Here is a 114,491-nt window from a genome sequence, read left to right as displayed (position 1 = left end):
ACGACGACGGCGTCGTAGCGCTTGCGCAGGCCCGCGGCGTCGATGTCGCGGCCGACCTCCACACCGGTGCGGAACTTGGTGCCCTCCGCGCGCATCTGCTCGATGCGGCGGTTGATGTGGCGCTTCTCCATCTTGAACTCGGGGATGCCGTAGCGGAGCAGGCCGCCGATGCGGTCGGCGCGCTCGTAGACGGCGACCGTGTGACCGGCCCGCGTCAGCTGCTGGGCGGCGGCCAGACCGGCCGGGCCCGAGCCGATGACGGCGACGGTCTTGCCCGACAGGCGCTCGGGGATCTGCGGGGCGACGTCGCCCGTGTCCCACGCCTTGTCGATGATCGAGACCTCGACGTTCTTGATGGTGACCGCCGGCTGGTTGATGCCGAGGACACACGCCGACTCGCAGGGAGCCGGGCAGAGGCGACCGGTGAACTCCGGGAAGTTGTTCGTCGCGTGCAGGCGCTCGGACGCCGCCGACCAGTCCTCGCGGTACGCGTAGTCGTTCCACTCGGGGATCAGGTTCCCCAGCGGGCAGCCGTTGTGACAGAACGGGATGCCGCAGTCCATGCAGCGGGAGGCCTGCTTGCTGATGATGGGCAGCAGGGAGCCCGGAACGTAGACCTCGTTCCAGTCCTTGACGCGCTCCTCGACCGGGCGGGTCTCGGCGACCTCTCGGCCATGGTTCAGAAAGCCCTTGGGATCAGCCATTGGTCGCCGCCTCCATCATCTTCTCGGTGATCTCGGTCTCGGAGAGACCGTCTCGCTCGGCGGCGTCCTTGGCGGCGAGCACTGCCTTGTACGTGCTGGGGATGATCTTCGTGAACCGGGCCAGCGAGCCGTCCCAGTCGGCGAGGAGCTTCTCGGCCACCGTCGAGCCGGTCTCCTCCTGGTGGCGGCGCACGACGTCGTGCAGCCACTGCTTGTCGGTGTCGTCGAGGGGCTCGACGGCCGACTTGTTGCCGGCGTTCAGGTTGTCCGGGTCCATGTCGATGACGTACGCGATGCCGCCCGACATGCCGGCCGCGAAGTTGCGGCCCGTCTCGCCGAGGATCACCGCGTGGCCGCCGGTCATGTACTCGCAGCCGTGGTCGCCCACGCCCTCCGAGACGACCGTGGCACCGGAGTTGCGGACGCAGAAGCGCTCGCCGGTGCGGCCGCGCAGGAACAGCTCGCCGCCCGTCGCGCCGTACGCGATGGTGTTGCCGGCGATCGTCGAGTACTCGGCGAGGTGGTCGGCGCCGCGGTCCGGGCGGACGACGACGCGGCCGCCCGAGAGGCCCTTGCCGACGTAGTCGTTGGCGTCGCCCTCCAGGCGCAGCGTCACACCGCGCGGCACGAAGGCGCCGAACGACTGGCCCGCGGAGCCCGTGAAGGTGATGTCGATGGTGTCGTCGGGCAGGCCCGCGCCACCGAACTTCTTCGTCACCTCGTGGCCGAGCATGGTGCCGACCGTGCGGTTGATGTTGCGGATGGCGACCTGGGCACGCACCGGCTGGGCGTCCGTCTGGTCGTCCGCGGCCAGCGCGTCGGCGGCGAGCTTGATCAGCTCGTTGTCGAGCGCCTTCTCCAGGCCGTGGTCCTGGTCGATCAGCCGGTGACGGACGGCGCCCTCGGGCAGGTCCGGCACGTGGAAGAGCGGCTCCAGGTCGAGGCCCTGCGCCTTCCAGTGGTTCACGGCCCGCTCGGTGTCGAGGAGTTCGGCGTGGCCGACGGCCTCCTCGATGGAGCGGAAGCCCAGCTCGGCGAGGAGCTCGCGGACCTCTTCGGCGATGAACTGGAAGAAGTTGACGACGTACTCGGCCTTGCCGGAGAACCGCTCGCGCAGCGTCGGGTTCTGCGTGGCGATGCCGACCGGGCAGGTGTCGAGGTGGCAGACGCGCATCATGACGCAGCCGGAGACGACGAGCGGCGCGGTCGCGAAACCGAACTCCTCGGCGCCGAGCAGCGCGGCGATCAGCACGTCACGGCCGGTCTTCAGCTGGCCGTCGGTCTGCACGACGATGCGGTCGCGCAGGCCGTTGAGCAGCAGCGTCTGCTGGGTCTCGGCGAGGCCGAGCTCCCAGGGACCACCGGCGTGCTTCAGCGACGTGAGCGGGGACGCGCCCGTGCCGCCGTCGTGGCCGGAGATCAGGACGACGTCCGCGTGCGCCTTGGACACACCGGCCGCGACCGTACCCACGCCGACCTCGGAGACCAGCTTCACGTGGATGCGGGCCTGCGGGTTGGCGTTCTTGAGGTCGTGGATCAGCTGAGCCAGGTCCTCGATGGAGTAGATGTCGTGGTGCGGCGGCGGGGAGATGAGGCCCACGCCCGGCGTCGAGTGACGCGTCTTGGCGACCCACGGGTAGACCTTGTGGCCGGGCAGCTGGCCGCCCTCGCCGGGCTTGGCGCCCTGGGCCATCTTGATCTGGATGTCGTCGGAGTTGACGAGGTACTCGCTGGTCACGCCGAAGCGGCCGGAGGCCACCTGCTTGATCGACGAGCGGCGCGCCGGGTCGTACAGGCGCTCCGGGTCCTCGCCGCCCTCACCGGTGTTGGACTTGCCGCCCAGCTGGTTCATGGCGATGGCGAGGGTCTCGTGGGCCTCGCGCGAGATGGAGCCGTACGACATGGCGCCGGTCGAGAAGCGCTTGACGATCTCGGAGGCCGGCTCGACCTCGTCGATGGAGATCGGCTCGCGGCCCTCGGACTTGAAGTTGAACAGGCCGCGCAGCGTCATCAGTCGCTCGGACTGCTCGTTCACGCGGTCCGTGTACTTCTTGAAGATGTCGTAGCGGCGCGAGCGGGTCGCGTGCTGGAGGCGGAAGACCGTCTCCGGGTCGAACAGGTGCGGCTCGCCCTCGCGGCGCCACTGGTACTCGCCGCCGATGTCGAGCGCGCGGTGCGCGGGCGCGATGCCGGAGGCGGGGTACGCCTTGGCGTGCCGGGCGGCGACCTCCTCGGCGATGACGCCGAGGTCGGCGCCGCCGATCTTGGTGGTGGTGCCGTTGAAGTACTTCTCGACGAAGTCCTCGTCCAGGCCGACGGCCTCGAAGACCTGGGCGCCGCGGTAGGAGGCGACGGTCGAGATGCCCATCTTGGACATGACCTTGAGGACGCCCTTGCCGAGCGCGTAGATCAGGTTCCGGATCGCGTCCTCGGCCTCGATGTCGCTGAGGAACGTCCCGGCGCGGACCAGGTCCTCGACGGACTCCATGGCGAGGTACGGGTTGACGGCCGCGGCACCGAAGCCGATCAGCAGCGCGACGTGGTGGACCTCGCGCACGTCACCGGCCTCGACGAGGAGGCCCACCTGGGTGCGCTTCTTCGTACGGATGAGGTGGTGGTGGACGGCCGCGGTGAGCAGCAGCGAGGGGATCGGCGCGTGCTCGGCGTCCGAGTGCCGGTCGGAGAGCACGATCAGGCGGGCGCCGGCCTCGAGGGCGGCGTCGGCCTCGGCGCAGATCTCGTCGATCCGGGCGGCGAGCGAGTCGCCGCCGCCGTGCACCCGGTACAGGCCGGACAGGGTGACGGCCTTCATGCCGGGCATGTCGCCGTCGGCGTTGATGTGGATGAGCTTGGCGAGCTCGTCGTTGTCGATCACCGGGAAGGGCAGGGTGACCGCGCGGCACGTGGCGGCCGTCGGCTCCAGCAGGTTGCTGCCGGGGCCCAGCGGGGAGCGCAGCGAGGTGACGAGCTCCTCGCGGATGGCGTCAAGGGGCGGGTTGGTGACCTGCGCGAACAGCTGCGTGAAGTAGTCGAAGAGCAGCCGCGGGCGGGCGGAGAGCGCCGCGATCGGGGTGTCGGTGCCCATCGAGCCGATCGGCTCGGCGCCGGCCTTGGCCATCGGCGCGACGAGGATGCGGAGCTCTTCCTCGGTGTAGCCGAAGGTCTGCTGGCGGCGCGTGACGGAGGCGTGCGTGTGCACGATGTGCTCGCGCTCGGGGAGGTCGGAGAGCTCGATCTCGCCGGCCTCGAGCCACTCCTCGTAGGGGTGCTCGGAGGCGAGAGCGGTCTTGATCTCCTCGTCCTCGATGATGCGGTGCTCGGCGGTGTCCACGAGGAACATGCGGCCGGGCTGCAGGCGGCCCTTCTTGACGACCTTGGCCGGGTCGATGTCGAGGACGCCGACCTCGGAGCCGAGGACGACGAGGCCGTCGTCGGTGACCCAGTAGCGGCCGGGGCGCAGACCGTTGCGGTCGAGAACGGCGCCGACCTGGGTGCCGTCGGTGAAGGTGACGCAGGCCGGGCCGTCCCAGGGCTCCATGAGGTTGGAGTGGTACTGGTAGAAGGCGCGCCGGGCCGGGTCCATGGAGGCGTGGTTCTCCCAGGCCTCCGGGATCATCATCAGGACGCTGTGCGGCAGCGAACGGCCGCCGAGGTGCAGCAGCTCCAGGACCTCGTCGAAGGAGGCGGAGTCGGAGGCGTCCGGCGTACAGACCGGGAAGATCCGCTCCAGCTTGTCCGAACCGCCGAACAGGTCGGAGGCGAGCTGGGACTCGCGGGCGCGCATCCAGTTGCGGTTGCCCTTGACGGTGTTGATCTCACCGTTGTGCGCGACGAAGCGGTACGGGTGCGCGAGCGGCCACGACGGGAACGTGTTCGTGGAGAAGCGCGAGTGGACGAGCGCGATGGCCGAGGCGAAGCGGCGGTCGGACAGGTCCGGGAAGAAGGGCTCCAGCTGGCCGGTGGTCAGCATGCCCTTGTAGACGATCGTGCGCGCGGAGAGCGACGGGAAGTACACGTCGGCCTCGCGCTCGGCGCGCTTGCGCAGCACGAACGCCTTGCGGTCGAGCGCGATGTCCTTGCTGGCGCCGTCCGCGACGAAGAGCTGGCGGAACGCCGGCATCGTCGAGCGGGCGGTGGAGCCGAGCAGCTGGGGGGCGACCGGGACCTCGCGCCAGCCGAGGACGTTCAGGCCCTCTTCGGCGGCGATCGTCTCGATCTGCGAGACGAAGTCCTCGGTGCCCTCCTCGGGCAGGAAGGCGATACCGACGGCGTACGCACCGGCCTCGGGGAGGTCGAAGTCGACCACCTCGCGCAGGAAGGCGTCCGGAACCTGGGACAGGATGCCCGCGCCGTCGCCCGAGTCGGGCTCGGAGCCGGTGGCACCGCGGTGCTCCAGGTTTCGCAGAACGGTCAGCGCCTGCTCGACCAGCGTGTGGCTCGCCTCGCCGGTGAGGGTGGCCACGAAGCCGACACCACAGGCGTCGTGCTCGTTGCGCGGGTCGTACATGCCCTGGGCTGCAGGGCGAGCATCCATGTGCGCCCAAGCGTGAGCGCTGTTGGAATGCTGGGACGGCTGGCGCGAGGTACGCATCGGCTCTCCCGTCGTCGTCGTGGCAAGGAACGTGCCGAGGGACGACGTTGGCCCTCTGCGGAGAAGTGCAGCTCAAAAAATTTCGTGCAGATTACATGATGGGTCGGTTCTCGGGAACCGGATACTGCGTTCCAACATGCGGACACCGCGGGTGGCGGCGGGAGAGGCCTCGCCGGGCAGATCGATGACCGAGGGCCGGGGTGGTGCCGGGGTGCGCCGCGGGCCTCATTGCCCCCAGCGCTTACGGCTCATGCCCCGTGGTCAAGTAATCGAAACCGCGCGGTAACGACTACTTATGCAAGGCGCTGTATAGGCATCTTCAGGCCACGACAGCGACCCGTCAACCAGCAAAAGTGCCGAAGACCGTCCCCAGGAGATACGTCACACCCGCCGCGGCGCCACCGAGAGCCAGCTGGCGCAGCCCGCTGAACCACCAGGAACGCGCGGTCACCTTGGCCACGACGGCCCCGCACGCGAAGAGCCCGAGGAGCGCGAGCAGCACGGCGGGCCACAGCGCGCTCGCGCCGAGCAGATAGGGCAGCACCGGGATCAGGGCGCCGAGCGCGAACGAGCCGAAGGACGAGACGGCGGCGACCATCGGCGAGGGCAGATCGCCGGGGTCGATGCCCAGCTCCTCGCGGGCGTGGATCTCCAGGGCCTGCTCGGGGTCGCGCGAGAGCTGCTTGGCCACCTCGTGCGCGAGCTTCGGCTCGACGCCGCGGGAGACGTACAGCTCGGCGAGCTCCTTCTCCTCGTCGGCCGGGTGCTTGCGCAACTCGCGGCGCTCGACGTCGAGTTCGGCCTCGACCAGCTCGCGCTGGGAGGCGACGGAGGTGTACTCGCCGGCGGCCATGGAGAACGCTCCGGCGGCGAGGCCCGACAGGCCGGTGATGATGATCGTCTGCTGCGACACGGCGCCGCCCGCGACACCGGCCATGAGCGCGAAGTTGGAGACGAGTCCGTCCATCGCCCCGAAGACCGCGGGGCGCAGCCACCCACCGTTGACATCACGGTGGGTGTGGTTGTCCCGGTGGGCGTCGTGCAGGGGCGCCCCGGTCTCGATGATGGTCATGCTCGCGAACTCCACTCCCCTGGATGTCTGCTTTACACATCCGAAAGTACGCGCGGAAAAATGCCGCCGCCAGCAAGGAAGGCCGTACTTACCTGCGGTTTTGCACCCTGCGCAACGCGCTGACCTCTGCCTTCCCGAACCACCCTGTGACGTGGATCACATAATATGCGCGTTGACCAGGAGGGGATCGGGCCGCACCATCCGTAAACGTTCCCTGGAACGGAAAACGTTTACAGCGAAGGGGGCGGGCGCGCGGTGCCGAGGGCCACGACGCGGGCGACGGCTGCGACCGGTGGCGGTCAGCCGACGGTCATCTCCATCGCCGAGCGCGCGGGCGTCTCCATCGCGTCCGTCTCCCGTGTGCTGAACGGGATCGGCGCCCGCCCCGCGACCGTCGAGAAGGTCGAGCGCGCCGCCGCCGAACTCGGCTACGTGCCGAACGCGGTGGCCCGCTCCCTCAAGGACGGCCGCACCCGCCAGCTCACCTTCGCGGTGCCCGACATCGGCGACCCGGTGTACGTGGCGATGGTCCGCGCCATCCAGTCCGTCGCGAAGGCCGCCGGGTACCGCCTCCTCCTGCACTCCACGGACGCCGACGCCGAGGACGAGCTCGCCGTCCTGCGCAGCCTCGGCGACCGCACCAGCGACGGCCTGATCCTGTGCCCCATCCGCATCACGGACGCCCATGTCGAGGCCCTGCGCACGGCGGCGGGCCCGGTCGTCGTCATCGGTTCGCTGCCCGACGGAAGTCCGGTGGACAGCGTGCGCGCCGACTCCGTCGGGGGCGTCGCGCTCGCCGTGCGCCATCTGTACGAGACGGGCCGGCGCCGCATCGCCTTCGTCAACGGTCCGGCCGGCACGGTCCCCGGCCGCGAGCGCGGCGAGGGCTTCCGCACCGCGCTCGCGGAACTCGGCCTCGTATACGCCCCGCACCTCGTCGTGCACACGGGCTTCGGCATCGAGTCGGGGGCCGTCGCCGCCGAGGCCCTTCTCGACCAGAAGCCCGACGCGGTCCTCGGCGCCAACGACCAGCTGGCGCTCGGCGCGGCCCGCGCCCTGCACGCCCGGGGCCTGCGGATACCGGAGGACGTCGCCGTCGCGGGCATGGACGACAGCGAGCTCGCGCAGGTCGGCTGGCCGCCGCTGACCAGCGTCGACCTGGGCTCCACCGAGCGCGGGCGGCGCGCCGCCGAACTGCTGCTGCACCGCCTGGACACCCCCGCCTCCCCCACTCCCCGCTCCACCACCGCCCCTCCCCGACTCGTCGTCCGCGCCTCCACGGGCCGGGCGGCGTCCGACCGTTGAGACACCGAGGATTCCTATGAGTCTCACCGCGCCCAGGGACAGCGCCGTCCCCGGCAGCCGCGGCACACCACCACCCCGTACGCCAGGTCAGCGCAAGCGAGCGCTCGGCCTGGACCGGGGCGCGTGGTTCCTGCTGATGCCCGCGCTGATCCCGATCCTGATCCTCAGCGTGGTCCCCCTCCTGTACGGGCTCTCGCTCGCGTTCACCGACGCGCAGGCGGGGCGGACCTCACCCACCCGGTTCATCGGCCCGGACAACTTCCTCGACCTGCGGCACGACTCGCTGTTCTGGGACTCGTTCCGGATCGGCCTGGTGTGGGCGGTGTCCGTGACGGCGCTGCAGTTCGCAGCCGCGCTCGGCCTCGCGCTGCTGCTCAACCAGAACCTGCGTTTCCGCTGGCTGGCCCGCACCCTCGCGCTCGTCCCGTGGGCGATGCCGGAGGTCGTCGTCGGCATCATGTGGCGGCTCGTCTACCACTCGGACGCGGGCGTCCTGAACAAGACGCTGGCCCAGCTCGGCCTGATCCAGGAGAACGTCGACTGGCTGGCGGACCTGTCGTACGCGCTTCCCGCCGTGATCGTGGTGGGCGTGTGGGCGGGCATGCCGCAGACGACGGTGGTGCTCCTCGCCGGACTGCAGAACGTGCCGGTCGAACTGCGGGAGGCCGCGCAGCTGGACGGCGCGGGCCTGTGGCGCCGCTTCACGGCCGTGACCTGGCCGGCCCTGAAGCCGGTGGTCGTCGCCATCACGGCGCTCAACTTCATCTGGAACTTCAACTCGTTCGGCCTGGTCTACGTGCTGACCCAGGGCGGACCCGGCGGACAGACCCGGCTCCCGATGCTGTTCGCGTACGAAGAGGCCTTCAAGTACGGGCAGTTCGGGTACGCCGCCGCGATGGGCCTGGCGATGGTCGCGGTGATCGCGGTGCTGCTGACGCTGTTCCTCCGCAAGAAGCTCAAGGAAGACGTGGAAGACGGGGTGGCGGCGGCGTGAGCGCGAGTACGACACTCCCCCGGGTCGCGGGCCGCGCAGGGCAGTACGTGGCGCTGCTCTGCTACATGGTCTTCCTGGCCTTCCCGTTCCTCTGGCTGCTCTCGACGTCGTTCAAGTCCCCGCAGGAGCTGGGCGCGATCGACCCGAGCTGGCTGCCGAAGCATCCGGGCCTGGACAACTACCGCTCCGCGTTCGACGCACAGCCACTGCTCCGCTCGGCGCTCAACAGCCTCGTCGTCGCGGTCAGCGCCTCCGTGGTCTCGGTGGCGATCGCGGTCCCGGCCTCGTACGTCATGGTCCGCTACCGGACCCGCGTCAGTCAGGCGGGCACGGGCTGGATCCTGGTCAGCCAGATGTTCCCGTTCGTGCTGATCATCATCCCGCTGTTCCTGGTCCTGAAGAACCTGCGGATGATCGACAGCATCCTCGGCCTGATCGTCGTCTACGTCGTCTGGAACCTGCCCTTCTCGCTCTGGATGCTCCAGGGCTACGTGAAGTCGGTGCCGCGCTCCCTGGAGGAGGCCGCGGCGGTCGACGGCGCGGGGCGCCTGCGCACGCTGACGAGCGTGGTGCTTCCGCTGCTCGCGCCCGGTCTCGTCGCCACGCTGATGTTCAGCTTCGTGACCGCCTGGAACGAGTTCTTCTTCGCCCTCGTCCTCCTCAAGTCCCCGGAGAACCAGACGATGTCGGTCATCCTCACCCGCTTCCTCGGCGCCGAGGGCGTCGCGGACCTCGGCCCGCTCGCCGCGGCCTCGGTCCTCGCCACCATCCCCAGCCTCGTCTTCTTCGCGCTGCTCCAGCGGCGGCTCGTGGGCGGCATGCTCAGCGGGGCGGTGAAGGGCTGATGCGCGTACGCAGGCTCACCGCGGCGGCCGCGGCCGCCCTCGCCCTCACCCTGGTGGCGGGCTGCTCCGGATCCGGCTCGGACGCGGAGTCGGCGGACGGCACGGTCACCCTCGAATTCCTCAGCCTCGCCTGGCAGAAGGAGTCGATCGAGGCGAACAAGGCGCTGGTGAAGCGGTGGAACGACACCCACGCCAAGGTCAAGGTCGAGTACGTCCAGGGCGTCTGGGACAGCATCCACGACCAGATGCTCACCTCCTTCGAGGGCGGCAAGGCGCCGGACATCTTCCACGACGACGCCTCGGACCTCACCGACTTCGGGCACGGCGGCTACCTCGCCGACCTGAGCCCCTACCTGCCGAGGTCGCTGCGCGCGGACATCCCGAAGGCGTCCTGGGCCACGACGACGTACGGGAAGAAGATCTACGGCATCCCGTTCCTCCAGGAGCCGCGCGTGCTCGTCGTGAACGCGAAGCTCCTGAAGCGGTCCGGGCTCCGCACACCGACCGTCGAACACCCGTGGACCTGGGCCGAGTTCGAGAGCGCGAGCAAGAAGCTGACGCGGGACGAGAACCGTGACGGCAGGCCCGAGCGGTACGGCGTCGCCTGGTCGATGAAGGAACCGGTCACCCAGTCCGTGAACCTCGCCCGGTCCACCGGCGGCAAGGTCTTCTACAAGGACGCGGACGGCAAGAACGAGATCCGCTACGACGCCGCCGACTCGGCCACCGCACAGCTGATCAACCGGCAGGTCAACACGGCCCACACCGCGCCCAAGTCGGCGCTCGGCATGGCCGGTTCGGACACGCTGCCCGGATTCTTCGCGGGCAGGTACGCGATGCTGCCGCTCAACTTCTCGTTCCGCCAGCAGGTCCGGCAGCAGGCCCCCAAGGGCTTCGACTGGACCGTCCTGCCCATGCCGGAGGGCGCGGGCGGGATCGAGCAGGGCGTCGCCCCGCAGACCCTGTCCGTCGCACAGGACAGCAGGCACAAGAAGGCGGCGACCGCATTCATCGCCTACCTCACGCAGGCCGACCACCAGGTGGAACTCGCACGCGGCGACTGGCTGTTGCCGACCAGCCGCAAGGCCCTCAAGGACCCGTCCCTGACCACCCGGAAGTACGGCTGGAGGACGGGCTCCGACATGGCCGCGGCGCTGCGCCCGTCCCCCGTGCTCGGGGTGCGGGGCTACGCCGAATGGAAGGACAAGATCGCCACTCCGGCCTTCCAGGAGTACTACAACGGCGCGTTCGGAGTAACAGAGCTGCGCAGACGCCTGGCAGACGACGGCAATCTGATCCTGAACCGCTATCAGCGCTGAACCCGACACAGGAACCGCCCCTCGCGGCGGCGCGCCAGGCCGCCGCGACCCGGACGGCACGCAGCTGTCGATGGAACGGGCGGTCCGCAAGGCCGTCGATCCACCCCCGACAGCTCCCGGTGATCGAGGAGGCGTTCCGTCCGACGGCGGCGGAGGTGGCGGCGGCGGCGGCGCGGGAGATCGTCCGTGCGGCGGCCACGGAGGCGGCCGTACGCAGAACGCTGAGGCTGGCCCAATGAAGAGGACGCCGAACCCAACGGTCCGGCGCCCTCGGTGACGTACAGCGGAAGACCGTCAGGTCTTCTTCACCTTGGCCTCGTCCTTGGCTTCGTTCTTGGCGTCGTCCTTGGCCTCGTTCTTCGAGAGGTCGACGTCGTCCTCGACGTCACCGTCCCCCTCGGCGGCCGCATCGTCGGAGGCACCCGGCTCGACGACCTCTTCGCGCCCCGGCCGCTTCTTCGACGACACCACCATGTAGATCACGGCGAGCAGGAAGACACCGAGCGCCGTCCAGCAGTTGAGGCGCAGGCCGAGAATGTGGTGCGCGTCGTCCACGCGCATGTACTCGATCCAGAACCGGCCCACGCAGTACGAGGCGACGTACAGCGCGAAGGCCCGCCCGTGCCCGAGCTTGAACTTCCGGTCGGCCCAGATGACGAGCAGTGCGACGCCGATGCACCACAGCGACTCGTACAGGAACGTCGGGTGGTAGGTGCCCGGTACCCGCCCGTCCGTGTCCGAGGTGATCTTGAGGGCCCACGGCACGTCGGTGGCCCGGCCGTACAGCTCCTGGTTGAACCAGTTGCCCCAGCGGCCGACCGCCTGGGCGAGGGCGATACCGGGCGCGATCGCGTCGGCGTAGGCCGGGAGCGGGATGCCGCGGCGGCGGGCACCGATCCAGGCGCCGACCGCGCCGAGCGCGATGGCGCCCCAGATGCCGAGGCCGCCCTCCCAGACCTTGAAGGCGTCCACCCAGTCCCGGCCCTCGCTGAAGTACAGCTCGTAGTCCGTGATCACGTGGTAGAGACGCCCGCCGACGAGGCCGAAGGGCACCGCCCAGACAGCGATGTCGGCGACCGTGCCGGGCCGGCCGCCGCGGGCGATCCAGCGCCTGTTGCCGAGCCAGACGGCCAGGAAGACGCCGATGATGATGCAGAACGCGTAGCCGCGCAGCGGAATGGGTCCGAGGTAGACCACTCCGCGCTCAGGGCTGGGGATGAAGGCAAGTTCCATGGCAGGGTCGACGCTACCGTGCCGGGCCGCGGACACGGCGGGCAGCCCGGCAACGGCTGCGTAACAGCTCCGACTACTTGTTCGCGGCCTCGACCATCTTCTTGAACTTGGCCGGGGTCAGGCTGTTGTCGCTCAGAATGTCCTTGCCGTTGAGCCGGACCGTGGGGGTGCCGTTGAACTTGGCGTCCTGGAACGCCTTGTACGACTTGTTCACCCAGCTGTCGTGCGTCCCCTTGTTCACACACGACTTGAACGTGCCGGTGTCGAGGCCGTCGACCTTGCCCGCGAGCTCGATCAGCTTGTCGTTGTTCGCGAAGGCGTCGTCGGTCTCCTCCGGCTGGTTCTCGTACAGCACGTCGTGGTAGTCGCGGAACTTCCCGGCGGTCTGCGAGCACGCCGCCGCGTTGGCCGCGCGGAGCGAGCCAGTGCCCTGCATGTTCCCGTCGATCAGCGTGACGAGGTGGTACTGGACCCGCAACTCACCGGCGTCGGCCAGCTCGTGGATCGTCGAGCGGTAGGTGTCCTCGAAGGTCTTGCAGGCGGGGCAGCGGAAGTCCTCCCAGATCTCCAGGGTCGACTTCGCACCGGCCTTGCCGACGGGGATCGCCAGGTCGTCCTTGCCGTCGGCGCCCTTCGGCGCGACCACCGGGCCCGCCTTCTCCTTGCCGCTGTCGTCCCCCGAATTCGCGGCGACCACCCCGATCACCGCGGCCAGGGCCAGCACACAGACGACGGCGCCGCCCACGATCAACGTCCTGCGCCGCTTCTCGGCGGTCTTCTGCTTCTGGCGCTCGGCGGCAAGGCGTTCGCGGGCCGCGCGCTTTCCCTCTCGGTTCTTCTCGCTCACACCAGCGCCAACGAACCGGGAAGGCACGAGCGTGCCTCCCCGGTCCGGTTTCCATCCGTATGGGTGACGTAACCCTCTGTTACTGCGGAGGGGTTGCTACGCCTTGTCCCGTACGCCGGCGGCGAGTTCACCGGCGAGGGCGCGCACCGCTTCGAGTCCGGCCTTCTCGTCCGGGGCGTCCAGCATCCGCTTCACGAACGCCGAGCCGACGATGACGCCGTCGGCGAAGCCCGCGACCTCCCTGGCCTGCGTCGCGTTGGAGACGCCGAGGCCCACGCAGACGGGAAGCCCGGTCGTGGCCTTGGTGCGCTCGACGAGTTCCTTGGCCTGGTTGCCGACGGACTCGCGGGTGCCGGTGACGCCCATCAGGGACGCCGCGTACACGAAGCCCGAACCGGCCGCCGTGATCGTGGCCAGGCGCTCGTCCTTGCTGCTGGGCGCGACGACGAAGACGGTCGCGAGACCGTGCTTGTCCGCGTTCTCCCGCCACACCGCCGACTCCTGCACCGGCAGGTCGGGCAGGATGCAGCCCGCGCCGCCCGCCTCGGCCAGCTCGGCGGTGAACCGCTCGATGCCGTAGCGGTCGATGGGGTTCCAGTACGTCATGACGAGGACCGGCTTGCCGGTGGCCTCGTGCGCCTCGCGCACGGTGCGCATGACGTCCTTGATCTTCAGTCCGCCGCGCAGCGCGATGTCGTCGGCGGTCTGGATGACCGGTCCGTCGAGCACCGGGTCGGAGTGCGGCAGGCCCACCTCGACGACGTCGGCGCCGCCGTCGAAGGCGGCCTTGACCGCCTCGATGCCGCCGTCGACGGTCGGGAATCCGGCGGGCAGGTAGGCGATGAGGGCGGAGCGGCCCTCGGCCCTGGCTGCGGCGAGGGTGTCGTTCAACAGCTGGATGTTCCCGCTCACTTGGCGTCTCCCTCGATCTCGGCCACCTCGGCGTCGGCGTTCGCGTCCACGGCACCGTCCGTGCCGTACAGGCCGAAGTAGCGCGCGGCCGTGTCCATGTCCTTGTCGCCGCGCCCGGACAGGTTGACGATGATCAGCCCGTCCTTGCCCAGCTCCTTGCCGACGTCGAGGGCGCCCGCGAGGGCGTGCGCCGACTCGATGGCCGGGATGATGCCCTCGGTCTGCGACAGCAGGCGCAGCGCCTGCATCGCGGCGTCGTCCGTGACCGCGCGGTACTCGCCACGCCCCGAGTCCTTGAGGTAGGCATGCTCGGGGCCGATGCCGGGGTAGTCCAGGCCCGCCGAGATCGAGTACGGCTCGGTGATCTGGCCCTCCTCGTCCTGGAGGACGTAGGAGCGGGAGCCGTGCAGGATGCCGGGCTCGCCCGCGCTGAGCGTCGCCGCGTGCTCGCCGGTCTCGATGCCGTGTCCGGCCGGCTCGCAGCCGATCAGGCGGACGTCGGCGTCCGGGATGAACGCGTGGAACAGGCCGATGGCGTTGGAGCCGCCGCCGACGCAGGCGACCGCGGCGTCCGGGAGGCGGCCCGCGCGCTCCAGGATCTGGCGGCGCGCCTCGACGCCGATGACCCGGTGGAAGTCGCGGACCATGGCCGGGAAGGGGTGCGGTCCTGCGACCGTGCCGAACAGGTAGTGCGTGTTGTCGACGTTGGCGACCCAGTCGCGGAACGCCTCGTTGATGGCGTCCTTGAGGGTGCGGGAGCCGGACTTCACGGCCTCGACCTCGGCGCCGAGCATCCGCATCCGGGCCACGTTCAGGGCCTGGCGCTCGGTGTCGATCTCGCCCATGTAGATCTTGCACTCGAGGCCGAGCAGCGCGCAGGCGGTGGCCGTCGCGACGCCGTGCTGGCCTGCGCCGGTCTCGGCGATGACGCGGGTCTTGCCCATCCGCTTGGTGAGCAGGGCCTGGCCGAGCACGTTGTTGATCTTGTGCGAGCCGGTGTGGTTCAGGTCCTCGCGCTTGAGGAAGACGCGGGCGCCACCGGCGTGCTCGGCGAACCGGGGCACCTCGGTGAGGGCCGACGGGCGGCCGGTGTAGTTGACGAGGAGGTCGTCGAGCTCGGCGGCGAAGGCCGGGTCGTTCTTGGCCTTGTCGTACTCGACGGCGACCTCGTCCACGGCGGCGACGAGGGCCTCCGGGATGAACTTGCCGCCGAACGCGCCGAAGTAGCCCTCGGCGCTGGGGATCTGCCCCTCGGGGTCGGGAATGAAGTACTCGCTGGGCATGCGTAACCCTCACGGTGAGTTGGGTGCTGACTGGTCGCCGTGGGGGGCGTGGGTGACTGCGCAGCACGTTCCCGCGCCCCTTGCTGGGGCCAAGGTACGTACTGGGTCGCGGACGTCGGCGCTTGCTCGCTCGCGCCCGCGCGGCGGTGACCGCCGGTGTCAGGTAGGACCCGCGCCCCTAAAGGGCGCCTCGCCATCGCATGCCGTTGATCTGGCCGGGCTCCGCGCCGATGTGGTACCTGACCCGCCTGCCGCGCACACGGCGCGCCGGTGCCCGGCAGCCGCGGGGGCGGCAACCGGGTGCGAGGCGGGAGGCAATCGGCATGGCGGTGAGCTTACCGTCCGTGCCGCAGCGCCGGGTGGGCGCCGGCCGCGACGAGGTCGGCGACGGCGGACTTCGGGTCGCGGCCGGTCACCAGGGACTCGCCGACGAGGACGGCGTCCGCGCCCGCGTTGGCGTACGCGATCAGGTCGTGCGGGCCGCGCACGCCGGACTCGGCGACCTTGACGATGTGGTCCGGGATGTCCGGGGCGACGCGCTCGAAGGTGCCGCGGTCGACCGAGAGGTCCTTGAGGTTGCGGGTGTTGATGCCGATGACCTTGGCCCCGGCGTCGATGGCCCGCTCCACCTCGTCCTCGTCGTGCGCCTCGACGAGCGGCGTGAGGCCGATGGAGACGGCGCGCTCGATGAGGGACTCCAGGGCGGGCTGCTCCAGGGCCGCGACGATCAGCAGCGCGAGGTCGGCGCCGTACGCGCGGGCCTCCCACAGCTGGTACGACGTGACGATGAAGTCCTTGCGCAGGACCGGGATGTCGACCTTGGCGCGGACGGCCTCCAGGTCGGCGAGCGAACCGCCGAACCGGCGCTGCTCGGTGAGCACGGAGATGACGGCGGCGCCGCCCGCCTCGTAGTCGGCGGCGAGGGCGGCAGGGTCGGCGATCGCGGCGAGCGCGCCCTTGGAGGGGCTGGACCGCTTGACCTCGCAGATCACCTTGACGCCGTCGCCCTTGAGCGCGGCGACCCCGTCCTTGGCCGGGCGAGCCTTCGCCGCGCGCTCCTTGAGCTCGTCGAGGCTGACGCTGGCCTGCCGCTCCGCAAGGTCGGCACGGACTCCGTCGATGATCTCGTCGAGCACACTCACGCGAGCGGACTCCTTTCCGGGCATCCCCTGGGTGTTCATCTGGTCCTTGTGAATGGTATCCGCCGATGGGCGAAGGTCCCGCATCCGGTTGACGTTGGTCCCACTACCTGGACAAACGCAGTTGATCAAGGGCTTAGGAAGCCACCGAAGGGCAGGTTCCGGACAACGGTGAAGGCGAGTACGACGCCGCCGAGCACCCACAGCTGCACGCGGCCGAGCGCGAAGGGCGTGGGCCTGCCGCGGGCGGCCCGCACCGCCCACACCGTCCACACCACGGCGAACAGCGCGTAGCCGACGACGGCGAGGGCGTTGGCGCCGAGCGCGCCCGTGAGGTCGCCGCGCACGACGGCGTGGGCGCTGCGCAGTCCGCCGCAGCCGGGGCAGTAGGCGCCGGTGAGCTGGAGGAAGGGGCAGGTCGGGTAGTGGCCGGGCTCGTTCGGGTCGACGGCGCCCACGTAGCCGAAGGCGAGGGCGACGCCGCCGAGCACGCCGAGCGGGACGGCGAGCCGGCGCAGGGCGCCGGGGCGGGCGGGGGCGGTGTCGGTCGTCTCCACGGTCACGCGTGAATTCTGCCTCTCCGGGGCACGGACCGCTCCCCGGAGAACGCGAAAGGGGTGGTGCGGCCCATCGGCCGCACCACCCCTTTCGCGGGTGCTGCTTCGCACGTACGAGGGGGACTAGGCCTCCGAGCCCGCGGGCTGCGCGGCGCCCGTGGCCTTGAGCTGCAGCTCGGCACGGCGCGGCTTGCCCATGCCGGCCAGGTGCATCGCACCGCCGACGATCGCGGCGATCGCGAGCAGGGCCATGCCGGCCCAGAAACCGGCGACGCTGCCCATCACCATGAAGGCGCCCGCGACACAGAAACCGATGAAGGCGATGATGACACCGGTCCAGGCGGCCGGGGTGTGTCCGTGGCTGCTGTCCGCCATGGCTTGCTCCTCGTTGCTTATGGCCTATGCGTACGTATGGACGTACGACGTTCCTATCTATTGTCCCGCACCCGAATGGCGGAGTTGAACGCGGGGTCAGGCCCCGGTCGGGTCCTCGCCGCGGTCGAGGGCCTTCCACAGCTCCTCGGGGCGGTCCGGGTCGACGGCCTTGCGGCGGGTCTTCGGGGCGCCGGAGCGCTCGTAGCGGCCGCCCATCGACGGCCAGGCCGCGCCGTACACCACGGCGAGGATCCCGGCGATCAGGATGAGGGCGCCGCCCGCGGCCGAGACGTACGGCCAGGCGGTGTTGCTGAGCGCGTGGATGGTGGCGGAGGCGTCACCGGCGGCCTGCGCCGCCTTCTCGTCGAGCGCGGCGCTGTCACCCGCGCCGAGCACGGCGGCGGCGACGGCGCCCGCGCCGCTGAGCGCGAGCAGGAGGGCCACCAGGACGCGGCCGACCTTGCGGACCGCGAACACGGCGACGAGCGCGGCGAGCCCGACGATGGCGAGGGCCGCGGGGACGCCCGTGACGTCGCTGCCCCTGGCGGTCAGCGGCAGTTCACCGCCCGCCACGGAGGCGACGCCCGAACACCACTCCTGCCGGGAGGCGAGCAGGGCGACCGCGGCTCCCGCGGCCCCGCAGAGCAGGGCGACGGCGAGGCTGCGCCGGCCGTTCTTCGACGGAGCGGCCGACTCGGCGGAATCGGTACGGGGGTGCGGTACAGCAGTCACGTACTCCACTATCGCCTGTCTGTACGGGTTTACGTGAGCCGGGGCCGGGAGTCGTGCGTCACGTCACAGGGCGTTCTGTCTCACATCCGGTTCGCGGTGTGCACGGCGCGCAGCACGGCCGCCGCCTTGTTGCGGCACTCGGTGTCCTCGGCGACCGGGTCGGAGTCGGCGACGACGCCCGCGCCCGCCTGCACGTACGCGGTGCCCCCGCGCAGCAGCGCGGTGCGGATGGCGATGGCGGTGTCGGAGTCGCCCGCGAAGTCGAGGTAGCCGACGCAGCCGCCGTAGACGCCGCGCCGGGACGGTTCAAGCTCGTCGATGATCTGCAGCGCGCGCGGCTTGGGGGCGCCGGAGAGGGTGCCGGCCGGGAAGCAGGAGGTGAGCACGTCGAAGGCGGTGCGGCCCTCGGCGACCTGACCGGTGACGGTCGAGACGATGTGCATGACGTGCGAGTACTTCTCGATGGACATGAAGTCGACGACCTCGACGGAGCCGGGCTCGCAGACGCGGCCCAGGTCGTTGCGCCCGAGGTCGACGAGCATCAGGTGCTCGGCCCGCTCCTTGGGGTCGCCGAGCAGTTCCTCGGCGAGGTCGTGGTCCTCCTGCGGCGTCGCGCCGCGCGGCCGGGTCCCGGCGATCGGGTGCACCATGGCGCGCCCGTCCTCGACCTTGACGAGGGCCTCGGGCGAGGAGCCGACGACGTCGAATCCGTCGAAGCGGAACAGGTACATGTACGGGGACGGGTTCGTGGCCCGCAGCACCCGGTAGACGTCGAGGGCGCTCGCCGTGCACGCGGTCTCGAACCGCTGCGAGGGCACGACCTGGAACGCCTCGCCCGCGCGGATGCGCTCCTTGATGTCCTCGACGGCCTCCTGGTACTGCTCGCCGCCCCACAGCGCCGTGAACTCGGGGAGCTCGGACGGCGGCAGCGCGACCGGGGCGGTCTCGGCCGGCTTCGCGAGGTCGGCCTCCATGGCGTCGAGGCGGGCGACGGCGTCGGCGTACGCCTCGTCGACGCCGGTCTCCAGGTCGTTGTGGTTGATCGCGTTGGCGATCAGCAGCACGGAGCCGTCCCAGTGGTCGAGGACGGCCAGGTCGCTGGTGAGCAGCATCGTCAGCTCGGGCAGCTTCAGGTCGTCGCGCTCGCCGGGGCCGACCTTCTCCAGGCGGCGCACGATGTCGTAGCCGAGGTAGCCGACCATGCCGCCGGTGAACGGGGGCAGTCCCTCGTAGCGCGGGGTGTGCAGCGTCTGCACGGTGGCGCGCAGCGCGGCGAGCGGGTCGCCGTCGACGGGCACGCCGACGGGCGGCGTGCCCAGCCAGTGGGCCTGCCCGTCGCGCTCGGTCAGCGTGCCCGCCGAGCGCACGCCGACGAACGAATAGCGGGACCAGGAGCGGCCGTTCTCCGCGGACTCCAGGAGGAACGTGCCGGGCCGCTCGGCGGCGAGCTTGCGGTACAGACCGACGGGCGTGTCACCGTCCGCGAGGAGCTTGCGGCTGACGGGGATCACTCGGCGGTCGGTCGCGAGCTTGCGGAAGGTCTCGAGGTCCATGGCAGGAGCCTACTTCTGTCGGGGGGACGCCCCGCGCGCCTGGTCGAGGGGTGGACGGCGTGCCACTAGAAGGGAGCGGTGACGAAGATGAACCTCTGCAAGAACTCAAGGGCCGCGGGCGTGCTGTCCGCTCTCGCGCTCGCCGCCGTCGCCGTGACCGGGGCGACCGGCGCCGCTCCCGTCCCCGGCGACTGGTCCGCGCCCGCTCCGGGCGAGGTCGAGGCGCGGGTGCGGGCGGCGGGCCTGGAGATGCTGGACTCCGAGAAGCTGACCATGCACATCCACCCCCACCTCACCGTGTACGCGGGCGGCCGCCAGGTGACCGTCCCCGCCGACATCGGCATCGACCGCTCCGGCCCGAAGCCCCGCTACAGCCCGCTGCACACCCACGACACCAGCGGCACCGTGCACGTGGAGTCGGCCGAGTGGCGGGACTTCACGCTCGGCCAGCTGCTCACGGAGTGGGGCGTGCGCCCGCAGTGCGCGGCCGAGGTCGACGGGTCACCGGTGGCCGGCGACCCTGCCGGGATCGTCTTCCGGGACGGTCAGCAGATCACCCTGCGCTGCCGCTGACCGGCAGCTCGTCGCGGTCGAAGCAGGTACGGGCGCCGGTGTGGCAGGCGGCGCCCACCTGGTCGACCTTGACGAGCACGGTGTCCGCGTCGCAGTCGAGGGCGACCGACTTCACGTGCTGGAAGTGGCCGGAGGTGTCGCCCTTGACCCAGTACTCCTGGCGGCTGCGCGACCAGTACGTGCAGCGGCCTGTGGTCAGGGTGCGGTGCAGCGCCTCGTCGTCCATCCAGCCGAGCATGAGCACCTCGCCGGTGTCGTACTGCTGGGCGATGGCGGGCACCAGGCCGTCGGCGCCGCGCTTGAGGCGGGCGGCGACGGCCGGGTCGAGGTTGCTGCTGGGCACGGGAGCGCTGGTCATACGGACCATTGTGCCGCGCCGTGTCGACCGTCCACTGTCCGGTGCGGCGCGGCCGGTCGTAGGCTGACGTCATGTCGACCCATGCCAAGCGTGAACGGCTTCTGCTCGCCGATCTGTTGGAGGCGTCGGGCCCCGACGCCCCCACTCTGTGTGAGGGGTGGAACACCCGGGACCTCGCGGCGCACGTCGTGGTGCGCGAGCGCCGCCCCGACGCCGCGGGCGGCCTCCTCGTCAAACAGCTCGCGTCGCGCCTGGAGCGGGTGCAGGCGGAGTTCGCGGAGAAGCCGTACGAGGAGCTGATCCAGCTGATCCGTACCGGCCCGCCGCGGTTCTCCCCGTTCTCCCTCAAGCAGATCGACGAGGCGTCGAACGCGATCGAGTTCTACATCCACACCGAGGACGTGCGCCGGGCGCAGCCCGACTGGACGCCGCGGGAGCTGGACCCCGTCTTCGCCGACGCGCTGTGGTCGCGCCTGGAGCGGATGGCGCGGGTGATGGGCCGCAAGGCGCCCGTCGGCCTGGTGCTGCGCCGCCCCGACGGCCAGACGGCGGTGGCGCACCGCGGCGCCCCCGTGGTCACGGTCACGGGCGAGCCCTCGGAGCTGGTGATGTTCGCGTTCGGCCGGCAGGAGGCGGCGGACGTGGAGATGGAGGGCGAGAAGTCGGCGGTCGAGCGGCTCACGGAGACGAAGGAGCTGGGCCTCTAGCCGGTCCGTTCCCGGCGATCCGGTGGGCGTGCAGCGCCAGGCCCAGTTCGACGAGGTCGGCGGGCCGGGCGAGGCTGCGCCCGGTGAGCTGTTCGCAGCGGCGCAGCCGGTTCAGGACCGTGTTGCGGTGGCAGTAGAGGCGGGCGGCGGCGCGCTGCGCGGAGCCGTCGCAGTCCAGCCAGGCCGTGAGGGTGTCGAGCAGCAGGGTCCGGTCGGCCGGGGGCAGGGCGAGCAGCGGGCCGAGCGCCCGCTCGGCGAGGATCCGGCCGAGCGCGGGCGCGGCGGCGACGAGCGCGGCGGGCAACTGCTCGTCGAGGAGTACGGTGCCGCCGCCCGCGGGGCAGACGCGCAGCGCGGTCTCGGCGAGCCGCCGGGCGCCACCGACGGCGGCGAGCCCTTCGACGGCGGGGCTGACCCCGACGCGCAGCCCGGCCCGACGGCCGGTGAACTCCCTCAGCTCTACTGCGAGTTGTTCCGCACCGCCGTCCCCGAGGCGGACGATGGCGCGCTCGGTCCCGGCGGCGGTGTGCCACACGGCGCGCACTCCTCGCGGCAGAACGGGCCGCGGGGCGCCACGGTCGCCGCCGACCGCGGTCAGCACCGCGTACCGGCCGTGTTCGGGCAGGTCGAGCGCGGTCGCGGCGTCGGGCAGGTCGGCGACGCGGATCGCGCCGTCGAGGAGCGCGGCGGCCATCAGGCGGCGCCGGTTCTCGCGCCGCCAGGTCAGCTCCCGCTCGGCGCGGCGGTAGGCGTCGGCGACGACGGTGCAGTGCTCGTCGACGAAGTTCCACACGTCGACGGCGAGGTGGACCAGCAGATGCGCGTCCTCGGGGTGCCGCAGGGACACCTCGTCGACGAGCGCCTGCCAGATCAGGGCGCCGCCGAGGCGGAAGGCGTGCGACACGGCGTCGAGCGGGAAGCCGCGGGCCGCGCGCTCGGCGCCGATCCGGGCGGAGCAGGCGCGGGCGGCGTCGCGGTTGCGCGCGGGATCGAGCAGCGAGGCGACGCTGTGCCGCAGCGAGCGCCGGATCTCCTCGCGCACATCGCCGGGGTCGGCCTCGACGGCGGCGCGGTAGGCGGGCTCGCACGCGCACAGCTCGTCCGTCAACCGGTCGGCGAGCGTAGGCAGTTGACCGAGGAGCGGTCGTGCGGCACGCCGCAGCACGGCGACCGCGTCCGCGCCGGCGGGAGCGGCGCCGGTCCGGGTGTGGGGTCGGGGGCGTACGAGATGCGCGGGCATGACGGTCCTCCACGGCTCGGCGTGCGGGTCCGCAGAATGACATACCGTCCGGTCGGTCTCCAGCCCTTGGGGTGAATGCGCAGGTGGAGTGCGGGTTCGGTCAGGGGCGGCCCACCGTCTCCGCGTGGTCCACCAGGCGGGCCAGTTCCAGCCGGGAGCGGATGCCGAGCTGGGCGAAGACGTTGCGCAGATGGTGGTCGACCGTGCGCGGACTCACCGAGAGGCGGCGGGCGACCTCGCGGTTGGTGTCCCCCTGCGCGACGCGGCGCGCGATGCGCAGTTGCTGCGGCGTCAGCTCGGCAAGGCGGCCCGGCGGCGCCCCGTCGTCCGGCGCCTCGCCCGTGGCACGCAGCTCGGCGGCCGCCTGCCCGGCCCAGACCGTGGCGCCGCACCGTTCGAAGGCGACCAGCGCGTCCCGCAGCAGCGTCCGGGCGCGGGCCGGTCTGCGGGTGCGGCGCAGCCACTTGCCGTAGAGGGCGAGGGTGCGGGCCCGCTCGAAGTCGCCGCCCGCCCGCTCGTGCCGGGCCAGCGCCTCGTCGAAGCGGGACTCGGCCGTGGCGGGATCGCTCCAGGCCAGCAGTGCCCGGCAGCGGGCGAGTTGGGCCGGGGCGAGCCGGTCGTGGCCGCGTTCGACCCACACCGTGAACTGGTCGAGGGCGGGCTGCGTCCCGCCCGTCTCCCCCGCGAGGACGGCCGCCTCCACCAGGCACGGCACGGCGAGCATCCGCACGCCGAAGTGGCCGCGCCGGGGCCCCGGGCCGACGAGCGGGCCGAGCCGGGCGGCGGCCCGCGCCGCGTCGCCGCGCGCCAGGTCGGCGCGGGCCAGGGCCCATTGGGCGAGCGTCGCGGCCTGGGCGAGGCCGTGCCGGTCGGCGACGTGCTGCGCGGCGGCGGCGTGCCGGGCGACGGCGTCGACGTCACGGTCGAGCGAGGCGACGAGGGCGAGGATCGCGTGCTGATGGGCGAGGACGTTGCGCTGCCCCGCGGCGAGCGCGGCCCGCACCCCCTCCTCGGCGTGGGCGCGGGCGCGGACGTGCCGGCCGGAGCGCAGTTCCCCGTAGGCGAGCAGTTCGAGGGCGCGCGGCAGTTCGGCGCCCGCGTCCCGGTCCCGCGCGGCGGCGAGGGCCCGGCTGCCGAGGCGGCAGGCCACGTCGACGTCCCCGGCGACGAGGGCGGCGGCCCCGGCCCGCAGCAGCGCGGCCGGTTCGTACTCCCCGGCGGAGCGCTCCACCACCCGCCGCAGCGCGACCCGCCCGGCTCCGGCCCCCTCCCCCAGGGACGCGGCCATGCCGAGCCGGTAGTCGAGCTCCGCGTCCACCGGACGCCCCCGCCCACCGGCCCCCGCGCACCCGGCCGTCCCCGCCACCGCGGCCGCCTCCCGGTACCCGTCGGTGTCGCCCAGCGCCCAGGACGCCTCCGCCGCCCCGAGGCGGGCTTCGAGGGAGGCGGGCCCGGCGCACAGACGGGCCGCGAGCAGCAGGGACTCGCGGGCGTCCGCCACCGGGCCGTCGCGCAGCGCGAGGAGGCCGCGGACGAGGGCGGCGCGGCCCCGCACGGCGTCCCCCGCCGCCCCGTCGCCGACGTGGGCCAGGAGTTCGCGGGCGCGGTGCGGGCGGCCCGCGAGGCGCGCGTGAGCGGCCGCCGCGACCAGCCGCTCGGCGCGTTCGGCCGGGTCGTCGGCGAGCCGCGCCGCGTGGGCGAGAGCCGTGGCCCGCTCGCCGTGCGGCGCGCCCTCCTGCGCGGCCAGCCGGGCGCCGAGCGCCGCGTCCGGGTAGGGCGCGCCGAGCAGCCGGTGCAGCAGCCCCGCCGACCGCTGCCGCTCCCCCGTGGCGGCGGCGGCCAGCAGTCGGTGCGCGGCCCTGCGCCGCTCCGGGGCCACCGCCTCGTACACCTTGCGCCGTCCCGCGAGCCGCAGCCGTCCGTCGGGGCCGCGCCGCAGCCCCGCCCGCTCGGCCGCGTCCAGGGCGTCGGCGCCGAGCCCGGCAGCGGCGGCGGCCCGCAGCACGAGCCCCGCGTCGACGCCGGGCCCCTCGGGGTCGGCCTCGTACGCGGCAGCGGCAAGCAACAGGACGGTTCTTCCGCTCATCCGTCGCACGCTAGGGGTGAACCGCCCCACGCGAAGCGCCGGTTGGGCAGGAACCCAACCGGCGCGCCCGGACACTGTTCCCGCGCACAAAACCTGCGCGCGGGACGTCACGGCGTCAGGAGGTGTGGGGGCAGTTGCCCCGGTACTCCGCGATCGTCAGGCTCGAACTCGGCAGCGGGCAGAGGAACTGCTCGTACCGGGTGTCGTTGTCGATGAACCGCTTCAGCCACGAAATGCTGTACTTGGCGATCGTGGTGTTGGACGTGTTCGGCGTGAAGTGCGTGGCGCCCCGCAGCTCCAGGTACGCCTTGTCCAGCGAGCTCGGCAGGCTCTGGTAGAAGGGCTCGGAGTGCGTGGCGACCGGGGCGATGGTGTCGCCGTCGGCGCCCACCACGAGGGTCGGGGTCTTGAGCTCCGGCCAGGTCTTGTCGAGGTTCCAGCCGGTCAGCGGGATCGCCGCCTGGAGGGACGGCCGGCTCTTGGCGGCTTCGAGGGTGCCGCCGCCGCCCATCGAGTGGCCCATGACGCCGAGCCGGCTCGTGTCGATGCGGCTGCGCACGGAGCTGTTCTGCGTCAAGTAGTCGAGCGCGGACAGGAGTTGCCTGCCCCGGCTGTCGGGCTGGTCGAGCGTGGTGTTGGTGTCGATGGTGAAGACGACGAAGCCCTGTGAGGCGAGGCGCGGGCCCAGCCAGGCGATCGACGACTGGTACGCCGTGTAACCCGGCGAGATCGCGACCGCGCCGAACGTGCCGTCCGCCGTGGACGTCGGGTAGTAGATGGTGCCGCCGCCGAAGCCGCTCACGCTCAGCGAGGAGACGGTGGTCTGCGAGACGGCGTAGGAGCCGCGCGAGGCCTCGATGCTGGAGACGGTGGGCGCGGGGCCGCGCTCGTAGGGGTTGTCGGCGGCGTGGGCGGTCAGGGACTGCTGACCGACGAGACCGCCGACGGCCAGCAGGGCGGCAAGTCCCGCACGCACGAGTCGGGTTCGGACCTTGCTCGCGGCTCGCCTGGCGTGCACGGGGGGAGCCGCACTTCTGTGCTGCTGCACGATGACGCGTTCCTCTCGGGGAGGGCGGCGCCCGTCCCGGGAGCGCCGCCGTGGTCACTGACAGCGACCACGGTGGCGCCGGTACCGCATCATCCGCATCGGCGAAATCACCGGTCTCGCGAGGAAGTCAGCGGACGGGATGTCCCGCCTCGCGCAGCGTGTCCTTGACCTCACCGATGCGCAGATCGCCGAAGTGGAAGACGGAGGCGGCGAGCACCGCGTCCGCGCCCGCGGCGACGGCCGGGGCGAAGTGCTCCAGCTTTCCCGCGCCGCCCGAGGCGATCACCGGCACCGCCACGTGCTTGCGCACGGCCTCGATCATCTCGATGTCGTAGCCGTCCTTGGTGCCGTCGGCGTCCATCGAGTTGAGCAGGATCTCGCCCGCGCCCAGCTCGGCGGCCCGGTGCGCCCACTCGACGGCGTCGATGCCGGCGGACTTGCGCCCGCCGTGCGTCGTCACCTCGAAGGCGCCGGACCCGGTGCGGCGCGCGTCCACGGAGAGGACGAGCACCTGGCTGCCGAAGCGCTCGGAGATCTCGCGGATCAGCTCGGGGCGGGCGATGGCGGCGGTGTTGACCCCCACCTTGTCCGCGCCCGCGCGCAGCAGCTTGTCCACGTCGTCGGCGGTGCGCACGCCGCCGCCGACGGTGAGCGGGATGAAGACCTGCTCGGCGGTGCGGCGCACCACGTCGTACGTGGTCTCGCGGTTGCCGGAGGACGCGGTGATGTCCAGGAAGGTCAGCTCGTCGGCGCCCTCGGCGTCGTACACCTTCGCCATCTCGACGGGGTCGCCCGCGTCGCGCAGGTTCTGGAAGTTGACGCCCTTGACGACGCGGCCGTTGTCCACGTCGAGGCAGGGGATGACTCGGACGGCGAGCGTCACGGGGTGGCTCCTCGGAAGGCTTCGAGTTCTACTTCGACCAGGATGCGCGGGTCGACGAAGCCCGTGACGACCACCAGGGTCGTCGCGGGGCGCACCGGTCCGAATACGTCGTTGTGGGCGCGGCCGACCTCGTCGACGTCCCGCGCGTGGGTCAGATACATCCGGGTGCGGATCACGGACTCGGGGCCGAGCCCGAACTCCGCGATCGCCTCCAGGGCGTTGCCGAAGGCCACGGTCGCCTGCTCGTACGGGTCGCCCTCGCCGTACAGGACGTCCTGCCGGAAGGAGGTCGTCCCGCCCACGACGACCCGGTCGCCGGCGGCGACGGCGCGCGCGAAACCGAAGGACTCCTCCCAGGGACTACCGCTCTGCACACGCCGCACGCCGTCGGAGGAGGTCATCGGGACACGGCCTCCAGGGCCTCTTCCAGCGTGAACGCCTTGGCGTACAGCGCCTTGCCGACGATGGAGCCCTCGACGCCCTGCGGCACGAGCTCGGCGATGGCCCGCAGGTCGTCCAGGGACGAGACGCCGCCGGAGGCGACGACCGGGCGGTCGGTGGCCGAGCAGACGTTGCGCAGCAGCTCCAGGTTCGGGCCCTGCAGCGTGCCGTCCTTGGCGATGTCCGTGACGACGTACCGGGCGCAGCCCTCGGAGTTGAGGCGCTCAAGGGTCTCGTACAGGTCGCCGCCGTCGCGGGTCCAGCCGCGGCCGCGCAGCGTCGTGCCGCGCACGTCGAGGCCGACCGCGATCTTGTCGCCGTGCTCGGCGATGACCTTGGCGACCCACTCGGGGGTCTCCAGGGCGGCGGTGCCGAGGTTGACGCGGGTGCAGCCGGTGGCGAGGGCCGCGGCGAGGGTGTCGTCGTCGCGGATGCCGCCGGACAGCTCGACCTTGATGTCCATGGCCTGGCTGACCTCACGGATCAGGGCGCGGTTGTCGCCGGTGCCGAACGCGGCGTCCAGGTCGACCAGGTGCAGCCACTCGGCGCCGGAGGACTGCCAGGCGAGGGCGGCCTCCAGCGGGGAGCCGTAGGAGGTCTCGGAGCCGGACTCGCCGTGCACGAGGCGGACGGCCTGTCCGTCACGGACGTCGACGGCGGGGAGGAGTTCGAGCTTGCTCATGACTAAAGGGTTCCGATCCAGTTCTTCAGCAGCTGCGCTCCGGCGTCGCCGGACTTCTCGGGGTGGAACTGCGTCGCCCACAGCGCGCCGTTCTCGACGGCGGCCACGAACGGGCCGCCGTGCGTCGACCAGGTGACCTTGGGCGCACGCATGGCGGGGTTGAGGACTTCGAGCTCCCAGTTCTGCACGGCGTACGAGTGCACGAAGTAGTAGCGCTCGTCGGTGTCGACGCCCGCGAAGAGCTGGGAGCCCTGCGGCGCGTCCACGGTGTTCCAGCCCATGTGCGGGACGACGTCGGCCTTCAGCGGCTCGACGACGCCGGGCCACTCGTCGAGGCCCTCGGCCTCCTGGCCGTGCTCGATGCCGCGTGCGAACAGGATCTGCATGCCGACGCAGATGCCCATCACGGGGCGCCCGCCGGCGAGACGGCGGCCGACGATCCAGTCGCCGCGCGCCTCCTTGAGGCCCTTCATGCAGGAGGCGAACGCGCCGACCCCGGGCACGAGCAGCCCGTCGGCGTTCATGGCCTTGTCGTAGTCGCGGGTGATCTCGACGTCGGCGCCCGCGCGGGCGAGGGCGCGCTCGGCGGAGCGCACGTTCCCGAAGCCGTAGTCGAAGACGACAATTTTCTTGTCGGTCATGGGAGGTGCCAACCCTGTCAGTTCCAGTAGTCGAGCCGCAGCACGCCCGCGACGAGGCACATGCCCGCGCCGATCGAGAGGAGCGTGATGAGGCTCTTGCCCATGCCCTGCTTGACGAACGAGTAGACGCCGCCGAGCAGGAAGAGGCCGACAACGATGAGGATGGTCGCGAGGCCGTTCATGGCTTACAGGGCGCCCTTCGTGGAGGGAAGGATCCCGGCGGCGGCGGCACGCGGGTCGATCTCGCTCGCGTAGCGCAGGGCCCGCGCGAGCGCCTTGAACTGGCACTCGACGATGTGGTGCGCGTTGCGCCCGTACGGCACGTGGACGTGCAGCGCGATCTGCGCCTGCGCGACGAAGGACTCCAGGATGTGCCGGGTCATCGTCGTGTCGTACTCGCCGATCATCGGCGCCATCTTCTCGGGCTCGGTGTGCACGAGGTACGGGCGGCCGGAGAGGTCGACCGTGACCTGCGCGAGCGACTCGTCGAGCGGCACCGTGCAGTTGCCGAAGCGGTAGATGCCGACCTTGTCGCCGAGCGCCTGCTTGAAGGCGGCGCCGAGGGCCAGGGCGGTGTCCTCGATGGTGTGGTGCGAGTCGATGTGCAGGTCGCCCTCGGTCTTCACCGTGAGGTCGAACAGACCGTGCTTGCCGAGCTGGTCGAGCATGTGGTCGTAGAAGCCGACCCCGGTCTTGACGTCGACCTTTCCGGTGCCGTCGAGGTCGATCTCGACGAGGACCGAGGTCTCCTTGGTGGTGCGCTCTACGCGTCCTACGCGGCTCATGCGCCGAACTCCTTCTTGACTTCACGGGCCGCGTCCAGGAACGCGTCGTTCTCTTCGGGGGTGCCGACGGTCACCCGCAGCCGCCCGGGGACGCCGTTGTCCCGGATCAGGACGCCGCGGTCGAGGATGAACTGCCAGACCGCGTGCGGGTCGTCGAAGACACCGAACTGGATGAAGTTGGCGTCGGCGACGGTGACCTCGAAGCCGAGGCTCTCCAGCTCCGCGACCACGCGGTCGCGCTCCGACTTCAGCTGCTCCACGTACTGGAGCAGTGTGTCCGTGTACTCCAGGGCGGCGAGCGCCGTCGCCTGGTTCACGGCCGACAGGTGGTACGGCAGCCGCACCAGCTGGACGGCGTCGACGACGGCCGGGTCGGCGGCGAGGTAGCCGAGGCGGAGCCCCGCCGCGCCGAACGCCTTCGACATCGTCCGCGAGACGATCAGATTCGGCCGTCCCTCGATCAGCGGGAGCAGCGAGGAGCCGTGGCTGAACTCGGTGTACGCCTCGTCGACGACCACGATCGCGTCCCGGCCCGCGGCCTCGTACAGCGCGAGGACGTCCTCGGCCGCGACCGCGTTGCCCGTCGGGTTGTTGGGGCTGGTGATGAAGACGACGTGCGGCCGGTGCGTCCGGATCGCCTCGACGGCGGCCGGGACGTCCAGCGAGAAGTCCTCGCGGCGCGGGGCGCTCACCCAGCCGGTGTTGGTGCCGCGGGCGAGCAGCGGGTGCATCGAGTACGAGGGCTCGAAGCCGAGCGCCAGCCGGCCGGGGCCGCCGAAGGCCTGGAGGAGCTGCTGGAGCACCTCGTTCGACCCGTTGGCCGCCCACACCTGCTCGTACGTGACCTCGTGGCCGGTCGTCCGGGTCAGGTACCGGGCGAGCTCCGTGCGCAGCTCGACCGCGTCCCGGTCGGGGTAGCGGTTCAGCTCGCGGGCCGCGTCGGCGACCCGCTCGGCGATCCGCCGGACCAGCGGCTCGGGCAGCGGGTACGGGTTCTCGTTCGTGTTCAGCCGGACGGCGACGTCCAACTGGGGTGCGCCGTAAGGGGACTTGCCGCGCAGTTCCTCGCGTACGGGAAGATCGTCGATCTTGGTCACTGGTTCTTGGGTACCTTCCACCCGAAACGGGCCTTGATCGCCGCGCCGTGCGCGGGCAGGTCCTCCGCGTCGGCGAGCGTCACCACGGTGGCCGCGACCTCGGCGAGGGCGTCCTTCGTGTAGTCGACGATGTGGATGCCGCGCAGGAAGGACTGCACGGACAGACCGGACGAGTGGCAGGCACAGCCGCCCGTCGGCAGCACGTGGTTGGACCCGGCCGCGTAGTCGCCGAGGGAGACGGGCGCCCACGGGCCGACGAAGATCGCGCCCGCGTTCTTCACCCGCTGGGCCAGGGCGGAGGCGTCGACGGTCTGGATCTCCAGGTGCTCGGCGCCGTACGCGTCGACGACCTTGAGGCCGTCGTCGAGCGAGTCGACGAGCACGATCGCGGACTGCCGCCCCTTCAGGGCGGGCACGATCCGGTCCTCGATGTGCTTGGTGGCGGCGACCTGCGGCTCCAGCTCCTTCTCCACGGCCGCGGCGAGCTCCTCGCTGTCCGTGACGAGGACGGCGGCGGCCAGCGGGTCGTGCTCGGCCTGGCTGATCAGGTCGGAGGCGACGTGCACCGGGTCGGCCGAGGAGTCGGCGAGGACCGCGATCTCGGTCGGGCCCGCCTCGGCGTCGATGCCGATCCGGCCCGTGAAGTAGCGCTTGGCGGCGGCCACCCAGATGTTGCCGGGGCCGGTCACCATGTTCGCCGGGGCGCAGGACTCGGTGCCGTACGCGTACATGGCGACGGCCTGGGCGCCGCCGACCGCGTACACCTCGTCGACGCCGAGCAGCGCGCAGGCGGCGAGGATCGTCGGGTGCGGCAGGCCGCCGAACTCCTTCTGCGGCGGGGACGCGAGCGCGACGGACTCGACGCCCGCCTCCTGCGCCGGCACCGCGTTCATGATCACGGACGAGGGGTAGACGGACCGGCCGCCCGGCGCGTACAGGCCGACGCGCTCGACCGGCACCCACTTCTCGGTGACGGAGCCGCCCGGCACGACCTGCGTCGTGTGGCTCGCGCGGCGCTGCTCGCGGTGGACGATGCGGGCCCGGCGGATGGACTCCTCCAGGGCGGCGCGCACGGCGGGGTCGAGATCGGCGAGCGCCTTGGCGATGGCTACGGCGGGAACCCGGACGGATTCCAGCTTCACTCCGTCGAATTTCTCCCCGTACTCGATCAGCGCCGCGTCGCCACGATGATGCACGTCCTCGCAGATCGGACGCACCTTCTCCAGGGCGGCCGAGACGTCGAAGTCGGCTCGGGGCAGCAGCGAGCGCAGGGCCTGGCCCTCGGGGAGGGCGGCGCCGCGCAGATCGATTCGAGAGATCACAGAACAATTCTCTCAGACGCGGGTTTACGCTCGGCGCCCCGTATCAGTGGCTGATACCGGGGCGGCGGGCCGACCACCGGCTTTCAGACGGTCACGCAGCGGGCATGACCGGTTGTACGGACAAGCGGGTCGTCACGGGGGAGGCAGAAGAACGTGGTCGAGGGGACGACCGGCAACGGCGACGGGGACGTGCCGGACGGGCTGAGCGCCGCCGAGGTCGGGATGTGGCAGGCGTTCCGCAACGGCAGCGTCTACGACCTGCGCGCCGGGGACACCGCGCGGGACGATCCGCACGGCGGCCACCCCTGGGGACCCGAGCGCAGCGTGCGGGCGCGCATCGTGGCGTGGCTGCTGCTCGACGGCCCGCCGGCGCTCGACGGCCGGGTCTCCTCCCTCAAGCTCCAGGGCGTGCAGATCACGGACGTGTTCGACCTCGCGGGCGGCACGGTCGTCCCGTACGTGGAGATGAAGGGCTGCCGCTTCGAGAAGGAGGTGCTGATCCCGGAGGCGCGCTTCACGACCGTGCGGCTCGTCGGCTGCTCGGTGCCCCGGCTCGAGGGCGCCCGGGTCCACACGGAGGGCGATCTGCACCTCGCGCGCTGCCGCTTCCACAACGGGGTCCGGCTCACGGACGCCCACATCGGCACGGACCTGCTCCTCAACCAGGCCGTCGTGTTCCGGGACCGGCTCGGGAAGTCGATCATGGCGGACGGGCTCACGGTCGGCCAGGACCTCCAGGCCGAGCTCCTTGAGACGCACGGCGAGCTGAGCCTGCGCGGCGCGACGGTGGGCGTCTCGCTGTCGCTGCGCGGCAGCCGGCTGAGCGGGCCGCGGGGGCGGGCCCTGAACGCTCCGCAGATGTCGGTCGAGCGGACGCTGTACCTCGGCCCCGCCGCGCTGGGCGGGCCGTTCCAGAACGGCGGCGGGACGCCCGCGCGCGGCACCCGCGTGCAGCCCTTCGAGTGCGTGGGCGGGATGCGGCTCGACGACGGCCGGTTCGGCGACGCGCTCGACCTGGACTCGGCGCGGTTCACGATGGAGAACGAGCAGGAGGTCTCGATGCGCCGCATCCAGACCCCCGAACTGCGCTTCCTGTGCGACAAGCCGCAGCGCGGGCGGATCGTGCTCTCCGGTGCGCGGGTGACCAACCTGGTCGACAAGTCGACCAGCTGGCCGGGGCCCGGCCAGCTCCGGATCGGCGGCTTCCAGTACGAGAACCTCATCCCCACCGGTTCCTTCCCCCTCGCCCGCCGCGTCGACTGGCTCTCCGACGCGACGCCCGAGTACAGCCCGGAGCCGTACGAGCGCCTCGCCCTGGTCCTGCGCAACAGCGGCGAGGACGCCGAGGCCCGCGAGGTCCTGCTGGCCAAGCAGCGCAGGCGCCGCGAGACGCTGCCCATAGCGGCGAAGGTGTGGGGCTACATCCAGGACTGGACGGTGGCGTACGGGTACCGGCCCGGCCGGGCCGCGCTGTGGATGGCGTTCCTCTGGGCGCTCAGCACGGTCGTCTTCACGCAGGCCCCGCACCCCCGGATCAAGCCCGGCGAAGGCCCGGTCTGGGACCCGGCCCTCTTCACCCTGGACCTGCTCCTCCCGGTCGTCGACCTCGGCCAGGCCGGCAGCTGGCAACTCAGCGGCACCTGGCAGTGGGCGTCGACGATCCTGGTCCTGCTGGGCTGGACCCTGGCGACAACGGTGGCAGCGGGCGCGACACGACTGCTCCGCAGGAACTGACACGGACACCACTGACACGGGCACCGGGGCCGAGGCCACGGGGCTCCGCCCCGGACCCCGCTGCTCAATCGCCGCAGGGGCTTGATGGATCAAGCCCCGCCGTCGGGCACGCAATATCGAGCCTCGTCGGCGGGTGGGCAGAATCAAGCCCCGCCGGCGATTGAGGCGCGGGGTCCGGGGCGGAGCCCCGAGACGTGAACCCCGGCGCCGGCCAAGACGCGGCAAAGATCTACGCCGACCCGTGCAACCTTCCGCCCACCTCAGCCGTCATCCCACCGCAACCACGTCCCCGCGCGCAGAAGGAGCCCCGGTGCCGTTCCTGCGCGCCCTCATCCGCACCACCCGCATGCTCCGCCACACCGCCTCCCTGGGAGTCGGCCTCCCACCGGACGAGGAGCTCCTCCTCGACGCCCCGGACGACCGCCTCGCCCCCGCCCTCGTCGCCGCCGGCCGCGGCGACCACGGCCCCGCCGCGAAGGCCCTCGCCGACACCCGCGAGTCCGCCGAGTGGGAGAACCGGGACCGCGCGGTGCAGCGCCTCGCCGCGTTCGCCGCCGCCCGCCCCGAATGGTTCGAGGCCTGGCAGCAGGCCGCGCCGCACGACCCCGACCTGCTCCTCGTCAAGGCCGAACTCGCCGTCGGCCGCGCCCTCGCCTCGCCCGCCCACGGCGAACTGCTGCGCGAGGTGACCCCGCTGGTCCTGGCCGCGGCCGAGTCCGACCCCCGCGACCCGGTCCCCTGGCGGATCGCCCTCGACCACGCCCGCGGCACCAACGCCCCGCACACCGAGTTCGAGAAGCTGTGGGCGAAGGCGGTGCGCCGCTCCCCGCACCACTACGGCTGCCACGTCGCGGCGCTGCGCTATCTGTCGGCGGCCTGGTACGGCTCGCACGCCGAGTGCTTCGACTTCGCGGAGCGGGCCGCGCAGGACGCCCTGCCGGGCTCGCTGCTCAAGGCGCTGCCGGCCCGCGCGGCCCTCGCGTATCTGACCTCGGGCGCCCCGCGCACCGGCATCCCCCGCGACCGCCTGGACTCCGCCGCCGACCTCGCCGCCGAGCTGTCCCTCTCGTACGAGCCCGCGGATCCCTGGCCCGCCGAGGTGCGCAATCTGCTGACCTGCGTACTGGTCGAGCTGGAGCGCTGGCAGGACGCTCTCGACCAGCTGCGACTCATCGGCCCGTACGCCACGTCGTTCCCCTGGGACCGGCTCACGGAGGACCCGTTGGCCCACTTCATGGAGCTGCGCGGGCACATTCGGCTGGAAGTCGCCGCGACGATGCCGCTGCGCGGCGGACCGGCCAAGACCGACGACCATTACGCTTGACCGACGTGACCACCGTCCGACTTCCGCTGTTCCCGCTCAACTCGGTGCTGTTCCCGGGACTCGTGCTCCCGCTGAACGTGTTCGAGGAGCGCTATCGCGCCATGATGCGCGACCTGTTGAAGGCTTCGCCCGGCGATCCTTCGGAGCCCGACACCGAGCCGTCGACCTCCGATGAGCCGCGCCAGTTCGTGGTCGTCGCGATCCGCGACGGCCACGAGGTCGCGCCGAGCGCGTCCGGCATGCCCGACGAGGTGACGACCAAGGAGGCGGGCGCCGGCCCGGCCGCGGGCTTCGGCGACGATCCGATCGCCTCCTTCCACGCCGTCGGCTGCATCGCGGACGCCGCCACCATCAGGGAGCGCGCGGACGGCAGCTTCGAGGTGCTCGCCACGGGCACGCGCCGGGTGAAGCTGCACTCGGTCGACGCCTCGGGCCCGTATCTGACGGCCGAGGTGGAGGAGCTTCCCGAGGACGACGGCGAGGAGGCGGGGGCCCTCGCGGAGGGGGTGCTGCGGGCGTTCCGCAAGTACCAGAAGCGGCTCGCGGGCGCCCGTGAGCGGTCCCTGACGACGGGCGCGGAGCTGCCGGACGAGCCGTCGGTGGTGTCGTATCTGGTCGCGGCGGCCGCGGTCCTCGACGTACCGACGAAGCAGCGGCTGCTGGAGGCCGAGGACGTGGCGTCCCGGCTGCGCGCGGAGCTGACGCTGCTGCGGGCGGAGACGGCGATCATCCGCCATCTGCCGTCGCTGCCCGCGACGGACCTGACCCGGCAGTCGACGAGCCTCAACTGACCCGAAGGACACAGGAACCCGCACGTGGCGAAGAAGAGCAAGAAGCAGCAGAACCAGTCCGGAGGCACCCCGGCCACCGTCGCCCTCACCACCGCGGGCACCTCCTTCACGGTGCACTCCTACGAGCACGACCCCGCGCACGCCTCGTACGGCGAGGAGGCGGCCGAGGCGATGGGCGTGGACCCGGACCGGGTGTTCAAGACGCTCGTCGCGGACGTGGACGGACAGCTCGTCGTCGGTGTCGTGCCGGTGGCCGGACAGCTCGACCTGAAGGCGCTCGCCGCGGCGGTCGGCGGCAAGCGCGCCGCGATGGCCGATCCGGCGCTGGCGGAGCGCACGACCGGGTACGTACGCGGCGGCATCTCGCCGCTCGGGCAGCGCAAGAAGCTGCGTACGGTCATCGACTCCTCCGCCGAGAAGCACGGGACGATCTGCGTCTCGGCGGGGCGCCGCGGCCTGGAGGTCGAGCTGGCACCGGGCGATCTGGCGGCGCTCACGGATGCCGTGCTCGCTCCCGTCGGGCGTGCGTGACCCCTCGACGTACCCCGCCGCTTCGGCTAAGTACCCAGGACATGTCGAAGAGGACACGCAAGCGCAAGTGGCGGATCAAGAAGGGCAAGGCCAACCACGGGCGACGCCCCGCCTGAGGTGCCGTGAAGACCTGAGAGCCCCTTGAAGATCAGCGCGCGCTCCACCGGCCGCGGATGTCGTCGACGTGCACATGCACGGCGGCCTCCGCGGCCTCCGCGTCGCCGGCCTGCCCGATGTCCGACGGCTCCGCCGCACACCACGACTGAGGCGCTACGAGGCCGTGGGCGAGGTCCCGCCGTCGTGCCGCGTGCCGTACGGGGTGGCGAAGTACGGGTCGGGATCCCGCGGCCCGAAGAGGCCGGTGAGGCCCAGGTGCACGACCAGCGCCGCCAGCGGCCACGCGAGCAGGGCCCCCTTGGCCTTCAGCTCCAGGGGGGCGTCGAACACGACGCCCTTGCCGACCTCCTTGGCGTGCGCCGCGACGTTCTGCGTCGGCCCGAGCCAGACGCCGAACCGCCAGGCGAGCACCCCGCCGAGTAGGCTGCCCAGGGCCAGCGCCACCACCAGCGGTACGCCCCCGCGCCTGCGCCACAGGAAGACGGCGGTACCGGTGACGACGCCGAACGCGAGCCCCAGCAGCGTGAACGTGCCGTCGACGCCGATGGCCTGCTCGCCCTCGGTGTCCTTGAGGTAGACCGCCGAGGCGTCCGAGACCAGCGGCACCCGGGGCGCGAGCCACAGCCACAGCGCGCCGAGCACGAGCCCCACCACCGCGACCGCGACCGTCACGACGACGGCCTCACGCAGCTCGGCCCTGAGCCCCGGACCGTCGTCGTACTCCTGCGGGGCTGCGGGCGCGGGGGGCAGATGTCCGGTCATGGGGTCGGGGGCCTGCCAAGGGTCGCTGTGCCCGTTGTTGTGCGGGGGCTGATGGGGTGGCGGTGTCAGCGGTGCGGTCACACTGCCATCGTGCCAGGCGTCGCTGTGCGGCGCGTCACCGGACGGCGGCCCGACGGTACGCCCACGTCGCCACGGCGAGCGAGGCGACGCCGACGGCCGCGCAGACGCCCAGGTCGAGCAGGACGACACCCCAGTCGGGGTGCTCGGCGAAGGTCCGCGCGAAGGCCTCGACGCCGTACGTGGACGGGAGCAGGTCGCGCCCCCACTGCACGAACTCCGGCATCCGGTCGGCCGGAAGCACGCCGAGCAGCAGCGCCGCCGACATGCCCAACTGGCCGAGCAGCGTCGCCAGTTCGGGCCGCGGCGCGAGCAGCCCGAGCGCGGCGCCGAGCCCGGCGAGCGCGGCGCCCGCCAGCGGGATCACCGCGACGAGCACCCACAGGTGGGCGAGCGGCAGCTGGAACATCAGACAGCCGACGACCGCGGTGACCACGGTCCCCGGCACGGTGAACGAGGCGTACGCGCCCGCGGCGCCGAGCACCACGGATGCGGGCGGCACCGGCAGCGTCGCGTAGTGGTCGAGCCCGCCGGCCGCCCGCAGCTGCCCGAAGTACTGGGCGAGCAGATTGAGCGCGACGAACGCGACGACGAGCACCGCGGACCCGGCGACCACGGCCTGCGCCTCGCGGCCGCCCTGGTCGACGACGCCGCGCATCAGGATCATGATGCCGACGCTCTGGAACGTCGCCACGAACAGCAGCGGGATCCGGGCCACGCGGGCCCGGCTGAGCTGCGCCCGGTAGACGGCGGCGAGCGAGGGCAGGAAGCGGGCGCGCGGCGCGAGCAGGTCGCCGGTCTCCTCGGAGACGGACGCGTGGCGCGCCGGCCTCGCCTCGACGGGAACGACGCTCATGCCTTCACCAGGCCCTTCACACCGCTGCGGCTCCCGCCGAGCGCCAAGTACACGTCCTCCAGGCTCGGCGTCGCGAGCGTGAAGTCGTCCAGGAAGTCGAAGGCCGGGCCGCCGGTGACGGCGGCGACGGCGGACCGGGCCGCGTCCGGTTCGAGCCGCAGCGACCAGCGTCGCCCGGACTCCACGGCGTGCGCACGCAGCCGTGCCACCTCGTCGACGTGCATCGGGGCCTTCTCCCGCCACACGAGTTCCACGCGCACCTCCCCGGCGACGCGCTGCTTGAGGCCCGCGGGGGTGTCGCAGGCGATGACGCGCCCCTGATCGAGCACGGCCACGCGGTCGAGGACGGTCTCGGCCTCGATCACGTTGTGGGTGACGAGCAGTACCGTCGTGCCGCGCTCGGCCCGCCGCCGGTCGACGGCGGCCCATACGGCGCGCCGCGCGACGGGGTCCATCCCGGTGGTCGGCTCGTCGAGCACGAGCAGCGGGCGCTCCCCGACGAGCGCGGCCGCGAAGCAGGCGAGCCGCCGCTGCCCGCCGGACAGTTTCTTGATCGGCCGGGCGGCGAGCGGGGTGAGCCCCAGTTCGTCGAGCACGTCGTCGCGCGCGGCCCGCGCGTCCTTGAGCGGGAGCCCGCGCAGGCGGCCGGTGGTCTCGGCGGCGAGCGCCACGGTCAGCTCGTCGAGGGCGGTCGACTCCTGCCCGAGGTAGGCGAGGATCCGGGCGGCCCGCTCCGGGTGCCGCACGATGTCGTGCCCGAGGATCTCCACGCTTCCGGCGTCGGGCCGCATCAGCCCGGTCAGCTGCCGTACGAGGGTGGACTTGCCCGCCCCGTTCGGCCCGAGGAGGCCGAAGATCTCGCCGCGCCGGATGTCGAGCCGTACGTCGTCCGTGGCCCGCAGCTCCGGTGTTCCCGGCACACCCCTGCGTCCGCGCGAGGCCGGGTACGTCTTGCTGAGCCCCCGCACCGCGCACACGACAGCGCCCGCATTACGCTTCGGGGCAACGTCATCGGTGCGCATACTCACGAGGGACGAGCCTACGGGGTCCGGCGTTCACGATTGCACGCGGGGCCGGACATTTCCCACGCATGCCGTACGTCTCAATCACCGGCGAGGCCCGATCGCCGCGGGGGCTTGATCCACCGGCACCGGCCGACGCCGACCCGCCTAGTCGGCCGCCGTCGCGTGCTCCGCTGTACGTACGTCGATCTCGCGCCAGAAGCCGGCACGGATCGCGTACCGGTCGTGCTCGTCGATCTGGTCGTCCTTGTGCGCGAGCAGTCCGAACCTCGCCGCGTACCGGAGCAGCTCCCCGTCGATCCGGTGCGGCACCCGCGGATACATGGTCGAGAGCTTCTGGAGCTGCGCCTGGTCCCCCAGCCGCTCCCGCCACCGCCGGGCGAACACCTGCCCCACCTCGTACGGATCCCCGCCGATCGCGGTGATGTCCTCCTCGCGGTCGGCCCACCGCTGCTCCGCCGTGGTGAGCTGCGCCAGCGTGGGCAGCGAGGCCACATCGGCCGGCTCTCCGCCGCCACCGGGCCGCTCGACCCACCCCTTGTCGGAGGACCACCGAAGCGTCGCGCTCGCGGGATGCTGCGCCACCGGCGCACCGGGCCCACGGAGCGCGGCGAGGTCCTTGGGCGTGGGCACTCCCTTGCCGGCCGCCGCCGCGGCGGCCCGGTCCTCGTCCGAGGCCGCAGCCCCGTTCCGCGCCTGCGCCGCCGGCGCGTGCTGCACGGAGTCCGTGTCCCCGGTCTCCTCGGTGGGCCGCCCCGCCGCGGCGAGCGCCGAATCGGGCAGCGGCGCGGAGAGGATCGCGGCGATCTCCGGCCGCGGCACGGGCGGCGGGGCGCAGATCCCGCCGAGCTCCTTGGCGCGTACGGCCTTGGTGATCCAGGTCCGGTCGAGCACCCGCCGCTCGTCGGCCTCGGCGACGAGGTCCTCGGACTGGTTGTAGTCGCCGTCGGCTGCCTGCACGGCCCACAGGTGGACGGCGACCCCGTGCTCCTTGGCGGCCATCATGCCGGGCAGCAGATCGCCGTCCCCGGTCACGAGCACCACGTCCGAGCAGGCACGATTACGGGCCAGCTCGGTCAGCTCGGCGTGCATCGCGGCGTCGACGCCCTTCTGCGCCCACCGCCCGTCGGAGCGCGTCAGCGCACCGAGCCGCACGGTGACCCGCGGCATCACCCGCAGCCGCCGGTGCTCGGGCTGCGGCACCCGGTCGGGCGCCCCGTCGAACCAGTAGATGCGCAGCAGCTCCCGCCCGGTCTCGGCCTCGGCGCGCTCGCGCAGACCCTGGATGAGGGCGGCGTGGTCGACATGAATCCGGGAGCGGGAGGGCTCGCCCGCGAGCAGGCTCGCCGCGGCCCCCAGCAGATATCCGGCGTCCACCAGGACGATGCAACGGTCCACGCGATCCACCCTCTTTCGCCGACTTGCCAGCAGTCCGGACGCGGTCCACGGGGCGGCTCCCGCGGTTTCGCTTCGGGTTTCCTTCGAGTCTGCCCGACCGCGCGGGGGTTAACGGCCCGAACTGGATCTTCGGCGTGGCGGAAGCCGGGTATGGGGGCGGACACATCCCGCTGTATGGCCGTTACGAACGGTAATACTCCGAAATGCGCTCTTTGTCGGCCTGTGTGAATCTGAAGCCGGCCCTGGCCCCTAGATCCCCCGCAGGAGGCAGATCACCATGGCCAAGAACCGTAAGCAGAATCGCCATCAGCAGAAGGCGGCCCAGGCCGCTCAGCCGGACGAGCAGGCCCGCTCCTCGGCCATGGAGGCCCAGGCCAAGTCGGCCGTGGAGGCCACGCCGGGCGACGTGGCCCGCAAGCACCGCGAGCGCCGCTTCGGTCACAACTGAGGCGCCTCGTAGGGCAGTTGGCACACAACGAGGGGCGCACCCGGAAGTCCGGGTGCGCCCCTCGCGCGTGTCTCGCCGCAGTCGGCCGGTCAGCCGGTCACATCAGGCAGGCCGGGCCGAGCAGCACCTTCAGGTCGCCGTAGAGCGACGGGTCGGGCTTCACCCGGTGCCGGTCGAGCCGCAGCACCGTGGTCTTGCGCGGCCCCTGGAGCTTGATCCGGACCTCGCTGTCGCCCCGGTGGTTGGTGAGGATCTCGCCGAGCCGGCTGATCATCGGCGGCGTCACCTTGAGGGCCGGGATCGTGAGGATCACCGGCGCGTTGGTCCCCGCGTTCGACAGGTCGGGGACCTGCATCTCCATGGCGACCAGGCGCGGCACGTCCTCGCGCTTGTCGAGGCGGCCCTTGACGAAGACGACGGCGTCCTCGACGAGCTGCGTGGACACCAGCTGGTACGTCGCCGGGAAGAACATGCACTCGATGGAACCGGCGAGGTCCTCGACGGTCGCGATCGCCCAGGCGTTGCCCTGCTTGGTCATCTTGCGCTGGAGGCCGGAGATGATGCCGCCGACGGTGACGACCGCGCCGTCCCCGAAGTCGCCGCCGGTGAGCTGGCCGATGCCCGCGTCCGCCTTGTCGGACAGCACGTGCTCCAGGCCGAAGAGCGGGTGGTCGGAGACGTAGAGGCCGAGCATCTCGCGCTCCTGGGCGAGCAGGTACGTCTTGTCCCACTCGTCGGTGGAGAACTCGACGTCGAGGCCGAAGCCCGGCTCGTCGCTCTCCCCCTCGCCCATACCGCCGAAGAGGTCGAACTGTCCCTCGGCCTCCTTGCGCTTCACCGCCACGACGTTGTCGATCATCGGCTCGTACTGGGCGGTGAGCCCCTTGCGGGTGTGCTTCATCTGGTCGAAGGCGCCGGCCTTGATCAGGGATTCCGTCGTCCGCTTGTTGCAGGCGGCGGCCTCGATCTTGTCCAGGTAGTCGGGGAACGAGGTGAACTTCCCCTTCGCCTTGCGGGCCCGGACGATCGACTCCACCACGTTGGACCCGACGTTGCGGACCGCCTCCAGGCCGAAGAGGATCACGTCGTCGCCCTGGGCGGCGAAGTTGTGCACCGACTCGTTCACGTCCGGCGGGAGGACCTTGATCTTCATGCGCCGGCACTCGTTGAGGTAGACGGCCGACTTGTCCTTGTCGTCCTTCACCGAGGTGAGCAGCGCGGCCATGTACTCGGCCGGGTAGTTCGCCTTCAGGTACGCGGTCCAGTAGGTGACCAGTCCGTACGCGGAGGAGTGCGCCTTGTTGAACGCGTAGCCGGCGAACGGGACCAGGACGTCCCACAGGGCCTGGATCGCCTGGTCGGAGAAGCCCTTCTTCTTCGCGCCCTCCTGGAAGAGGACGAAGTTCTTCGCCAGTTCCTCGGGCTTCTTCTTGCCCATCACGCGGCGCAGCACGTCGGCCTCGCCGAGCGAGTACCCGGCGATGATCTGCGCGGCCTTCTGCACCTGCTCCTGGTACACGATGAGGCCGTAGGTCAGGCCGAGCGTCTCCTTCAGGGGCTCTTCGAGCTCCGGGTGGATCGGCGTGATCTCCTGCCGGCCGTTCTTGCGCTCCGCGTAGTTGATGTGCGAGTTCATGCCCATCGGGCCCGGCCGGTACAGGGCCGAGACGGCGGAAATGTCCTCGAAGTTGTCGGGCTGCATCTGGCGCAGCAGGGAGCGCATCGGGCCGCCGTCGAACTGGAACACGCCGAGCGTGTCACCGCGGCAGAGCAGTTCGTACGTCTTCGGGTCGTCGAGCGGGACGTCGAGCATCTCCAGCTTGATGCCCTTGTTGGCCTCCACCATCTTGACGGCGTCGTCCATGATGGTGAGGTTGCGAAGGCCCAGGAAGTCCATCTTCAGCAGGCCGAGCGATTCGCACTGCGGGTAGTCCCACTGCGTGATCGTCACGCCGTCGGTGTGCCGGGTCCACAGCGGGGCGTGGTCGACGATCGGCTCGCTGGACATGATGACGCCGGCGGCGTGCACGCCCATCTGCCGGACCAGACCCTCGACGCCCTTGGCGGTGTCGATGACCTTCTTGACGTCCGCCTCGTTCTCGTACATCCCCCGGATCTCGCCCGCCTCCGAGTAGCGGGGGTGCTCGGGGTTGGTGATGCCGTCGAGGTCGATGCCCTTGCCGAGGACGTCGGCGGGCATCGCCTTGGTGAGGCGGTCGCCCATCGCGTACGGGTAGCCGAGCACGCGCGCGGAGTCCTTGATCGCGTTCTTGGCCTTGATCTTGCCGTAGGTGCCGATCATGGCGACCTTGTCGGCGCCGTACTTCTCGGTCACGTACCTGATCACTTCGACGCGCCTGCGCTCGTCGAAGTCGATGTCGACATCGGGCATGGACACGCGCTCGGGGTTGAGGAAGCGCTCGAAGATCAGTCCGTGCGTGATCGGGTCGAGGTCGGTGATGCCCATCGCGTAGGCGACGATCGAACCGGCCGCGGAGCCTCGGCCGGGGCCGACCGCGATGCCGTTGTTCTTCGCCCACATGATGAAGTCGGCGACGACCAGGAAGTACCCCGGGAACCCCATCTGGATGATGATGTCCATCTCGTACTCGACCTGCTTCTGGCGGTCCTCGGGGACGCCGCCCGGGAAGCGCCGGTTCATGCCGACCCGGACCTCCTCCTGGAACCAGGTGACCTCGGTGAAGCCCTCCGGGATCTCGAACTTCGGCATGAGGTCGCGCTTCTCGAACATGCCGGTCGTGTCGATCTGCTCGGCCACGAGGAGCGTGTTCCGGCAGCCCTCCTGCCAGGCGTCCGAGGAGTCGATGGCGTACATCTCGTCCGTCGACTTCAGGTAGTAGCCCGTGCCGTTGAACCGGAAGCGGTCCGGGTCCGAGAGGTTCTTTCCGGTCTGGATGCACAGCAGCGCGTCGTGCGCCGTCGCCTCGTTCGCGTACGTGTAGTGCGAGTCGTTCGTCACCAGGGGCGGGATGCCGACCTTCTTGCCGACCCGCAGCAGGTCCTCGCGGACCCGGTGCTCGATGTCGATGCCGTGGTCCATCAGCTCCAGGAAGTACCGGTCCTTGCCGAAGATGTCCTGGTACTCGGCGGCCGCCTTCACCGCCTCGTCGAACTGGCCGAGGCGCAGCCGGGTCTGCAGCTCACCGGAGGGGCAGCCGGTGGAGGCGATGATGCCCTCGCTCCACTGGGAGAGCGTCTCCTTGTCCATGCGCGGCCACTTCTGCAGCCAGCCCTCGGCGTACGCGTCGGAGGACAGCTTGAACAGGTTGTGCAGCCCCGTGCTGTTCGCCGCCCACATCGTCTTGTGGGTGTAACCACCGGAACCGGAGACGTCGTCGCGCTTCTGGTGCGGCTGGCCCCACTGGATCTTCCGCTTGTTGCGCCGGGACTCCGGGGCGACGTAGGCCTCGATGCCGATGATCGGCGTGATGCCCGCCTTCTCGGCGGTGTGGAAGAAGTCATACGCGCCGTGCAGGTTGCCGTGGTCGGACATCGCGATGTGCGTCATGCCCATGTCGCCGGCGGCCTTGAACATGTCCTTGAGCCGCGCCGCACCGTCCAGCAGCGAGTACTGGGTGTGCACATGCAGGTGCGTGAAGGGCGGCTTTGACACGGTTGGGGCCTCCAATGGAAAACACCGGGCGACGGTCTGGGGGACAGCTTGGAAGTCTACGACCGGTCACTGACAACGGACGGGCACTCCGGAGTACGGTCATGCGTTGACCGGACAGAACATCCGTCCCACGCATCAGCATCGCGTACCGCACGATCCGTTCCAGGAGGCACCCAGCGATGTCGGAACCGCAGCCCACCGCTGACCAGCGCGGCGAGCAGATCCTCTCCGTCTTCGACACAGCGTTCGGCGAGCTGCTCGCAGCCGACCCCGCGGCCTTCCGGGTCAAGTTCCGCAAGATGGCGGCGTCGGCCTTCGCGTTCTACCGGGGCACGGCGTGTCTCTTCTACAGCGACGTGGAACGCGAGCAGCACGGCGGGCCCTTCCTGGACGACCGCACCAGCCGGGTGTGGATCCACGGCGACCTGCACGCGGAGAACTTCGGCACGTACATGGACTCCACGGGCCGCCTGATCTTCAACGTGAACGACTTCGACGAGGCGTACGTGGGCCCCTTCACCTGGGACCTCAAGCGCTTCGCCGCCTCCGTGGCGCTGGTCGGGTACTCCAAGGCGCTGAGCGACGAGCAGATCTCGGACCTCGTGCGCACGTACGCCGGGGCCTACCGCGAGCGCATCCACGCGCTGGCGACCGGCGCCAAGCGCGACGAGGTGCCGCCCTTCTCGCTGGACACGGCCGAGGGCCCGCTCCTGGAGGCGCTGCGCGACGCCCGCTCGCTGACCCGGTTCGGCCTCCTGGAGTCCATGACGGAGATCCGCGACTTCGAGCGCCGCTTCGCGGAGGGCGGCGGCTCCATCGAGCTGGACGCGGCGACGCGCTACAAGGTGCTCGCGGCGTTCGACGGCTACCTGGAGACGCTGCCGGAGGCCTCCCTGGCGCGCCCCGACTCGTACCGCGTGAAGGACGTGGTCGGGCGCCGCGGCATCGGCATCGGCTCCGCGGGCCTGCCCTCGTACAACATCCTGCTGGAGGGCAACAGCGACGCGCTCGAGAACGACGTCGTGATCTACATGAAGCAGGCCCAGACGCCGGCCGTCTCGCGGCACATCACCGACCAGGCGATCCGCGGCTACTTCCAGCACGAGGGCCACCGCACGGTCATCTCGCAGCGCGCCCTGCAGGCGCACGCCGACCCGTGGCTGGGCTGGACGGAGCTCGACGGGGCCGGGCAGCTGGTCGCGGAGATCTCGCCGTACGCGGTGGACCTGGACTGGAGCGACATCGACGACCCGGAGGAGATCGCGGCGGTCGTCGCCGACCTCGGGCGGGCCACGGCGACGATGCACGCGGCGGCGGACGACCAGTCCGGCGAGTCGCTCGTGCCGTTCTCCACGGAGCGCGCCATCGACGCGGCGATCGCCGCCGACGAGGACGGCTTCGCGCCCCTGCTGGTCGACTTCGCGCACTCCTACGGGTCACGCGCGCGTGCGGACCACCAGATCTTCGTGGACCTGTTCCGCAACGGCCGGATTCCCGGTCTGGCTGCGTAGTCCTGTCCCGCACAGCGATTCCGTAACGCACAGGAACCCTTTAGGCATCGCTTACCGGAAGGCATGGCACACTCTGCCGCGATGGACGACATATCCGGGACCCAGCTACGAGTGACGCGCGCGGCGCTGTTCACGGCATGCGTCGTGACGCTGTCCGTGGCCTCGCACGTGCTGCTCTCGCGGGCCCCGCTGCCGCTCACGACGGTCGCCGCGACCGCCGCGGCCGTCTTCGTGATCGCCTACGCGCTGGCCGGCCGCGAGCGGGGCTTCGGCCGGATCGCGGCCCTGCTCGTCCCGCTGGAACTGGCCGCCGACACGATCTTCACGACCGGTCAGCACGTCTGTTACGGCGAGGCGGGCGGCCCCGTCGCGGGCCCGTTGCGCCAGTTCGGCTTCGACATGCTGTGCGCCGGGAACGTGGGCACGCCGCTGGCCCGGATGACGGGCGGCAGCACGGAGCGGGCCGCTGCCCTCTTCGCGCACACCGACCCGGCGGCCTCCTGGCTGCTCCTTGCCACGCACGTCGCCGTCGGCCTGCTCGCGGCCGCCTGGCTGCGCCGCGGCGAGCAGGCCCTGGCCCAGCTGCTGCGCGCGATGGCCGCCTTCGCCTTCCGGCCGCTGCTCATCGCGTTCGCCGCGGTCACCGTCAGGCCCGGCCCCGCGGTACGCCTGCCGCGCCCCGTCACGCGCGTACCCGCCTCCCGCACCCGGCTCTGGGTGCACTCCGTAGGACGGCGCGGACCGCCGCCGCTCGCCGCCTGAGCCACCACCCGGCCCGGGCCCGGCACGGCAGGTCCCCATACGCATGTCACTCACCTACGGAGCACGATCATGAGCAAGCGCAACACCCAGCAGGCGAAGACCGCGGCCCGCGAGCGGCTGCGCGCCGAACGCGAGCGCCAGGCCAAGCGGGACAAGACGAAGCGGCAGGCGATCGTCGGCGTCTCCGTCGTCGCGGTCCTCGCGATCGCGGGCGGCGTCGGCTACGCGGTGATGCAGGCCAACAAGCCCTCCCACTGGGAGGAGGTGGCGGACGCCAAGCCCGCCAAGGTGAAGGCGCCCGCGAACACCTCGGGCAAGAACGGCACGACCGTCGTCATAGGCAAGGACAGCGCGAAGAAGACCCTGAAGGTCTACGAGGACTCGCGCTGCCCGATCTGCGCCTCGTTCGAGCAGACCGTCGGCCCGCAGCTCCACAAGGACCTCGAGGCCGGCAAGTTCAAGCTCCAGTACGTCGGCGGCACGTTCCTCGACGGCGACAGCGCGAGCAAGAACGAGATCGGCAACCGCGGCGAGGGCTCGAAGGACGCGCTGAGCGCGCTCGGCGCGGCCCTCAACGTGAGCCAGGACTCGTTCCTCGACTTCAAGACGGCGCTCTACTCGGCGAAGTTCCACCCCGACGAGGGCGATGACAAGTTCGGGGACACCGACTATCTGATCAAGATCGCCGACACCGTCGACTCGCTCAAGGGCAACAAGGCGTTCCAGAAGGACGTCGAGAACGGCACCTACGACGCGTGGGCGCTGAAGATGTCCAAGGCCTTCGACTCGAACAAGGACGAGGTCACCGGCACCCCGAGCCTCGTCATGGACGGCAAGAAGCTGACTGGTTCGGACGGCCAGAACGCCCCGATGACGGTGGCCGAGTACAACACCGCGCTCAAGAAGGCCCTCAAGGGCTGACGACGACCGGGGCTTGATGAAGCACCGGGCTTGATGAAGAGCGGGCGAACCTTTCGGGTTCGCCCGCTTTTTGTATCTACCAGTCAGTAGTCTGACCGGCTGTGACCAGTCGACTTGATCAATCCGTCCCGAGACCCGTCCCCGGGCCCGCCCCGACCCGCCGTACGGTCGTCAAGGCCGCGGCCGCCGGTGCCGCGCTCGCCGCGCCGCTCGCCGCCGCGGCCCCCGCCCACGCCGCCGACGCCCCCGCCTTCCTGCACGGCATCGCCTCCGGCGACCCGCTGCCCGACGGGGTGCTGCTGTGGACGCGCGTGACGCCGTCCGCCGACGCGCTGCCCGGCTCGGGCAAGGGCGCCGATGTCCGGGTGGGCTGGGAGATCGCGGGGGACAAGGACTTCCGTCAGGTCGTCGGCCGGGGCACCGTGACCGCGAGCGCCGCCACCGACCACACGGTCAAGGCCGATGTAAGGGGCCTGCGCCCGGCGACCGCCTATTACTTCCGCTTCTCCATAGGCACCACCCACTCCCCCGTGGGCCGCACCCGCACCACGCCCGCCGCCGACGCGTCCCCCGACGGGCTGCGCTTCGGCGTCGTCTCCTGCGCCAACTGGGAGGCCGGCTACTTCTCCTCGTACCGGCACCTGGCCGCCCGCACCGACCTGGACGCGGTCCTGCACCTGGGCGACTACCTCTACGAGTACAAGACCGGCGAGTACCCGGCCGCCCAGTACACCGTCCGGCAGCACCGGCCGGTCCACGAGATCGTCTCGCTCGCCGACTACCGCACCCGGCACGGCCAGACCAAGACGGACCCCGACGTCCAGGCCATGCAGGCCGCGCACCCGCTGATCGCGATCTGGGACGACCACGAGTTCGCCAACGACGCCTGGTCGGGCGGCGCGGAGAACCACACGCCGGACACCGAGGGCGACTGGCGGGCGCGCCAGCAGGCGGCGAAGCAGGCGTACTTCGAGTGGATGCCGGTCCGCCCGTCGACCGCGGGCACGGTCTTCCGCCGCCTGCGCTTCGGCAACCTCGCCGACCTCCACCTGCTCGACCTGCGCTCGTTCCGCTCCGAGCAGACGAGCGTCGGCAACGGCGCGGTGGACTCCCCGGAGCGCACGATCACGGGCCGCGCCCAGCTCGACTGGCTGAAGTCCGGGCTCACCGCGTCGAACGCGCGCTGGAAGCTGGTCGGCACCTCGGTGATGATCTCGCCGGTCGCCTTCGGTTCGCTGCCCGCCCACATCGCGGGCCCGCTGGCCGAACTGCTCGGCCTCCCGAAGGAGGGCCTGGCGATCAACGTCGACCAGTGGGACGGCTACACGCACGACCGCACCGAGCTGATCACCCACCTGCGTGAGAACGCCGTCCGCGACACCGTCTTCCTGACCGGCGACATCCACATGGCATGGGCCAACGACGTACCGGTCAAGGCGGCGACGTATCCGCTGTCGCCGTCCGCCGCGACGGAGTTCGTGGTCACGTCCGTGACCTCCGACAACCTGGACGACATCCTGCACGTCGCCCCGGACACGCTCTCCACGGTCGCCGAGGGCGCCATCAAGGCCGCCAACCGGCACGTGCACTGGCTCGACATGGACCGGCACGGATACGGCGTCCTGGACGTCACGGCCGAGCACGCGCAGATGGACTACTACGTGATCTCCGACCGCGCGGACAAGAACGCCACGACCTCCTGGAAGCGCTCGTACCGCACGCTGAGCGGCACCCAGAAGGTCGAGCGCGTCGGCTCCCCCGTTCGGTGATGACTGTGCGCTGAATTCCGGCCACCGGCAAGGACGTTACGAGCGGATGACACCGCTCACGGTGGGTGGTGCGGACACGGCCCCGCGCGGGCCCGAATACGGACACACCACCCACCCCGGTAACCCCTGCCGTTACGTCCACGTCTCAAACTCCGGACGACCACCGAATTTCTTCTCCCGGTTGCCCCGGTTTGCCGGGCAAAACTCCGCGATCAACGCGACCAGTTCCCTGCTCTTCCTGGCATGACATGGCCACGTAATCTCCCCGCGGCGGCGAGGAAGGCCCTCCCCGCTCGCGTCCGCGAGGAGCCCAGAATGACCACCCTTACCCGGAAGACCCCCATATCCCCGCGCCTGCGCCGCCGGCTGCTCGGCACCGCGGTGATGGCCGGAACCCTGGCCCTGGTTCCGCTCTCCGCCCCCACCGGCAGCGCCGCCGCCACGAAGACCACCACCGCCGCCGAGAAGTGCGCGACCGACACGAACGCGGTCGCCCGCGAGAAGAAGCCCACCGGCGCCGACCACGCCCAGGAGCCCAACGAGCTCACCGCGGCGCAGGCCAAGGCCATGGACGCGGCCCTGCGGAAGAGACTCGACAAGCTGCGCGCCGCGGGCACCCCGGAGCGGGGCCTGAACGCCGCCGCGTCCACGACGATCCCGGTGTACTTCCACGTGATCCACAACGGCACGACCGGCAAGCTGTCGGCGACGTCGATCGCCAACCAGATCAGCGTCCTGAACGCCGCCTACAGCGGGCAGGGCACCGGCAACACCGACTCCGGCTACCAGTTCCAGTTGGTCGCGACCGACTACACGGACAACGCCTCCTGGTACAACGGCATCGCCCCGGGCTCGGCCGCCGAGAAGTCGATGAAGAGCACGCTGCGCAAGGGCGGCGCGAACGCGCTGAACTTCTACACCGCGAACCTCGGCCAGGACCTGCTGGGCTGGGCGACGTTCCCGTCCTCGTACAAGTCGAACCCGTCCGACGACGGCGTGGTCGTCCTCGACACCTCGCTGCCCGGCGGCTCGGCCGCCAACTACAACGAGGGCGACACCGGGACCCACGAGATCGGCCACTGGATGGGGCTTTACCACACCTTCCAGGGCGGCTGCAACGGCAACGGCGACTACGTCTCCGACACCCCGGCCGAGAAGAGCGCCGCCTTCGAGTGCCCGACCGGGCGCGACACCTGCACGAACAAGACGGGTGTCGACCCGATCCACAACTTCATGGACTACACGTACGACTCCTGCATGTACCAGTTCACCGCCGGTCAGGTGCAGCGCATGAAGGACAGCTGGACGGCGTACCGGGCGGGCTGATCCCTCACAGCGTTTCGAGGAAGCCGAGCGCCACCCGCCAGGTGGCCTCGGCGGCCTCCTCGTCGTAGTCCGGCAGGTCGGGGTCGGTGTACAGGTGGCCCGCCCCGGCGTACCGGTAGACCTCGACGTCGGCTCCCGCGCGCCCCATCTGCAGGTACCAGGCGGTCAGCCAGTCGTCCGTCTCGAAGGGGTCGGGCTCGGCGACGTGCAGCTGGACCGGGAGCTCGTCCACGGTGACGCCCTCCGCGATGTCGGACGTGCCGTGCAGGAGCAGCAGCCCCTTCGCCTTGTCGTCACCGAGGGCGAGGGTCTGCGCGGTCGCGGCGCCGAACGAGAACCCGGCGTAGACGAGTCCGCGGTCGGAGTAGGGCGCGGCCGCCAGGACGGCGCGCTTGAGCAGCTCGTCCTTGCCGATCTCGTCCTTGAAGGCCATGCCCTCCTCGACGGTGTCGAACGTGCGGCCCTCGAAGAGATCGGGGGTCCACACCTCGTGCCCGGCGGCCCGAAGCCGCTCGGCGGCGGCCTCCACCGCGGGCCGCAGTCCGAACGCCGAATGGAAAAGCATGATGTTCATGGGCTCCATGGTGCCAGGCCCCCCACAGGTTAGGTTCGCGCGATGCCGGATACCGTCGTGGCATGGAGAACGTACTGCGCCCACTGATCGTCATTGGTGGCTCGGTCGTCCTCACGTTGCTCGTGGGGTGGGCCGTCGACCGGTTGCTGCTGCGCACCGATCAGCGCCACCACGAAACCCCGCTGTGGGGGCTGCTGCGCCGCTGCCGGCTGCCGCTCCAGTTCGTGCTGTGCGCGGCGCTGCTGCGCGGCTCCTACGACCAAACGGGCCTCGCGAAGGAGCACTACGGCGGCATTGGAGAAACGCTCAGCCTGGTCCTGATCGGCGCCACCGCCTGGCTCGCCGTCCGGATCTCCTCCGCCGTCGTCGAGTCGACCTACGCCCGCTACGCCGCCGCCCAGCGCGATCCGGCCAGGGTCCGCCGCGTGCGCACCCAGGTCACCCTGATCCAGCGCGTCGTCATAGCGGTCGTCGGCGTGGTCGCGGTGGCCGCGATGCTCCTGACGTTCCCCTCGTTCCGGGCCGCAGGGGCCTCGCTGCTCGCCTCGGCCGGTCTCCTGGGCATCGTCGCCGGTGTCGCCGCGCAGTCCACGCTCGGCAACCTCTTCGCGGGCCTGCAGATCGCGTTCGGCGACATGGTGCGGATCGGCGACACGGTGGTCGTGGACGGCGAGTGGGGCACGGTCGAGGAGATCACCCTCACCTTCCTCGCGGTCCGCACCTGGGACGAGCGCCGCATCACCATGCCGGTCTCGTACTTCACGTCGAAGCCGTTCGAGAACTGGTCGCGCGGCGGTGTCCAGATGACCGGCACCGTCTTCTTCCACCTCGACCACAGCGCGCCCGTGCCCGAGATGCGCGAGAAGCTCCACGACATCCTGCGCGAGTGCGCCGCCTGGGACGGCCGCGACTGGGGCCTGGCCGTCACCGACACCACGCCCAGCACCCTCCAGGTCCGCGCCCTGGTCACGGCCAAGGACGCGGACGACATCTGGACGGTGCGGGTCACGGTCCGCGAGCAGCTCGTGCGCTGGCTGACCGATCAGCACCCGTACGCGCTGCCGCGGATCAACACGGCGACGGCCCTGGTGGCCCCGGACGAGATGGACGCCCTGCCGGAGCATGTGATCAGCCGCAACGGCCGCGCTCCCCGGACGGGCCGGGGCTAGCCGCTGCCGCCCCGGCCCTTCGCACTGACGCTCTAACGCCCCGGCAGTTCCCCTCCGTTGACCTGGACGATCTGCCCGCTCACATGACCTCCGCCCGGTGACGCCAGCCACAGCACGGTGGCCGCGATGTCGGCGGGCTTTCCCGCGCGACCGGTCGGGATGGCGTCGACCCGGCGCCGGTAGTCCGCCTCCGGCATCGAGGGCCCGAAGAAGTCGGTGTCCTCGATGTAGCCGGGCGCGACGGTGTTCACGGTGATGCCGCGCGGCCCGAGGGCCCTGGCGAGGTCGTACGTGTACGGGTGCAGGGCCGCCTTCGCGGCGCCGTACGAGCCCTGGTTCGAGCCGCGCAGCGCGGCGATGGACGACAGGAAGACGATCCGGCCGCCCGGCGCGGCGATGTGCTCGCGCAGCGCCTCGGTCAGCAGGACCGACGTCAGCGTATTGATCCGGAAATCGGCGCTCCACTGATGGGCGACGGTCTCCAGCGGGTCGGTGCCCTCCGGCGCCGGATGCGTGCGGCCGCCGAACCCGCCTGCGCTGTGCACGATCACGTCGACCGTGCCCTCGAACGCCTCCAGGGCGAAATCGGCGGCGCCGCGCGCCCCTTCGACCGTACTGAGGTCGGCCGGGTACCTCATCGCGCCGGGCACATCGGCCTTCTCCAGCACCTCGATCCGCCGCCCGACCAGGAGCACGCGGTCGCCCTCCGCCGCGAACGCCTGGGCTGTCGCGAGCCCGATTCCCGTGCCGCCTCCGGTGATTATCACGTTGCGTGCCATGCCCACGAGGTTAGAACGTGGAGCGCACTCGAATCCCGCGTGTCTCAGCGCAAACTGCGCACATCCAGTTTCCTGAGCACCCGGTCGACCACCTCCGGGTCGGAGCCCGGCTCACTGCGGGCCGCGAGGACCTCGTGCCGGGCGGCCGACATCATCTCCGCCTGGATCCGGCGGATCCGCTTGATCCGGTCGACCCGCTTGGTCTGCTTCTCGCGCCGCTCGTCCGCGCCGATCTCCGGGTTGATGCGCAGGCCGATGTCGAGCGCTCGGCGCAGCATCTGCTCCGTCACCTCGTCCGGCAGCTCCTCGACCTCCTCGATCTCCTTGAACCGCCGCTTGGCCGCCTTCGCGGCCCTCAGCGCGAGCTGCCGCTCGAACTCCCGCTCGGCGGTGTCGTCGCTGCGCACCCCGAGCTTGCGCACCAGCCACGGCAGGCTCAGCCCTTGCAGCACCAGGGTCGCCATGATCACCCCGAACGCGAGGAAGACGATCTCGTCCCGCTGCGGAAAGGGCGAACCGTTGTCCATGGTCAACGGGATGGCGAGGGCCAGGGCCACCGAGGCCACACCGCGCATTCCGGCCCACCACATGACGACCGTCTCGCGCCAGCTGACCGGGATGTCCTCGTCGACGTCGCGCCGCAGGTGCATCCGCCGTGTCACCCACGTCATCGGCAGCAGCCACAGCAGCCGTACGACGATGACGACGCCGACGACCGCGCCCGCCCAGCCGAACATCTCGCCCCAGCGGCCCTCCGCGGTCCGGACGACGTTGTGCACCTCCAGGCCGATGAGGCCGAACGCGACGCCCGTGACGAGGGTGTCCACGACGTCCCAGAAGGCCCGCCCGGTGAGCCGCGTCAGCACGTCGTCGGCGTCGAAGGCGTGCTCGGCCAGGAACATGGCCGTGGTCAGGACCGCCAGCACGCCCGAGCCCTTGAGCTCCTCGGCGAGTACGTACGAGGCGTAGGGGATCAGGAGCGTGAGGCCGATCTGGAGCGTGGCGTCGCCGAGATAGCCGATGAGCTTGTTGGCGGCCCAGCCGAGCGCCCAGCCGACCGCGATGGCCACGACCGCGGACAGGACGAGTTCCAGCGCGGCGCGCGGCAGCGAGAAGGTGCCGCTGACGGCGGCGGCGATCGCGACGTGGTAGAGCACGATCGCGGTCACGTCGTTGAACAGGCCCTCGCCCTCCAGGATCGACACCATGCGCCGGGGCAGACCGAGTTGGCCCGCGACAGCGGTCGCGGCGACCGGGTCGGGCGGCGCCACGAGCGCGCCGAGCGCGACGGCCGCGGCGACCGGCAGGCCGGGCACGATGGCGTCGGCGACGAAGGCGACCGCGGCCGTGGTGACGAAGACCAGGGCCACGGCGAGCAGGAAGATCGGCCGTTTGTTGGCCGCGAACTGGCGCCAGGACGTGCGGTGCACGGCCGCGTAGAGCAGCGGTGGCAGCACGAGCGGCAGGATCAGGTCCGGATTGATGTCGACGTTCGGGACCGCCTGGATCAGGGCGAGCGCGATGCCGAGCAGGGTCATCAGGACCGGCGACGGCAGGCCGAGCCGGTCACCGAGGGGCACGGTCAGCACGGCCCCGAGCAACAGCACGAACAGCAGGGCCAATTGATCCACCGGGGACTCCGACCAGACTCGACGATCATGTGCGTTCCGGCCTCAAGAGTGCCACGCGCTTCAGATCAAAACGGTCTTATCGGAGCCCGGATACGTGATGCCGGGGTGCCGCGAAGCCGCCGCTTGCTAGCCGAGTGTCTTGCGCATCGCGCGGTGGCCGATGCCGGCGTCGAGGAACTCGGGCCCGTACGCGACGTACCCCAGACGCTCGTAGAACCCCAGCGCGTGCGTCTGCGCGTGCAGGTCCACGGCGGTCATTCCGTGCGCGCCGGCCGCGTCCTCGACGGCCTGCACCAGCGCGGCGCCGACCCCGAGACCGCGCGCGGCCTTCGCCACGGCGAGCCGCCCGAGGGCGCCCACGTCGGCCGCCCCGCCGTTCTTCGCCGCGGCCGCCTCGCCCGTCAGCAGCCGGCCGGTGCCGAGCGGCTCCCCGTCCGTCCGGACGGCGAGGATGTGCACGGCCCGAGCGTCGTACGCGTCGTACTCGATGTCCTCGGGAACGCCCTGCTCGGCGACGAAGACTTCCTTGCGGACGGCGAAGCAGGCCTGCCGGTCCGCCTCGCTCTCGGCGACGCGGGTTATGTACGCGGTGACGGGGGCACTCATGCGCTCTCCGCCCTGACCCGGTCGAGCGCGGTCTGCAGATCGTCCGGGTAGGCGCTCTCGAACTCGACCCAGCGGCCGTCCGCCGGGTGCTCGAAGCCGAGCCGCACCGCGTGCAGCCACTGGCGCGTGAGGCCGAGCCGCTTGGCGATGGTGGGATCCGCGCCGTACGTCAGGTCGCCGACGCACGGGTGCCGGTGCGCCGACATGTGGACGCGGATCTGGTGGGTGCGCCCCGTCTCCAGCTTGATGTCGAGGAGCGAGGCGGCGCGGAAGGCCTCGATGAGGTCGTAGTGCGTGACGGACGGCTTGCCCTCGGCGGTCACGGCCCACTTGTAGTCGTGGTTCGGGTGGCGGCCGATCGGGGCGTCGATGGTGCCGCTCATGGGGTCGGGGTGGCCCTGCACCAGCGCGTTGTACCGCTTGTCCGGGACGCGCTCCTTGAACTGGCGCTTCAGCGACGTGTACGCCCGCTCCGACTTGGCGACGACCATCAGCCCCGACGTGCCCACGTCGAGCCGGTGCACGATGCCCTGGCGCTCGGCGGCGCCGGACGTCGAGATCCGGTACCCGGCCGCGGCGAGCCCGCCGATCACCGTCGTCCCCGTCCAGCCGGGGCTGGGGTGGGCGGCGACGCCCACGGGCTTCATGATCACGACGATGTCGTCGTCGTCGTGCACGATCTCCATGCCCTCGACGGGCTCCGCGACGATCTGCACGGGAGCGGGTGCCTGCGGCATCTCCACTTCCATCCAGGCGCCGCCGTGCACCCGCTCGGACTTACCCACGACCGAACCGTCGACCGTGACCTTCCCGGCGGCGGCGAGCTCGGCGGCCTTGGTGCGGGAGAAACCGAACATGCGGGAGATGGCGGCGTCTACGCGCTCGCCCTCCAGGCCGTCGGGTACGGGCAGGGTGCGGACCTCGGGAATCGTGCTCACCCATCGAGTATGCAGGAGCCCACCGACACTCCCGCACACGAGCCCCTTGAGCTGGGACCCGGTCCCCGTGCTCGGCCCCTGTGCCCGGTCCCTGCGCTCAGTCCTTGTGGACGGAGCCGTCGGGGTCGATGCCCCGGAAGGACAGCAGCACGATCAGGATGCCGCCGCACACGATCGCCGAGTCGGCGAGGTTGAACACCGGGTAGTGCTTCGGCGCGATGAAGTCCACCACGGCGCCCTCGAAGACGCCCGGCGCCCGGAAGATCCGGTCCGTGAGATTGCCGAGCGCACCGCCGAGCAGCAGGCCGAGCGCGATCGCCCAGGGCGTGCTGTAGAGCTTCCGGGCGAGCCGGGCGATCACGACGATCACGGCGGCCGCGATCAGGGTGAAGATGATCGTGAAGGCCTCGCCGATGCCCCAGGCGGCGCCCGGGTTCCTGATCACTTCGAGCTGCAGCCAGTCGCCGATGATGTGGATGCCGTCGCGGTGCTCCAGCTTCGCCACCACGATCAGCTTGCTGCCCAGGTCAAGGGCGTACGCGAGCGCGGCCACGGCGAACAGCACGGCGATCCGCCGCCTGCCCTTGGGCCGCTCCCGGGTCTGCTCCTCGGCCTGCTCCGGAACCTGCTTCTCGGCCTGCTCAGGCTCGGGTGCCCCCGCATCCGGGGAATCCGGCGTACCGATGATGCGCTCCGCCTCTGCCACGTGAGTCCCTCAACCTAGTACCTGACTGAGGACGAGAGTACGGCACGCGGGGCCACGCCCCCATGGGCCGGGGCCCCGGCGCGGGCTCGGCGGTCGATCAGTAACGGCGCTCCTGCTTCTGCTTGCACTCGACGCACAGCGTCGCGCGCGGGAACGCCTGCATGCGCGCCTTGCCGATGGGGTTCCCGCAGTTCTCGCAGAGCCCGTACGTGCCCGCGTCGAGGCGCTCCAGGGCCCGCTCGGTCTGCAACAACATCTCGCGCGCGTTGGCCGCGAGGGCCATCTCGTGCTCGCGGGTGATGTTCTTGGTGCCGGTGTCGGCGTCGTCGTCGCCCGCCCCGTCACCGGAGTCGCGCATCAGGCCCGCCAGGCCCTCCTCCGCGGTGGAGATCTCGCTCCCGAGCCGCAGCACCTCGCTCTGCAGCTCGGCGCGCGCCTCCTCGGCCTCCTCCGGGGTCCAGGGATCCTCGCCCGGCCGGACAGCCAGCTCACCGGGTTCGGCGGTGCCGCGCGCCTTGGGTACCGCGCCCGGCTTCTTGGTCGCCGTGGCCGTGCCCTGAGTCTTCTTCGCAACCACTGTCGTGGCTCCCGTCGTCTTCGCGGCCTCGGCCGCGCCCTCGGCCGCGGAGGCGACCGTCTTCTTCGCGCCCTTGCGCCCACCCGCCGGGCGGGCGCCCTCCCTCTTTTCCCCTGCGACACCGGCGTCCGAGGACGCCTCCGCCGCTCTGCCCGCGCCCGCCTTCTTGGCCGCACCCTTCGCGGACGCCGAACTCTTCGTCGTGCTCTTCTTGGCCGCGGCCTTCTTGGCCGACGCCTTCTTGGCCTCGGTCTTTTCCGCCGGGGGCTTCCCGGCTCCCGCCTTGTCGGCCGCTGTCTCCTTGGCCGCCGCGGCCTTCTCGGCCCCAGCCTCCTCGGCCGCGGCCTTCTTGGCCCCAGCCCTCTTGGCCGCCGCCTTGTCACCCGCCGCCTTCGCCGGTGCCGGCTTCGTGGTCCCCGTCCCCGAGGCGGCGCCCTCCGTAGCCGTCGCCTTCGCGGGCGCGGTCTTCGTAGACGTCGCCTTCGTGGGTTCGGTGGGCTGTTTGCGGGAGGTCGTGTGGGACGCGGCGGCTGTCTTCTTCTTGCCGGTGGGCGTCTCCTTCGGCTTCGGCTCTGCCGAGGCCTTCGCTCCCGCCGCGTCCTTCCCGGCACCGCCGGAGGCCGCCGCGCCCGTGGTTCTCCTGGACATCGACTGCTGAACGGCGGTCTTCTTCGCCACCATGGTCGCGGCCCCTTCACAATTTGTGATCTTGCTCGCGAATCGTGCTGGGACGATAAATCGACTCCAGGCCCGCGGCAACGGGGCGCACCACCGGGCCAGGCCCCCCGCGGCGGCCTCGTGACCGTCCCGCGACGAACCTGCAAGCGTTGTGCCCAGCTCCCCGCCCGGTAATCCGCCGCTCACCCGTCCGCCCCCGGCCCGTCCCGCGCGCGGCCCGGATCGGACATCCGGCGTATGGCCATTCGGGTCACCGGACGCACCCGCACCCCGCACGCCCCGACCCCCGCGAAAACCGGTCGGCCGCCCCGTCCCGGGCGCCGTACACTGGGCGGAGCGAAAAGCGTGGATGGGGCCGAGTAGCGGCGTACGCAGCCAAGAGCGAACCGGGGACGGTGGAAGCCCGGCGGCGAGCGCGACGCGAAGATCACCCCGGAGCCGCCGGAAGAACGCCGCAGTGCACAGCCCGCGGCCAGTAGACCCGGCATCGCGACCCCAATGAGGGGGCTCACCGGAGCGCACCACGCCCCGGCGGGCCAAGGAGGGTGGTACCGCGGGAGCGCGCCGCACACGGCGCAGCAGCCTCTCGTCCCTCCGACGGAAGAAGGCAGATCCGCCGGAGGAAGACTGATGACGCAGTACCGCCAGGTGCCCGCCCAGGTCGACCTGCCCGCCCTCGAGCACGCGGTGCTCGACTTCTGGCGCGAGCAGAAGATCTTCGCCAAGACCCTGGAGCAGTCCGAGGGGCGCCCCGAGTGGGTGTTCTACGAGGGCCCGCCCACGGCCAACGGCATGCCGGGCGCCCACCACATCGAGGCCCGCGTCTTCAAGGACGTGTTCCCCCGGTTCCGCACGATGCGCGGCTACCACGTGGCCCGCAAGGCGGGCTGGGACTGTCACGGCCTCCCGGTGGAGCTGGCGGTCGAGAAGGAGCTCGGCTTCAGCGGCAAGAAGGACATCGAGGCGTACGGCATCGCGGAGTTCAACGCCAAGTGCCGCGAGTCCGTGACCCGGCACACCGACGCCTTCTCCGACCTGACGACCCGCATGGGCTACTGGGTCGACCTCGACGACGCGTACCGGACGATGAACCCGGAGTACGTCGACTCGGTCTGGTGGTCGCTGAAGGAGATCTTCAACAAGGGCCTCCTGGTCCAGGACCACCGCGTCGCCCCCTGGTGCCCGCGCTGCGGCACCGGTCTGTCGGACCACGAGCTGGCCCAGGGGTACGAGACCGTCGTCGACCCCTCGGTCTATGTCCGTTTCCCGCTCACCTCCGGTCCGCTGGCCGGCCAGGCCTCGCTCCTGATCTGGACGACGACCCCGTGGACCCTGGTGTCCAACACCGCGGTCGCCGCGCACCCGGACGTGACCTACGTGGTCGTGACCGACGGCGAGGAGAAGCTGGTCGTCGCCGAGCCGCTCGTCGAGAAGGCGCTCGGCGAGGGCTGGGAGACGACCGGTGAGTCCTTCACCGGCGCCGAGATGGAGCGCTGGAAGTACCAACGTCCGTTCGACCTCGTGGAGTTCCCGGCGGAGTCCGAGGCCCACTACGTCGTCAACGCCGAGTACGTGACGACCGAGGACGGTACGGGTCTGGTCCATCAGTCCCCCGCGTTCGGTGAGGACGACCTCAAGGTCTGCCGCGCGTACGGCATGCCGGTCGTGAACCCGGTCCGCCCCGACGGCACCTTCGAGGAGGACCTGCGCCTGGTGGGCGGTGTCTTCTTCAAGAAGGCCGACGAACAGCTGACCGAGGACCTCCAGAACCGCGGTCTGCTCTTCAAGCACATCCCGTACGAGCACAGCTACCCGCACTGCTGGCGCTGCCACACGGCGCTGCTCTACTACGCGCAGCCCTCCTGGTACATCCGCACCACGGCGATCAAGGACCGGCTCCTCCAGGAGAACGAGAAGACCAACTGGTTCCCGGAGACGGTCAAGAACGGCCGCTTCGGCGACTGGCTGCAGAACAACATCGACTGGGCGCTGTCCCGCAACCGCTACTGGGGCACCCCGCTGCCGATCTGGCGCTGTGAGGAGAACCACCTCACCTGCGTCGGCTCCCGTGAGGAGCTGGGCGCGCTGACCGGCACGGACCAGTCGTCCCTCGACCCGCACCGTCCGTACATCGACGACGTCACGTTCACCTGCACCCACGAGGGCTGCTCCCTCGAAGCGGTGCGCGTGCCCGAGGTCATCGACGCCTGGTACGACTCGGGTTCCATGCCGTTCGCGCAGTGGGGCTACCCGTACAAGAACAAGGAACTGTTCGAGTCCCGCTACCCGGCGCAGTTCATCTCCGAGGCCATCGACCAGACGCGCGGCTGGTTCTACACGCTGATGGCGGTCGGCACGCTCGTCTTCGACAAGTCGTCGTACGAGAACGTGGTCTGCCTCGGCCACATCCTCGCCGAGGACGGCCGCAAGATGTCCAAGCACCTGGGCAACACCCTGGACCCGATCCCGCTCATGGACCGGCACGGCGCGGACGCGGTGCGCTGGTTCATGGCGGCCGGCGGCTCCCCGTGGGCGGCCCGCCGCGTCGGCCACGGCACGATCCAGGAGGTCGTCCGCAAGACGCTTCTCACGTACTGGAACACGGTCGCCTTCCAGGCCCTGTACGCGCGGACGACGGAGTGGGCGCCCAGCGAGGCTGACCCGGCCCCGGCCGAGCGCACGGTGCTCGACCGCTGGCTGCTGTCCGAGCTGCACCTGCTCACGGACGAGGTCACCAAGGCGCTCGAGGCGTACGACACCCAGCGCGCCGGCAAGCTCCTCTCGGCTTTCGTCGACGATCTCTCCAACTGGTACGTGCGTCGCTCGCGCCGCCGCTTCTGGCAGGGCGACAAGGCCGCGCTGCGCACCCTGCACGACGTGGTGGTGACCATCACACAGCTGATGGCGCCGCTCACGCCGTTCATCGCGGAGCGCGTGTGGCAGGACCTGGTCGTGCCGGTCACCCCGGACGCCCCGGAGTCGGTGCACCTGTCGTCGTGGCCCGAGGCCGACCGTTCGGCGATCGACCCCAAGCTGTCGACGCAGATGGCGCTGGTCCGCCGCCTCGTGGAGCTCGGCCGTGCCACGCGCGCGGAGTCGGGCGTCAAGACCCGCCAGCCGCTCTCGCGCGCGCTGGTCGCGGCGACGGGCTTCGCCGGCCTCTCCCCCGAGCTCCAGGCCCAGATCACGGAGGAGCTGAACGTCTCGTCCCTGGCCTCGCTCTCGGACGTCGGCGGCAGCCTGGTGGACACGACCGCCAAGGCCAACTTCCGGGCGCTCGGCAAGCGCTTCGGCAAGCGCGTCCAGGACGTGGCGAAGGCGGTCGCGAACGCGGACGCCGCTGCGCTGTCCCTGGCCCTGCGCGAGGGCACCGCCTCGGTGGAGGTCGACGGCGAGAAGATCGACCTCGCCCCGGACGAGGTCATCATCACGGAGACGCCGCGCGAGGGCTGGTCCGTGGCCTCGGACTCCGGTGCCACGGTGGCGCTCGACCTGGAGCTCACGGAGGAGCTGCGGCAGGCGGGCCTGGCCCGTGACGCGATCCGCCTGATCCAGGAGGCCCGCAAGAACAGCGGCCTGGACGTGGCGGACCGGATCGCCCTGCGCTGGACGTCGACCGACCCGGCGGTGATCTCGGCCCTGTCCGAGCACGCCGAGCTGATCGCCGACGAGGTCCTGGCCACGGACTTCGCCCAGGGCGAGCCGGACGACACGTACGGCTCCGCCTTCACCGACGAAGGCCTGAGCCTGACCTTCGCCCTCCACAAGGCCTAGCCACACCGGGGGCGCCCCCCTGGGGGCTCCGCCCCCGGACCCCCGGTCCTCAATCGCCGGACGGGCTTGATTTCTCAAGCCCGTCCGGCTCGTCTTGCTTTGGAGCCCCTCCGGCGATTGAGGAGCGGGGTCCGGGGCGGAGCCCCAAGGCCGGGAAGCGGCCAACCGCAACAGTGCACGCCCGCCCCGAGCGGAGCGCAAAAGGCCTCGGCCCGGATCGCAGAAACGATCCGGGCCGAGGCCTTGAATGAATGCCGACGCCTAGTTCTTACCAGGCGCTACGTGCAAACGCGCCGCTCAGTTGTCGTCCTCGTCGATGAGGAAGCCGCGCATCGGCGACGGAGCCTGGCCCATCGGGGACGGACCCTGCGGCCGCACCGGAGCCATCGGCTGCGTCATCGCGGGCGACATCTGCTGCTGACCGCCGCCGTACGACGGACCGCCGCTCTGCTGGTTGCCACCCATCGACTGGTTGCCGCCGTAGGACGGCGCACCCGCACCGGCCGGAGCCATGGAAGGCGCCGGGGACGGCGGCAGGCTCGCGGTCGCCGGGGTACGCGGCGGGGCCAGCGAGTCGTCGGCCTGGGTCTCCAGCTGGCGCAGCTGCGACTCCAGGTACGACTTCAGACGCGTGCGGTACTCGCGCTCGAAGCCGCGCAGGTCCTCGACCTTGCGCTCCAGCGTGGCGCGGGCGGACTCCAGGGAGCCCATCGCGACGCGGTGCTTCTCCTGCGCGTCCCGCTCCAGGGCGTCGGCCTTGGCACGGGCGTCACGCTCAAGACCCTCGGCACGGCTGCGCGCCTCGCCGACGATCTTGTTGGCCTCGGAGCGGGCCTCGGCGATCGCCTGGTCGGCGGTCTGCTGGGCCAGCGAGAGGACACGGGCGGCGCTGTCGCCACCGGGGCCCTGACCGGGCTGCGGCAGCTGCGGGCCACCGTGGCCGCCCATAGGACCGCCCATCGGGCCACCCATCGGACCCTGGCCCATCGGGCCGGGACCCTGCGGGCCGCCCTGCGGACCGTGTCCACCGGGACCGGCCGGCAGCTGCGGGGCACCGCTCGGCAGCTGGGGCGGGCCGCCCATGGGGCCGCCCATCTGCTGCTGCGGCGGGCCCGATATACCGGCGGGCACCGGGGCGCCCGGGCCTCGCATGCCCTGCGGGGGACCCTGCTGCTGGTCCTGCTGCCCGTCGGGGCCACCAGGACCGCCGGGACCACCAGGTCCACCGGGGCCGCCAGGCCCACCGGGACCGCCGGGTCCCTTGCGCATGCCGCCCTGCTGCTGGTTCTGCGCAGCGGCGCGGGTGGCTGCGGCAAGTTTCGCGCGCAGGTCCTCGTTCTCTCGAAGAAGACGTGTCAGTTCGGCTTCGACCTCATCGAGGAAGGCATCGACCTCGTCCTCGTCATAGCCTTCTCGGAGGCGGACGGTCGTGAACTGCTTGTTCCGCACGTCCTCGGGGGTCAACGGCATCTCTTCACCTCAACGTTGTCGTCGGCATTCGGCAAGACCGTAGTTGACATCGTGCTCACAGCCGGCTCACGACGGAGATCAGGATGTAGACGATGATCATGAGTACGAAGAAGGACAGGTCGAGCGCCACGCCCCCGAGACGCAGCGGCGGAATGAACCGCCGCAGAAGCTTGAGCGGTGGATCAGTGACAGTGTAGGTGGCCTCAAGAACGACCACCATCGCCTTGCCGGGTTGCCACGAGCGGGCGAACTGGAAGACGTAGTCCATGACCAGCCGGAAGATCAGCACGATGAGGAAACACATCAGCGCGATGTAGACCACATCCCAAAACACGCCCATGTCGGCGGTTCCCTCTCCCCTGTGTCTCGTGCCTCGTGACTAGTTGTAGCTAGCCGTTCGAACTTTGCTGCGTCTCAGCTCTGGTTGAAGAACCCGCCCTCTGCGATACGGGCTTTGTCCTCCGCCGTGACATCGACGTTAGCAGGCGACAACAGGAACACCTTCTGTGTCACTCGCTCGATGCTCCCGTGAAGACCGAACACAAGACCGGCGGCAAAGTCGACAAGTCGCTTCGCGTCGGTGTCGTCCATCTCCGTCAGATTCATGATCACCGGAGTGCCCTCACGGAAGTGTTCCCCGATGGTACGGGCCTCGTTGTAGGTCCGGGGGTGCAATGTGGTGATGCGGTAGGGCTCCCGCTCGGACACGACCTTGGGCATGATCACCGGTGCGTTCTTCTCCAGGCTCTGACGTTCAGGTGTGATGGATGCCACGGGGGCGATTCGCGCCGGACGTCCGGATTCAGCGGCGAGCGAAGCGGGTTGGCGCACCGGCTCGCGCTGAGCCGGCGGCTGCACCACTCTGACCGATTCCTCCACATCCGTGGCGGCATGGGAGCTGTGTGACTGATGCGACGGCTCGTGCCGTCGACGGTCGCGCTCGGGCTCCGGGTCGAGTTCGGGCTCGAAGTCGTCATCGGGGTCGAACCCCCGGCCGTCGTACCCATCGTCCTCCACGAGGCCGAGGTAGACCGCCATCTTGCGCATCGCGCCGGCCATTCTCTTGGTCCTCCGCTCTGTGGTGGATCGGCTGACGTCAACCAAAGTGCCCGCGATCCACGTGGCCTCCCCGCCCATCAGCGAGAATGACCATATTTTCTGCTGTGGTCCGACTTCTTCGCGACGTTACCCGAGCCGGGGTCGGACTCCGAGGACCGCGGTACCGACGCGCACATGTGTCGCTCCGGCCGCCACGGCCTGCTCAAGGTCCGAACTCATCCCTGCCGAGACCATGTTCGCAGCCGGATGGGCCGCGCGCACGGCAGTCGACAAATCCATGAGCCGGTCGAACGCCGCCTGTTGCCGACCCGCGTAGACCCCGGTGAGCGGGGCGACGGTCATCAGACCGTCGAGCCGCAGACCCGGAGCCTCGGCCACGCGAGCGGCCAACTCCTCCACTCCGCCGGGGCCGATGCCCCCGCGCTCCCCCCGGCCGTCCGCATCGGCGTCGAGCGCGACCTGGATCAGGCACCCCAGTTCACGCTCGGACCGCACGGCTTCCTTCGAGAGCGCCGTGACGAGCTTGCTCCGGTCCACGGACTGCACCAGATCGGCATAACTCACTACGGAACGGACCTTGTTGGTCTGAAGCTGACCGACAAAGTGCCACGTGAGCGGAAGATCCGAGCATTCCGCGGCCTTGGGAGCCGCGTCCTGGTCCCGGTTCTCCGCCACGTGCCGGACACCGAGGCCGGACAGGATCCGTACATCGCTCGCGGGGTAGGTCTTGGTGACCACGATGAGGGTCACGTCGTCCCGCTTGCGCCCGGCCGCCGCACAGGCCGCGGTGATACGTTCCTCCACCGCGGCCAGGTTCGCGGCGAGTTCTGCCGTACGGTCCTGAAGTTCTGTCATGTCGTCTCAGTCCAGCCAGACATAGCCGCCGAGTCGGCCGGTGGCCTTGTCGCGGCGGTACGAGAAGTGATCGTGCGACTCAAGTGTGCACACCGGCGACTGCTCCCGGTCACGCACCCCGAGCCGCTCCAGCTGGGCATGGACTCCGGCGGTCACGTCGACGGCCGGGGTGCCCCAGCTGGTCTCGGCGTACGCCGCCGGTTCCGCCTCCGCGACCTCGGCCCGCATCTCGGCCGGCACCTCGTAGCAGCGCCCGCAGACCGCGGGCCCCGTACGGGCGATGATCCGGTCCGGCTCCGCACCCCGCTCCACCATCGCCGCGACCGCGGCCGGGACCACCCCGGCGACCATGCCGGGGCGGCCCGCGTGCGCGGCGGCGACGACCCCGGCGACCGGGTCGGCGAGGAGAACGGGGGTGCAGTCCGCGGTGAGTACGGCGAGCGCGAGCCCGCGCCGCGTGGTGACGAGGGCGTCGACGCACGGAATGTCGGCTTCGGTCGCCCAGGGCCCGTCCACGACCGCCACGTCGGGGCCGTGCACCTGGTTCATCCACACGACACGGGAGGCGTCGAGGCCAAGTGCCCGCGCCGCCAGTTCCCGGTTGCGCAGGACGGCTTCGCGGTCGTCGCCGACCGCTCCGCCGAGGTTCAGCTCCTCGTACGGAGCGGCGCTCACCCCGCCCCACCGGTCGGTGAAGGCGAAGTGCGCGCCACTCTCGGAAGACACTGTGTGGTGTTGTCCTGTCACTGCGGTGATCCGTACTGCTCCATGACCACGCTCACGCTCAACGGCACGTGATCACTTGAGGAAGTCCGGCACGTCGAGCTCCTCGGCCTGGCTGTCCGGGTAGGACGGCCGCGGAACCTGCGGCGGGGCGGGCGGGGCCGCCGGCGCCTCGTTCACCGGGGTGGGCGCCTCGGCCGGCGGGGCCGGGGTCGGCGTCTGCGGCTGGGACTCCTCGCGCTGGGTGACGCTGCCGAGGTTGCCGAAGGCCGGACGCGCGGGCTCGGGGGCCGGCGTCGAGGGCCGCGACGGCGACGCCGGTTCCTCACGCTTGGCGGTCGACGAACCGACCACGTTGTCCCGCTTGTTCGGCGGCTGCCCGCCGTCGAAGCCGGCGGCGATGACGGTGACCCGCACCTCGTCGCCGAGCGCGTCGTCGATGACGGCGCCGAAGATGATGTTCGCCTCGGGGTGGGCCGCCTCGCTGACCAGCTGCGCCGCCTCGTTGATCTCGAAGAGACCGAGGTCCGAGCCACCGGAGATGGAGAGCAGCACGCCACGGGCGCCGTCGATGGACGCTTCCAGGAGTGGCGAGGAGATCGCCATCTCGGCGGCGGCCACCGCGCGGTCGTCGCCGCGGGCGGAGCCAATGCCCATGAGGGCCGAACCCGCCTCGGACATCACGGACTTCACGTCCGCGAAGTCGAGGTTGATGAGACCCGGGGTGGTGATGAGGTCGGTGATGCCCTGGACACCGGAGAGCAGGACCTGGTCCGCCGACTTGAAGGCGTCGAGGACGGAGACCTGCCGGTCCGAGATGGACAGGAGCCGGTCGTTCGGAATGACGATGAGGGTGTCGACCTCTTCGCGGAGCTCGGCGATGCCGTCCTCCGCCTGGTTCGCCCGGCGCCGACCCTCGAAGGTGAACGGCCGGGTGACCACACCGATCGTGAGGGCGCCCAGCGAGCGCGCGATGTTGGCCACGACGGGTGCGCCGCCGGTGCCGGTGCCGCCACCTTCACCGGCGGTGACGAAGACCATGTCGGCCCCCTTGAGGACCTCCTCGATCTCCTCGCGGTGGTCCTCGGCCGCCTTGCGGCCGACGCCCGGATTGGCTCCGGCGCCGAGTCCGCGGGTGAGTTCACGGCCGACGTCGAGCTTGACGTCCGCGTCGCTCATCAACAGGGCTTGCGCATCGGTGTTGATGGCGATGAACTCGACGCCCTTGAGACCGACCTCGATCATCCGGTTGATGGCATTGACACCACCGCCGCCGACACCGATGACTTTGATGACTGCGAGGTAGTTCTGCGGTGCTGCCACGTCGAAGGCCTCTCGCCTCGAGTTACGTGTCGCCGCCTCGCGTTCTACGGTGCGACGACTGATGCCGAATTGGGGCGGTCCGGACTACTAGTTGACTACTAGTCGACTGCCGACCCGAACCCTAACGCTGAAGTTTAGGGTTACCAGTGTGTCTGTTTCCTGGACTCTTCCGAACCTGACACTAAGTCGACAAGTGGCGCCCGTTCAACGAACACGCCGAACCTCCCGTTTTTCTTTTCACCCTATGTGATCAGCCGTGTCGATGCCCAACCAGGGTGCTGGCCTGCATCGATGTGCGTCAACTCCCGGACACCGCAGGGGCCGTGGGAACACTCACGTCCAAGTGCTCGGCCTTCGGGGCGGCTTTCATGAGAGCGGTGAGAGTACGCGCCTTCGTGTCACCCTGCTCGGCACTTCCCCACGCGACGCTCCGCCCGCCGGTCAGCTCCAGCGAGATGTCGTCGTACGAACGGACCTTGACGGTCCGCGCGGCCCGCAGGACCGGCTTCGGGAGCCGGCCGGCGACCCGCACCGCTTCGCGGACGAGCCGGTCGGGACCGAAACGCCGCAGGCTGGCCTCGGCGCTCCCCTGATCCGGCGTCAATTCGAGACGCGGAACGCCCTTCGGGGGCTTGTCCACCGTCGCAAAACGAACGCCTTCGCGGTCGACTTCGACGAACTTGTCTGAATTTTTGCCGTCTTCCACAATCAGAACCGGCTTGCGTTCCGTGACTTTCAACCCGATTCCGTGCGGCCATGAACGGACCACATCAACCGCGTCAATTCGGGGCAATTTCCGGCGCAGCCGCTCCTCAATGGCGTCCGTGTCGACGGAGATCAGCGGGGCGCCCACCGGCACGGCGGCCGCGTCCCGGACCTGAGACGGCGTCAGGACTTCGGTGCCCGAGGGCTTGACGCGCTCCACGCGCAGCCACGGCGAGCCGTAGAGCAGCCAGGTGCCGCCCGCGCCGAGCAGCACGAGCAGCACCCCGGTCACGACAAGGGTGCGCATGCTCGGCATGCGCACCCGTCCCGGGGCGGGGGGCGGCTCGGACGCCTCGGACGACTCTCGTTCGCGATCCGTTGTGGTGGGTCCGGCGGCCACGATCCCCTGCCCTTACATTCGTCTGCTCACTAACGACGCGAGTTGATCGCCTCGTACACCATCCCGACGAGCAGGTCGTCGGCGTCCCTGCGGCCGAACTCGGCGGCCGCGCGGGACATCTCGTACAGCCGGTGCGGGTCGGCGAGCACGGGCAGGACATTGGCCTGGACCCACTCGGGGGTCAGCTCCGCGTCGTCGACCAGCAGTCCGCCGCCGGCCTTGACCACCGGCTGGGCGTTGAGCCGCTGTTCGCCGTTGCCGATCGGCAGCGGGACGTAGGCGGCGGGGAGCCCGACGGCGGAGAGTTCGGCGACGGTCATCGCGCCCGCGCGGCAGAGCATCATGTCGGCCGCGGCGTACGCGAGGTCCATCCGGTCCACGTACGGTACCGGGATGTACGGGGGCATTCCCGGCATCTGCTGAACCTGCGGCAGTTCGTTCTTGGGGCCGACCACGTGCAGCACCTGAATGCCGGAGCGCTGGAAGAGCGGCACGACGCGCGTGACGACCTCGTTCAGGTGGCGGGCACCCTGGGAGCCGCCGGAGACGAGCAGCGTCGGCAGGTTCGGGTCGAGCCCGAACGCGGCGCGTGCCTCGGGCCGCTTCTGCGCCCGGTCGAGCAGGGCGATGGTGCGGCGCAGCGGGATGCCGATGTAGCGCGAGTTGCGCAGCTTGCTGTCGGGCGAGGAGACCGCGACCTGCGCCGCGTACCGCGAACCGATCTTGTTGGCCAGGCCGGGCCGCGCATTGGCCTCGTGCACCACGATCGGCACGCCGAGCCGCTTGGCGGCGAGGTAGCCGGGCAGCGCCACGTACCCGCCGAAGCCGACGACCGCGTCCGCCTTGGTGCGCTCCATGACCTGCTCGGCCGCCTTGATGGTGCCGCGCAGCCGGCCGGGAACGGTGATCAGCTCAGGCGTGGGTTTGCGCGGCAGCGGCACGGCGGGGATCAGCGCCAGTTCGTAGCCGCGCTCCGGTACGAGACGGGTCTCAAGGCCGCGCTCCGTGCCCAGCGCCGTGATCCCCACGGTCGGGTCCTGCCTGCGCAGGGCGTCCGCGAGGGCGAGCGCCGGCTCGATGTGGCCGGCGGTCCCCCCACCGGCGAGTACGACATGCACCGAAATTCACCGCTCTCTGGACGTACGCGCCGTGGCGCGCCGTCGCATCGTGTTCCATCTCATCCCCCGACCTCCCGGGCTTCGCCGCATCGCGAGCGCCGCTCGCGCCGCCGGCTCGTCCCGCGCGAACGCGATCAGCAGCCCCACGGCGAACATGGTCGGAAGCAGCGCGGATCCCCCGTACGAGAACAGCGGGAGCGGGACTCCGGCGATCGGCAGCAGGCCGAGCACCGCACCGATGTTGACCACGGCCTGGGCCGTGATCCACGTCGTCACGCCTCCCGCGGCATAGCGAACGAAGGGGTCCTCCGTGCGTCCGGCCACGCGGATACCCGCATAGCCTAGAGCCGCGAACAGGGCGAGCACCGACAGCGTCCCCGCCAGGCCCAGTTCCTCACCGGTGATGGCAAAGATGAAGTCGGTGTGCGCTTCGGGAAGTTGTCCCCATTTTTCCACACTCGCTCCGAGGCCCGAACCGAAGAGCCCTCCGGAGGCCAGCGCGTAGATCCCGTGCAGTCCCTGCCAGCACATGTCGCCGGGTCCGGCGTCGGCGCGGCCCAGGCAGGCCATGCGTGCCATGCGGTTCGGGCTGGTCTTGATGAGGATCGCGCCGATCACCGCGGCCACCGACAGCACGCCCACGAAGAGGCGGGTGGGCGCCCCGGCCGTCCACAGCAGTCCGAACAGGATCGCGGTCAGCAGGATCGCGGTGCCCATGTCGCCGCCGAGCATGATCAGGCCGAGCAGCATGAAAGCCACCGGAACGAGCGGTACCAGCATGTGCTTCCACTGGGTCAGCAGCCGCTTGTCGTGTTTGCGCGCCAGCAGATCGGCGCCCCAGAGGATCAACGCCAGCTTCCCGAACTCGCTGGGCTGCAGCATGAAGGGGCCGCCGAGCGTGATCCAGTTCTGGTTGCCGTTGATCGACACTCCTATGCCCGGCACCTGCACCAGGACCATCAGGAAGACGCTGGCGGCCAGTATCGGGTAGGCGAGCGCCCGGTGCAGTTTCACCGGCATCCGCATCGCGATCAGCAGCAGGATGCCGCCGAGCACGGCCGCGATGAACTGCTTCTTGAAGAAGTACGAGCTGGACAGGCCCATCTGCAGGGCCGTGATCATCGAGGCCGAGTAGACCATGATCAGGCCGAGCACCGTGATGAGCAGCGAGGCGCCGATGATCAGGTAGTACGCGGTGAGCGGCCGGTCCCAGGCGCGCTTGGCCTGCGCGTACAGGGTGCGCAATGGGTTGACGCGGGCCCGGTAGACCTTGCTGGTCTTCCGGGGTGGTGCGGCGGGGCGCCCGGTCGTGCGGGGAGGGCTGCTACCGGCCATGACCGTCCCCCACCGATGAGCCGTACGTCTGCGCTGCCACGTTCCCCTCCCGAAGGGTGCCCGGCGTCACCGGGCGCCCTCTCGAGCCCCCTCAGACGCCGGTGGCGCCGAGCTCGCGGACCGCTTCCGCGAACGCCTCGCCACGCTTGTTGTAGTTGGTGAACATGTCCATCGACGCGCAGGCCGGGGCCATCAGCACGGTGTCCCCCTGGCGGGCGAGCCGTGCGGCCTCCTGGACCGCCGCCGACATCGCCCCAGTGTCGGTCCGGTCGAGGTCGACGACCGGTACTTCGGGGGCGTGTCGCTCCAGGGCTTCGCGGATCAGCGCGCGGTCGGCGCCGATCAGGACGACGCCGCGCAGCCGCTTCGCGGCGCCCGTGACCAGCTCGTCGAAGGTCGCGCCCTTGGCGAGCCCGCCCGCGATCCACACGATGGACTCGTACGCGGCCAACGACGCCTGAGTGGCATGGGTGTTGGTCGCCTTGGAGTCGTCCACGTACGCGACGCCGTCGACGTCGGCGACGTGCTCGATGCGGTGGGCGTCGGGGCGGAAGTTCCGCAGTCCTTCGCGGACGGCCGCGGGCTCGACGCCGTAGGCGCGGGCGAGGGCCGCCGCGGCGAGGGCGTTGGCGATGTTGTGCGGGGCCGGCGGGTTGACGTCCGTGACCTCGGCGAGTTCCTGCGCGTTCTTCTGCCGGTTCGGGGCGAAGGCCCGGTCGACCAGGATGCCGTCGACGACGCCGAGTTCGGAGGGGCCGGGGGTGCCGAGGGTGAAGCCGATGGCGCGGCAGCCCTCCTCGACGTCGGCCTCCTCGACCAGCTTCTCGGTCGCCCTGTCGGCCACGTTGTAGACGCAGGCGACCTGGTTGCCCTCGTAGATGCGGCCCTTGTCGGCGGCGTACGCCTCCATGGAGCCGTGCCAGTCGAGGTGGTCGGGCGCGAGGTTCAGGACGGCGCCGGAGTGGGCGCGCAGCGAGGGCGCCCAGTGCAGCTGGTACGAGGACAGCTCGACGGCGAACACGTCGTAGGCGTCGTCGCCCTGGAGGACGACGTCGATGATCGGCGTGCCGATGTTGCCGACGGCGGCCGTGCGCAGGCCCGCCGCCTCCAGGATCGACGCGAGCATCTGCGTCGTCGTGGTCTTGCCGTTGGTGCCGGTGATCGCGAGCCAGGGGGCGGCGTTCGGGCCGCGCAGCCGCCAGGCGATCTCGACGTCGCCGACGACGTCGACGCCGGCCGCCGCGGCCTCCGCGAACAGCGGCGACGAGGGCTTCCAGCCGGGCGACGTGACCACGAGGTGGGTGCCCTCGGGCAGCGTGGACGAGTCCCCGAGCTGTACGGAAATCCCCGCTTCTTCAAGAGGAGCGGCCTTTTCGCGGTGGGCCTCGCTGTCGCCGCCGTCCACGACGGTCACCGACGCGCCGAAGCCGGCCAGTGCGCGGGCGGCGCTGATGCCGCTCACGCCGAGGCCGGCGACGGTGATGTTCATGCCCTGCCATGGGGAAGGGGTCGTCACTTCTTGGCTGCCCATCCTGCGTAGAAGAGGCCGAGTCCGACGATCACGCACATGCCCTGGATGATCCAGAACCGGACCACCACAAGGACTTCGGACCACCCCTTGAGTTCGAAGTGGTGCTGCAGTGGCGCCATGCGGAAGACGCGCTTGCCGGTCATCCGGAACGAGCCGACCTGGATGACGACGGACATCGTGATGAGCACGAACAGGCCGCCGAGCAGGGCGAGAAGGAGCTCGGTGCGCGAGCAGATCGCGAGACCGGCGAGGGCGCCGCCGAGGGCGAGCGAGCCGGTGTCGCCCATGAAGATCTTGGCGGGCGAGGTGTTCCACCACAGGAAGCCGAAACAGGCGCCCATCAGGGCCGATGCGACGACGGCCAGGTCGAGTGGGTCTCTGACCTCGAAACACGCGCCCGGGTTGGTCAGGGTCTGCGCGTTGGCGCAGGACTCCTGGAACTGCCAGACACCGATGAAGGTGTACGCGCCGAAGACCATCACGGAGGCGCCGGTGGCGAGGCCGTCGAGGCCGTCCGTCAGGTTCACGCCGTTCGACATCGCGAGGATCATGAACAGCGCCCATACCACGAACAGGACCGGGCCGATCGACCACCCGAAGTCCTCCACGAAGGAGAGCTTGGTGGAGGCGGGCGTATTGCCGCGCACATCCGCGAACTGCAATGAGATCACCGCGAAGGCGATGCCGACGATCAGCTGTCCGGCCATCTTCGCCTTGGCTCTGAGGCCGAGCGAACGCCGCTTGACGATCTTGATGTAGTCGTCGAGGAAGCCGACGAGCCCCATGCCCGCCATCAGACCGAGCACCAGCAGACCCGAGAGGGTCGGCGCGGCGCCGGTGATCAGCTTGCTGAGGAAGTACGCGATGAGGGTCGCCAGGATGAAGGCGATACCACCCATGGTCGGCGTACCGCGCTTGCTCGCGTGCTCGCGCGGGCCGTCGTCACGGATGTACTGGCCGTAGCCCTTGCGGGCCAGGAGCTTGATCAGAAGTGGTGTTCCGGCGAGGGTCAGGAAGAGACCGATGACGCCCGCGAACAGAATCTGCTTCATCATCAGGCATCAACCCCGCCCCGCACGTCCGCGAGCAGCGCCTGTGCCACGCTCTCCAGGCCCACCGACCTGGATGCCTTCACGAGCACGACGTCTCCCGGGCGCAGCTCGCTGCGCAGCAGGTCGATCGCCGCCTGTGCGTCGGACACGTGCACCGACTCCTCACCCCACGAACCCTCGTTATAGGCGCCCAACTGCATCCAGGACGCTTCCCTGCCCCCGACTGCAACGAGCTTGCTGACGTTGAGCCGGACGGCGAGCCGTCCGACGGCGTCGTGCTCGGTCAGCGCCTCGTCCCCGAGCTCGGCCATCTGCCCGAGCACCGCCCACGTACGGCGCCCCTTGCCCATGGCCACCAGCGCGCGCAGTGCCGCTCGCATGGACTCGGGGTTCGCGTTGTAGGCGTCGTTGACGATCGTGACGCCGTCCGGGCGCTCGGTGACCTCCATCCGCCAGCGGGACAGGTTGCCCGCCTCGGAGAGCGCGAGGGCGATCTCCTCCACGGACATGCCAAGGTCATGGGCGACGGCGGCCGCGGCGAGCGCGTTCGACACGTGGTGCTCACCGTACAGGCGCAAGGTCACTTCGCTGCACCCGGAGGGTGTGTGCAGGCTGAAGGCGGGCTGTCCGGTCTCCGTGAGTCGGACATTCTCGGCACGAATGTCGGCGCTCTCGGCCTCTCCGAAGAAGAGGACCTTCGCCTTCGTGCGCGAGGCCATGGCGCGTACCAGCGGGTCGTCCGCGTTGAGGATCGCGGTGCCGTCGGCGGGCAGGGCCTCCACCAGCTCGCCCTTGGCCACCGCGATCTGCTCGCGGCCGCCGAACTCGCCGATGTGCGCGGTCCCGACGTTCAGGACGACTCCGACCTTCGGGGGCGTAAGGCCCGTCAGGTACGTGATGTGGCCGATGCCGCGGGCGCCCATCTCCAGGACGAGGAACTTCGTCTCGTCGGTGGCGGTGAGCGCGGTGAGCGGCAGGCCGATCTCGTTGTTGAACGAGCCGGGCGTGAAGACCGTGTCGGCCTTGCGGCGCAGCACCTGGGCGATCAGGTCCTTGGTGCTGGTCTTGCCGGCCGAGCCGGTGAGACCCACCAGGGTGGCGCCGAGTCGCGCGACCACGTGCCGGGCCAGCGCGCCGAGCGCCGCCTGGACGTCGTCGACGACGATGGCGGGGACTCCGACGGGGCGGGACGCCAGGACGGCGGCGGCCCCCTTGTCGACGACCTCGCGCGCGTAGTCGTGGCCGTCCACCCGCTCGCCCACGAAGGCGGCGAAGAGGCTTCCCGGCTCGACCTTGCGCGAGTCGATGACGACCGGCCCGGTGACCCGGGCCTGCGGATCCGGTATGTCGTACGGCTGCCCGCCGACGGCTGAGGCGATCTCGGCGAGGGAGAGGGCGATCACAACTTCATCCCTGGGTTTTCTGGTGGTCGGCGGTGGCCTCGGCGGCCTCGATGGCCTCGCGCAGCACCTGTCGGTCGTCGAACGGGCGGACCACACCGGCGATGTCCTGGCCCTGCTCGTGGCCCTTGCCCGCGACGAGCACCGTGTCGCCGGGCTGGGCGCGCGCGACGGCGGCGGCGATGGCCGCGGCCCGGTCCTCGAACACGGCGACGTCGCCCCGCCCGTGGGCCGGCACGTCGGCGGCGCCCGCGAGCATGGTGGCGAGGATCGCGAGGGGGTCCTCCGAGCGTGGGTTGTCGGAGGTGAGGATGGCGGTGTCGGCGAACCGCGCCGCCGCCGCGCCCATCGGCATCCGCTTGGTCTTGTCGCGGTCGCCGCCGCAGCCGAGCACGATGTGCAGCTTGTTCTCGGTGACCTTGCGCAGCGCCCGCAGCACGGACTCCACGGCGTCGGTCTTGTGCGCGTAGTCGACGACGGCAAGGTACTTCTGGCCGGCCTCCACGCGCTCCAGGCGGCCGGGCACGCCGGGTACGGCGGCGACGCCGTCGGCCGCGGTCTGCGGGTCGATCCCGGCGACGGCGAGCGTGACGATCGCGGCGAGGGTGTTCGCGACGTTGAAGGGGCCCGCGAGCGGCGCCTTGGCGGTGATCCGCTCACCCTTGGGGCCGACGACGGTCAACGTCGAGTCGAACGGGCCGACTTCGACGTCCTCGGCGTGCCAGTCGGCGTCCGGGTGGCCCTCGGCGGAGAAGGTGACGACGGGGACCTCGGACTCGTCGATGAGCCGGCGCCCGTACTCGTCGTCGAAGTTCACGACGCCCCGTTTGCTGCGGGCCTTCGTGAACAACTGCGCCTTCGCCTGGAAGTAGTCCTCCATGTCGGAGTGGAACTCCATGTGCTCCGGGCTCAGGTTGTTGAAGACCGCGACGTCGAAGACGCAGCCGTCGACCCGGCCGAGCACGAGGGCGTGGCTGGAGACCTCCATGGCGACGGCGTCGGTGCCGCGCTCGCGCATGACCGCGAACAGCGCCTGGAGATCGGTGGCTTCGGGGGTGGTGCGCTCGGACTTGATCCGCTCATCACCGATCCGCATCTCGACGGTGCCGATCAGGCCGGTGCTGTACACCGTCCGAAGGCCGCCCTCGATGAGGTACGCGGTGGTGGTCTTGCCCGACGTACCGGTGATGCCGAGCTGGAGCAGGTCCCGGCCGGGGTGGCCGTAGATCGTGGCGGCCAGCTCGCCCATCCGGCTGCGCGGGTTCTCCACGACGAGCGGCACCAGGCCGGCCTCGGACACCCGGTCCCAGCCCGCCGGGTCGGTCAGCGCCGCGACGGCGCCGAGCGAGGCGGCCTGTGCGGCGAAGTCGGCGCCGTGCGCGCGGGCGCCGGGCAGCGCCGCGTACAGGTCGCCGGGGCGCACGGCACGGGAGTCGTGCGTGATGCCGGTGACCCTTGCTGTGGCCTGGGGCGCGGGAACCCCCAGTTGATCGGCGAGTTCCGCGAGGGGGGTGGCGGAGACCTCGACCGGTCGCGGCGGCCCGGGGTATGTCACGGGTGCGCCCTTCTGGGTGGTTTGGGACTGATCAGCGTGTGGCACGGCGTGAGCGTACCGGGCGCACCCCCTGCCGGGCGAAGCGAGGGGCGTGGCGCGGTGCGGTTCCCCGGATCGTGGGTGATGGCAGTCACGGCGCCCTCACGGGGTTGGAGTGATCATGGTCACGGCCTGTTCTGGCTGGAAAACGTCATGGCTTGAACGTCACGGGCAGCCGCGCCGGCTTGTCGCCCGTGGGCGGGGTCTGGAGCGTCTTCAGGGCGAACTCCATAACCTTCTTGTAGATCGGGCCGCAGATCTGACCGCCGAAGTAGCCGCCCTTGGTGGCGTTCTGGATCGCGCAGTAGACGGTGACGCGCGGCTTGTCGGCGGGCGCGAAACCGGCGAACGACGACGTGTAGCCCTTGTAGCGGCCGGTGGCCGGATCCACGCGGTTGGCCGTACCCGTCTTACCGGCGACGCGGTAGCCGGGGATGCGGGCCTTCGTGCCCGTGCCCTCTTCGTCGTCGACCACGGACTCCAGCATCTGCGCGACCGTCTTGGCGGTCTTCTTGCTGACGACGCGGGTCTCCTTGGGCTTCGGCGCGGGCGTGAACCGCCCGTCGGGGCCCTTGGTGCCGCGTACGAGGGTCGGCTGCACCCGTACGCCGTTGTTGGCGATGGTCGAGTACACGGAGGCGGCCTGCATCGCGTTGATGGAGAAGCCCTGGCCGAACGGGATCGTGTACTGCTGCGACGTGGACCACTTGTCGGCGGGCGCGAGGATGCCGGAGGTCTCGCCGGGGAAGCCGAGGCCGCTCTCCCGGCCGATGCCGAACTTGCGCAGGTAGGAGTAGAGCGTCGTGTTGGCCGCCTGCTGGGTCCTGCCGAGCTGGCCGGTCGCCAGGATGGTGCCGATGTTGCTGGACTTGGCGAGCACGCCGTTGAGCGTGAGGTGCCAGGTCGGGTGGTCGACGTCGTCCTGGAAGAGCCGGTCGCCGCGGTGCAGCCGGTTGGGCACGGTGACGTGGGTGCCGGGCGTGGCCGCCTTCTCCTCCAGGACCGCCGCCATCGACATGACCTTGGCGGTGGAGCCGGGCTCGTACGCGTCCTGGAGCGCGGCGTTGCCGAGGGCGGAGGCCTTGGCGTCGGACAGGTCGTTCGGGTCGAAGCCGGGCGCGTTCGCCATGGCCAGGACCTCGCCCGTCTTCGTGTCCTGCACTATCACGTAGCCGCGGTCGGCCTTCGACTCCTTGACCTGCTCGTCGATCGCGTTCTGCGCGGCCCACTGGATGTCGCGGTCGATGGTCAGCTCGACGTCGGAGCCGGGCACGGCGGGCTGCTCGGTGCTGCCGGCGGTCGGCACCTGCTGGCCGCCGGACTGGGCGTAGCGGATCTTGCCGGCCTTGCCCGCGAGCTCCTTGTCGAGCTGCTGCTCGACGCCGCCGCCGCCCTTGCCATCGGCGTTGACCCAGCCGAGGACGCCCGCGGCGAGGTCGCCGTTCGGGTAGACGCGCTTGCTGCTGGGCTCGGACAGCACGCCGGAGAGCACGCTCGCCGCGCGGCCCGCCTTGTTCGCCTTCTCGTTGAGCGTCGTCTGCAGGTCCTTGATCTGCTTCCAGACCTGCGGCGTCTGCCGCACCGCGAGCCGCACCCACCGGGTGTTCTTCGTCTTCAGCTTCTTGGTCAGCTCGTCCGCGTCGACCCCGATGATCGGCGAGAGCAGCGCCGCCGCCTGCTCCGGCGCGTCGTCGAGCTTGGTGGCCTTCTTCGTGAAGAGCGTCGGGTCGGCGGTGATGTCGTACGCGTCCACGCTCGCGGCGAGCTCGACGCCGCTGCGGTCCGTGACGCCGCCGCGCTCGGCGGCGATGGAGTGGCTGACGTACCGATTCAGCGAGGCCTTCGCCGCGTACGCGCTGGCGTCGACGCCCTGCACCTGGAAGAGGCGCACGACGAAGACCAGCAGGACCAGCGTGAGGCCCAGGCTCACCATGCGCAGGCGCGGCCGGGGGCTGCCGAGGCGCAGCCGGGCGGGCGCCTTCGGCTTCTTCGGGGCGGGGCGGGGGCGGCGGGCGGCCGGGCGCGGGGCGGGGCGGCCCTTCTGCCCGGCCTTGGGCGCGGGCCCGCCCTTGGGCGTGGATCCGGACGCGGGCCGTCCGGTGCGCGGCGGGCGCGCGGGGCCGGGCACGCGCCGGCGCGGGGGCTCCCTGTCGGTCATGGCGTCACCTGCCGGAGCTCGAAGGGGAAGGCTGGTCCGAGGTGTTCGGACTCGCCGACTCGGACGGTTTGGCGGAGGGCGAGGGCGAGGCGCTCCCGGAGGCGGAGGCGCTTGCCGAAGGGGACGCGCTCCCGGAGGGGGAACCGCTCGCGTCCGGGCTCGCACCGGGGCTCGTACGCACCTCCTCCGGCGAGGCCGACGGCAGCACACGGGGCGGGCCGGCGGCCGGGCTCGGCCTGCCCTTGACGGTGCCGTCCGGGTTCAGGAACGCGGGGTCGCCGCCGGGCACCATGCCCAGCTCGCGGGCGCGGCGCTGGAGGGCGTCGGGCGCCGAGTAGGCGTCGACGTCGCGCTGGAGTTCCTGCTCGTCGTCGGTGAGCTCGGTGGTCTGCTTCTTGAGCTTGCTGAGCTTGAACGAGCCCTCGTTGAGCGAGGAGTTCAGCATCAGGAGCGTGATCAGCCCGCCGCCGAGGAGCAGCACGACCAGGAGGACGAACGGGGCGCGCGCGGCCTGCGTGCCGCCGGACGCGCCGAGCGGGAGCAGCCGCGCGAGGCGGGCGGCCCTGCCGCGCAGCGAACCTTTCGAGCCACTGCTGGCGCTCATGACCACCCCTTCACGCGCGCGTACGTCACTCGGCCGTCACCTTTCGACATCCTCGCGGATGCGCTGCGCACCCCGCAGCCGTGCCGGAGCGGCCCGGCGGTTCTCGGCTACCTCTTCCTCCGTGGGAAGTTCGGCGCCGCGGGTCAGAAGCTTGAGGCGGGGCTGGAACTGCTCGGGGACGACCGGCAGTCCGGGCGGCGCCGTGTTGCTGGATCCGGCCGCGAACACCTGCTTGACCAGGCGGTCTTCGAGCGAGTGGTACGAGAGGACGGCGATCCGGCCGCCGACCGCGAGCGACTTCACGGCCCCCGGAATCGCCCGTTCAAGGACGCTCAGCTCGCCGTTGACCTCGATGCGCAGCGCCTGGAAGGTGCGCTTGGCCGGGTTGCCCCCGGTGCGCTTGGCGGCCTGCGGCAGGGAGTCGCGGATCAGCTCGACGAGCCGCGCGCTGTTGCTGAACGGCTCCTTCTCGCGCTCCCGCACGATGGCCGAAACAATGCGCTTGGCCTGCTTCTCCTCGCCGTACTGGCGCAGGATCCGCACCAGTTCGCCGGGCGGGTACGTGTTGAGGACCTCGGCGGCGCTCATCCCGGCCGTCTGGTCCATGCGCATGTCGAGCGGCGCGTCCTGCGCGTACGCGAAGCCGCGGTCGGCCTCGTCGAGCTGCATGGAGGAGACGCCGAGGTCGAACAGGACGCCCTGCACCTTCGGGATGTCCAAGCGGTCGAGGACCTCGGGCAGTTCGTCGTAGACGGCGTGCACGAGGGTGGCCCGGTCGCCGAAGGGCGCGAGGCGCTCGCCGGACAGCCGCAGCGCTTCCTTGTCGCGGTCGAGCCCGATCAGGCGGCACGCGGGGAATGTGGAGAGCAGCGCCTCGCTGTGCCCGCCGAGGCCGAGCGTGCAGTCGACGACGACCGCGCCGGGCTGGGCCAGCGCCGGAGCCAACATGTCCAAGCAGCGCTGGAGCATGACCGGAACGTGTCGCTGACTCAAGTGGGCCTCTCAGGTCCGGCGGTCGACGGTACGCACTGCCGGGTCCCCGCCCGCTCGTGAAGGGGAAGTGGTCCGTCGGCGCCGGGGAAGTGACGCCGGCCGACCGGAGCGGGAGGAGGCCGAGCCGTACGTACGCGCCGCGCACGCGGGGAGCGTTCCGGCTGCGCCTGGGCGGTACCGGGATCTCCGTGTTGCATCGTTGCGTGGTTGTCTGGGGTCGGCGTCACTTTAGTCCACGGTGCTCCCCGGTCAATCAACCGGTCGTTCGACGTGGCTGCGCGTCGCGGCCGCCCCGCCCGAAGCCGCGAACCGGTCGAATTCACCCGAGCGGCGGAGGCCGGGCCTCCGCTGTGGGTTCGCTCACAACAAGGCTCAATGATGTTCTTTGTCCCCTCTCACAGCGGGCCCGGACCTGGGGCGACGGCTACCGTCATAGCCATGACGACTTCTGCTCACCTCCCCTCTGGAGCCCCCTCCGAAGGCGCCATACCGGCCGACGGCTCCGTGACCGACCGCCTCGTCAATGCGAACGAGCGGTACGCAGCGGCGTTCACCGATCCCGGCATGGACGCGCGCCCCGTGCTGCAGGTCGCGGTCGTCGCGTGCATGGACGCCCGTCTGGACCTGCACGCCGCCCTCGGCCTGGAGCTCGGCGACTGCCACACGATCCGCAATGCCGGCGGCGTCGTCACCGACGACGTGATCCGCTCCCTCACCATCAGCCAGCGCGCGCTCGGCACCCGCAGCGTGGTCCTCATCCACCACAGCAACTGCGGCTTGGAGGGCCTTTCGGACGACTTCAGGACCGATCTGGAGCTCGAGGTCGGCCAGCGCCCGACCTGGGCAGTCGAGGGCTTCCGCGATGTCGACCAGGACGTGCGCCAGTCCATCCAGAAGGTGCGCACCTCGCCGTTCCTGCTGCACACCGACGACGTACGCGGCTTCGTCTTCGACGTGAAGACGGGTCTGCTGCGGGAGATCACCCCGGCCTGAGGCACCGGCCGACCCCGGTCGGCCTTCCTCGCAAAGGGTGCTAAGCCCTGACATATCGCGGCCAGTTGTCCACAGGCGAGTGACACGAACCGGTAACGCCAACAAGAATGCGTGTGTGACATCCGCACGAGCGGCGAACATCTCGTGCGCGCTGTCCGTGTATCGGGGTGGGCCGGTTCGCGTCGTGGCGCTCGGCCCGTAAGTGCGGGCCGAGGAGGGCCGGGTGACGACCTATGACGATCGAGCGAGCCTCACTGATCTGACCACCACCGCAGAGCGCGTGCGCGGGTCGGTGGAGGGTGTGATCGAGGGCAAGCCGGAGGTCGTACGGCTCTCGCTGACCGTGCTGCTCGCCGAGGGGCACCTGCTCATCGAGGACGTGCCGGGCGTCGGCAAGACGATGCTGGCGAAGGCGCTCGCGCGGTCCATCGACTGCTCGGTGCGCCGCATCCAGTTCACGCCGGACCTGCTGCCCTCGGACATCACCGGGGTGTCCATCTGGGACCAGCAGCGGCGGGACTTCGAGTTCAAACCGGGCGCGATCTTCGCCCAGATCGTGATCGGCGACGAGATCAACCGCGCGTCCCCGAAGACGCAGTCCGCGCTCCTGGAGTCCCTGGAGGAGCGCCAGGTCACCATCGACGGCCAGACGTACGAGCTGCCGAGCCCCTTCATGGTGGTGGCGACGCAGAACCCGGTCGAGATGGAGGGCACCTACCCGCTGCCCGAGGCCCAGCGCGACCGCTTCATGGCCCGCGTCTCCATCGGCTATCCGAGCCCGGAGGCCGAGCTGCAGATGCTGGACGTGCACGGCGGCGTGAACCCGCTGGACGACCTGCAGCCGGTGGCGCACGCGCACGACATCGTGAAGCTCATCGACGCCGTGCGCACGGTCCATGTCGCCGACGCCGTACGGCGCTACGCGGTGGACCTGGTCGCCGCCACGCGCACCCACCCGGATCTCAGACTCGGCGCGTCGCCGCGCGCGACGCTGCACCTGCTGCGCGCGGCCAAGGCGGCAGCGGCCCTCAGCGGCCGCGAGTACGCGCTGCCCGACGACGTGCAGACGCTGGCCGTCGCGGTCCTGGCGCACCGTCTGCTGCCCACCGCGCAGGCCCAGTTGAACCGGCGCACCGCGGAGCAGGTCGTCCTCGACATCCTTCAGCACACCCCGGTCCCGGCCGCCGAGCCCCGCGCGGCGCGGACCTACGACTCGACGACGCCCCCGCTGTACGGCCAGCAGCCGCCCGGTTCGCGGAGGCTGTGATGACGTCGGGGGGACACGTCGGGCCCTACGCGCCGGAGCCGGGGGGCCCGGAGGGCGGCGCGGGCAAGAACGTCGGCGACCGCAGCGGTGTGCGCACCGCCCTCGCCGGACTCACCACGCGCGGCCGCTCGTTCCTGGCCGCCGGTATCGCCGCGGGGATCTGCGCGTACGTCCTGGGGCAGAGCGATCTGCTGCGGGTCGGCCTGCTGCTCTCGGCGCTCCCACTGGTGTGCGCGGGCGTCCTGTACCGCACCCGGTACCGGGTCGCGGGCAGCCGCCGGCTCTCCCCCGCGCGCGTACCCGCGGGTTCCGAGGCCCGCGTGCACCTGCGCATGGACAACATCTCCCGGCTGCCGACCGGCCTGCTGATGCTCCAGGACCGGGTGCCGTACGTGCTGGGGCCGCGGCCCCGGTTCGTCCTCGACCGCGTCGAGGCGGGCGGGCGCCGCGAGGTGTCCTACCGGGTCCGCTCCGACCTGCGCGGCCGCTATCCGCTGGGCCCGCTGCAGCTGCGCCTCACGGACCCCTTCGGCCTGTGCGAACTGACCAGGTCCTTCTCCACGTACGACACCCTGACGGTGGTCCCGCGCGTGACGGCGCTGCCTCCGGTCCGGCTCAGCGGTGAGGCGAAGGGGTACGGGGACGGGCGGCAGCGCTCGCTCGCGCTGGCCGGCGAGGACGACGTGATCCCGCGCGGCTACCGGTACGGGGACGATCTGCGCCGCGTGCACTGGCGCTCCACCGCGCGCTACGGCGAGCTGATGGTGCGCCGCGAGGAGCAGCCGCAGCGCTCCCGCTGCACCGTGCTGCTCGACACCCGCGCCCCCGCCTTCCAGGGCGCCGGGCCCGACTCGGCCTTCGAGTGGGCGGTGTCCGGCGCGGCCTCCGCCCTGGTCCACATGCTCGAACGCGGCTTCTCCGTCCGGCTGCTGACGGACACCGGCAGCGCGGTGCCGGGCGAGGGCACCGACGGCTTCGCGGGCGCCAGCCAGGAGTCGGCGGACGCCGCGGGCCTGATGATGGACACGCTCGCCGTCGTCGACCACTCCGCCGGCGGCACGCTCTCGTCCGCGTACGACGTGCTGCGCGGCGGCAACGAAGGGCTCCTGGTGGCCTTCCTCGGTGATCTGGACGAGGAGCAGGCCTCCGTCGTCGCCAAGATGCGCCGCCGCAGCGGTGGCGGGCTCGCCTTCCTTCTGGACAGCGGTTCCTGGACGCAGGGTCCGGGGGCGCCGGTCTCGGAGCGCTGCACCGAGCGGCTGCGGATGCTGCAGGAGGCCGGCTGGACCGCGGTGGCCGTGCCGCACGGCGCGTCCCTCGAAGAGCTGTGGCGGCAGGCGGACCGGGAGCGGACGGGGGTCTCCGCGCAGGCCGGCACCCCGCACTCCCCGCACACCTCGGGGGGTTGGTCATGAGCGGTGGTGCCCGGCTGTCGATCTGCGCCACGCTGGCCACGTTCCTGGTCGCGTGCGCGCTGCTCCCGCTGGTCGACCGGTCCACGTGGCTGCTGCAGACCGTGATCCTGCTGGTGATCCAGGCCGCGGTGGGCGCGCTCGCCCGCCGGGTGCCGCTCGCCCGCCCGCTGACGGTGGCGGCGCAGGCCCTGGTGTCGCTGCTGCTGCTCACCCTCATGTTCGCCCGCGAGCAGGCGGTCGCCGGGGTCCTGCCGGGCCCCGATGCCTTCCAGCACTTCGGCCTGCTGCTCCAGACGGGCGGCGAGGACGTGGGGCGGTACGCCATACCGGCGCCGCTGACCGACGGCATCCGGCTGATGCTGGTGGGCGGCGCGCTGGTGATCGGTCTGTGCGTGGACGCCCTCGCGGTGACGTTCCGCAGCGCCGCCCCGGCCGGGCTCCCGCTGCTCGCCCTGTACTCGGTCGCCGCCGGGCTCTCCGAGGGCGGCACCGACTGGCTGTGGTTCCTGCTCGCGGCCGGCGGCTACCTCGTGCTGCTGCTCGCGGAAGGGCGCGACCGGCTCTCCCAGTGGGGCCGGGTGTTCAGTGGCGCCGGGCGGGTGCCCGGCGGGTCCACGCCCGTGCAGGAGGGCACGCGCGGCGCCCTCGCGCCCGTCCGCACCGGCCGCCGTATCGGCGCCGTCGCCCTGGGGCTCGCCCTGGTGGTGCCGCTCGTCCTGCCCACCCTGGACGGCGGGCTCCTCGGCCGGTCGGGCGGCGGCGTGCGCGGCGGGGCCGGGGGCGGCGGCACGATCTCCGCGGTCAATCCGCTGGTCTCGCTGCAGAACAGCCTGAACCAGCCGGAGGACCGGGAGGTGATGTCGTACCGGACCGACGCGGACCAGACGTCGGACATGTACCTGCGGATCGTGGCGCTCGACGAGTTCGACGGCACGACCTGGCGCCCCTCGGTGCGCAGCATCGACGGGGTGCCGTCCACCCTGCCGGACCCGCCGGGCCTGGGCGCCGACGTGCGCAGGACCCAGGTGCGGACGACCATCTCGGCGGCCGACTGGTACGCGCAGGACTGGCTGCCGATGCCCTACCCGGCGACGAAGGTGGGGATCGACGGGCGCTGGCGGTTCGAGCGGGTCGGCCGGACCCTGGTGGGCGACCACGGGCAGACCACGCGCGGGAAGACGTACACCGTCGACAGCCTGGTCGTGCGGCCGACTCCGCAGCAGCTCGCCGCCGCGGACGCGCCGCCGGGCGACATGGTCCGCGAGTTCACCAAGGTGCCGGCCTCCCTGCCGGACGTGGTGCGCAGGACCGCGCTCAAGGTCACCGCGGGCGCGTCGAACGACTACGAGCGCGCGGTGAAGCTGCAGGACTACTTCGCGGTCAACGGCGGCTTCACGTACAACACGGAGGTGCGGGCCGGCAGCGGCTCCGCCGCGATCGCCCGGTTCCTGAGGCAGAAGGAGGGCTTCTGCGTCCACTTCTCCTTCTCGATGGCCGCCATGGCGCGCACGCTCGGCATCCCGGCCCGCGTCGCGGTCGGCTTCACGCCGGGCGTGCCCGCGGGCGAGGGCCGGTACTCGGTGGGCCTGCGCGACGCGCACGCCTGGCCCGAGCTGTACTTCGAGGGCGTCGGCTGGACCCGCTTCGAGCCCACGCCGAACCGCGGCACGGCCCCCGACTACACGGTGGAGAACAGCCCCGAGGGCAGCCCCAGCAACCCGGCGGCGCCCAGCGAGTCCGCCTCCACCGCGCCCTCGGTGCCGGATCCGTCGGCCTCGCAGAGCTGTTCGCTGGCCGAGCGCAAGGAGGGCGGCTGCACCGGCGCCGCCCCGGCGGTCGTGGGCGGCTCCCCGGACGACGGGCCACCGTTCGGCACGATCACCCTGGTGTCGCTGATCGCGCTGCTGGTCGTCGCGGTGCCGTTGCTGCCGATGCTGTATCGGCGGCGGGTCCGGGCACTCCGGCTCGGCTCGGCGGGCGGCGCGGACGCCGACGCCGGCCGGGCGATGCAGCTCGGCTCGGCGGACCGCGCGGACACCGATGGCGGCCATGTGGCGCAGGTCGGCTCGGCGGGACGCGCGGACTCCGGTGCCGCCGGGCGCACGCTGGCCGCCTGGCGCGAGGTCATGGACACGGCGTGGGACCACGGCATCGCGCCGGACGACTCGCAGACCCCGCGGAAGGCGGCGGACCGCATCGTCCGGATCGGCGAGCTCGAGCCCGCCGCGGCCGACAGCGTGCACCGGGTGGCCGCGGCGGTGGAGCAGGTGCTGTACGCGCCGCGGCCCCGGCCCGTGCCGGGTCTGGGCGACGACGTACGCCGCATGCGCGACGACCTGCACGCGAAGTCCAGCAGGGCGACGCGGCTCCACGCGACATTCGCGCCCCGCTCGGCCGTCCGGGTGGTGTGGGCGGTGGCCCGGCGCCGGGACGCGTTCGTGCTGCGACTGCGCGAGCGGTTCACGCGGTCGGCCCGGCCCACTCGGCAGGAAGGCTGAGCGGGCCGGTCGCGCGGACGTCACGCGGAAGGGGCCGGTCACACCGAAAGGGCCCGTTACGCAGAAAGGGTGACCGCGCGACGCGGTCACCCTTTGTGCATGTCTTCGACGGGGGCGGGCGGCGTGGCGCCTGCCGCTCAGCGGCCGCCCTGCTCGTCCCTGCGGCGCTGCCAGCGCTGCTCGATGCGGTCCATCATCGAGCGCTTCTGTTTGCCCTGCCGTCGGGTCGTCTGCCCGCCCGGCACGGCTCCGGCGGCTCCGGCCGCGGGCTGCTCGCCCGGCTTGGGGGCCTTGCGCCAGCCGGTGACGGCGAGCACCGCACAGCCCAGCATGACGAGGAATCCCACCACACTGATCCAGATCTGCTGCGCGACCATTCCTGCCATGAGGAGCGCGATACCCACCAGGAAGCCCACGACTGCCTGGTAGACCCGACGTCGGGTGTATGTACGCAGCCCGCTTCCCTCAAGCGCTGTCGCGAACTTGGGATCTTCGGCGTACAGCGCTCGCTCCATCTGCTCGAGCATGCGCTGCTCGTGCTCCGAGAGCGGCACGGAGTCCTCCTCATCGTGCAGTCGCCGGGGCGACCGGGGGTCCCCTTCAGGATAGGCAGGGAATCGCCCCCGTGAAACCCGCCCCTCTACGCCAACTTCGCCATTGCAGACCGAGACACGACATCCCGACTCACAGGGCGACATGCCCAAGCGGCCGACCCGTCATGCCGGACGGTCACCTCAGATCATACGGCGCCGAGCGTCCGATCGGGGGGCCTGTGGCGTACTCCATCAAACGCTGCGCCGCTGATCAGCGGCAGCTCCCGGCCCCCGGTCAGCCCTCCCGGGCCACTCGCTTCTCTCCGAGCACGTGCAGTTGCGTGGCCACGGAATGGAACGCGGGCAGTTCCGCGGCGGCCGCTTCGAGCTTCAACAGCTCCTGCTGAGCGCTCGGCTCGGTGTCCACGAGGACGCCGGGAACGAGGTCCGCGAAGACCCGCACACCGTGCACCGCGCCGACGTCCGCCCCGGCTCCGCCGACGAGCTCCGTGAGCTGCTCGACGGTGAAACGGCGCGGCACGGGGTCGCCCTCGCCCCAGCGGCCCGCCGGGTCGTCGAGCGCCTGCCGGGCCTCCTTGAAGTGGCCCGCGAGGGCCCGCGCGATGACGGCGCCGCCGAGGCCCGCGGCGAGCAGGCTGAGCACGCCGCCCTCGCGCAGTGCGCCCACCGCGTTGCGCACGCCCTCCGTCGGCTCCTCCACGTACTCCAGGACGCCGTGGCACAGGACCGCGTCGTAGCCGTCGCGCTCGACGACGTCGAACAGGCCGGAGACGTCGCCCTGGACGCCGCGCACGCGGTCGGCGACACCGGCCTCCGCGGCCCTGCGCTCCAGGGCGAACAGCGCGTTGGGACTCGGGTCGACGACGGTGACGCGGTGGCCCAGCTGGGCGACCGGCACCGCGAAGTTGCCGCTGCCGCCCCCGGTGTCCAGGACGTCGAGGACCTCGCCGCCCGTCGCCTTGGCGCGGCGGTCGAGGGCGTCCTTGAGGACGTCCCAGACCACGGCGGTACGGAGGGAGGCGCGGGGCCGCGAGGAGTCGGAGCGCTGTGACGTGGCTCGCGGGTGGTGATCCGACACGGCAGGTGACTCCTCGGGGCGGCTCCGACCGGCGGAGCGAGTACTGGTTCGGGCGCCTCCACCCTAATGGGCGCCGCCCGGAGCCCACGCCAACCGTGCGTGCGGTCCCGCGCCCTACCCGGCGTCCTGCACCTCGCTCCGGCTCGCGCGCCCGTCCCCCTCCTGGCGGGGCTGGGGCAGCACCGGCTGGAGCAGGAGCATGCGCTCGACCAGACGCAGGAACATCGCCACGTCACGCAGCAGGTCGTCGGCGTCGCGGACGGTGGCCGCGTCGCGGATGCCCGCCTCCGCGCGGGCGCGCTTGGTGGCGCCCGAGGCGAACAGGGCGCTCCACTCCGTCAGTTCGGGGGCTATCTCGGGGAGGACTTCCCAGGCGCTGCGGATCTTGGCGCGGCGCCTCGGCGTGGGCTCGGGCCTGCCGCGGGCCGCGAGCACGGCGGCGGCGGTGCGCAGCGCGGCGAGGTGGGCGGTGGCGTACCGCTCGTTGGCCGTCTCGAGCGCGGACGCCTCGTCGAGTCCGGCGCGGGCCTGGGCGAGCAGGTCGAGGGCTGCGGGTGGGGCGCCGGCCCGGCGGATCACCGGGTGGATGTCGCTCGCGGGGCCGGTGGGTGAGGGGGCAGGGCCGGTGGCGGCACGGCGGCGTGCGGCAGCAGCGGTGGGTGCCTTGTGTCCAGCCATGACGAACCTCCTGTCGTCTGTGTGACGGCGCTGTGGCCGTATGTGCCCATCGTGGGGTACGCCACTGACAATCGACCCTGACCAGGCATTTTGCTTCGATCGGAAGTTCGGGCTAACTTTTGCACTGACCAGTCAGTTCAAAGAGGTGCCCAGGGGGGAACCATGGACGGCCCGGCGAGCGGGGCGACGAACACGGACGAGCACGGGGCGACGGGCGGAGCCTCGCTGGCCGCCGCGGAGTTCGGCCTCAAGGGGCCGCGCGGCTGGGCCTTCCGGGGTGTCGACGTCGACGCGGCGGCGGGGTCGCTCGTCGCGATCGAGGGCCCGTCCGGCAGCGGCCGCACCTGTCTGCTGCTCGCGCTGACCGGGCGGATGAAGCCCAGCGAGAGCACGGCGCGGGTCGGCGGGATGCGGCTGCCGAAGCAGATGACCGCCGTACGCCGGATGAGCGGGCTCGCGCACGTGCCCGGCGTGACGGAGCTCGACCCCGCCCTCACCGTGGCCGAGCACCTGCGGGAACAGGCGCTGCTCCAGCGGAGGTTCGACGGCACGCTGCGCGGACTGCTGCGCACGCCCGCCGAGCGGCGGGCCGAGGCGAGCCTGCGCATCGACGCCGCGCTCGCCTCCGCCGGGCTCGACACCGAGACGCTGCCGAAGGGCTCCCGCACCTCCGTGCGCGACCTGGAGCGCCTCGAAGCGCTGCGCCTGTCCCTGGCGCTCGCGCTCATCGCCCGCCCGCGCCTGATCGGCGTCGACGACACCGACCTGAAGCTCGCGGACGCCGAGCGGGCCGAGATCTGGGCCCAGCTGCGGACCGTCGCCGACGCGGGCACCACGGTCGTCGCCGTGTGCAGCGAGGCCCCCGAAGGGGCGGTCGTCGTGTCGACCGCCCCGGTGAACACCACGAACGACACCGCGAACGACACCGCGAAGGAGACGGCCGATGCGCTCGCCGAAGCTCGCCGCGCTTGAACTCAGGCGCTTCGGCAGGGGAAAGCTGCCGCGCGCCGCGCTCGTCGCGCTCCTGCTTCTGCCGCTGCTCTACGGGGCGCTGTACCTGTGGTCCTTCTGGGACCCGTACGGAAAGCTCGACAAGATCCCGGTGGCGCTCGTCAACGACGACCAGGGCGCGAAGGCCGCGGGCCAGAAGATCAGTGCGGGCGACGACATCACCAAGGGCCTGTACGACAGCGACACCTTCCAGTGGCACGAGGTCGACTCCGCACAGGCGAAGCAGGGCGTGGAGGACGGCACGTACTACCTGTCGCTGACCATGCCGAAGGACTTCAGCAAGCGCATCGCGTCGAGTTCGGGCGACTCGCCCGAGACCGGCGCCCTCCAGGTACGCACGAACGACGCGAACAACTACATCGTCGGGCAGATCTCCCGGACGGTCTTCTCCGAGGTGCGCTCCGCTGCGTCCACCAACGCGTCGCGCTCGTTCCTCGACAAGATCTTCGTGTCCTTCTCGGACATCCATGACGCGACGAAGAAGGCCGCCAAGGGCGCGGACCAGCTCGAGGGCGGCATCGGCAAGGCCAAGAAGGGCTCGCAGGACCTGGCCGACGGCCTGAAGGACGCCAAGAAGGGCAGCGGCGACCTGGAGAGCGGACTGACGAAGCTCACCACCGGAGCCGGTGACCTGGAGTCGGGCTCCCGACAGGTCTCCGACGGCACGCAGCAGCTCGCCGACAAGGTGAACGGCGCCGCCGACCAGGTGCGCCCCTTCCTGAAGGGCAACAAGAAGGCGATCGCCGACACCGCGCGCCTGGTCGCCGACTCCGCACAGGGTGTCCGGCACAACCTGGACACCCTGGTGAAGATCGCCCCCACCGCGCGCACGGGCGCGCACGCGGGCTCCGACGCCCTGGACGCGATCTACGAACGGCGCTGCGAGAAGGCCGTGATCGACGATCCGGCCTGCCCGGACCTGAAGAAGGCGAAGACCGCGGCGAACGACGTCGCCACGATCTCCGACGACCTGAACACGCTCATCCAGGACGAGCACGGCAACCTGGGCCAGATGGACAGCCACCTGGCGATGCTCCAGAAGCAGTCCGAGAACCTCGCCAGGAACGCCCCGACGCTCGACCAGGACGTCGAGAACGCGGTCGCCCAGATCAACAAGCTCAACGACGGAGCGGGCCAGGTCGCCGCGGGCGCCAAGAAGCTGCACACGGGCCTCGGCACGGCACACACCGGATCGACGGAACTCGACGCCGGGGTCGGCAGGTTGACGACCGGGGCGGACGACCTGAACGGCGGGATGTTCCAGCTGGCCGACGGCTCGGGCCAGCTCGCGGGCGGACTGCACGACGGCGTGCAGAAGATCCCCGACTACGACAAGAAGGACCGCGACCAGCGCACCGGCGTGATGGCCGACCCCGTACAGCTGGCCTCCCAGTCGCTGCACAAGGCGCCCAACTACGGGACGGGCTTCGCCCCGTACTTCATCCCGCTCTCCCTGTGGGTGGGCGCGATGGTCGCCTACATGCTGATCCAGCCGCTCAACCGGCGCGCCCTCGCGGCCGGCGCCTCCTCCTGGCGGGTGGCGTTCGCGGGCTGGCTGCCCGTGGCCGCGCTCGGGTTCCTTCAGGTGGCGGCCCTGATGTCCGTGCTGCACTGGGCCCTCGGCCTGGAGATGCTGCACGCGGCCGGCACCGTCGGCTTCCTGTGCCTGGTCACGGCGTGCTTCGCGGCGATCGTGCAGTGGCTGAACGCGCGCTTCGGGGCGGCGGGCCGCATCCTCGTGCTCGCCTTCCTGATGCTGCAGCTGACGTCGGCGGGCGGTACGTATCCCGTCCAGACGAGCCCCGGCTTCTTCAACGCGCTCCACCCGTTCCTGCCGATGAGCTACGTCGTGGAGGCCCTGCGGCGGCTCATCTCCGGCGGCGGACTCGGACCCGTGTGGCAGGCGTGCGTGGTGCTCACCGCGTTCACGGTCGGCGCGCTCGCCCTGACCGCGTGGACGGCCCGGCGCAAGCAGGTGTGGACGCTGGACCGGCTGCACCCGGAGCTGAGCCTGTGAGCGCGCCCACACCGGCTCCTGTGAGAATCAGGGGCATGGAAAGCAGCACACGGCGCCAGGCCACCCGGCAGAAGCTCTACGAGGCCGCGGTCACGCTCATCGCGGAGCAGGGCTTCTCCGCGACGACGGTCGACGAGATCGCCGAGCGGGCCGGGGTGGCGAAGGGCACGGTCTACTACAACTTCGCCAGCAAGTCGGTCCTCTTCGAGGAGCTGTTGCGGCACGGCGTCGGGCTCCTCACCGCCTCCCTCCGGGAGGCGGCACAGAAGGCGGACGAGAACGGCGGCAGCAAGGTCGACGCGCTGGACGCGATGATCCGCGCGGGTCTGGAGTTCATCGACCAGTACCCGGCCTTCACCCAGCTCTACGTGGCCGAGCTCTGGCGCACCAACCGTGCCTGGCAGTCCACGCTCGCCGTGGTCCGCCAGGAGGCGGTGGCCGTCGTCGAGGGCGTCCTGCGGGCCGCGGTGGACAGCGGCGAGCTGAGCGAGGAGATCGACGTGCCGCTCACGGCGGCCGCCCTCGTGGGCATGGTCCTCGTGGCCGCCCTGGACTGGCAGGCCTTCCAGCCGGAGCGCTCGCTGGACGATGTGCACGGCGCGCTCTCGCTGCTGCTCCAGGGGCGGGTCGGCGGCGGGCAGCCGCTGACGGGCAAGGCCTGAGGCACAGCCGCCGGGGCGGGGCCCGGCACACGTGAAAGCGCCGGTCCGGCGGGGCCTGTGGTCATTCTCAGGCCTCACCGGACCGGCGCATCCCCCGTGGATCCCCCGTCTCCCCCGTGGGATCCCCCGTTTCCCCCGTTGGACCCCCGTGCAGTCGCCCCCAGGGTCCCCCGTGCTCACTCCCGCCCTCGCGGGCGAGAGGAGCGGCAAGAGGCACTCGATCCGTTCCGCCGCCCCGTGTCGGCGGTGCCGTGTCCGTGCCCCCTTCCGTGGTCTCCACTCTCCCGTCTGCGCAGGTCGAGCCCCATCCGCGTACCTACTCATCTCAACGGCTAGGTACGGATACTCAGGCGTGCGTGCTCAAGCCCGGGCGGACCCTGCGCCCGCACTCAGTGCGCCGCTGTGCCGGTGCGACCTGGCGGCGGCGTTGTCAGTGGCGGCGGATAAGGTCCCTGACATGGCACGAATCGCGGTGATCGGCGCGGGAATGGGCGCCATGGCGGCCGCCGCTCGGCTGGCCGTGGCGGGCCACCGACCGGTGGTCTTCGAGCGCGCGTCGACGTACGGCGGGGCGCTGGGCCGGATCGAGCGCGACGGCTTCGCGTTCGACACGGGTCCGGGGCTGCTCCAACTGCCCGCGGTCTACCGGGACTTGTTCATCAAGACCGGCAAGGAGCCGCTGGAGGACCTCGTCGGCCTCACCCAGATCGAGCCCGCGGTGCGGCACGTCTTCGCGGACGGCACGACGACGGACCTGCCGAACGCACGGCGGGCAGGCGTCGCCGAGGCCCTGGACGCGTCGGTCGGCGCGGGCGCGGGCGCGCGCTGGTCGGCGTTCGTCAATCGCGCGCGGGAGGCGTGGGACCGCTCGCGGCGCCCGCTGCTCGAAGAGCCGCTGTGGCCGAACTGGCAGGTGCTCGCCGACCGCGAGCCGTACCCCGCGGTCGTGCACAAGCGGGTCCTGCGCAAGGACCGCGCGGCCGCGACGCTCGCCGAGATCGGCGCGCTCGAACTGGGCGGGGAGCCCCGCCTGGTGGCACTCCTCGAGCAGTACGCGCTGGCGTACGGCCTCGATCCCCGTACGGCCCCCGCGAGCGCGGCCGTGCTGCCGTACATGGAGCAGACCTTCGGGACGTGGGCGGTGACCGGCGGGATGCGGGCGCTCGCGGACGCCGTGCACGCGCGCTGTGTGCGGCGCAAGGTCGAGTTCAGATTCGGCTCGGCCGTCACCCGGATCGTGGAGAAGGACGGGCGCGCGGTCGGCGTGGAGCTGGCCGACGGGACCGTCGAGGACGCCGAGTTCGTGGTGGCGGGCGTCGCTCCCGGCGTCCTGGACGGGCTGCTGCCGGGGCGCTCCGTGCGCGCCGGGGGACCTGCCCAGCGCGAGTCGGCGTGGCCGGGCCGGCTGACCGTGCACCTCGCGCTGCGCGGGGCCCGGCCGCAGGACACCCCGCACCGGACGGTGGTGCACACGGCGGACCGGGACGCCGAGCTGGCGTGGCTCTTCGAGAGCGGCGCCGCGCCGTCGGGACCGACGGTGGCGGTGCTGCGCACCGGGGACGCGGCGGGTGTGCCGGACGCCGAGCACGAGGCGGTCACGCTCATGGCGACCGTGCCCGCGCGCGCGGGCGGGGCCGACGTGGAGCGGATGCTCGCTGCGGCCGAGCGGGCGGTGCCCGGGCTGCGCGAGCGGCTGCTGTGGCACGAGGTCCGCACCCCGCAGGACATCGCCGAGGCCACCGGGGCCGAGGGCGGCGCCGTGCCCGGCCCCGCGCTCGCGGCGGCGCGCGGCGAGCTGCTGCACGCGGCGAACACGACGGCGCTGGCGGGCCTGACGACCGTGGGCGGCTGGTCCCACCCCGGCGGCGGGCTGCCGCACGCGGGCATGTCGGGTGCGCTCGTGGCGGGCCTGCTGGTGGAGGGACCGGAGTTCCGCGGCTCGCAGTGAGCCCCGAGCACCTCGGCCGCTCGGGGCGGCTCGCTCAGTACCGGTACTGCTGCTCGTTGTACCCGGTCTCGTTGTACCCGTTGTCGTACCCGGTGTTCGGGTCGTGCTGCGGGTACGTCGGGTACTGCTGCTCGGGCGGCAGTTCACCGCCGTAGGTCTGCTGCTGCTCGTCGCCGTGGCGCTGCTGCGGCACCCAGACGCCGCCGGGAGGCGTGTCTCCGCCGTAGCCCGGAGCCGTCGCGTACGGGTCGGTGTAGCCCTGCCCGGTGGCGTACGGGTCGCCGTACTGAGGCTGCGTCGGGTAGGTCTGCGCCCCGATGTACGGGTCCGAGTACGGCGCGGCGTAGGGCTGCTGCCCGGCGTCGTAGCCGTAGCCCTGCTGGTCGTAGCCGTAGGACCCGGTGTCGTAGCCGTAGTCCTGCGTCCCGTGCGCCGCGTGGGCGGTCTGAGCGTACGCCGTGTCCTGGTAGACGCCGTACTGGCTGGTGTCGTCGGGCATCGGCTCGGGTGCGTACACCGCCGTGCTCTCGGCCGCCGACTCCGGGACGTGCGCGTACTGCTGCGGCGCCGGCTCGTACTCCAGGTCCGAGACCTGGAGCGTCGGGTCCTGGTGCAGCTCCTTCTCGGAGCGGCGGCCCTTGTCGGTGCCGGGGACCCCCGGCATGCCCTTGAGCGACCAGCCCGCGTCGAATCCGCGGCGGAAGGACAGCGTGACGTACGTCTGGCCGATCGCGAAGGCGATGGCCCCGGCCCCGATGACGATCACCGAGGGCAGCAGGACACCGATCACGACTCCGAGGAAGCCGCCGAAGGCCAGCAGCCGCCAGCGCAGCCGCGCCTTGTACTGCAGCAGGACCTCACCGAGGAGCCACAGTGCCACCAGTCCGAACGCGACATAGAGGACCGCCCAGCCCATGTACGCCCCTCTCGTACGGCCGTAGCCCTTGTGGGTACGGCGAAATCAGCCCCGCTCGTGGTGCAGGCCCAGGTTTTCGTAGATCTCCAACGTTGCCGTGGAGTTGTTGAGGGTAATGAAGTGCAGACCCGGCACTCCCTCGTCAAGCAGCTTGGCGCAAAACTCCGTAGCGAACTCGATGCCAATGGAGCGTACAGCGGCCGGATCGTCTTTTGCTGTGAGGATTCGCTCTTTCAACTCCGGGGGGAAGTCCGCGTTGCTCAGCTTGGGCAGGCGTTCGAGCATGCGCACGCTCGTCACCGGCATGCATTCCGGGATGATCGGCGTCTCGCAGCCGGCCGCGGCGACCTTGTCACGCAGCCGCAGGTACTCCTCCGGGTAGAAGAACATCTGCGTGATCGCGTAGTCGGCGCCCGCGCGGCACTTGTCGACGAAATGCCGCACGTCGGAGCCCCAGTCCGCCGAGCGCGGATGCATCGCGGGGAACGCGGCGACGCCGACGCAGAAGTCCCCGGACTCCTTGATCAGTTCAACGAGTTCGGCCGCGTACGTGAGCCCCTCGGGGTGCGAGATCCAGTCGCCCATGGGGTCGCCGGGCGGGTCGCCGCGCACCGCGAGCATGTTCCGGATCCCGGCGTCGGCGTACTGGCCGATGATGTTGCGCAGTTCGGCGACCGAGTGCTCGACGGCGGTGATGTGGGCGACCGGCGTCAGCGTCGTGTCGGCGACGATCTGCTCCGTCTCCTTGACGGTGCCCGCGCGCGTGGAGCCGCCCGCGCCGTACGTCACCGAGACGAAGTCGGGCGACACGGCCTCGACCCTGCGCAGCGCGTTCCACAGGTTGCGCTCGCCCTTCGGGGTCTTCGGCGCGGAGAACTCGAACGAATACGTCGTCTTGCCGGGCGCGAGCATGTCACGCACGGTGCGGGCGCGATCAGTCCTGGTGGAAGCGGTACCTAGGGCCATACGGGCAGGTTACTGACCGATATGCAAAGCCCCTAATCCCCGTCCACCTTGCGGACAGGGCCACAGAACGGCCGCTACCGGCGGGTTCCTTTCCGTTCACCGGAGTCACGCGGTGCGCAGGCGCTTCGCGAATTCGGCCGCGGCCGCGCCCGGATCGTCGGCCTCCGTGATGGCCCGGACGACGACGGCCCTGCGGGCTCCGGCCTCCAGGACCTCGTCCAGGTTCGTGAGGTCGATGCCGCCGATCGCGAACCAGGGGCGGTCCGTGTCCAGGCCCGCCGTGTAGCGCACCAGGTCGAGGCCGGGCGCGTACCGCCCGGGCTTGGTCGGAGTCGGCCAGCAGGGGCCCGTGCAGAAGTAGTCCACGCCCTCCTGGACGGCGGCCGCGGCGGCCTCCTCGTCGGCGTGCGTGGAGCGGCCGATCAGCACCTCGTCGCCCAGGAGGGCGCGGGCCGCGGGGACCGGGAGGTCGCCCTGGCCCAGGTGCAGCACGTCCGAACGGGTCGCGTGGGCGACGTCCGCCCGGTCGTTGACCGCGAACAGCTTGCCGTGGCGGCGGGCCGCCTCGGCGAACACCTCCAGGTGCTCCAGCTCCTCGCCGGCCTCCATGCCCTTGTCGCGCAGCTGCACGATGTCGACGCCGCCGGCCAGCACCGCGTCGAGGAACTCCGGCAGATCGCCCTGGCGCCTGCGCGCGTCGGTGCACAGGTAGAGCCGCGCGTCCGCGAGCAGCGCGCGCTTGGTGTCCGCCATGAAGAGTCCCCCCGTGGGTCGTGCGATGTCGGTGGCGTGCGCACCGCGAGGGTCGCGGTGCGCACGCCGGACGGTTGTCAGGTCAGACGGCGAGCGCCTGGGCGCGGCGCTTCACCTCCGTGCCGCGATTCTCGCTCAGGGCCTGCGCGGGGGTGCCCGGCAGGCTTGGGTCGGGGGTGAAGAGCCACTCCAGCATCTCTTCGTCGCTGAAGCCGTCGTCCCTCAGGACCGTCAGGAGGCCGACGAGCCCCTTGACGATCTTGTCGCCGTCGATGAAGGCGGCGGGCACGTGGAGTGCCCTGTTCTCACCGCGGCGCACGGCGATCAGCTGGCCTTCCTTGACCTGCTGCCGCACACGCGTCACCTCGACATCGAGTTGCTCCGCGATGTCGGGGAGGGTGAGCCAGGCGGGGACGAGAGCATCGATCTTTGCGTCAATCTCGGTCACGGGACAAGCGTGCCATCCCGGACTGACACTCGGAAGCCGGGCCGGTGCGGACGGGCCACCACTCCTCCCTTTCCGCCCCTTCTGTCACGCTCTGTCACGCCGCTGCGGGGCTCACGCCACGGCTGACTTCAGCGGGCGGGCCGGATCCGAGAGCAGTTCCGGGTCGAGCGGGGTCCGCGACTGGATGAGCTTGCGCCCCTGGGCCAGGTCACGCGGCTTGCCGACGGCGAGTACGGCCACCAGGGCACCGTCGCGCAGCCAGCACACCGACCAGGCGGCACCGGCGGGGTCGCCCCGCCACACCGTCGCGTCGGCGCCCTCGTGGTGCCCCGCGTACTGCACGAACCGGCCGAACTGCTCGGACCAGAAGTAGGGCACCGGGTCGTAGACCGCCGGGGTGAGCCCGACGATGTTCGCCGCGACCGTGCGCGGCCCCTGCAGCGCGTTGTCCCAGTGGTGGACCATGAGGCGCTCTCCGTAGCGCCCCGAGGGGAACGACGAGCAGTCCCCCACCGCGTACACATCGGGCACGGACGTGCGCAGCCGCTCGTCCGCGAGCACCTCGCGGTGGGCGCCGAGCTCGATTCCGGAGCCGGCCAGCCAGCGGGTGGCGGGGCGGGCGCCGATGCCGACGACGACGGCCCCGGCGGGCAGCCGCGTGCCGTCGTCGAGGACCACGACGCCGGGCTCGACGCGCTCCACGCGCGCGTGGGTACGCAGCTCGGCCCCGGCGTCGGCGTACCAGGCGGCCATGGGGGCGGCGATCTCGGCGGGCAGCGCCCCGGCGAGGGGCCGCTCGGCGGCCTCCACCACGGTGACCCGGCAGCCCGCCTCACGGGCCGCGGTGGCGAACTCGGCACCGATCCAGCCGGCGCCCACGACCACCACGTCGTGCTGCTCGGCGAGGACGGGGCGCAGCCGCTCGGCGTCGTCGAGGGTGCGCAGCAGGTGCACGCCGGGTACCGCCTGCGCGCCCGGCAGATGGACGGGCTCGGCGCCGGTCGCGACGACCAGTACGTCGTACGGGACCGGTCCCGCGGCCGTGTCCAGCTCGTGGTCGCCCGGCCGCAGCCCGGTCACCTCGCGGCCCAGCTCCAGGGAGACGCCGAGCGCCTCGAAGTCGACGTCGAAGGCCGAGCCCTCCGCCTTGCCGAGCAGCACCGCCTTGGACAGCGGCGGCCGGTCGTACGGCTGGTGGGGCTCGGCGCCGAGCAGTGTGATCGCGCCGGCGAAGCCCTGCTCACGCAGCGCCACGGCGGTCTGCACGCCTGCCATGCCCGCGCCCACGATCACGACGTTCCGCTGCCCCGAAGGCGCTGCACTCCCGCTCCGCTGCTCACTCACAGGATCAACTCTAGGCACCTGATCTTGTGTCAGTCAGCGGTGCGGGCCACTCGCGGGCCGTGACGTCCTGCACACGCGCCGGCGGTTTATCGATCAAGGGCAAGGTCAGTGGCGCGGCTGCCGGGCCGGGTCGAGCAGCTGCTCGACCACGCTGGTCCCGCTGCCCTCCTGCGACTCCCACTCCCAGGTCTCGTCGAGGCGCACCCGGCCGTCCGGGAGCTCGGACACGGTCGAGACGCAGTGCCCGCAGGAGGTGGTCCCGTCGGTCTTCAGCTGCACGTAGCGGAAGTCGAGGCGGTCGCCGGAGCGCGTCCCCACAAGGTGCCCCTCCACGACATCGCCGCCTGTGTAGTCCGCCGAGATCCGGCCGTCCTTCTCCTGGTACGTGAAGCGGGTCCGCGTACCCACCTGGCCCGGGGCCTGGTCGACAACGGGGGACAGAACGAGTCCGTCGAGAGATCGGGCCACGGGCCGGGACTCCCTTACTGGAGGTCGTGGTGAACGGCTAGGGTGGCCAACGTAGAGCACTCGCGGGAGCCCGTACGCAGCGGGCTGAGAGGGAGGCTGGAGCGGCCTTCGACCGTCCGAACCTGATCCGGGTCATACCGGCGAAGGGAGGGGCTTGACGCCCATGTCGTCGACGCCATCCGTTCATTCGCACACCTGCGACGTCCTCGTCGTCGGTGGCGGCATCATCGGTCTGGTCACCGCCTGGCGGGCCGCGCAGCGCGGTCTGTCCGTGGCGGTCGCGGACCCCGAGCCCGGCGGCGGGGCCGCCCGGGTGGCGGCCGGAATGCTGGCCGCCGTCACCGAACTCCACCACGGCGAGCAGACGTTGCTCGGCCTGAACCTCGAGTCCGCGCGCCGCTACCCCGACTTCGCGGCCGAGCTGTCCGAGGCCACCGGGCAGGACCTCGGCTACCGCGCCTGCGGCACGCTCGCGGTCGCGCTCGACGCCGACGACCGCGCGCACCTCAGGGAGCTGCACGCGCTGCAGACGAAGTCGGGTCTTGAGTCCGAGTGGCTCCCGGGCCGCGACTGCCGCCGTCTCGAACCGATGCTCGCTCCGGGCGTGCGCGGCGGCCTGCGGGTCGACGGGGATCACCAGATCGACCCGAGAAGGCTCGCGAGCGCCCTCGTGACGGCCTGCGAGCGCTCCGGCGTGACCTTCCACCGCTCGTGGACCGAAAGGCTCTCTGTCGTACGCGACCGGGCGCGCGGCGCGGTCCTCGCCGACGGCACCGAAGTCGCGGCCGACCAAGTGGTGCTGGCGGCGGGCAGCCGCGGCGGACAGCTCGCGGGCGTGCCCGACGCGGTACTGCCGCCGGTGCGCCCCGTCAAGGGCCAGGTGCTGCGCCTGACGGTGCCGAAGCGGTACGCGCCCTTCCTCAGCCGTACGGTCCGCGCGGTCGTGCGCGGCGGCAACCTCTACCTGGTGCCGCGCGTCAACGGCGAGCTCGTCGTGGGCGCGACCACCGAGGAGCTCGGCTGGGACACCACGGTCACCGCGGGCGGCGTCTACGAACTCCTGCGGGACGCCCACGAACTCGTCCCCGGCATCACCGAACTCCCGCTGACCGAGACCCGCGCGGGCCTGCGCCCCGGCTCCCCCGACAACGCGCCGCTCCTGGGGCCGACCGCGCTGCCCGGCCTCCACCTCGCGACCGGCCACTTCCGCAACGGCGTGCTCCTGACGCCGGTCACCGGCGACACCATGGCGCACGTCCTGACCACCGGTGAACTCCCCGAAGTGGCCCGCCCGTTCACCCCGAAGCGCTTCAGCAGCGCCCCCGTGGAGCAGCCCGCATGAACGTCTACGTCAACGGCGAGCCGCGCACGGTGACCGCGCAGACCACGCTCGACCTCCTGGTCGCCGCGCTCACCACCGCGCCCCGGGGCGTCGCCGCCGCCCTCAACGAAACCGTCGTCCCCCGCACCCAGTGGCCCGCCACGGCGCTCTCCGAAGGAGACCGCGTCGAGGTCCTCACGGCCGTACAAGGAGGCTGAACCGCTCATGGCCGACGACACTTTCGTCCTCGGGGACGACACCTACTCCTCGCGTCTGATCATGGGCACGGGCGGGGCACCGAGCCTCGACGTCCTGGAGCGCGCCCTGGTGGCCTCCGGTACCGAACTCACCACCGTGGCGATGCGCCGCGTGGACGCGAGCGTGCACGGCTCGGTGCTCTCCGTCCTGGAGAAGCTGAACATCCGGGTGCTGCCGAACACGGCCGGCTGCTTCACCGCGGGAGAGGCCGTCCTGACGGCCCGCCTCGCGCGCGAGGCGCTCGGCACGGACCTGGTAAAGCTGGAGGTCATCGCCGACGAGCGCACCCTGCTGCCCGATCCGATCGAGCTGCTCGACGCGGCGGAGACGCTGGTGGACGACGGTTTCACCGTGCTGCCTTACACGAACGACGACCCGGTCCTGGCGCGCAAGCTGGAGGACGTGGGCTGCGCGGCGATCATGCCGCTGGGCTCCCCCATCGGCTCCGGCCTCGGCATCCGCAACCCGCACAACTTCCAGCTGATCACCGAGCACGCGCGCGTACCGGTGATCCTGGACGCGGGCGCGGGCACGGCGTCCGATGTGACGCTCGCCATGGAGCTCGGCTGTGCGGGTGTGATGCTCGCCTCCGCCGTCACCCGCGCGCAGGAGCCGGTCCTCATGGCCGAGGGCATGCGGCACGCGGTGGAGGCGGGGCGCCTCGCGTACCGCGCGGGCCGCATCCCCAAGCGCCATTTCGCCGAGGCGTCCTCGCCCGCGGAGGGCCGCGCGCACCTCGACCCGGAGCGCCCCGCGTTCTGACGCACGCGCCGGTCACGCGGGCGCGCGCGCCGGTCACAGCTGTGCTGCAGTACGGGTCCGGTCCTGCGGCACGGGGGCTGGCTGTCGGTCACTCCTCGTACACTCGCCTGCGTGGACACGACCCTTCAGGACCCGTTGCTCGGGCACGTGCTCGACGGCCGGTACCGCATCGACGCACGCATCGCGGTCGGCGGGATGGCCACGGTCTACAGGGCCGTGGACACCCGCCTCGACCGCGTGCTCGCGATCAAGGTGATGCACCCTTCGCTGGCCGCGGACGTCACGTTCGTGGACCGTTTCATCCGCGAGGCCAAGTCGGTGGCCCGCCTCTCGCACCCCAACGTCGTGGGGGTGTACGACCAGGGCACCGACGGCGCGTACGTGTATCTGGCGATGGAGTACGTCGCCGGCTGCACCCTGCGTGACGTGCTGCGCGACCGGGGAGCGCTGCGGCCCCGCGCCGCCCTCGACATCCTTGAGCCGGTCCTCGCCGCACTGGGAGCGGCCCACCGCGCGGGCTTCGTGCACCGCGACATGAAGCCGGAGAACGTCCTGATAGGGGACGACGGCCGGGTCAAGGTGGCGGACTTCGGTCTCGTACGCGCGGTGGACACGGTCACGAGCACCACGGGGTCGGTCCTCGGCACGGTCTCGTACCTGGCGCCCGAGCAGATCGAGAACGGTACGGCGACGGCGAGCGTGGACGTCTACGCCTGCGGTGTCGTGCTCTACGAAATGCTCACGGGCGGCAAGCCGCACGCGGGCGAGTCCCCCGCCCAGATCCTCTACAAGCACCTCCACGAGGACGTGCCCCCGCCCTCGGCGGCGGTCCCCGGTCTCCCCTACGAGCTCGACGAGCTGGTCGCGTCGGCGACGGCGCGCACCCCCGAGGTGCGCCCGCACGACGCCGTGGCGCTCCTCGCCCAGTCCAGGGACGCCCGCTCAAGGCTCACCGACGCCCAGCTGGACGCGGTGCCGCCGCAGGCCCACGAGACGGAGCACGTGGGGGCCGACGACCGGACGAGCGTGATCCCGCGCGCGTTGGGCACGGCGGTGCAGCTGCCGCTGCCCACGGACTCCGCGGACGCGGCGCCGATCAACCGGACGAGCCGCCTGGAGATGCCGCCCGCGCCGCCCGTCGCGCCCGGTCCGGCCCGCGGCGGCGGTCGCGGCCGCCCGCAGCGCCGCACGCTCGCGATCGTCGCGGCGATCCTGCTGGTCCTCGGCATCGGCACGGGCGTCTGGTACATCAACTCCGGCCAGTTCACGAAGGTCCCGTCGGTCCTCAACCAGACGCAGGTGCAGGCCGAGAAGCGCCTGAAGGACGCGGGTCTGGAGCGGGGCCCGGTCTCCCGTCAGTACAGCGACACGTACAAGCGCGGCACCGTCATGGACAGCGACCCCGCGTCGGGCGACCGCATCCGCGGCGGCGACACGGTGGATCTGACCGTCTCCCGTGGCCCGAAGACCGTGAAGGTCCCCGACCTCGCCGACACCCCGCTCGACAGGGCGAAGAGCGACCTCAAGAAGCGGGGTCTCGAACCGGGCATGACCACCAAGGAGTTCAGCGACGAGATCGCCAAGGGCTCGGTGATCAGCACGGACCCCGCCGCGGGCGACACCCGCAGGGCCGGTTCCGCCGTCTCCCTCGTCGTCTCCAAGGGCTCCCCCATCGACGTCCCCGACGTCACCGGCGAGTCCGAGCAGGACGCCATCGCCGATCTGGAGGACGCGGGCCTGAAGGCCGAGATCTCCACGCAGCGGGTCAACTCCGACGAGGACAAGGGCGATGTCGCCCAGCAGTCCCCCGAGGACGGCAAGCAGCTCGCCGAGGGTGACACGGTGACCCTGACGATCTCCAAGGGCCCGGTCATGGTCGAGGTCCCCGACGTCACGGGCATGAAGGTCGACGAGGCGAATGCGAAGCTCAGCGCTGCGGGCTTCGAGGTGGACGAGAACCGCGGACTGCTCGGCCTGTTCGGCGACACCGTCAAGAGCCAGTCGGTGGAGGGCGGCGACAAGGCCCCGAAGGGCTCGACCGTCACGATCACCATCCGGTAGCCGCAGCCCGGCCCCGGGCGTTCGAGCGGCCATGACACCCTTGGCCGGGTGAACAGCAGCATCCGCAACCCGATCGGCGGCCACGTCCCCGTGGCCGGCGGCCTCGCGAGCGTAGGACTCTCCTACGCCCGTGACCTCAAGGCCGAAACCGTCCAGGTCTTCGTGGCCAACCCGCGCGGCTGGGCGACGCCGCCCGGGAACCCCCAGCAGGACGAGGACTTCCGCGCCCAGTGCGCCGAGGAGAACATCCCGGCGTACGTGCACGCCCCGTACCTGATCAACTTCGGCTCGCACACCGAGGCGACCGTCGACAAGTCCGTGGACTCCCTGCGCCACTCGCTGCGCCGGGCCCGCGCGATCGGCGCCCTCGGCGTGGTCGTGCACACCGGCTCCGCGACCGGCGGCCGGGACCGCGAGGTCGCCCTCGCGCAGGTCCGCGAGCGGATGCTGCCGCTGCTCGACGAGCTGACGCACGACGACGACCCGTTCCTGCTCCTGGAGTCGACGGCGGGCCAGGGCGCCTCGCTGTGCTCGCGCACCTGGGACTTCGGCCCGTACTTCGACGCCCTCGACCGCCACCCCAAGCTGGGCGTCTGCCTCGACACCTGCCACATCTTCGCGGCGGGCCACGACCTCACGGGTCCTGCGGGCATGAAGCAGACCCTGGACCTGCTGGTCGACACGGTCGGCGAGGGCCGCCTCAAGCTGATCCACGCCAACGACTCCAAGGACGTCGTGGGCGCCCACAAGGACCGGCACGAGAACATCGGCTCCGGCCACATCGGCGAGGACCCGTTCCGCGAGCTGCTTGCCCACCCCGCGACCGAGAACGTACCGCTGGTCATCGAGACACCGGGCGGCAAGGAAGGGCACGCGGCGGACGTCGAGCGCCTCAAGGGGCTGCGCGCGTAGGCTCCACACCCGTTGAGGAATACCCCATGGGGGTATACGGTTCCTGTCACTGACAGGAACCGCTCACGGATGTTGGGGGAGCCATGCAGCACGACACTCACGCCGGGCACGAGCACCACACGCACCACGACGCACACGGCACCGGCGGCAAGGTCACCTGGTCCATGGCCGCGCAGGCCACCCTGCACTGCCTCACCGGCTGCGCCATCGGCGAGGTCCTCGGCATGGTGATCGGCACCGCGCTCGGCTGGGGAAACGTACCGACGATGATCCTGGCGATCGTGCTCGCCTTCTTCTTCGGCTACTCGCTCACGCTGCGCGGTGTCCTGCGCGCGGGCGTCGGCTTCAAGGCGGCCGTCCGCGTCGCCCTCGCCGCGGACACCCTGTCCATCGCGGTCATGGAGCTGATCGACAACGGGGTCATCGTGCTGTGGCCGAACGCGATGGACGCCCACCTCTCGGACGCCCTGTTCTGGGGCGCGCTCGCCTCGTCCCTGGCGATCGCCTTCGTGGTGACGACCCCGGTCAACCGCTGGATGATCGGCCGCGGCAAGGGCCACGCGGTGGTGCACCAGTACCACTGACCCCCAGGGGGTACCCGCGACGCGTCGACGAGCCCGGCAGGGGCCTAGAACTCGGGCCCTTCGCCGGGCTGCTCCTGGTACGAGTACCGCTGCTCACGCCACGGGTCGCCCACGTTGTGGTACCCGCGCTCCTCCCAGAACCCGCGCCGGTCCGCCGTCATGTACTCGACGCCGCGCACCCACTTCGGCCCTTTCCAGGCGTACAGGTGGGGCACCACGAGGCGCAGCGGGAAGCCGTGCTCCGCGGTGAGCAGTTCGCCGTCCTTGTGCGTGGCGAAGATGGCCTGCTCGGAGGCGAAGTCGGACAGCCGCAGATTCGACGAGAATCCGTACTCGGCCCACACCATCACATGGGTGACATCGGGCCCGGGCGGGGCCAGGTCCAGGATCGTGGAGGCGCGGACGCCGCCCCACTCGGCGCCGAGCATGCTGAACTTCGTGACGCAGTGCAGATCGCCGAGCACGGTCCCGTACGGCAGCGCCGCGAACTCCTCGTGGTTCCAGCAGTGCTTCTCGCCGTCGGCGGTCGCGCCGAAGACCCTGAACTCCCAGCGCTCGGGGCGGAACTTGGGCACCGGGCCGTAGTGCGTGACGGGCCAGCCGCGCTGCAGTCGCTGCCCGGGCGGAAGCTCCGGCTGCACTGCTCCCCCAGACTCGCGACCCACCGGATGACCCATGCCTCCATCCTGACAGACCTGGAGCAGTGGACGTGACCACGCCCACCCTCGTGGGGCCGCCACGGGCATCGATTGGGGCAACTCCTACTAAGCGTGCACTTACTGGACGCGGTCTTGTGCCGATGCAAGGATGCGCGAAACCTGCCCAGTTACCGCTTGGAAGGAGCCTCTGCGATGCAGGGCGACCCCGAGGTCATCGAGTTTCTCAACGAGCAGCTGACTGCCGAGCTCACGGCGATCAATCAGTACTTCCTGCACGCGAAGATGCAGGACAACTTCGGCTGGACGAAGCTCGCGAAGTACACGCGCGCCGAGTCGTTCGACGAGATGAAGCACGCGGAGGTGCTGACCGACCGGATCCTGTTCCTGGACGGGCTGCCCAATTACCAAAGGCTCTTCCACGTCCGGGTCGGCCAGACGGTGACCGAGATGTTCCAGGCGGACCGGCAGGTCGAGGTCGAGGCGATCGACCGCCTGAAGCGCGGCATCGAGGTGATGCGCGGCAAGGGCGACATCACGTCTGCGAACATTTTCGAGTCGATCCTCGAGGACGAGGAGCACCACATCGACTACCTGGACACGCAGCTCGAACTGGTGGAGAAGCTGGGTGAGGCGCTCTACATCGCGCAGCTCATCGAGCAGCCGGACAGCTGAGCCGATCAGGTTCGCTAGGCGGCGTTCGGCAGTTCCGCAGGCTCCGGCGTCGGCGCGAGGGCCACGGCCGACTCGCCCTGCTCGACCAGTTCCCGGCGGGGGCACGCGCCCCGGCCGAGCAGTGCCTGGATCCGACGCACGCAGGAACCGCAGTCGGTGCCGGCCTTGCAGGCCGACGCTATCTGGCGGGGGGTGCAGGCACCGTCCTCCGCGTGCTTCTTGACCTGTGCCTCGGTGACACCGAAACAGTTGCAGACGAACACGCGGTTCACCTCCCGGTCGGACCTGTCGTCGGGACTGATAAGCAACGCCGCCCCGACTGATCGGTGAGGCTAACCTAACCTTACCCGGCCGATCGGGAGCACAAAAGTACCGTGGGGCGCGGATCCTTGTGATCCGCGCCCCACGGCGTTACCTACAGTGAACCGGGCTCACTGGTCGCGGTACATCTCCGCCACCAGGAACGCCAGGTCGAGCGACTGGCTGCGGTTCAGGCGCGGGTCGCAGGCCGTCTCGTAGCGCTGGTGCAGATCGTCGACGAAGATCTCGTCGCCGCCGCCCACGCACTCGGTGACGTCGTCACCGGTGAGCTCGACGTGGATGCCGCCCGGGTGCGTGCCGAGCGCCTTGTGGACCTCGAAGAAGCCCTTGACCTCGTCCAGCACGTCGTCGAAGCGGCGGGTCTTGTGACCGGAGGCCGCCTCGTACGTGTTGCCGTGCATCGGGTCGGTGATCCAGGCGACCTGCGCGCCGGACGCCGTGACCTTCTCGACCAGCTCGGGCAGCTTGTCGCGGACCTTGTCGGCGCCCATGCGGACGATGAAGGTCAGCCGGCCCGGCTCGCGGTCGGGGTCGAGGCGCTCGATGTACTGCAGCGCGTCCTCGGCCGTCGTCGTCGGGCCGAGCTTGATCCCGATCGGGTTGCGGATCTTCGACGCGAACTCGACGTGCGCGTGGTCCAGCTGACGCGTGCGCTCGCCGATCCAGACCATGTGGCCGGAGACGTCGTACAGATTGCCCGTACGCGAGTCCACCCGGGTCATCGCCGACTCGTAGTCGAGCAGCAGCGCCTCGTGGGAGGCGTAGAACTCGACCGTCTGGAACTCGGCCGGGTCGGTGCCGCAGGCGCGCATGAAGTTCAGCGCGTTGTCGATCTCGCGGGCGAGCTTCTCGTAGCGCTGGCCCGACGGGGACGACTTCACGAAGTCCTGGTTCCAGGCGTGCACCTGGCGCAGGTCCGCGTAGCCGCCCGTGGTGAAGGCGCGCACGAGGTTCAGCGTCGAAGCGGACGCGTGGTACATCTGCTTCAGCCGCTGCGGGTCCGGGATCCGGGCCTCTTCGGTGAACTCGAAGCCGTTCACGGAGTCGCCGCGGTAGGTCGGCAGCGTGACGCCGTCGCGAGTCTCGGTCGGCTTGGAGCGGGGCTTGGAGTACTGACCGGCGATCCGGCCGACCTTCACCACCGGCACCGAGGCGGCGTACGTCAGCACGGCGCCCATCTGGAGCAGGGTCTTGAGCTTGTTCCGGATGTGATCGGCGGAGACACCGTCGAAGGCCTCGGCGCAGTCGCCGCCCTGGAGCAGGAACGCCTCTCCCTTGGCGACGGCGGCCATACGGTTGCGCAGCTGGTCGCACTCGCCGGCAAAGACGAGCGGCGGATACGACTCGAGGTCCGCGATCACATCGCGCAGAGCCTCGGCATCGGGGTACTCGGGCTGCTGCGCCGCGGGCAGGTTTCGCCAGGTGTTGCCAGCGCTCGCGCTGGTCTTAGCGTTCACGGTCACCTCGCAAACATTACGGGGTCACGACGCCGGTCCATTCCCCCGCTCAGCTTTTGAGACGGACGCGACACGTTCGAGCGGCGCCGCCGGGGCATCGGGTACGGTGACGCCCATGTTCGCGCAATTTCTGCACCGCACCTGGTGGTGGACCGCACATCCGGCGGCCCACTGACTGCGCGTACCTGAAACCGCGAAGGCCGCCCGAGGGGCGGCCTTCAGTGTTTTCGACACCGGCTGTTCCTCCTGAACGACTCCCGTCAGTCACTGGAAGGAACCTCCCTGATGCTGGACGCACTGCTCACCGACGATCGCCCCTTCGCTCTCCTGCGCCGTCGCACACCCGGACGTGAGCACGACACGGTCGAGGTCCTGATCGGCGGCGTGAGCGACTATGAGCGGCTCGCCGACATCCCGGAGGGCCTCGCGCTCGTCCCCTTCCGGCAGATCCGGGAACGCGGCTTCGACGTCCGCGACGACGGCACCCCGCTCACGGTCCTCACCCCCGACGAGTCGTACGAGATCCCGCTCGGCGAGGCACTGGAGCAGCTCCCCCGGCACGACGTCCAGGTCGGCGACGGCGGCTTCGACGTCGACGACGACGCGTACGCGGACATCGTCGGCCGGGTGCTGCGCGAGGAGATCGGGCAGGGCGAGGGCGCGAACTTCGTGATCCGCAGGACGTACGAGGGGGAGATCGCGGGGTTCTCGCGGGCCGACGCCCTCGCGCTGTTCAGGCGGCTGCTCGCCGGGGAGCGGGGCGCGTACTGGACGTTCGTCGTGCACACCGGGGACCGGACGCTGGTCGGCGCGAGCCCCGAGGTGCACGTGCGGATGTCCGGCGGCACCGTCGTCATGAACCCGATCAGCGGTACGTACCGCTACCCGGCCGAGGGCCCGACGCCCGAGCACCTGCTGGACTTCCTCGCCGACGGCAAGGAGATCGAGGAGCTGTCGATGGTGGTCGACGAGGAGCTCAAGATGATGTGCACCGTCGGCGACATGGGCGGTGTCGTGGTCGGTCCCCGGCTCAAGGAGATGGCGCACCTCGCGCACACCGAGTACGAGCTGCGCGGGAAGTCGACCCTCGATGTGCGCGACGTCCTCAAGGAGACGATGTTCGCCGCCACCGTCACCGGCTCGCCCGTGCAGAACGCCTGCCGGGTCATCGAGCGGCACGAGGTCGGCGGCCGCGGCTACTACGCGGGCGCGCTCGCGCTCGTCGGCCGGGACGCGGGCGGGGCGCAGACGCTCGACTCCCCCATCCTGATCCGCACCGCCGACATCGACGCCGCCGGTCGGCTGCGCGTCCCCGTCGGCGCGACGCTCGTGCGCGGCTCCGACCCGGTGAGCGAGGTCGCGGAGACGCACGCGAAGGCGGCGGGCGTGCTGGCAGCGCTCGGCGTACGTCCCGCGCGCCCGCGCGAGGAGAGCGCGCGGCCCGCGCTCGCCGACGACCCGCGGGTGCGGGCGGCGCTCGACGGACGGCGCTCGGCCCTGGCCCCGTTCTGGCTGCGGATGCAGGAGCGTACGGGCGAGCTGTCGGGGCACGCGCTCGTCGTCGACGGCGAGGACACGTTCACCGCGATGCTGGCGCACGTGCTGCGTTCGACGGGGCTCGACGTGACGGTGCGGCGCTACGACGAGGAGGGGCTGCGGGAGGCCGCGCTCGCGCACGACGGGCCGATCGTGCTGGGCCCCGGCCCCGGCGACCCCTGCGACCTCGACGATCCGAAGATGCGGTTCCTGCGCTCGCTGACCGCCGAGGTGATCGGCACGCACGAGCACGGTGTGCTCGGCGTCTGCCTCGGCCACGAGCTGATCGCGGCGGAGCTGGGCCTGGAGATCGTCCGCAAGGAGGTGCCGTACCAGGGCGCGCAGACGGACGTCGAGGTGTTCGGGCGGACCGAGAAGGTCGGGTTCTACAACAGCTTCGTGGCGTCCTGCGACGACGAGACCGCGACCGAGCTGACGGCGCACGACGTGGAGGTCAGCCGGGACCGGTCGACGGGCGAGGTGCACGCGCTGCGCGGTCCCTCCTTCGCGGGCGTGCAGTTCCACCCGGAGTCGGTGCTGTCGCTGCGCGGCGCCGGGATCGTCCGCGAGGTCCTGGGTCAGCTGCTGGACTCGGCGGGCACCAGCACGTTCTCGGAGCGGCGGCCCGCCTGAAAGTCGAGGACGTTCTGCACCGTGGTGTCGATGATCTGCCCGACCGCGTCCACGGTGTAGTACGCCTGGTGCGACGTGACCAGGACGTTCGGGAACGTGACGAGGCGGGCCAGGGTGTCGTCCTCGACGACGTCGAGCGACTTGTCGAGGAAGAACAGGCCCGCCTCGGCCTCGTACACATCGAGGCCGACACCGGCGAAACGGCCCTCGCGGAGCTCGGTGACGAGGGCCTTGGTGTCGATGAGACCGCCGCGGCTGGAGTTGATCAGGATCGCGTCGTCCTTCATGGCGCGCAGCGCGGCGGCGTCGACGATGTGCTCGGTGGAGGGCAGCAGCGGGACGTGCAGGCTGATGACGTCGGCCTCGGCGAACAGCTGCTCCTTGTCGACGTACTTCATGCCGAGCTCGACGCAGTTCGGGTTCTCGGCGACGTCCCAGCCCAGCAGCTTCATGCCGAAGCCGTGCGCGATCCGGGTGAAGGCCTCGCCGATCTTGCCGGTGCCGAGCACGCCCACGGTGCGGCCCCGCAGGTCGCGGCCCATCAGGCCGTCGAGGCGGAAGTCGAAGTCGCGGGTGCGGGTGCTGGCGCGGACGATGCGGCGGTTGACGGCCATCGCGAGGGTCCAGGCGAACTCGGCGACCGAGTACGGCGAGTAGTACGAGACGCGGGACACGGTCAGGCCGAGCCGCTCGGCGACCTGCAGGTCGATGTTGTTGAAGCCCGTGGAGCGCTGGGCGATCAGCTGCGTGCCGCCGGCCGCGAGGGTCTGCAGCACACGATGGTTGAGGGTGGCGTTGACGCTCGTGGAGATGATCTCGTAGCCGGCCGCGATCGGGGCGGTGTCCTCATTGAGGAACACGTCCAGACAGCGGACGTCGTGGTGCCCCTTGAAGGCCTTCTCGATCAGGGGCTTTTCGTCGGATTGCACACCAAAAGCGAGGATCTCCATGCCCGCGAGCCTAAGCCTCAGCCGAAGAACACGCCCACTTCTTCGTACAGCGCCGGGTCCACCGTCTTCAGCCGAGACGTCGCGTCGGCGATGGGTACGCGCACGATGTCCGTCCCCCGCAGCGCCACCATCTTCCCGTAGTCCCCGTCCCGCACCGCCTCGATGGCGTGCAGCCCGAACCGCGTGGCCAGCCACCGGTCGAAGGCGGACGGCGTGCCACCGCGCTGCACGTGGCCGAGGACCGTGGTCCGGGCCTCCTTGCCCGTGCGCTTCTCGATCTGTTTCGCCAGCCACTCCCCCACGCCGGAAAGCCGCACGTGCCCGAAGGAGTCCAGGGACTCGTCCTTCAGCACCATGTCGCCGTCGCGCGGCATCGCCCCCTCGGCGACGACCACGATCGGGGCGTACGAGGAGCGGAAGCGGGAGGTGACCCAGGCGCAGACCTGGTCGACGTCGAAGCGCTGCTCGGGGATGAGGATGACGTTGGCCCCGCCGGCCAGGCCCGAGTGCAGCGCGATCCAGCCCGCGTGCCGCCCCATGACCTCGACGACGAGGACCCGCATATGCGATTCGGCGGTGGTGTGCAGCCGGTCGATGGCCTCGGTGGCGATGCCGACGGCCGTGTTGAAGCCGAAGGTGTAGTCGGTGGCGGAGAGGTCGTTGTCGATCGTCTTCGGTACGCCGACCGCGTTGACGCCGTACTCGTCCGTGAGCCGGGCCGCGACGCCGAGGGTGTCCTCGCCGCCGATCACTATGAGGGCCTCGACCTCCTGCTTGGCGAGGTTCTCCTTGACGCGGCGGATCCCGTTCTCCTCCTGCAGCGGGTTGGTCCGCGAGGAGCCGAGCACGGTGCCGCCGCGGGGCAGGATGCCGCGCACCGCGGGGATGTCGAGAGGGACGGTGTCGTTCTCCAGGGGGCCGCGCCAGCCGTCGCGGAACCCGACGAACTCGTAGTCGTACTCCTGAACGCCCTTGCGCACGATGCCCCGGATGACAGCGTTCAGTCCGGGGCAGTCACCGCCTCCGGTCAATACTCCGACCCTCATGGCGTAACTCCCTTGTCACGGCGAGTGGTTGGGGGCCACTCTCCCGCGCGGGATCAGTCGTCGTCCAGACCGCGCTCGATCGCGTAGCGGACGAGCTCCACCCGGTTGTGCAGCTGGAGTTTGCCGAGGGTGTTCTGCACGTGGTTCTGGACCGTGCGGTGCGAGATGACCAGGCGCTCGGCGATCTGCTTGTAGCTCAGGCCCTTCGCGACGAGGCGCAGCACCTCGGTCTCGCGGTCGGTGAGCTGCGGGGCGGCCGTCCCGGCGGCGTCGCCCGAGGGGGCCGGGTCGGAGGCGAGGCGCCGGTACTCGCCGAGGACCAGGCCCGCGAGGCCGGGCGTGAACACGGGGTCGCCGACGGCGGTGCGCCCCACCGCGTCGATCAGCTCCTCCGTGGAGGCGGACTTGAGCAGATAGCCGGTGGCCCCGGACTTGACCGCTTCCAGCACGTCGGCGTGCTCACCGCTCGCGGACAGCACGAGGACGCGCAGGGACGGATCGGCGCCGACCAGTTCCTTGCACACCTGGACGCCGGGCTTGGCCGGCAGGTTCAGGTCGAGAACGAGCACGTCGGGGCCCGCGGCCTGCGCGCGGCGCACCGCCTGCTCCCCGTCACCGGCCGTGGCGACGACCTCGAAGCCGGCCGCGCCCAGGTCGCGGGCCACGGCGTCGCGCCACATCGGGTGGTCGTCGACCACCATGACCTTGATGGATCCGTTCGACTCGCTCATCGCGCCTGTCCTGCCTTCCCCCGTGGCCCCTGAGGGCTCTTTCCGAACTGCTTCACTTACTTCAACTACTTCTTCGGTACGCGCAGTTCGACCTCGGTCCCCTGGCCGGGTACGGAGATCAGCTCGGCGGTGCCGCCGATGTCGCGCAGGCGGCCCCGGATCGACAGGGCGACGCCGAGCCGCCCCTCCCCCTCGGCCTGCGCGAGGCGGCCCTCCGGGATGCCGGGCCCGTCGTCCCGCACCGTCACGATGACCGCTTCCGGCTCGTCCTCGACGAGGATCCACGCCTGCGCGTCCTCGCCCGCGTGCCGACGCACATTGTCCAGTGCGGCACTGACGGCGGCGGCCAGTTCGCGGGCGGCGGCGGGCCGCATCGGCACCGCGGCGCCCGGCTCCGAGAAAGTGATGCGTCCACCGGCGTGCCCGGCGAGCAGGGGGCGCAGATCGCGGGGTTCCGCGCCGTCGTCCTCCGCGTCCGCGGCCGCGGGTTCCATGACGGTGCGCACGACGGCGCCCTCGCCCGCCGACTCCTCGGACGCGCGCGAGGCGGGTACCAGGCCGCCGGCGACCAGCGTGCGCAGCGCGACCTCCTGCTCGCCCGCCATCCGGCCGAGCTCCGCGGCCTCGCCGCCCAGGGCGGTGCCGCGGCGCTGCACCATCGCGAGGACCTGCAGCACGCTGTCGTGGATGTCGCGGGCGAGGCGCTCCCGCTCGCGCGTCGCCGCCTCGATCTCCAGGGCGCGGGCGAGGGTGCGCTCGGAGGCGCGGGCCACCTCCACGACGTAGCCGATCGCGATGGAGGCGATGCAGACCAGCAGCACGCTGTGGATGAGGCCGCGGGTGATGTCGCCGCGCTGCGCGACATTGGCGACGCCGATGAGCAGGGACGCGCCGGCCGCCCACCGCCAGCCGCCCTTGAGCGCCCAGGCGAGGACCGCGCCCGCCGTCCAGATCGACGGCAGTGTGGAGCCGCCGGTGACGGCCCGCTCGTGCCCGGCGACCGGTGAGAGCAGAATGCCGGCGACGGCGATCGTCAGGTCGAGGGTGAGGAACCGCTTGGTGCAGCGCCGGGCGCCGGACACCTGCGGCAGCGTCGCGACGGTCCACACCGCGAGGACCGCGAAGTAGGCGACGCCGACCCACGGACGCTCGTACACCTCGTAGGAGGAGGCGAAGAGCCCGATCGCGTAGACGAGGGTCAGGACGCGGTACCCGGTGAGGGCGCGCCACAGCGGCTGTTCGACCGACATCCGCACGACCCGCTCACGGCCGACCGTGTTCCCCATGTCCCCTGTCCCCCGCCCTCGGCACCTCTGGGTACTTCCCCGGGAACGACGCGACTACGAGCCGCCCCGTTCCTTCTCCAACGCCTTCTTCGCCGCTTCCTTCTCGGCCTTTTCCGCCTTGGCCGCCTTCTCGGCGGCCTTCTCCGCGTCCGCGATCTGCCGCTTGGCGGCGGTCGCGTACATGTCGACGTACTCCTGGCCGGAGAGCTTCATGATCTCGTACATG

The 114,491-nt window shown here is 71.2% G+C and carries 104 protein-coding genes and 1 riboswitch (2 of these 105 running past the window's edge); of the genes, 34 read left to right on the top strand and 70 right to left on the bottom strand.

Annotation, left to right across the window (positions count from 1 at the left end; genetic code table 11):
• From ACY34M_RS04805 to ACY34M_RS04795, 3 genes are all read right to left on the bottom strand, one after another.
• A protein-coding gene (locus ACY34M_RS04805; protein ID WP_462718659.1) for a glutamate synthase subunit beta crosses the window boundary here: on the bottom strand, positions 1–704 show its 5' end (the start). 760 nt of this gene lie to the left of the window's left edge; only the first 704 of its 1,464 coding nucleotides appear in the window; the start codon lies at positions 702–704; its stop codon lies beyond the left edge, outside the window.
• A complete protein-coding gene (gene gltB, locus ACY34M_RS04800) occupies positions 697–5,295 on the bottom strand; it encodes a glutamate synthase large subunit (RefSeq protein WP_462718658.1) in 4,599 nt (1,532 codons plus the stop codon). Before gltB ends, ACY34M_RS04805 begins: the two co-directional genes overlap by 8 nt.
• A 340-nt stretch (positions 5,296–5,635) precedes the next feature.
• Positions 5,636–6,367: a VIT1/CCC1 transporter family protein gene (locus ACY34M_RS04795; RefSeq protein WP_462718657.1), complete on the bottom strand. Its 732-nt coding sequence runs from the start codon at positions 6,365–6,367 to the stop codon at positions 5,636–5,638.
• A 255-nt stretch (positions 6,368–6,622) separates the two neighbouring features.
• On the opposite strand from ACY34M_RS04795, the gene ACY34M_RS04790 reads away from it, so the two are divergent.
• The 4 genes from ACY34M_RS04790 (at position 6,623) to ACY34M_RS04775 (ending at position 10,830) form a co-directional block, all read left to right on the top strand.
• A complete protein-coding gene (locus tag ACY34M_RS04790) occupies positions 6,623–7,672 on the top strand; it encodes a LacI family DNA-binding transcriptional regulator (protein ID WP_462718656.1) in 1,050 nt (349 codons plus the stop codon).
• Positions 7,673–7,688: 16 nt separating this feature from the next.
• Positions 7,689–8,666 carry a carbohydrate ABC transporter permease gene (locus ACY34M_RS04785; RefSeq protein WP_462718655.1) on the top strand — a complete coding sequence of 326 codons (978 nt, stop codon included), beginning with the start codon at positions 7,689–7,691 and terminating at the stop codon, positions 8,664–8,666.
• Between the two features lie 65 nt (positions 8,667–8,731).
• Positions 8,732–9,511 carry a carbohydrate ABC transporter permease gene (locus tag ACY34M_RS04780; RefSeq protein ID WP_462718920.1) on the top strand — a complete coding sequence of 260 codons (780 nt, stop codon included), beginning with the start codon at positions 8,732–8,734 and terminating at the stop codon, positions 9,509–9,511.
• Entirely contained in the window at positions 9,511–10,830 is a 1,320-nt protein-coding gene (locus ACY34M_RS04775) for an ABC transporter substrate-binding protein (RefSeq protein WP_462718654.1), read from the top strand. Before ACY34M_RS04780 ends, ACY34M_RS04775 begins: the two co-directional genes overlap by 1 nt.
• A gap of 294 nt (positions 10,831–11,124) precedes the next feature.
• Here the strand turns inward: ACY34M_RS04775 and lgt are convergent, their stop codons facing one another.
• From lgt to ACY34M_RS04725, 10 genes are all read right to left on the bottom strand, one after another.
• Positions 11,125–12,063 (bottom strand): prolipoprotein diacylglyceryl transferase, encoded by a 939-nt coding sequence (gene lgt / locus ACY34M_RS04770; protein ID WP_462718653.1) that lies wholly within the window; start codon positions 12,061–12,063, stop codon positions 11,125–11,127.
• Positions 12,064–12,136: 73 nt separating this feature from the next.
• Positions 12,137–12,910, bottom strand: a complete 774-nt coding sequence (locus ACY34M_RS04765) for a DsbA family protein (protein WP_462718652.1) — start codon at positions 12,908–12,910, stop codon at positions 12,137–12,139.
• A gap of 96 nt (positions 12,911–13,006) precedes the next feature.
• Positions 13,007–13,822, bottom strand: a complete 816-nt coding sequence (gene trpA / locus ACY34M_RS04760; protein ID WP_462718651.1) for a tryptophan synthase subunit alpha — start codon at positions 13,820–13,822, stop codon at positions 13,007–13,009.
• On the bottom strand, positions 13,819–15,105 hold the full coding sequence (gene trpB / locus ACY34M_RS04755; protein ID WP_462718650.1) for a tryptophan synthase subunit beta: 1,287 nt from the start codon (positions 15,103–15,105) through the stop codon (positions 13,819–13,821). Before trpB ends, trpA begins: the two co-directional genes overlap by 4 nt.
• 178 nt (positions 15,106–15,283) lie before the next feature.
• Positions 15,284–15,430, bottom strand: a complete 147-nt coding sequence (gene trpM, locus ACY34M_RS04750) for a tryptophan biosynthesis modulator TrpM (protein ID WP_389280826.1) — start codon at positions 15,428–15,430, stop codon at positions 15,284–15,286.
• Positions 15,431–15,440: 10 nt separating this feature from the next.
• On the bottom strand, positions 15,441–16,247 hold the full coding sequence (gene trpC / locus ACY34M_RS04745; protein ID WP_462718649.1) for an indole-3-glycerol phosphate synthase TrpC: 807 nt from the start codon (positions 16,245–16,247) through the stop codon (positions 15,441–15,443).
• A 125-nt stretch (positions 16,248–16,372) separates the two neighbouring features.
• On the bottom strand, positions 16,373–16,807 hold the full coding sequence (locus ACY34M_RS04740) for a DUF2752 domain-containing protein (protein WP_462718648.1): 435 nt from the start codon (positions 16,805–16,807) through the stop codon (positions 16,373–16,375).
• 117 nt (positions 16,808–16,924) lie between these two features.
• The gene (locus ACY34M_RS04735) at positions 16,925–17,176 is read right to left on the bottom strand and encodes an HGxxPAAW family protein (protein ID WP_462718647.1); all 252 of its coding nucleotides are present in this window, start codon (positions 17,174–17,176) and stop codon (positions 16,925–16,927) included.
• A gap of 96 nt (positions 17,177–17,272) precedes the next feature.
• The gene (locus ACY34M_RS04730; RefSeq protein ID WP_462718646.1) at positions 17,273–17,917 is read right to left on the bottom strand and encodes a TIGR02234 family membrane protein; all 645 of its coding nucleotides are present in this window, start codon (positions 17,915–17,917) and stop codon (positions 17,273–17,275) included.
• Between the two features lie 71 nt (positions 17,918–17,988).
• On the bottom strand, positions 17,989–19,461 hold the full coding sequence (locus ACY34M_RS04725) for an anthranilate synthase component I (protein ID WP_462718645.1): 1,473 nt from the start codon (positions 19,459–19,461) through the stop codon (positions 17,989–17,991).
• An 87-nt stretch (positions 19,462–19,548) separates the two neighbouring features.
• On the opposite strand from ACY34M_RS04725, the gene ACY34M_RS04720 reads away from it, so the two are divergent.
• Complete coding sequence (locus tag ACY34M_RS04720; RefSeq protein WP_462718919.1) at positions 19,549–20,034, top strand: hypothetical protein; 486 nt, start codon at positions 19,549–19,551, stop codon at positions 20,032–20,034.
• Here ACY34M_RS04720 and hisI read toward each other — a convergent pair.
• The gene (gene hisI, locus ACY34M_RS04715) at positions 20,015–20,392 is read right to left on the bottom strand and encodes a phosphoribosyl-AMP cyclohydrolase (RefSeq protein ID WP_462718644.1); all 378 of its coding nucleotides are present in this window, start codon (positions 20,390–20,392) and stop codon (positions 20,015–20,017) included. The genes ACY34M_RS04720 and hisI overlap by 20 nt on opposite strands.
• 71 nt (positions 20,393–20,463) lie before the next feature.
• Between hisI and ACY34M_RS04710 the strand changes: the two genes are divergently transcribed.
• A complete protein-coding gene (locus ACY34M_RS04710; RefSeq protein ID WP_462718643.1) occupies positions 20,464–21,099 on the top strand; it encodes a TIGR03085 family metal-binding protein in 636 nt (211 codons plus the stop codon).
• Here the strand turns inward: ACY34M_RS04710 and ACY34M_RS04705 are convergent.
• From ACY34M_RS04705 to hisD, 11 genes are all read right to left on the bottom strand, one after another.
• Positions 21,071–22,339, bottom strand: coding sequence for a PucR family transcriptional regulator (locus ACY34M_RS04705; RefSeq protein ID WP_462718642.1), 1,269 nt, complete (start codon positions 22,337–22,339; stop codon positions 21,071–21,073). The genes ACY34M_RS04710 and ACY34M_RS04705 overlap by 29 nt on opposite strands.
• A gap of 100 nt (positions 22,340–22,439) precedes the next feature.
• Positions 22,440–24,425 carry a LuxR C-terminal-related transcriptional regulator gene (locus ACY34M_RS04700; protein WP_462718641.1) on the bottom strand — a complete coding sequence of 662 codons (1,986 nt, stop codon included), beginning with the start codon at positions 24,423–24,425 and terminating at the stop codon, positions 22,440–22,442.
• A gap of 115 nt (positions 24,426–24,540) precedes the next feature.
• Positions 24,541–25,473: a bis(hydroxyethyl) terephthalate hydrolase gene (bdeA, locus tag ACY34M_RS04695; protein ID WP_462718640.1), complete on the bottom strand. Its 933-nt coding sequence runs from the start codon at positions 25,471–25,473 to the stop codon at positions 24,541–24,543.
• Positions 25,474–25,600: 127 nt separating this feature from the next.
• Complete coding sequence (gene hisF / locus ACY34M_RS04690) at positions 25,601–26,356, bottom strand: imidazole glycerol phosphate synthase subunit HisF (protein ID WP_462718639.1); 756 nt, start codon at positions 26,354–26,356, stop codon at positions 25,601–25,603.
• The gene (locus ACY34M_RS04685; protein WP_462718638.1) at positions 26,353–26,757 is read right to left on the bottom strand and encodes a RidA family protein; all 405 of its coding nucleotides are present in this window, start codon (positions 26,755–26,757) and stop codon (positions 26,353–26,355) included. Before ACY34M_RS04685 ends, hisF begins: the two co-directional genes overlap by 4 nt.
• Positions 26,754–27,479, bottom strand: a complete 726-nt coding sequence (priA, locus tag ACY34M_RS04680; RefSeq protein ID WP_462718637.1) for a bifunctional 1-(5-phosphoribosyl)-5-((5-phosphoribosylamino)methylideneamino)imidazole-4-carboxamide isomerase/phosphoribosylanthranilate isomerase PriA — start codon at positions 27,477–27,479, stop codon at positions 26,754–26,756. The genes ACY34M_RS04685 and priA overlap by 4 nt, the downstream gene beginning before the upstream one ends.
• 2 nt (positions 27,480–27,481) lie before the next feature.
• Positions 27,482–28,120, bottom strand: coding sequence for an imidazole glycerol phosphate synthase subunit HisH (gene hisH, locus ACY34M_RS04675; protein ID WP_462718636.1), 639 nt, complete (start codon positions 28,118–28,120; stop codon positions 27,482–27,484).
• Between the two features lie 17 nt (positions 28,121–28,137).
• Positions 28,138–28,302 (bottom strand): hypothetical protein, encoded by a 165-nt coding sequence (locus tag ACY34M_RS04670; RefSeq protein WP_462718635.1) that lies wholly within the window; start codon positions 28,300–28,302, stop codon positions 28,138–28,140.
• A gap of 3 nt (positions 28,303–28,305) precedes the next feature.
• A complete protein-coding gene (gene hisB, locus ACY34M_RS04665; protein WP_462718634.1) occupies positions 28,306–28,905 on the bottom strand; it encodes an imidazoleglycerol-phosphate dehydratase HisB in 600 nt (199 codons plus the stop codon).
• Entirely contained in the window at positions 28,902–30,002 is a 1,101-nt protein-coding gene (locus tag ACY34M_RS04660) for a histidinol-phosphate transaminase (RefSeq protein ID WP_462718633.1), read from the bottom strand. The genes hisB and ACY34M_RS04660 overlap by 4 nt, the downstream gene beginning before the upstream one ends.
• Positions 29,999–31,324 carry a histidinol dehydrogenase gene (gene hisD / locus ACY34M_RS04655; RefSeq protein WP_462718632.1) on the bottom strand — a complete coding sequence of 442 codons (1,326 nt, stop codon included), beginning with the start codon at positions 31,322–31,324 and terminating at the stop codon, positions 29,999–30,001. The genes ACY34M_RS04660 and hisD overlap by 4 nt, the downstream gene beginning before the upstream one ends.
• A gap of 153 nt (positions 31,325–31,477) precedes the next feature.
• On the opposite strand from hisD, the gene ACY34M_RS04650 reads away from it, so the two are divergent.
• From ACY34M_RS04650 to ybaK, 4 genes are all read left to right on the top strand, one after another.
• Positions 31,478–33,058, top strand: coding sequence for an oxidoreductase (locus ACY34M_RS04650; RefSeq protein WP_462718631.1), 1,581 nt, complete (start codon positions 31,478–31,480; stop codon positions 33,056–33,058).
• Positions 33,059–33,404: 346 nt separating this feature from the next.
• The gene (locus ACY34M_RS04645; protein WP_462718918.1) at positions 33,405–34,382 is read left to right on the top strand and encodes a hypothetical protein; all 978 of its coding nucleotides are present in this window, start codon (positions 33,405–33,407) and stop codon (positions 34,380–34,382) included.
• Positions 34,383–34,387: 5 nt separating this feature from the next.
• Complete coding sequence (locus ACY34M_RS04640) at positions 34,388–35,173, top strand: LON peptidase substrate-binding domain-containing protein (protein WP_462718630.1); 786 nt, start codon at positions 34,388–34,390, stop codon at positions 35,171–35,173.
• A 24-nt stretch (positions 35,174–35,197) separates the two neighbouring features.
• On the top strand, positions 35,198–35,704 hold the full coding sequence (ybaK, locus tag ACY34M_RS04635; RefSeq protein WP_462718629.1) for a Cys-tRNA(Pro) deacylase: 507 nt from the start codon (positions 35,198–35,200) through the stop codon (positions 35,702–35,704).
• A gap of 270 nt (positions 35,705–35,974) precedes the next feature.
• On the opposite strand, the gene ACY34M_RS04630 is transcribed toward ybaK, so the two are convergent.
• The 4 genes from ACY34M_RS04630 to ACY34M_RS04615 form a co-directional block, all read right to left on the bottom strand.
• A complete protein-coding gene (locus ACY34M_RS04630; protein WP_462718628.1) occupies positions 35,975–36,664 on the bottom strand; it encodes an SLC41A family transporter in 690 nt (229 codons plus the stop codon).
• A 34-nt stretch (positions 36,665–36,698) separates the two neighbouring features.
• Complete coding sequence (locus ACY34M_RS04625) at positions 36,699–37,517, bottom strand: ABC transporter permease (RefSeq protein ID WP_462718627.1); 819 nt, start codon at positions 37,515–37,517, stop codon at positions 36,699–36,701.
• The gene (locus ACY34M_RS04620) at positions 37,514–38,494 is read right to left on the bottom strand and encodes an ABC transporter ATP-binding protein (protein ID WP_462718917.1); all 981 of its coding nucleotides are present in this window, start codon (positions 38,492–38,494) and stop codon (positions 37,514–37,516) included. The genes ACY34M_RS04625 and ACY34M_RS04620 overlap by 4 nt, the downstream gene beginning before the upstream one ends.
• A 192-nt stretch (positions 38,495–38,686) precedes the next feature.
• The gene (locus ACY34M_RS04615) at positions 38,687–39,937 is read right to left on the bottom strand and encodes an NYN domain-containing protein (protein ID WP_462718626.1); all 1,251 of its coding nucleotides are present in this window, start codon (positions 39,935–39,937) and stop codon (positions 38,687–38,689) included.
• 277 nt (positions 39,938–40,214) lie between these two features.
• Here ACY34M_RS04615 and ACY34M_RS04610 point away from each other — a divergent pair, with 277 nt between their 5' ends.
• A complete protein-coding gene (locus ACY34M_RS04610) occupies positions 40,215–40,385 on the top strand; it encodes a hypothetical protein (RefSeq protein WP_266720614.1) in 171 nt (56 codons plus the stop codon).
• Positions 40,386–40,482: 97 nt separating this feature from the next.
• Here the strand turns inward: ACY34M_RS04610 and dnaE are convergent, their stop codons facing one another.
• Complete coding sequence (dnaE, locus tag ACY34M_RS04605; RefSeq protein ID WP_462718625.1) at positions 40,483–44,019, bottom strand: DNA polymerase III subunit alpha; 3,537 nt, start codon at positions 44,017–44,019, stop codon at positions 40,483–40,485.
• 179 nt (positions 44,020–44,198) lie between these two features.
• Between dnaE and ACY34M_RS04600 the strand changes: the two genes are divergently transcribed.
• The 5 genes from ACY34M_RS04600 (at position 44,199) to ACY34M_RS04580 (ending at position 50,308) form a co-directional block, all read left to right on the top strand.
• Positions 44,199–45,530 carry a DUF2252 domain-containing protein gene (locus ACY34M_RS04600; protein WP_462718624.1) on the top strand — a complete coding sequence of 444 codons (1,332 nt, stop codon included), beginning with the start codon at positions 44,199–44,201 and terminating at the stop codon, positions 45,528–45,530.
• Between the two features lie 81 nt (positions 45,531–45,611).
• Positions 45,612–46,292: a hypothetical protein gene (locus ACY34M_RS04595; protein WP_462718623.1), complete on the top strand. Its 681-nt coding sequence runs from the start codon at positions 45,612–45,614 to the stop codon at positions 46,290–46,292.
• Positions 46,293–46,361: 69 nt separating this feature from the next.
• Complete coding sequence (locus ACY34M_RS04590; RefSeq protein WP_462718622.1) at positions 46,362–47,213, top strand: thioredoxin domain-containing protein; 852 nt, start codon at positions 46,362–46,364, stop codon at positions 47,211–47,213.
• 101 nt (positions 47,214–47,314) lie between these two features.
• Complete coding sequence (locus tag ACY34M_RS04585; RefSeq protein WP_462718621.1) at positions 47,315–48,982, top strand: alkaline phosphatase D family protein; 1,668 nt, start codon at positions 47,315–47,317, stop codon at positions 48,980–48,982.
• 315 nt (positions 48,983–49,297) lie between these two features.
• On the top strand, positions 49,298–50,308 hold the full coding sequence (locus ACY34M_RS04580; RefSeq protein WP_462718620.1) for a zinc metalloprotease: 1,011 nt from the start codon (positions 49,298–49,300) through the stop codon (positions 50,306–50,308).
• Between the two features lie 4 nt (positions 50,309–50,312).
• Here ACY34M_RS04580 and ACY34M_RS04575 read toward each other — a convergent pair whose 3' ends face one another.
• Positions 50,313–50,882, bottom strand: coding sequence for a dienelactone hydrolase family protein (locus ACY34M_RS04575; protein ID WP_462718619.1), 570 nt, complete (start codon positions 50,880–50,882; stop codon positions 50,313–50,315).
• A gap of 62 nt (positions 50,883–50,944) precedes the next feature.
• On the opposite strand from ACY34M_RS04575, the gene ACY34M_RS04570 reads away from it, so the two are divergent.
• The gene (locus tag ACY34M_RS04570) at positions 50,945–52,051 is read left to right on the top strand and encodes a mechanosensitive ion channel family protein (protein WP_462718618.1); all 1,107 of its coding nucleotides are present in this window, start codon (positions 50,945–50,947) and stop codon (positions 52,049–52,051) included.
• Positions 52,052–52,083: 32 nt separating this feature from the next.
• On the opposite strand, the gene ACY34M_RS04565 is transcribed toward ACY34M_RS04570, so the two are convergent.
• The 6 genes from ACY34M_RS04565 to ACY34M_RS04540 form a co-directional block, all read right to left on the bottom strand.
• A complete protein-coding gene (locus ACY34M_RS04565) occupies positions 52,084–52,830 on the bottom strand; it encodes an SDR family NAD(P)-dependent oxidoreductase (RefSeq protein WP_462718617.1) in 747 nt (248 codons plus the stop codon).
• A gap of 44 nt (positions 52,831–52,874) precedes the next feature.
• A complete protein-coding gene (locus tag ACY34M_RS04560; RefSeq protein ID WP_462718616.1) occupies positions 52,875–54,461 on the bottom strand; it encodes a Na+/H+ antiporter in 1,587 nt (528 codons plus the stop codon).
• Positions 54,462–54,587: 126 nt separating this feature from the next.
• A complete protein-coding gene (locus ACY34M_RS04555; protein WP_462718615.1) occupies positions 54,588–55,067 on the bottom strand; it encodes a GNAT family N-acetyltransferase in 480 nt (159 codons plus the stop codon).
• Positions 55,064–56,005, bottom strand: a complete 942-nt coding sequence (locus ACY34M_RS04550) for an RluA family pseudouridine synthase (protein ID WP_462718614.1) — start codon at positions 56,003–56,005, stop codon at positions 55,064–55,066. Before ACY34M_RS04550 ends, ACY34M_RS04555 begins: the two co-directional genes overlap by 4 nt.
• A gap of 97 nt (positions 56,006–56,102) precedes the next feature.
• Complete coding sequence (gene lspA, locus ACY34M_RS04545) at positions 56,103–56,711, bottom strand: signal peptidase II (protein ID WP_462718613.1); 609 nt, start codon at positions 56,709–56,711, stop codon at positions 56,103–56,105.
• Between the two features lie 97 nt (positions 56,712–56,808).
• Positions 56,809–57,969, bottom strand: coding sequence for a TraR/DksA family transcriptional regulator (locus ACY34M_RS04540; protein ID WP_462718612.1), 1,161 nt, complete (start codon positions 57,967–57,969; stop codon positions 56,809–56,811).
• A gap of 627 nt (positions 57,970–58,596) precedes the next feature.
• On the opposite strand from ACY34M_RS04540, the gene ileS reads away from it, so the two are divergent.
• Positions 58,597–61,740 (top strand): isoleucine--tRNA ligase, encoded by a 3,144-nt coding sequence (gene ileS, locus ACY34M_RS04535; protein ID WP_462718611.1) that lies wholly within the window; start codon positions 58,597–58,599, stop codon positions 61,738–61,740.
• A gap of 297 nt (positions 61,741–62,037) precedes the next feature.
• Here the strand turns inward: ileS and ACY34M_RS04530 are convergent, their stop codons facing one another.
• The 16 genes from ACY34M_RS04530 to rsmH form a co-directional block, all read right to left on the bottom strand.
• Positions 62,038–63,210, bottom strand: coding sequence for a DivIVA domain-containing protein (locus ACY34M_RS04530; RefSeq protein ID WP_462718610.1), 1,173 nt, complete (start codon positions 63,208–63,210; stop codon positions 62,038–62,040).
• A 55-nt stretch (positions 63,211–63,265) separates the two neighbouring features.
• Positions 63,266–63,550, bottom strand: coding sequence for a YggT family protein (locus ACY34M_RS04525; RefSeq protein WP_462718609.1), 285 nt, complete (start codon positions 63,548–63,550; stop codon positions 63,266–63,268).
• Positions 63,551–63,624: 74 nt separating this feature from the next.
• Complete coding sequence (locus ACY34M_RS04520) at positions 63,625–64,269, bottom strand: cell division protein SepF (RefSeq protein ID WP_385769864.1); 645 nt, start codon at positions 64,267–64,269, stop codon at positions 63,625–63,627.
• Positions 64,270–64,395: 126 nt separating this feature from the next.
• Positions 64,396–65,124 carry a YggS family pyridoxal phosphate-dependent enzyme gene (locus ACY34M_RS04515; RefSeq protein ID WP_462718608.1) on the bottom strand — a complete coding sequence of 243 codons (729 nt, stop codon included), beginning with the start codon at positions 65,122–65,124 and terminating at the stop codon, positions 64,396–64,398.
• A gap of 6 nt (positions 65,125–65,130) precedes the next feature.
• Positions 65,131–65,871, bottom strand: coding sequence for a peptidoglycan editing factor PgeF (gene pgeF, locus ACY34M_RS04510; RefSeq protein WP_462718607.1), 741 nt, complete (start codon positions 65,869–65,871; stop codon positions 65,131–65,133).
• Between the two features lie 51 nt (positions 65,872–65,922).
• Complete coding sequence (ftsZ, locus tag ACY34M_RS04505) at positions 65,923–67,170, bottom strand: cell division protein FtsZ (protein WP_462718606.1); 1,248 nt, start codon at positions 67,168–67,170, stop codon at positions 65,923–65,925.
• A 298-nt stretch (positions 67,171–67,468) separates the two neighbouring features.
• A complete protein-coding gene (locus ACY34M_RS04500) occupies positions 67,469–68,182 on the bottom strand; it encodes a cell division protein FtsQ/DivIB (protein WP_462718605.1) in 714 nt (237 codons plus the stop codon).
• Positions 68,183–68,304: 122 nt separating this feature from the next.
• On the bottom strand, positions 68,305–69,393 hold the full coding sequence (murG, locus tag ACY34M_RS04495) for an undecaprenyldiphospho-muramoylpentapeptide beta-N-acetylglucosaminyltransferase (RefSeq protein WP_462718604.1): 1,089 nt from the start codon (positions 69,391–69,393) through the stop codon (positions 68,305–68,307).
• Between the two features lie 6 nt (positions 69,394–69,399).
• Positions 69,400–70,728 carry a putative lipid II flippase FtsW gene (gene ftsW, locus ACY34M_RS04490; protein ID WP_462718603.1) on the bottom strand — a complete coding sequence of 443 codons (1,329 nt, stop codon included), beginning with the start codon at positions 70,726–70,728 and terminating at the stop codon, positions 69,400–69,402.
• Positions 70,729–70,819: 91 nt separating this feature from the next.
• On the bottom strand, positions 70,820–72,259 hold the full coding sequence (gene murD / locus ACY34M_RS04485) for a UDP-N-acetylmuramoyl-L-alanine--D-glutamate ligase (protein WP_462718602.1): 1,440 nt from the start codon (positions 72,257–72,259) through the stop codon (positions 70,820–70,822).
• Positions 72,241–73,314 (bottom strand): phospho-N-acetylmuramoyl-pentapeptide-transferase, encoded by a 1,074-nt coding sequence (gene mraY, locus ACY34M_RS04480; protein ID WP_462718601.1) that lies wholly within the window; start codon positions 73,312–73,314, stop codon positions 72,241–72,243. Before mraY ends, murD begins: the two co-directional genes overlap by 19 nt.
• Entirely contained in the window at positions 73,314–74,714 is a 1,401-nt protein-coding gene (locus ACY34M_RS04475; RefSeq protein WP_462718600.1) for a UDP-N-acetylmuramoyl-tripeptide--D-alanyl-D-alanine ligase, read from the bottom strand. The genes mraY and ACY34M_RS04475 overlap by 1 nt, the downstream gene beginning before the upstream one ends.
• Positions 74,715–74,718: 4 nt before the next feature.
• Positions 74,719–76,266 (bottom strand): UDP-N-acetylmuramoyl-L-alanyl-D-glutamate--2,6-diaminopimelate ligase, encoded by a 1,548-nt coding sequence (locus tag ACY34M_RS04470; RefSeq protein ID WP_462718599.1) that lies wholly within the window; start codon positions 76,264–76,266, stop codon positions 74,719–74,721.
• Between the two features lie 190 nt (positions 76,267–76,456).
• Positions 76,457–78,463, bottom strand: coding sequence for a peptidoglycan D,D-transpeptidase FtsI family protein (locus tag ACY34M_RS04465; RefSeq protein WP_462718598.1), 2,007 nt, complete (start codon positions 78,461–78,463; stop codon positions 76,457–76,459).
• Between the two features lie 4 nt (positions 78,464–78,467).
• Positions 78,468–79,067: a cell division protein FtsL gene (gene ftsL / locus ACY34M_RS04460; protein ID WP_462718597.1), complete on the bottom strand. Its 600-nt coding sequence runs from the start codon at positions 79,065–79,067 to the stop codon at positions 78,468–78,470.
• Positions 79,068–79,103: 36 nt separating this feature from the next.
• Positions 79,104–80,060 (bottom strand): 16S rRNA (cytosine(1402)-N(4))-methyltransferase RsmH, encoded by a 957-nt coding sequence (rsmH, locus tag ACY34M_RS04455; RefSeq protein WP_462718596.1) that lies wholly within the window; start codon positions 80,058–80,060, stop codon positions 79,104–79,106.
• A 375-nt stretch (positions 80,061–80,435) separates the two neighbouring features.
• Here rsmH and ACY34M_RS04450 point away from each other — a divergent pair, with 375 nt between their 5' ends.
• The 4 genes from ACY34M_RS04450 to ACY34M_RS04435 all read left to right on the top strand — a co-directional run bounded on the left by ACY34M_RS04450 (position 80,436) and on the right by ACY34M_RS04435 (position 86,233).
• A complete protein-coding gene (locus ACY34M_RS04450; RefSeq protein ID WP_462718595.1) occupies positions 80,436–81,053 on the top strand; it encodes a beta-class carbonic anhydrase in 618 nt (205 codons plus the stop codon).
• A 223-nt stretch (positions 81,054–81,276) separates the two neighbouring features.
• Positions 81,277–82,320, top strand: coding sequence for an AAA family ATPase (locus tag ACY34M_RS04445; RefSeq protein WP_462718594.1), 1,044 nt, complete (start codon positions 81,277–81,279; stop codon positions 82,318–82,320).
• Positions 82,320–83,735, top strand: a complete 1,416-nt coding sequence (locus tag ACY34M_RS04440) for a DUF58 domain-containing protein (RefSeq protein WP_462718593.1) — start codon at positions 82,320–82,322, stop codon at positions 83,733–83,735. Before ACY34M_RS04445 ends, ACY34M_RS04440 begins: the two co-directional genes overlap by 1 nt.
• Positions 83,732–86,233, top strand: coding sequence for a transglutaminase TgpA family protein (locus tag ACY34M_RS04435; protein WP_462718592.1), 2,502 nt, complete (start codon positions 83,732–83,734; stop codon positions 86,231–86,233). Before ACY34M_RS04440 ends, ACY34M_RS04435 begins: the two co-directional genes overlap by 4 nt.
• A gap of 137 nt (positions 86,234–86,370) precedes the next feature.
• Here the strand turns inward: ACY34M_RS04435 and ACY34M_RS04430 are convergent, their stop codons facing one another.
• The 3 genes from ACY34M_RS04430 to ACY34M_RS04420 form a co-directional block, all read right to left on the bottom strand.
• The gene (locus ACY34M_RS04430; protein ID WP_462718591.1) at positions 86,371–86,787 is read right to left on the bottom strand and encodes a DUF3040 domain-containing protein; all 417 of its coding nucleotides are present in this window, start codon (positions 86,785–86,787) and stop codon (positions 86,371–86,373) included.
• Between the two features lie 274 nt (positions 86,788–87,061).
• Positions 87,062–87,865 carry a class I SAM-dependent methyltransferase gene (locus ACY34M_RS04425; protein ID WP_462718590.1) on the bottom strand — a complete coding sequence of 268 codons (804 nt, stop codon included), beginning with the start codon at positions 87,863–87,865 and terminating at the stop codon, positions 87,062–87,064.
• A 114-nt stretch (positions 87,866–87,979) separates the two neighbouring features.
• Positions 87,980–88,543, bottom strand: coding sequence for an SAV_6107 family HEPN domain-containing protein (locus ACY34M_RS04420; protein WP_462718589.1), 564 nt, complete (start codon positions 88,541–88,543; stop codon positions 87,980–87,982).
• Between the two features lie 162 nt (positions 88,544–88,705).
• Between ACY34M_RS04420 and ACY34M_RS04415 the strand changes: the two genes are divergently transcribed.
• The 4 genes from ACY34M_RS04415 to ACY34M_RS04400 all read left to right on the top strand — a co-directional run bounded on the left by ACY34M_RS04415 (position 88,706) and on the right by ACY34M_RS04400 (position 94,181).
• Positions 88,706–89,515 carry an ATP-binding cassette domain-containing protein gene (locus ACY34M_RS04415; RefSeq protein ID WP_462718588.1) on the top strand — a complete coding sequence of 270 codons (810 nt, stop codon included), beginning with the start codon at positions 88,706–88,708 and terminating at the stop codon, positions 89,513–89,515.
• Positions 89,487–91,571, top strand: a complete 2,085-nt coding sequence (locus ACY34M_RS04410) for a YhgE/Pip family protein (protein ID WP_462718587.1) — start codon at positions 89,487–89,489, stop codon at positions 91,569–91,571. Before ACY34M_RS04415 ends, ACY34M_RS04410 begins: the two co-directional genes overlap by 29 nt.
• Before the next feature lie 35 nt (positions 91,572–91,606).
• On the top strand, positions 91,607–92,233 hold the full coding sequence (locus ACY34M_RS04405; RefSeq protein WP_462718586.1) for a TetR/AcrR family transcriptional regulator: 627 nt from the start codon (positions 91,607–91,609) through the stop codon (positions 92,231–92,233).
• A gap of 457 nt (positions 92,234–92,690) precedes the next feature.
• Positions 92,691–94,181, top strand: coding sequence for a phytoene desaturase family protein (locus ACY34M_RS04400; RefSeq protein WP_462718585.1), 1,491 nt, complete (start codon positions 92,691–92,693; stop codon positions 94,179–94,181).
• Between the two features lie 34 nt (positions 94,182–94,215).
• Here ACY34M_RS04400 and ACY34M_RS04395 read toward each other — a convergent pair whose 3' ends face one another.
• The 6 genes from ACY34M_RS04395 to ACY34M_RS04370 form a co-directional block, all read right to left on the bottom strand.
• The gene (locus ACY34M_RS04395; RefSeq protein ID WP_462717703.1) at positions 94,216–95,097 is read right to left on the bottom strand and encodes a hypothetical protein; all 882 of its coding nucleotides are present in this window, start codon (positions 95,095–95,097) and stop codon (positions 94,216–94,218) included.
• Positions 95,098–95,142: 45 nt separating this feature from the next.
• Positions 95,143–96,063 (bottom strand): methylenetetrahydrofolate reductase [NAD(P)H], encoded by a 921-nt coding sequence (gene metF, locus ACY34M_RS04390; RefSeq protein ID WP_462717702.1) that lies wholly within the window; start codon positions 96,061–96,063, stop codon positions 95,143–95,145.
• A 105-nt stretch (positions 96,064–96,168) separates the two neighbouring features.
• On the bottom strand, positions 96,169–96,816 hold the full coding sequence (gene thiE, locus ACY34M_RS04385; RefSeq protein WP_462717701.1) for a thiamine phosphate synthase: 648 nt from the start codon (positions 96,814–96,816) through the stop codon (positions 96,169–96,171).
• Between the two features lie 82 nt (positions 96,817–96,898).
• Positions 96,899–97,264 carry an Rv2175c family DNA-binding protein gene (locus ACY34M_RS04380; protein ID WP_356388782.1) on the bottom strand — a complete coding sequence of 122 codons (366 nt, stop codon included), beginning with the start codon at positions 97,262–97,264 and terminating at the stop codon, positions 96,899–96,901.
• Positions 97,265–97,375: 111 nt separating this feature from the next.
• The gene (locus ACY34M_RS04375; RefSeq protein WP_462717700.1) at positions 97,376–98,608 is read right to left on the bottom strand and encodes an NAD(P)/FAD-dependent oxidoreductase; all 1,233 of its coding nucleotides are present in this window, start codon (positions 98,606–98,608) and stop codon (positions 97,376–97,378) included.
• A gap of 105 nt (positions 98,609–98,713) precedes the next feature.
• Positions 98,714–99,076 carry a hypothetical protein gene (locus ACY34M_RS04370; RefSeq protein WP_462717699.1) on the bottom strand — a complete coding sequence of 121 codons (363 nt, stop codon included), beginning with the start codon at positions 99,074–99,076 and terminating at the stop codon, positions 98,714–98,716.
• Positions 99,077–99,128: 52 nt separating this feature from the next.
• A riboswitch (TPP riboswitch) is annotated at positions 99,129–99,242 on the top strand.
• On the opposite strand from ACY34M_RS04370, the gene thiO reads away from it, so the two are divergent.
• From thiO to ACY34M_RS04340, 6 genes are all read left to right on the top strand, one after another.
• Entirely contained in the window at positions 99,240–100,418 is a 1,179-nt protein-coding gene (gene thiO / locus ACY34M_RS04365; protein ID WP_462717698.1) for a glycine oxidase ThiO, read from the top strand. (Overlaps the previous riboswitch by 3 nt.)
• The gene (gene thiS, locus ACY34M_RS04360; RefSeq protein ID WP_462717697.1) at positions 100,415–100,615 is read left to right on the top strand and encodes a sulfur carrier protein ThiS; all 201 of its coding nucleotides are present in this window, start codon (positions 100,415–100,417) and stop codon (positions 100,613–100,615) included. Before thiO ends, thiS begins: the two co-directional genes overlap by 4 nt.
• A 7-nt stretch (positions 100,616–100,622) precedes the next feature.
• Positions 100,623–101,417, top strand: a complete 795-nt coding sequence (locus ACY34M_RS04355) for a thiazole synthase (protein WP_462717696.1) — start codon at positions 100,623–100,625, stop codon at positions 101,415–101,417.
• Positions 101,418–101,528: 111 nt separating this feature from the next.
• Positions 101,529–103,478, top strand: coding sequence for a Stk1 family PASTA domain-containing Ser/Thr kinase (gene pknB / locus ACY34M_RS04350; RefSeq protein ID WP_462717695.1), 1,950 nt, complete (start codon positions 101,529–101,531; stop codon positions 103,476–103,478).
• A gap of 48 nt (positions 103,479–103,526) precedes the next feature.
• The gene (locus ACY34M_RS04345) at positions 103,527–104,390 is read left to right on the top strand and encodes a deoxyribonuclease IV (protein WP_462717694.1); all 864 of its coding nucleotides are present in this window, start codon (positions 103,527–103,529) and stop codon (positions 104,388–104,390) included.
• Between the two features lie 83 nt (positions 104,391–104,473).
• Entirely contained in the window at positions 104,474–104,974 is a 501-nt protein-coding gene (locus ACY34M_RS04340; RefSeq protein ID WP_462717693.1) for a DUF4396 domain-containing protein, read from the top strand.
• Between the two features lie 44 nt (positions 104,975–105,018).
• Here the strand turns inward: ACY34M_RS04340 and ACY34M_RS04335 are convergent, their stop codons facing one another.
• Entirely contained in the window at positions 105,019–105,651 is a 633-nt protein-coding gene (locus ACY34M_RS04335; RefSeq protein WP_462717692.1) for a sulfite oxidase-like oxidoreductase, read from the bottom strand.
• 174 nt (positions 105,652–105,825) lie between these two features.
• Between ACY34M_RS04335 and bfr the strand changes: the two genes are divergently transcribed.
• Positions 105,826–106,305 carry a bacterioferritin gene (gene bfr / locus ACY34M_RS04330; protein ID WP_462717691.1) on the top strand — a complete coding sequence of 160 codons (480 nt, stop codon included), beginning with the start codon at positions 105,826–105,828 and terminating at the stop codon, positions 106,303–106,305.
• 14 nt (positions 106,306–106,319) lie between these two features.
• Here bfr and ACY34M_RS04325 read toward each other — a convergent pair whose 3' ends face one another.
• Entirely contained in the window at positions 106,320–106,577 is a 258-nt protein-coding gene (locus ACY34M_RS04325) for a (2Fe-2S)-binding protein (protein ID WP_462717690.1), read from the bottom strand.
• A gap of 159 nt (positions 106,578–106,736) precedes the next feature.
• Positions 106,737–108,089, bottom strand: coding sequence for a class II 3-deoxy-7-phosphoheptulonate synthase (locus ACY34M_RS04320; protein ID WP_462717689.1), 1,353 nt, complete (start codon positions 108,087–108,089; stop codon positions 106,737–106,739).
• 276 nt (positions 108,090–108,365) lie between these two features.
• On the opposite strand from ACY34M_RS04320, the gene ACY34M_RS04315 reads away from it, so the two are divergent.
• Entirely contained in the window at positions 108,366–110,252 is a 1,887-nt protein-coding gene (locus tag ACY34M_RS04315; protein ID WP_462717733.1) for an anthranilate synthase family protein, read from the top strand.
• On the opposite strand, the gene ACY34M_RS04310 is transcribed toward ACY34M_RS04315, so the two are convergent.
• The 5 genes from ACY34M_RS04310 to ACY34M_RS04290 all read right to left on the bottom strand — a co-directional run.
• Entirely contained in the window at positions 110,198–111,202 is a 1,005-nt protein-coding gene (locus ACY34M_RS04310; protein WP_462717688.1) for a 2-hydroxyacid dehydrogenase, read from the bottom strand. The two genes, ACY34M_RS04315 and ACY34M_RS04310, sit on opposite strands and share 55 nt — an antisense overlap.
• A 17-nt stretch (positions 111,203–111,219) precedes the next feature.
• Positions 111,220–112,248 (bottom strand): 6-phosphofructokinase, encoded by a 1,029-nt coding sequence (locus ACY34M_RS04305; protein WP_462717687.1) that lies wholly within the window; start codon positions 112,246–112,248, stop codon positions 111,220–111,222.
• A 53-nt stretch (positions 112,249–112,301) separates the two neighbouring features.
• Positions 112,302–112,979, bottom strand: coding sequence for a response regulator (locus tag ACY34M_RS04300; protein ID WP_462717686.1), 678 nt, complete (start codon positions 112,977–112,979; stop codon positions 112,302–112,304).
• 65 nt (positions 112,980–113,044) lie between these two features.
• The gene (macS, locus tag ACY34M_RS04295) at positions 113,045–114,265 is read right to left on the bottom strand and encodes a MacS family sensor histidine kinase (RefSeq protein ID WP_462717685.1); all 1,221 of its coding nucleotides are present in this window, start codon (positions 114,263–114,265) and stop codon (positions 113,045–113,047) included.
• Between the two features lie 54 nt (positions 114,266–114,319).
• Positions 114,320–114,491, bottom strand: partial view of a lysophospholipid acyltransferase family protein gene (locus ACY34M_RS04290; RefSeq protein ID WP_462717684.1) — the end only. The gene runs 602 nt beyond the window's last position; 172 of the gene's 774 nt are visible here — the last part of the coding sequence; the start codon falls outside the window, past its right edge; its stop codon occupies positions 114,320–114,322.

It is taken from the genome of Streptomyces sp. EDA2-14, from assembly GCF_054963755.1.
The sequence above is the reverse complement of the archived record's forward strand: the minus strand, read 5'-3'. Positions and strand labels throughout refer to the sequence as shown.

What these genes read in the sequence shown, in the direction of transcription:
- ACY34M_RS04670 (WP_462718635.1), bottom strand. Translation starts at nt 28,302, where the DNA reads ATGAACGGCCTCGCGACCATCCTCATCGTTGTCGGCCTCTTCCTGCTC.
- ACY34M_RS04435 (WP_462718592.1), top strand. Translation starts at nt 83,732, where the DNA reads ATGAGCGGTGGTGCCCGGCTGTCGATCTGCGCCACGCTGGCCACGTTC.
- ACY34M_RS04300 (WP_462717686.1), bottom strand. Translation starts at nt 112,979, where the DNA reads ATGAGCGAGTCGAACGGATCCATCAAGGTCATGGTGGTCGACGACCAC.
- ACY34M_RS04785 (WP_462718655.1), top strand. Translation starts at nt 7,689, where the DNA reads ATGAGTCTCACCGCGCCCAGGGACAGCGCCGTCCCCGGCAGCCGCGGC.
- ACY34M_RS04405 (WP_462718586.1), top strand. Translation starts at nt 91,607, where the DNA reads ATGGAAAGCAGCACACGGCGCCAGGCCACCCGGCAGAAGCTCTACGAG.
- ACY34M_RS04735 (WP_462718647.1), bottom strand. Translation starts at nt 17,176, where the DNA reads ATGGCGGACAGCAGCCACGGACACACCCCGGCCGCCTGGACCGGTGTC.
- ACY34M_RS04500 (WP_462718605.1), bottom strand. Translation starts at nt 68,182, where the DNA reads ATGCGCACCCTTGTCGTGACCGGGGTGCTGCTCGTGCTGCTCGGCGCG.
- ACY34M_RS04355 (WP_462717696.1), top strand. Translation starts at nt 100,623, where the DNA reads ATGGCCGACGACACTTTCGTCCTCGGGGACGACACCTACTCCTCGCGT.
- priA (WP_462718637.1), bottom strand. Translation starts at nt 27,479, where the DNA reads ATGAGCAAGCTCGAACTCCTCCCCGCCGTCGACGTCCGTGACGGACAG.
- ACY34M_RS04590 (WP_462718622.1), top strand. Translation starts at nt 46,362, where the DNA reads ATGAGCAAGCGCAACACCCAGCAGGCGAAGACCGCGGCCCGCGAGCGG.
- ACY34M_RS04700 (WP_462718641.1), bottom strand. Translation starts at nt 24,425, where the DNA reads ATGAGCGGAAGAACCGTCCTGTTGCTTGCCGCTGCCGCGTACGAGGCC.
- ACY34M_RS04610 (WP_266720614.1), top strand. Translation starts at nt 40,215, where the DNA reads ATGGCCAAGAACCGTAAGCAGAATCGCCATCAGCAGAAGGCGGCCCAG.
- ACY34M_RS04340 (WP_462717693.1), top strand. Translation starts at nt 104,474, where the DNA reads ATGCAGCACGACACTCACGCCGGGCACGAGCACCACACGCACCACGAC.
- ACY34M_RS04685 (WP_462718638.1), bottom strand. Translation starts at nt 26,757, where the DNA reads ATGACCTCCTCCGACGGCGTGCGGCGTGTGCAGAGCGGTAGTCCCTGG.
- mraY (WP_462718601.1), bottom strand. Translation starts at nt 73,314, where the DNA reads ATGATGAAGCAGATTCTGTTCGCGGGCGTCATCGGTCTCTTCCTGACC.
- thiO (WP_462717698.1), top strand. Translation starts at nt 99,240, where the DNA reads ATGTCGTCGACGCCATCCGTTCATTCGCACACCTGCGACGTCCTCGTC.
- ACY34M_RS04440 (WP_462718593.1), top strand. Translation starts at nt 82,320, where the DNA reads ATGACGTCGGGGGGACACGTCGGGCCCTACGCGCCGGAGCCGGGGGGC.
- ileS (WP_462718611.1), top strand. Translation starts at nt 58,597, where the DNA reads ATGACGCAGTACCGCCAGGTGCCCGCCCAGGTCGACCTGCCCGCCCTC.
- ACY34M_RS04395 (WP_462717703.1), bottom strand. Translation starts at nt 95,097, where the DNA reads ATGGGCTGGGCGGTCCTCTATGTCGCGTTCGGACTGGTGGCACTGTGG.
- hisI (WP_462718644.1), bottom strand. Translation starts at nt 20,392, where the DNA reads ATGACCAGCGCTCCCGTGCCCAGCAGCAACCTCGACCCGGCCGTCGCC.
- ACY34M_RS04515 (WP_462718608.1), bottom strand. Translation starts at nt 65,124, where the DNA reads ATGACAGAACTTCAGGACCGTACGGCAGAACTCGCCGCGAACCTGGCC.
- macS (WP_462717685.1), bottom strand. Translation starts at nt 114,265, where the DNA reads ATGGGGAACACGGTCGGCCGTGAGCGGGTCGTGCGGATGTCGGTCGAA.
- ACY34M_RS04565 (WP_462718617.1), bottom strand. Translation starts at nt 52,830, where the DNA reads ATGGCACGCAACGTGATAATCACCGGAGGCGGCACGGGAATCGGGCTC.
- hisH (WP_462718636.1), bottom strand. Translation starts at nt 28,120, where the DNA reads ATGACCGACAAGAAAATTGTCGTCTTCGACTACGGCTTCGGGAACGTG.
- metF (WP_462717702.1), bottom strand. Translation starts at nt 96,063, where the DNA reads ATGGCCCTAGGTACCGCTTCCACCAGGACTGATCGCGCCCGCACCGTG.
- ACY34M_RS04625 (WP_462718627.1), bottom strand. Translation starts at nt 37,517, where the DNA reads ATGAGCGTCGTTCCCGTCGAGGCGAGGCCGGCGCGCCACGCGTCCGTC.
- ACY34M_RS04600 (WP_462718624.1), top strand. Translation starts at nt 44,199, where the DNA reads ATGTCGGAACCGCAGCCCACCGCTGACCAGCGCGGCGAGCAGATCCTC.
- ACY34M_RS04450 (WP_462718595.1), top strand. Translation starts at nt 80,436, where the DNA reads ATGATGTTCTTTGTCCCCTCTCACAGCGGGCCCGGACCTGGGGCGACG.
- ACY34M_RS04710 (WP_462718643.1), top strand. Translation starts at nt 20,464, where the DNA reads ATGTCGACCCATGCCAAGCGTGAACGGCTTCTGCTCGCCGATCTGTTG.
- ACY34M_RS04420 (WP_462718589.1), bottom strand. Translation starts at nt 88,543, where the DNA reads ATGGCTGGACACAAGGCACCCACCGCTGCTGCCGCACGCCGCCGTGCC.
- trpM (WP_389280826.1), bottom strand. Translation starts at nt 15,430, where the DNA reads ATGCCGATTGCCTCCCGCCTCGCACCCGGTTGCCGCCCCCGCGGCTGC.
- ACY34M_RS04305 (WP_462717687.1), bottom strand. Translation starts at nt 112,248, where the DNA reads ATGAGGGTCGGAGTATTGACCGGAGGCGGTGACTGCCCCGGACTGAAC.
- ACY34M_RS04335 (WP_462717692.1), bottom strand. Translation starts at nt 105,651, where the DNA reads ATGGGTCATCCGGTGGGTCGCGAGTCTGGGGGAGCAGTGCAGCCGGAG.
- ACY34M_RS04705 (WP_462718642.1), bottom strand. Translation starts at nt 22,339, where the DNA reads ATGCCCGCGCATCTCGTACGCCCCCGACCCCACACCCGGACCGGCGCC.
- ACY34M_RS04415 (WP_462718588.1), top strand. Translation starts at nt 88,706, where the DNA reads ATGGACGGCCCGGCGAGCGGGGCGACGAACACGGACGAGCACGGGGCG.
- murD (WP_462718602.1), bottom strand. Translation starts at nt 72,259, where the DNA reads ATGGGCAGCCAAGAAGTGACGACCCCTTCCCCATGGCAGGGCATGAAC.
- ACY34M_RS04570 (WP_462718618.1), top strand. Translation starts at nt 50,945, where the DNA reads ATGGAGAACGTACTGCGCCCACTGATCGTCATTGGTGGCTCGGTCGTC.
- ACY34M_RS04575 (WP_462718619.1), bottom strand. Translation starts at nt 50,882, where the DNA reads ATGAACATCATGCTTTTCCATTCGGCGTTCGGACTGCGGCCCGCGGTG.
- ACY34M_RS04530 (WP_462718610.1), bottom strand. Translation starts at nt 63,210, where the DNA reads ATGCCGTTGACCCCCGAGGACGTGCGGAACAAGCAGTTCACGACCGTC.
- thiE (WP_462717701.1), bottom strand. Translation starts at nt 96,816, where the DNA reads ATGGCGGACACCAAGCGCGCGCTGCTCGCGGACGCGCGGCTCTACCTG.
- ACY34M_RS04540 (WP_462718612.1), bottom strand. Translation starts at nt 57,969, where the DNA reads ATGGTGGCGAAGAAGACCGCCGTTCAGCAGTCGATGTCCAGGAGAACC.
- ACY34M_RS04645 (WP_462718918.1), top strand. Translation starts at nt 33,405, where the DNA reads ATGCTCCGCCACACCGCCTCCCTGGGAGTCGGCCTCCCACCGGACGAG.
- ACY34M_RS04400 (WP_462718585.1), top strand. Translation starts at nt 92,691, where the DNA reads ATGGCACGAATCGCGGTGATCGGCGCGGGAATGGGCGCCATGGCGGCC.
- ACY34M_RS04410 (WP_462718587.1), top strand. Translation starts at nt 89,487, where the DNA reads ATGCGCTCGCCGAAGCTCGCCGCGCTTGAACTCAGGCGCTTCGGCAGG.
- bfr (WP_462717691.1), top strand. Translation starts at nt 105,826, where the DNA reads ATGCAGGGCGACCCCGAGGTCATCGAGTTTCTCAACGAGCAGCTGACT.
- hisB (WP_462718634.1), bottom strand. Translation starts at nt 28,905, where the DNA reads ATGAGCCGCGTAGGACGCGTAGAGCGCACCACCAAGGAGACCTCGGTC.
- trpB (WP_462718650.1), bottom strand. Translation starts at nt 15,105, where the DNA reads ATGCCCAGCGAGTACTTCATTCCCGACCCCGAGGGGCAGATCCCCAGC.
- lgt (WP_462718653.1), bottom strand. Translation starts at nt 12,063, where the DNA reads ATGGAACTTGCCTTCATCCCCAGCCCTGAGCGCGGAGTGGTCTACCTC.
- ACY34M_RS04465 (WP_462718598.1), bottom strand. Translation starts at nt 78,463, where the DNA reads ATGACCGACAGGGAGCCCCCGCGCCGGCGCGTGCCCGGCCCCGCGCGC.
- ACY34M_RS04795 (WP_462718657.1), bottom strand. Translation starts at nt 6,367, where the DNA reads ATGACCATCATCGAGACCGGGGCGCCCCTGCACGACGCCCACCGGGAC.
- ACY34M_RS04725 (WP_462718645.1), bottom strand. Translation starts at nt 19,461, where the DNA reads ATGGACCTCGAGACCTTCCGCAAGCTCGCGACCGACCGCCGAGTGATC.
- ACY34M_RS04555 (WP_462718615.1), bottom strand. Translation starts at nt 55,067, where the DNA reads ATGAGTGCCCCCGTCACCGCGTACATAACCCGCGTCGCCGAGAGCGAG.
- ACY34M_RS04720 (WP_462718919.1), top strand. Translation starts at nt 19,549, where the DNA reads ATGAACCTCTGCAAGAACTCAAGGGCCGCGGGCGTGCTGTCCGCTCTC.
- ACY34M_RS04520 (WP_385769864.1), bottom strand. Translation starts at nt 64,269, where the DNA reads ATGGCCGGCGCGATGCGCAAGATGGCGGTCTACCTCGGCCTCGTGGAG.
- ACY34M_RS04310 (WP_462717688.1), bottom strand. Translation starts at nt 111,202, where the DNA reads ATGGAGATCCTCGCTTTTGGTGTGCAATCCGACGAAAAGCCCCTGATC.
- ACY34M_RS04780 (WP_462718920.1), top strand. Translation starts at nt 8,732, where the DNA reads ATGGTCTTCCTGGCCTTCCCGTTCCTCTGGCTGCTCTCGACGTCGTTC.
- ACY34M_RS04525 (WP_462718609.1), bottom strand. Translation starts at nt 63,550, where the DNA reads ATGGGCGTGTTTTGGGATGTGGTCTACATCGCGCTGATGTGTTTCCTC.
- gltB (WP_462718658.1), bottom strand. Translation starts at nt 5,295, where the DNA reads ATGCGTACCTCGCGCCAGCCGTCCCAGCATTCCAACAGCGCTCACGCT.
- ACY34M_RS04775 (WP_462718654.1), top strand. Translation starts at nt 9,511, where the DNA reads ATGCGCGTACGCAGGCTCACCGCGGCGGCCGCGGCCGCCCTCGCCCTC.
- ACY34M_RS04595 (WP_462718623.1), top strand. Translation starts at nt 45,612, where the DNA reads ATGGACGACATATCCGGGACCCAGCTACGAGTGACGCGCGCGGCGCTG.
- ACY34M_RS04580 (WP_462718620.1), top strand. Translation starts at nt 49,298, where the DNA reads ATGACCACCCTTACCCGGAAGACCCCCATATCCCCGCGCCTGCGCCGC.
- thiS (WP_462717697.1), top strand. Translation starts at nt 100,415, where the DNA reads ATGAACGTCTACGTCAACGGCGAGCCGCGCACGGTGACCGCGCAGACC.
- ftsW (WP_462718603.1), bottom strand. Translation starts at nt 70,728, where the DNA reads ATGGCCGGTAGCAGCCCTCCCCGCACGACCGGGCGCCCCGCCGCACCA.
- ftsL (WP_462718597.1), bottom strand. Translation starts at nt 79,067, where the DNA reads ATGAGCGCCAGCAGTGGCTCGAAAGGTTCGCTGCGCGGCAGGGCCGCC.